The 115343-nt window shown below is 46.7% G+C and carries 97 protein-coding genes and 1 riboswitch (1 of these 98 running past the window's edge); of the genes, 42 read left to right on the top strand and 55 right to left on the bottom strand.

What is annotated here, in order from left to right; translation table 11 throughout:
- A protein-coding gene (locus BUA34_RS10695) for an FISUMP domain-containing protein (protein ID WP_072829408.1) crosses the window boundary here: on the bottom strand, positions 1-996 show its 5' portion. Its footprint begins 384 nt before the window's first position; 996 of the gene's 1380 nt are visible here — the first part of the coding sequence; it begins with the start codon at positions 994-996; the stop codon falls past the left edge of the window.
- 229 nt (positions 997-1225) lie between these two features.
- Between BUA34_RS10695 and BUA34_RS10700 the strand changes: the two genes are divergently transcribed.
- Entirely contained in the window at positions 1226-2452 is a 1227-nt protein-coding gene (locus BUA34_RS10700) for an aminotransferase class V-fold PLP-dependent enzyme (protein ID WP_072829410.1), read from the top strand.
- 63 nt (positions 2453-2515) lie between these two features.
- Here BUA34_RS10700 and BUA34_RS10705 read toward each other — a convergent pair whose 3' ends face one another.
- The 6 genes from BUA34_RS10705 to BUA34_RS10730 form a co-directional block, all read right to left on the bottom strand.
- Complete coding sequence (locus tag BUA34_RS10705; RefSeq protein ID WP_072829412.1) at positions 2516-3424, bottom strand: Rpn family recombination-promoting nuclease/putative transposase; 909 nt, start codon at positions 3422-3424, stop codon at positions 2516-2518.
- A 136-nt stretch (positions 3425-3560) separates the two neighbouring features.
- Entirely contained in the window at positions 3561-5864 is a 2304-nt protein-coding gene (locus BUA34_RS10710; RefSeq protein WP_072829414.1) for an AAA family ATPase, read from the bottom strand.
- Positions 5865-5979: 115 nt separating this feature from the next.
- Positions 5980-7074: a hypothetical protein gene (locus BUA34_RS10715; RefSeq protein WP_072829416.1), complete on the bottom strand. Its 1095-nt coding sequence runs from the start codon at positions 7072-7074 to the stop codon at positions 5980-5982.
- 2 nt (positions 7075-7076) lie between these two features.
- On the bottom strand, positions 7077-7934 hold the full coding sequence (locus BUA34_RS10720; protein WP_072829418.1) for a hypothetical protein: 858 nt from the start codon (positions 7932-7934) through the stop codon (positions 7077-7079).
- Between the two features lie 585 nt (positions 7935-8519).
- Positions 8520-9050, bottom strand: a complete 531-nt coding sequence (locus BUA34_RS10725; RefSeq protein WP_072829420.1) for a type II toxin-antitoxin system death-on-curing family toxin — start codon at positions 9048-9050, stop codon at positions 8520-8522.
- Between the two features lie 69 nt (positions 9051-9119).
- Positions 9120-9641, bottom strand: coding sequence for a phospholipase D-like domain-containing protein (locus BUA34_RS10730; RefSeq protein WP_072829422.1), 522 nt, complete (start codon positions 9639-9641; stop codon positions 9120-9122).
- Between the two features lie 92 nt (positions 9642-9733).
- On the opposite strand from BUA34_RS10730, the gene BUA34_RS10735 reads away from it, so the two are divergent.
- From BUA34_RS10735 to mnmA, 4 genes are all read left to right on the top strand, one after another.
- The gene (locus tag BUA34_RS10735; RefSeq protein ID WP_254794435.1) at positions 9734-10807 is read left to right on the top strand and encodes a helix-turn-helix transcriptional regulator; all 1074 of its coding nucleotides are present in this window, start codon (positions 9734-9736) and stop codon (positions 10805-10807) included.
- A 492-nt stretch (positions 10808-11299) separates the two neighbouring features.
- A complete protein-coding gene (locus tag BUA34_RS10740; protein ID WP_072829424.1) occupies positions 11300-12586 on the top strand; it encodes an O-acetylhomoserine aminocarboxypropyltransferase/cysteine synthase family protein in 1287 nt (428 codons plus the stop codon).
- A 25-nt stretch (positions 12587-12611) separates the two neighbouring features.
- Positions 12612-13544: a cysteine synthase A gene (gene cysK, locus BUA34_RS10745; RefSeq protein WP_072829426.1), complete on the top strand. Its 933-nt coding sequence runs from the start codon at positions 12612-12614 to the stop codon at positions 13542-13544.
- A 206-nt stretch (positions 13545-13750) separates the two neighbouring features.
- Complete coding sequence (mnmA, locus tag BUA34_RS10750) at positions 13751-14851, top strand: tRNA 2-thiouridine(34) synthase MnmA (protein WP_072829428.1); 1101 nt, start codon at positions 13751-13753, stop codon at positions 14849-14851.
- A gap of 6 nt (positions 14852-14857) precedes the next feature.
- On the opposite strand, the gene BUA34_RS10755 is transcribed toward mnmA, so the two are convergent.
- Together BUA34_RS10755 and nifH (BUA34_RS10760) are read right to left on the bottom strand one after the other, a co-directional pair.
- Positions 14858-15211 carry a DUF2442 domain-containing protein gene (locus tag BUA34_RS10755; RefSeq protein ID WP_175545451.1) on the bottom strand — a complete coding sequence of 118 codons (354 nt, stop codon included), beginning with the start codon at positions 15209-15211 and terminating at the stop codon, positions 14858-14860.
- A gap of 240 nt (positions 15212-15451) precedes the next feature.
- Positions 15452-16297 carry a nitrogenase iron protein gene (nifH, locus tag BUA34_RS10760; protein WP_014545810.1) on the bottom strand — a complete coding sequence of 282 codons (846 nt, stop codon included), beginning with the start codon at positions 16295-16297 and terminating at the stop codon, positions 15452-15454.
- 402 nt (positions 16298-16699) lie between these two features.
- Between nifH (BUA34_RS10760) and BUA34_RS10765 the strand changes: the two genes are divergently transcribed.
- The 5 genes from BUA34_RS10765 (at position 16700) to BUA34_RS10785 (ending at position 21470) form a co-directional block, all read left to right on the top strand.
- The gene (locus BUA34_RS10765; RefSeq protein WP_072829430.1) at positions 16700-17572 is read left to right on the top strand and encodes a radical SAM protein; all 873 of its coding nucleotides are present in this window, start codon (positions 16700-16702) and stop codon (positions 17570-17572) included.
- Complete coding sequence (locus tag BUA34_RS10770; RefSeq protein ID WP_072829432.1) at positions 17565-17981, top strand: NifB/NifX family molybdenum-iron cluster-binding protein; 417 nt, start codon at positions 17565-17567, stop codon at positions 17979-17981. The genes BUA34_RS10765 and BUA34_RS10770 overlap by 8 nt, the downstream gene beginning before the upstream one ends.
- 244 nt (positions 17982-18225) lie before the next feature.
- Positions 18226-19068, top strand: a complete 843-nt coding sequence (locus tag BUA34_RS10775; protein ID WP_072829434.1) for a class I SAM-dependent methyltransferase — start codon at positions 18226-18228, stop codon at positions 19066-19068.
- 301 nt (positions 19069-19369) lie between these two features.
- Positions 19370-20527, top strand: a complete 1158-nt coding sequence (locus BUA34_RS10780; protein WP_072829436.1) for a trans-sulfuration enzyme family protein — start codon at positions 19370-19372, stop codon at positions 20525-20527.
- A gap of 31 nt (positions 20528-20558) precedes the next feature.
- A complete protein-coding gene (locus BUA34_RS10785) occupies positions 20559-21470 on the top strand; it encodes a PLP-dependent cysteine synthase family protein (RefSeq protein ID WP_072829438.1) in 912 nt (303 codons plus the stop codon).
- Between the two features lie 112 nt (positions 21471-21582).
- Here the strand turns inward: BUA34_RS10785 and BUA34_RS10790 are convergent, their stop codons facing one another.
- The 5 genes from BUA34_RS10790 to BUA34_RS10810 all read right to left on the bottom strand — a co-directional run bounded on the left by BUA34_RS10790 (position 21583) and on the right by BUA34_RS10810 (position 27185).
- Positions 21583-22347: an ABC transporter permease gene (locus tag BUA34_RS10790; protein WP_072829440.1), complete on the bottom strand. Its 765-nt coding sequence runs from the start codon at positions 22345-22347 to the stop codon at positions 21583-21585.
- On the bottom strand, positions 22344-23159 hold the full coding sequence (locus tag BUA34_RS10795) for an ABC transporter ATP-binding protein (RefSeq protein WP_072829442.1): 816 nt from the start codon (positions 23157-23159) through the stop codon (positions 22344-22346). Before BUA34_RS10795 ends, BUA34_RS10790 begins: the two co-directional genes overlap by 4 nt.
- A gap of 12 nt (positions 23160-23171) precedes the next feature.
- A complete protein-coding gene (locus BUA34_RS10800; RefSeq protein WP_072829444.1) occupies positions 23172-24200 on the bottom strand; it encodes an ABC transporter substrate-binding protein in 1029 nt (342 codons plus the stop codon).
- Between the two features lie 17 nt (positions 24201-24217).
- Complete coding sequence (locus tag BUA34_RS10805; RefSeq protein WP_072829446.1) at positions 24218-25429, bottom strand: hypothetical protein; 1212 nt, start codon at positions 25427-25429, stop codon at positions 24218-24220.
- Between the two features lie 328 nt (positions 25430-25757).
- Positions 25758-27185, bottom strand: a complete 1428-nt coding sequence (locus BUA34_RS10810; protein WP_072829447.1) for a MocR-like pyridoxine biosynthesis transcription factor PdxR — start codon at positions 27183-27185, stop codon at positions 25758-25760.
- A gap of 145 nt (positions 27186-27330) precedes the next feature.
- On the opposite strand from BUA34_RS10810, the gene pdxS reads away from it, so the two are divergent.
- Positions 27331-28209, top strand: coding sequence for a pyridoxal 5'-phosphate synthase lyase subunit PdxS (gene pdxS / locus BUA34_RS10815; RefSeq protein ID WP_072829449.1), 879 nt, complete (start codon positions 27331-27333; stop codon positions 28207-28209).
- Positions 28209-28823 carry a pyridoxal 5'-phosphate synthase glutaminase subunit PdxT gene (gene pdxT / locus BUA34_RS10820; RefSeq protein WP_072829451.1) on the top strand — a complete coding sequence of 205 codons (615 nt, stop codon included), beginning with the start codon at positions 28209-28211 and terminating at the stop codon, positions 28821-28823. The genes pdxS and pdxT overlap by 1 nt, the downstream gene beginning before the upstream one ends.
- 101 nt (positions 28824-28924) lie before the next feature.
- On the opposite strand, the gene BUA34_RS10825 is transcribed toward pdxT, so the two are convergent.
- Genes BUA34_RS10825 through nifH (BUA34_RS10835) form a run of 3 tightly spaced genes read right to left on the bottom strand, consistent with a single transcriptional unit; the run spans position 28925 to position 32777 of the window.
- Positions 28925-30283, bottom strand: a complete 1359-nt coding sequence (locus BUA34_RS10825; RefSeq protein WP_072829453.1) for a nitrogenase component 1 — start codon at positions 30281-30283, stop codon at positions 28925-28927.
- 17 nt (positions 30284-30300) lie between these two features.
- Positions 30301-31905: a nitrogenase component 1 gene (locus BUA34_RS10830; protein WP_072829455.1), complete on the bottom strand. Its 1605-nt coding sequence runs from the start codon at positions 31903-31905 to the stop codon at positions 30301-30303.
- A 26-nt stretch (positions 31906-31931) separates the two neighbouring features.
- A complete protein-coding gene (gene nifH / locus BUA34_RS10835; RefSeq protein WP_014545823.1) occupies positions 31932-32777 on the bottom strand; it encodes a nitrogenase iron protein in 846 nt (281 codons plus the stop codon).
- A 454-nt stretch (positions 32778-33231) separates the two neighbouring features.
- On the opposite strand from nifH (BUA34_RS10835), the gene BUA34_RS10840 reads away from it, so the two are divergent.
- From BUA34_RS10840 to BUA34_RS10870, 7 genes are all read left to right on the top strand, one after another.
- Entirely contained in the window at positions 33232-34443 is a 1212-nt protein-coding gene (locus BUA34_RS10840; protein ID WP_072829457.1) for a MalY/PatB family protein, read from the top strand.
- A 190-nt stretch (positions 34444-34633) separates the two neighbouring features.
- A complete protein-coding gene (locus BUA34_RS10845; RefSeq protein WP_072829459.1) occupies positions 34634-35578 on the top strand; it encodes a LysR family transcriptional regulator in 945 nt (314 codons plus the stop codon).
- Between the two features lie 43 nt (positions 35579-35621).
- The gene (locus BUA34_RS10850; protein ID WP_072829461.1) at positions 35622-36452 is read left to right on the top strand and encodes a tRNA threonylcarbamoyladenosine dehydratase; all 831 of its coding nucleotides are present in this window, start codon (positions 35622-35624) and stop codon (positions 36450-36452) included.
- A 152-nt stretch (positions 36453-36604) separates the two neighbouring features.
- Positions 36605-37033 carry a DUF4418 family protein gene (locus tag BUA34_RS10855; RefSeq protein ID WP_072829463.1) on the top strand — a complete coding sequence of 143 codons (429 nt, stop codon included), beginning with the start codon at positions 36605-36607 and terminating at the stop codon, positions 37031-37033.
- On the top strand, positions 37014-38204 hold the full coding sequence (locus BUA34_RS10860; protein WP_072829465.1) for an ABC transporter permease: 1191 nt from the start codon (positions 37014-37016) through the stop codon (positions 38202-38204). Before BUA34_RS10855 ends, BUA34_RS10860 begins: the two co-directional genes overlap by 20 nt.
- The gene (locus BUA34_RS10865; protein WP_072829467.1) at positions 38204-38887 is read left to right on the top strand and encodes an ABC transporter ATP-binding protein; all 684 of its coding nucleotides are present in this window, start codon (positions 38204-38206) and stop codon (positions 38885-38887) included. The genes BUA34_RS10860 and BUA34_RS10865 overlap by 1 nt, the downstream gene beginning before the upstream one ends.
- Before the next feature lie 17 nt (positions 38888-38904).
- Positions 38905-40275: a sodium:solute symporter family protein gene (locus BUA34_RS10870; RefSeq protein ID WP_072829469.1), complete on the top strand. Its 1371-nt coding sequence runs from the start codon at positions 38905-38907 to the stop codon at positions 40273-40275.
- A gap of 10 nt (positions 40276-40285) precedes the next feature.
- Here the strand turns inward: BUA34_RS10870 and BUA34_RS10875 are convergent, their stop codons facing one another.
- The 5 genes from BUA34_RS10875 to BUA34_RS10895 form a co-directional block, all read right to left on the bottom strand.
- Positions 40286-41980, bottom strand: coding sequence for an ABC transporter ATP-binding protein (locus tag BUA34_RS10875; protein ID WP_072829471.1), 1695 nt, complete (start codon positions 41978-41980; stop codon positions 40286-40288).
- Complete coding sequence (locus BUA34_RS10880; protein WP_072829473.1) at positions 41977-42246, bottom strand: PqqD family protein; 270 nt, start codon at positions 42244-42246, stop codon at positions 41977-41979. The genes BUA34_RS10875 and BUA34_RS10880 overlap by 4 nt, the downstream gene beginning before the upstream one ends.
- Complete coding sequence (locus BUA34_RS10885) at positions 42243-42677, bottom strand: S24/S26 family peptidase (protein ID WP_217650188.1); 435 nt, start codon at positions 42675-42677, stop codon at positions 42243-42245. Before BUA34_RS10885 ends, BUA34_RS10880 begins: the two co-directional genes overlap by 4 nt.
- Positions 42674-43552: a hypothetical protein gene (locus BUA34_RS10890; RefSeq protein WP_072829475.1), complete on the bottom strand. Its 879-nt coding sequence runs from the start codon at positions 43550-43552 to the stop codon at positions 42674-42676. The genes BUA34_RS10885 and BUA34_RS10890 overlap by 4 nt, the downstream gene beginning before the upstream one ends.
- Positions 43553-43802: 250 nt before the next feature.
- Positions 43803-45860 carry a glutamine synthetase III family protein gene (locus tag BUA34_RS10895; RefSeq protein WP_175545455.1) on the bottom strand — a complete coding sequence of 686 codons (2058 nt, stop codon included), beginning with the start codon at positions 45858-45860 and terminating at the stop codon, positions 43803-43805.
- Positions 45861-46211: 351 nt separating this feature from the next.
- Here BUA34_RS10895 and BUA34_RS10900 point away from each other — a divergent pair, with 351 nt between their 5' ends.
- Positions 46212-47351: a sigma-54 interaction domain-containing protein gene (locus BUA34_RS10900; protein ID WP_072829478.1), complete on the top strand. Its 1140-nt coding sequence runs from the start codon at positions 46212-46214 to the stop codon at positions 47349-47351.
- A 41-nt stretch (positions 47352-47392) separates the two neighbouring features.
- Here the strand turns inward: BUA34_RS10900 and BUA34_RS10905 are convergent, their stop codons facing one another.
- On the bottom strand, positions 47393-48469 hold the full coding sequence (locus BUA34_RS10905; RefSeq protein ID WP_072829480.1) for an NHL repeat-containing protein: 1077 nt from the start codon (positions 48467-48469) through the stop codon (positions 47393-47395).
- A 71-nt stretch (positions 48470-48540) separates the two neighbouring features.
- A complete protein-coding gene (locus tag BUA34_RS10910; protein ID WP_175545452.1) occupies positions 48541-50586 on the bottom strand; it encodes a TonB-dependent receptor in 2046 nt (681 codons plus the stop codon).
- 65 nt (positions 50587-50651) lie between these two features.
- A riboswitch (cobalamin riboswitch) is annotated at positions 50652-50845 on the bottom strand.
- A gap of 107 nt (positions 50846-50952) precedes the next feature.
- Here BUA34_RS10910 and BUA34_RS10915 point away from each other — a divergent pair.
- Positions 50953-52074: a radical SAM/SPASM domain-containing protein gene (locus BUA34_RS10915; RefSeq protein ID WP_072829484.1), complete on the top strand. Its 1122-nt coding sequence runs from the start codon at positions 50953-50955 to the stop codon at positions 52072-52074.
- 26 nt (positions 52075-52100) lie between these two features.
- On the top strand, positions 52101-52313 hold the full coding sequence (locus BUA34_RS10920; protein ID WP_072829486.1) for a hypothetical protein: 213 nt from the start codon (positions 52101-52103) through the stop codon (positions 52311-52313).
- Positions 52314-52315: 2 nt separating this feature from the next.
- Here BUA34_RS10920 and BUA34_RS10925 read toward each other — a convergent pair whose 3' ends face one another.
- Entirely contained in the window at positions 52316-53236 is a 921-nt protein-coding gene (locus BUA34_RS10925; RefSeq protein ID WP_072829488.1) for a DMT family transporter, read from the bottom strand.
- 226 nt (positions 53237-53462) lie between these two features.
- On the opposite strand from BUA34_RS10925, the gene BUA34_RS10930 reads away from it, so the two are divergent.
- Positions 53463-54740, top strand: a complete 1278-nt coding sequence (locus BUA34_RS10930; RefSeq protein WP_072829490.1) for an O-acetylhomoserine aminocarboxypropyltransferase/cysteine synthase family protein — start codon at positions 53463-53465, stop codon at positions 54738-54740.
- Positions 54741-54861: 121 nt separating this feature from the next.
- Positions 54862-55860: a bile acid:sodium symporter family protein gene (locus BUA34_RS10935; RefSeq protein ID WP_072829492.1), complete on the top strand. Its 999-nt coding sequence runs from the start codon at positions 54862-54864 to the stop codon at positions 55858-55860.
- Between the two features lie 163 nt (positions 55861-56023).
- Here the strand turns inward: BUA34_RS10935 and BUA34_RS10940 are convergent, their stop codons facing one another.
- Positions 56024-57688 (bottom strand): putative transporter, encoded by a 1665-nt coding sequence (locus tag BUA34_RS10940; RefSeq protein ID WP_072829494.1) that lies wholly within the window; start codon positions 57686-57688, stop codon positions 56024-56026.
- 279 nt (positions 57689-57967) lie between these two features.
- Here BUA34_RS10940 and BUA34_RS10945 point away from each other — a divergent pair, with 279 nt between their 5' ends.
- The 5 genes from BUA34_RS10945 to BUA34_RS10965 all read left to right on the top strand — a co-directional run bounded on the left by BUA34_RS10945 (position 57968) and on the right by BUA34_RS10965 (position 62642).
- Positions 57968-58516 carry an NUDIX hydrolase gene (locus BUA34_RS10945; RefSeq protein ID WP_072829496.1) on the top strand — a complete coding sequence of 183 codons (549 nt, stop codon included), beginning with the start codon at positions 57968-57970 and terminating at the stop codon, positions 58514-58516.
- A gap of 91 nt (positions 58517-58607) precedes the next feature.
- Positions 58608-59474: a patatin-like phospholipase family protein gene (locus BUA34_RS16220; protein WP_072829683.1), complete on the top strand. Its 867-nt coding sequence runs from the start codon at positions 58608-58610 to the stop codon at positions 59472-59474.
- Between the two features lie 152 nt (positions 59475-59626).
- Positions 59627-60493, top strand: a complete 867-nt coding sequence (locus BUA34_RS10955; protein ID WP_072829498.1) for a TIGR02147 family protein — start codon at positions 59627-59629, stop codon at positions 60491-60493.
- The gene (locus tag BUA34_RS10960; RefSeq protein ID WP_072829500.1) at positions 60490-61821 is read left to right on the top strand and encodes a carboxypeptidase-like regulatory domain-containing protein; all 1332 of its coding nucleotides are present in this window, start codon (positions 60490-60492) and stop codon (positions 61819-61821) included. Before BUA34_RS10955 ends, BUA34_RS10960 begins: the two co-directional genes overlap by 4 nt.
- A gap of 2 nt (positions 61822-61823) precedes the next feature.
- On the top strand, positions 61824-62642 hold the full coding sequence (locus BUA34_RS10965) for a methyltransferase domain-containing protein (RefSeq protein ID WP_072829501.1): 819 nt from the start codon (positions 61824-61826) through the stop codon (positions 62640-62642).
- Between the two features lie 100 nt (positions 62643-62742).
- Here BUA34_RS10965 and BUA34_RS10970 read toward each other — a convergent pair whose 3' ends face one another.
- Both BUA34_RS10970 and BUA34_RS10975 read right to left on the bottom strand, forming a co-directional pair.
- On the bottom strand, positions 62743-63954 hold the full coding sequence (locus tag BUA34_RS10970; RefSeq protein ID WP_072829503.1) for a hypothetical protein: 1212 nt from the start codon (positions 63952-63954) through the stop codon (positions 62743-62745).
- 82 nt (positions 63955-64036) lie between these two features.
- Positions 64037-65593: a zinc metalloprotease gene (locus BUA34_RS10975; protein WP_254794436.1), complete on the bottom strand. Its 1557-nt coding sequence runs from the start codon at positions 65591-65593 to the stop codon at positions 64037-64039.
- 243 nt (positions 65594-65836) lie between these two features.
- Between BUA34_RS10975 and hisE the strand changes: the two genes are divergently transcribed.
- The 9 genes from hisE (at position 65837) to BUA34_RS11020 (ending at position 72614) form a co-directional block, all read left to right on the top strand.
- Positions 65837-66097: a phosphoribosyl-ATP diphosphatase gene (gene hisE, locus BUA34_RS10980; protein ID WP_014545870.1), complete on the top strand. Its 261-nt coding sequence runs from the start codon at positions 65837-65839 to the stop codon at positions 66095-66097.
- The gene (gene hisG / locus BUA34_RS10985) at positions 66094-66933 is read left to right on the top strand and encodes an ATP phosphoribosyltransferase (RefSeq protein ID WP_014545871.1); all 840 of its coding nucleotides are present in this window, start codon (positions 66094-66096) and stop codon (positions 66931-66933) included. Before hisE ends, hisG begins: the two co-directional genes overlap by 4 nt.
- Positions 66934-67797, top strand: coding sequence for an EAL and HDOD domain-containing protein (locus BUA34_RS10990; protein ID WP_072829505.1), 864 nt, complete (start codon positions 66934-66936; stop codon positions 67795-67797).
- Complete coding sequence (gene recR, locus BUA34_RS10995) at positions 67752-68390, top strand: recombination mediator RecR (protein WP_254794437.1); 639 nt, start codon at positions 67752-67754, stop codon at positions 68388-68390. Before BUA34_RS10990 ends, recR begins: the two co-directional genes overlap by 46 nt.
- Complete coding sequence (gene yihA / locus BUA34_RS11000; protein WP_072829509.1) at positions 68387-69034, top strand: ribosome biogenesis GTP-binding protein YihA/YsxC; 648 nt, start codon at positions 68387-68389, stop codon at positions 69032-69034. Before recR ends, yihA begins: the two co-directional genes overlap by 4 nt.
- Positions 69015-69923 (top strand): MlaE family ABC transporter permease, encoded by a 909-nt coding sequence (locus tag BUA34_RS11005; protein WP_083579775.1) that lies wholly within the window; start codon positions 69015-69017, stop codon positions 69921-69923. Before yihA ends, BUA34_RS11005 begins: the two co-directional genes overlap by 20 nt.
- Before the next feature lie 3 nt (positions 69924-69926).
- Positions 69927-70751: an ABC transporter ATP-binding protein gene (locus BUA34_RS11010; RefSeq protein WP_072829511.1), complete on the top strand. Its 825-nt coding sequence runs from the start codon at positions 69927-69929 to the stop codon at positions 70749-70751.
- A gap of 44 nt (positions 70752-70795) precedes the next feature.
- Positions 70796-71827 (top strand): dihydroorotase, encoded by a 1032-nt coding sequence (gene pyrC, locus BUA34_RS11015; RefSeq protein WP_072829513.1) that lies wholly within the window; start codon positions 70796-70798, stop codon positions 71825-71827.
- Positions 71828-71999: 172 nt separating this feature from the next.
- Complete coding sequence (locus BUA34_RS11020; protein WP_072829515.1) at positions 72000-72614, top strand: OmpA family protein; 615 nt, start codon at positions 72000-72002, stop codon at positions 72612-72614.
- Between the two features lie 122 nt (positions 72615-72736).
- On the opposite strand, the gene BUA34_RS11025 is transcribed toward BUA34_RS11020, so the two are convergent.
- From BUA34_RS11025 to BUA34_RS11045, 5 genes are read right to left on the bottom strand one after another with little or no spacing between them, the layout of a single operon-like run.
- A complete protein-coding gene (locus BUA34_RS11025; protein WP_072829517.1) occupies positions 72737-74767 on the bottom strand; it encodes a hypothetical protein in 2031 nt (676 codons plus the stop codon).
- 18 nt (positions 74768-74785) lie between these two features.
- Entirely contained in the window at positions 74786-76432 is a 1647-nt protein-coding gene (locus tag BUA34_RS11030) for a potassium channel family protein (RefSeq protein WP_072829519.1), read from the bottom strand.
- 59 nt (positions 76433-76491) lie between these two features.
- Positions 76492-80019 (bottom strand): AAA family ATPase, encoded by a 3528-nt coding sequence (locus BUA34_RS11035; RefSeq protein WP_072829521.1) that lies wholly within the window; start codon positions 80017-80019, stop codon positions 76492-76494.
- Positions 80020-80028: 9 nt separating this feature from the next.
- Positions 80029-81333, bottom strand: coding sequence for an exonuclease subunit SbcD (gene sbcD, locus BUA34_RS11040; RefSeq protein ID WP_072829523.1), 1305 nt, complete (start codon positions 81331-81333; stop codon positions 80029-80031).
- A 37-nt stretch (positions 81334-81370) separates the two neighbouring features.
- Complete coding sequence (locus BUA34_RS11045; RefSeq protein WP_072829525.1) at positions 81371-82507, bottom strand: DNA recombination protein RmuC; 1137 nt, start codon at positions 82505-82507, stop codon at positions 81371-81373.
- A 110-nt stretch (positions 82508-82617) separates the two neighbouring features.
- Between BUA34_RS11045 and BUA34_RS11050 the strand changes: the two genes are divergently transcribed.
- On the top strand, positions 82618-82992 hold the full coding sequence (locus tag BUA34_RS11050) for a hypothetical protein (RefSeq protein ID WP_072829527.1): 375 nt from the start codon (positions 82618-82620) through the stop codon (positions 82990-82992).
- A gap of 203 nt (positions 82993-83195) precedes the next feature.
- Here the strand turns inward: BUA34_RS11050 and BUA34_RS11055 are convergent, their stop codons facing one another.
- The 11 genes from BUA34_RS11055 to BUA34_RS11110 all read right to left on the bottom strand — a co-directional run bounded on the left by BUA34_RS11055 (position 83196) and on the right by BUA34_RS11110 (position 99566).
- Positions 83196-87689 (bottom strand): ATP-binding response regulator, encoded by a 4494-nt coding sequence (locus BUA34_RS11055; protein WP_072829529.1) that lies wholly within the window; start codon positions 87687-87689, stop codon positions 83196-83198.
- Between the two features lie 106 nt (positions 87690-87795).
- Entirely contained in the window at positions 87796-88008 is a 213-nt protein-coding gene (locus BUA34_RS11060; RefSeq protein ID WP_072829531.1) for a Rho GTPase-activating protein, read from the bottom strand.
- Positions 88005-89405, bottom strand: coding sequence for a Y-family DNA polymerase (locus BUA34_RS11065; RefSeq protein ID WP_072829533.1), 1401 nt, complete (start codon positions 89403-89405; stop codon positions 88005-88007). Before BUA34_RS11065 ends, BUA34_RS11060 begins: the two co-directional genes overlap by 4 nt.
- An 86-nt stretch (positions 89406-89491) precedes the next feature.
- The gene (locus BUA34_RS11070) at positions 89492-90442 is read right to left on the bottom strand and encodes a UbiA family prenyltransferase (RefSeq protein WP_254794438.1); all 951 of its coding nucleotides are present in this window, start codon (positions 90440-90442) and stop codon (positions 89492-89494) included.
- Between the two features lie 45 nt (positions 90443-90487).
- Positions 90488-91864, bottom strand: coding sequence for a diguanylate cyclase domain-containing protein (locus BUA34_RS11075; protein ID WP_072829535.1), 1377 nt, complete (start codon positions 91862-91864; stop codon positions 90488-90490).
- Between the two features lie 467 nt (positions 91865-92331).
- Complete coding sequence (locus tag BUA34_RS11085; protein ID WP_072829550.1) at positions 92332-93237, bottom strand: hypothetical protein; 906 nt, start codon at positions 93235-93237, stop codon at positions 92332-92334.
- 270 nt (positions 93238-93507) lie between these two features.
- Positions 93508-94290, bottom strand: coding sequence for a hypothetical protein (locus tag BUA34_RS15925; protein WP_175545453.1), 783 nt, complete (start codon positions 94288-94290; stop codon positions 93508-93510).
- Positions 94290-95039: a tetratricopeptide repeat protein gene (locus BUA34_RS11095; protein ID WP_072829554.1), complete on the bottom strand. Its 750-nt coding sequence runs from the start codon at positions 95037-95039 to the stop codon at positions 94290-94292. Before BUA34_RS11095 ends, BUA34_RS15925 begins: the two co-directional genes overlap by 1 nt.
- A gap of 51 nt (positions 95040-95090) precedes the next feature.
- Complete coding sequence (locus BUA34_RS11100) at positions 95091-96680, bottom strand: ArnT family glycosyltransferase (RefSeq protein ID WP_072829556.1); 1590 nt, start codon at positions 96678-96680, stop codon at positions 95091-95093.
- On the bottom strand, positions 96680-98413 hold the full coding sequence (locus tag BUA34_RS11105) for an NPCBM/NEW2 domain-containing protein (protein ID WP_072829558.1): 1734 nt from the start codon (positions 98411-98413) through the stop codon (positions 96680-96682). The genes BUA34_RS11100 and BUA34_RS11105 overlap by 1 nt, the downstream gene beginning before the upstream one ends.
- The gene (locus BUA34_RS11110) at positions 98403-99566 is read right to left on the bottom strand and encodes an acyltransferase family protein (RefSeq protein ID WP_072829560.1); all 1164 of its coding nucleotides are present in this window, start codon (positions 99564-99566) and stop codon (positions 98403-98405) included. Before BUA34_RS11110 ends, BUA34_RS11105 begins: the two co-directional genes overlap by 11 nt.
- A gap of 115 nt (positions 99567-99681) precedes the next feature.
- Between BUA34_RS11110 and BUA34_RS11115 the strand changes: the two genes are divergently transcribed.
- Positions 99682-100806, top strand: a complete 1125-nt coding sequence (locus BUA34_RS11115; RefSeq protein ID WP_072829562.1) for an acyltransferase — start codon at positions 99682-99684, stop codon at positions 100804-100806.
- Here BUA34_RS11115 and BUA34_RS11120 read toward each other — a convergent pair.
- Positions 100778-102091 (bottom strand): M18 family aminopeptidase, encoded by a 1314-nt coding sequence (locus BUA34_RS11120; RefSeq protein WP_072829564.1) that lies wholly within the window; start codon positions 102089-102091, stop codon positions 100778-100780. The two genes, BUA34_RS11115 and BUA34_RS11120, sit on opposite strands and share 29 nt — an antisense overlap.
- Positions 102092-102157: 66 nt before the next feature.
- On the opposite strand from BUA34_RS11120, the gene BUA34_RS11125 reads away from it, so the two are divergent.
- Both BUA34_RS11125 and BUA34_RS11130 read left to right on the top strand, forming a co-directional pair.
- Entirely contained in the window at positions 102158-103147 is a 990-nt protein-coding gene (locus BUA34_RS11125; RefSeq protein ID WP_072829566.1) for an MlaD family protein, read from the top strand.
- A complete protein-coding gene (locus BUA34_RS11130) occupies positions 103141-103920 on the top strand; it encodes a hypothetical protein (RefSeq protein WP_072829568.1) in 780 nt (259 codons plus the stop codon). Before BUA34_RS11125 ends, BUA34_RS11130 begins: the two co-directional genes overlap by 7 nt.
- Position 103921: 1 nt before the next feature.
- On the opposite strand, the gene BUA34_RS11135 is transcribed toward BUA34_RS11130, so the two are convergent.
- The 10 genes from BUA34_RS11135 to BUA34_RS11180 form a co-directional block, all read right to left on the bottom strand.
- Positions 103922-104764, bottom strand: coding sequence for a hypothetical protein (locus BUA34_RS11135; RefSeq protein ID WP_139255930.1), 843 nt, complete (start codon positions 104762-104764; stop codon positions 103922-103924).
- A gap of 131 nt (positions 104765-104895) precedes the next feature.
- Positions 104896-105768, bottom strand: coding sequence for an orotidine-5'-phosphate decarboxylase (gene pyrF / locus BUA34_RS11140; RefSeq protein WP_072829572.1), 873 nt, complete (start codon positions 105766-105768; stop codon positions 104896-104898).
- Positions 105768-107012 carry a TrmH family RNA methyltransferase gene (locus BUA34_RS11145; protein ID WP_072829574.1) on the bottom strand — a complete coding sequence of 415 codons (1245 nt, stop codon included), beginning with the start codon at positions 107010-107012 and terminating at the stop codon, positions 105768-105770. The genes pyrF and BUA34_RS11145 overlap by 1 nt, the downstream gene beginning before the upstream one ends.
- Positions 107009-108877: a 1-deoxy-D-xylulose-5-phosphate synthase gene (dxs, locus tag BUA34_RS11150; protein ID WP_072829576.1), complete on the bottom strand. Its 1869-nt coding sequence runs from the start codon at positions 108875-108877 to the stop codon at positions 107009-107011. Before dxs ends, BUA34_RS11145 begins: the two co-directional genes overlap by 4 nt.
- Positions 108878-109765, bottom strand: coding sequence for a polyprenyl synthetase family protein (locus BUA34_RS11155; RefSeq protein ID WP_072829578.1), 888 nt, complete (start codon positions 109763-109765; stop codon positions 108878-108880).
- A 68-nt stretch (positions 109766-109833) separates the two neighbouring features.
- The gene (locus BUA34_RS11160) at positions 109834-111450 is read right to left on the bottom strand and encodes a carboxypeptidase-like regulatory domain-containing protein (protein ID WP_072829580.1); all 1617 of its coding nucleotides are present in this window, start codon (positions 111448-111450) and stop codon (positions 109834-109836) included.
- Complete coding sequence (locus tag BUA34_RS11165) at positions 111447-112283, bottom strand: TIGR02147 family protein (RefSeq protein WP_072829582.1); 837 nt, start codon at positions 112281-112283, stop codon at positions 111447-111449. Before BUA34_RS11165 ends, BUA34_RS11160 begins: the two co-directional genes overlap by 4 nt.
- Positions 112284-112419: 136 nt before the next feature.
- The gene (locus BUA34_RS11170; RefSeq protein WP_072829584.1) at positions 112420-112788 is read right to left on the bottom strand and encodes a hypothetical protein; all 369 of its coding nucleotides are present in this window, start codon (positions 112786-112788) and stop codon (positions 112420-112422) included.
- Positions 112789-112799: 11 nt separating this feature from the next.
- Positions 112800-114089, bottom strand: coding sequence for a GGDEF domain-containing protein (locus BUA34_RS11175; protein ID WP_254794439.1), 1290 nt, complete (start codon positions 114087-114089; stop codon positions 112800-112802).
- Between the two features lie 107 nt (positions 114090-114196).
- Positions 114197-115177 carry a GDSL-type esterase/lipase family protein gene (locus BUA34_RS11180; RefSeq protein WP_254794440.1) on the bottom strand — a complete coding sequence of 327 codons (981 nt, stop codon included), beginning with the start codon at positions 115175-115177 and terminating at the stop codon, positions 114197-114199.
- Positions 115178-115343 lie beyond the last annotated feature (166 nt).

The following is a 115343-nucleotide window of genomic DNA, read 5'->3' on the forward strand; positions in this document are numbered from 1 at the left end:
GTCATAGCACATAGAACCGTCCTTGGCATCGTAATTCAAGTTTTCTACGAACCAATTAACGCCGCCAATTTCTTTGACCTTATAAACTTGTTTGTCACGTTTGTCAACAAAGTTTTTGAAAACAGGGCAACGAGTGCTGAAACCTTCGGCAGAAAGAATCGGATCGACCTTGCCTTTCCATGCGGTACAGAAGCGGAACAACTGACCGCCCGGAAGCGACGACTTTGCAGCCTTGTGCTTTGCGGCCCAGGTCTTCACATAATTTACGCCCGTCACAGCAGTATCAGGAATCGAGAGCACCTTGGCATACTTACTCGTATAAGCGGCATACGTTCCGGCAACAGACATCGGAGCCTTCCAGAAACCTTCCGTAAGACCCGTACGGAGAGCGGCAAAAACCGGCGACGGCTTATAAACCTTGATTGTCTTATCGACCATCTGCTCCGGATTCTTTTTGCAATCGACATCATGATTGATAGCCATCAAAGAATTAGCATCCACCTTGCATTGGGCAAGACACTTTGTTCGTGCCGCACCTTTCTTAGGGCACGGTTTCCATACCGTCGTATCGACACTCACGAGGGATTGTTTTCCAAAAGCCTTTGTCTTCGTTGCAACTTTAGCAACTTCGTCAAGCGTCTTGAGGGCTTTGCCACTCCCCTTCACGCCATCGGCAAATAAATAATTGATAACACTAGTGCAAGCATTGGCCGCATTTGCCATGCCGCAAACTTTTGTTCCAAATCCATACGAAAATTGCGATGGGCAAGCCGCAAAAGCTTCGTCCGGCATCTGCTTGAAAACCTTTGCATAAATATTGGACGCGTTCTTTGCAGACATCTTGCCGCAATAAACTTCTTCCATTTCACCGGAATCAACAATTTTACGAACCTTTTTCCAGTTGTTCGAATCAACAGCATTGCGGAGAGCCTCCTGCGCAAACGCCCCCTGAGCCAAAAATGCGGAAATCAAACCCGCCACAAAAAACTTCTTCATTTTTTCCTCTTTTTACCTTTACTGGATCCTGCTCCTTCGAACCTAACTCAACTAAGTCAACAAGTTGACTAGTTTCGTATATCGACTTCGCTCAGGATGACCATTGAATAGTTTAAATATATTACGAATTATAACCAATACTTAACGCAGATGCAAAAAAATTGTTGCACACTAATAATATTTTACTATTGCTAGCCACCTGTTATGTAGGTTTTCTATCTTTGGCACCATGTTTAATGCAGAACTCACACGCAATGAATTCCCGATGCTAGTCGCTGGCGACAAGGAGCAAAAGCCCCTCGCCTTTTTGGACAGCACCGCCACGACCCAAAAACCCGCCTGCGTCATTGATGCGATGGACGATTTTTACCGCGAACATTACAGTTCCGTAAAACGCGGCGTTTACCGCTTGAGCGCCCGCACCACGGAAGCGTTCGAAAAGACGCGCAAGGACATTGCGAAGTTCATCAACGCAAAAACCGAAGACGAAATTGTGTTCACCCGCGGCACCACCGAGAGCATCAATCTCGTGGCCTGGAGCTACGGACGCAAATTCTTTAACGAAGGCGACGAAGTCTTAATCAGCGCTTTGGAACATCACGCAAACATCGTGAGCTGGCAACTCGTTGCCGAAATGAAAGGCGCTAAAATCAAGGTCATCCCCGTCAAGGACGATGGCGACTTGGATTTGGCAGCACTTCCCAGCCTCCTCACGCCGCGCACCAAGATGGTCGCCGTCGCCCACGTGAGCAACTCCGTCGGAACGGTAAACCCCATTGCAGAAATTATCGCGACCGTCCGCAAGCTCGCCCCGCAATCGAAAATTTTGATTGACGCCGCCCAGAGTTCTAGCCACATCAAGATTGACGTGCAAAAGCTCGACTGCGATTTTCTCGCCTTCAGCGGTCACAAGATGTACGGTCCGACCGGAATTGGCGTGCTTTACGGCAAATACGATGTACTCGACAGCATGCCACCTTGGCACGGCGGTGGCGAAATGATCAAGAACGTGACTTTCGAAAAGACAACCTACGCTGATGTTCCAGCACGCTTTGAAGCTGGTACCCCTGCCATTGCCGAAGTTATCGGCCTTGGAAAAGCGGTGGAATGGCTGAACGAAAAAGGCCTCGACAACATCCGTGAACACGAAGCTCAAATTACGCAGTACGCCTTGAAGCAGCTCGCCGAAATTCCGCAAGTAAAAGTTCTTGGCAATCCGAAGGAACGTGGTGCACTCATCAGCATTACTTTGGACGGAATTGCCGTTGGTGATGCAGCGATGATTCTCGACGAAGAAAACGTCGCCGTGCGCAGCGGGCACCATTGCGCGCAACCCGTGATGGACCGCTTTGGGCTTGACGCCACGCTCCGCTTGAGCTTTGGCGCCTACACGCTCGAACGCGACATCGACCGTTTTGTTGCGGGAATCAAACGCGTGATTAGGTTGTTTGCATAATTCGAACGGAATACATGAAAATTTGAAAAGGTAGTCGAAAGACTACCTTTTTTTGTTACAGGCTCATTTATTTGACGCTTTTTCCTGCATCGCTTTGGCTTCCTGAATTTTTTCTTCAGGAATTCCAAGTTGGCGCATAACATCCAAAGCCTTGTCGAAACCCTTTTCGAGTCCTTTTTCAAGACTAGCTTTTTCAGCGGCACGGCGGGCATCCCCGGCGCTTACAAAGCCCATCCTCTGTCCGATACTTTTCCATGCCATCTGAAGATCCTCCACGGTACTTTCGTCAATATACTCTCCCAAATATAATATGATTTTTTCGATAAGGGTAGCCTGCTCGTCGCTAGGCATTTTTCGAAGTATAGTTTCGACATTCGGGATAGCCGCCTTAAAACCTTCAGGGCTGAAAGCGTACTTCATCGCCATCACCCCGACTGCCGCCGCAGGGGATTCGGATTCAACACAGGCAATATCATCAGCTGCGGCAAGATTCACAAGCACGCACTCAAAAGGAAGTTCGTTCCCCTGAAATTTAGCACGCGCCTTTTTGCGAAATTCCGCCAAAGGATCCCATCCGGTAGGGCCGTTGTAGATGATAATCGCCTTTGTCGGAATCCAGCTGAACACTTCGTCTTCGTGATCCATGATGACCCGAAGAGCGTAACGTCCGACTTGATTGAGTACGCTTTTCTCCTGTTTGGACTTGTGTTCCAAAAGGATGCCGACATTGATTTCGCCGCCGCCCGAAAGATGAGCCTTGAACGCGATGTCAGCTTCGCCGCGTTCGCCAACTTCGCTGTAAGTGTCCGGCAGACGCACAAGCGAATCCAAGTCCACTTCGGCAAGGACTCTGTCGAGATTGCCGTTGTCCTTGCGGCAAATGTTCAGCAACGCCTTGGCATTTTTGGGAACGCTATAGACATAACGGAAAAATCCGTCGTGGTCGCGCGACCGCATTTTATCTTGACTCATTTAGCCTCCTGATTCTGAAAAAAGAAAAACATCCGATTTTTTCGGATGCCTGAGGCCATTTCAAGGGTCATGCAGTAATGTACCAATATTTGGATGTAGTGGCAAGCGGCGCTTTGTAACTTTATTGTAAAATAAATTACAGTCCCAGCCTGCGTCCTTGATGGTCATCTTTGTTGGCAATTTCTTCGAGCATGTTCTGCATAATCAGTTCTCGCGTGCGCAAGTCTGCGGGAACGTAGACAAGTTTACGGCGAACATTCTGAAAATCGCTAATGGACACATTATCGCAAGCAAGAACTTCTCTTGGGCATTTATCCCCAAAAAACGATGTCCATGTTTTCGAAACCTGCTTAGAGTCCATATAGTCAAACGCCAGCTTCAGCTGAAAACGCCGACGGATCGCCCAATCCAAAACGTTCTCGTAATTCGTGGCTGCAATAAGCATTCCGTTGAACGAATCCATTTGGCATATAAACTCATTTACCAAAGTCACTTCCCAGTGATTTTTCGCATTGCCTCGATTTTCAAAGAAACTATCAGCCTCGTCAATGAAGAGAATAGCATCGCCCTGTTCAGCTTCTCGGAATATTTCACGAATGTTGCGTTCCGTATCGCCCACAATTCCACCAAGGATATCGCTTGCACGTTTCACGAACAAATCACGACCAAGAATATCTTGAGCAATATGCTTTGCATAAGCCGACTTCCCTGTTCCCGGAGGACCGTACAAAAAGATGTTCAAGTTTTCTCTGCGTCCATTCAATTTTGAAGCACGCCATTGCGCATCGAAATTTTTGAGCATCGGAACGACATAATCAATATTCTTTACATCCCCGCTAGAAATGCGGACACATTCCATATTATACTCGTTTCCTTTAGCCTCTTGCGAACCCATCGATATGCCCAAAAGTTTGGCATGAGACGTCGCAATTTCACGAACCACATTCAACGGGGAAAAATCCGCCGCTTGCATCAGCTGTGCTTGACGAACCGCCAAAGTAATGCTCCCCGCCATCACAGGAATTTCCTTGGCAACGCTCTCTATTTCATCGTCGCACAAAATCGATTCCGCCTGCTGCGCTTTAAGAACAGACTGCCAAATCGCAACACGTTCCTTATTACTGAACGTAAAAAATTCCAGCGAATAGTCAAACCGGCGACGAGTACTGTTTTCAATAGAATCAATATTATTCGTTATCCAAATGACAGGCGTTTTCAGATTTTCAAAAATGATATTCAGCAAACCTTTCTCCGCCTGATTTAAAACCAAATCAGCCTCGTCCATCAAGATTACGCCACCACTCCGCTCACATTCCCAATCGGCAAGCAACATGGAACGCAAACGAGTCTGCAAAAGGGATTCCTTATCCATAGATTCGTCGCCCATGCCGACAGCAAGCAAAGGCAGATTCAATTCCTGAGCAAGCGCTTTCGCAAGTTCCGTTTTTCCCGTCCCTTCACGACCGTAAAAAAGGATATTGAGAGGAGCGCCCTTCTGATGAGTTTTCAGCATCTGCAAAACAAAGGACGACTGCGGATTCGTCTTGGCAATTTGCGCATAATCGATACAAGGCTTTGACGCGGTTTTCAAATCCATAATCCTCGACATATCCGAAAAGCCATACAGAAAATCGCTCACCTCGTTCGCCAAATACAGCTCACGCCGCTTGATTCTTAAATCCGAATTTCGGAACGATTCCTCCATACACACCAACTGGAACTTGATAAGAGCACTCTCTTTAGAACAAAGATTATGCAGCACAGTCGAATCAAGCCCCGCAATCAAGGAAATCCGCCTAAACGAGCCTCGATCATACGAATCAAAGTAATCAAACATTTCAGATTTTTTTTCAACCTTAAAAAACATGTTATGATGATCGCGAAGCCACAGGTACAGCACAAGATCCAAGGCTTCATCCGAAAGATGGAAAAGACGCTTCAATTCAAAAGCTCTTTGCATCGACACATCGCTTTTATCGCATCCGTTAGCAAGCCAATTCGATGCACATTCCGTAATTGATTGTGCTAACAATTGACGTGTACAAGCATCCCCATCCCCCCAATGAGCTATAAAGTTCAAGAAATGTCTAGCAAAAATGATTCTTCGGCTTTTATGGAATTCTTCAAGAAGGTCCTTCGCCTTATACGACTTATCCTCAATTTCCGTCGTAATTCTAAAAGAAAGATCAATGCTGTCGCGAACTTCATACGCTCTATCCAAAAAAGCTGCAACACATTCATCCGTCATATACTTGTCGCAAAAGACCCGACAATCCCCATCTGGATAATACCGCATAAAGCGGCTCCAAAATTCCATGATTTTCAAGTCCATAAAAGTCGGCTGACCGCTCAGAGACTTTTCAGAGACACCTTCTTTACCAAGCATTTCGCGCTTATTTTTAAAGTAATTTTCGATTGTATTTTCGTAATGTAACTGCATGGTTTTAACCTCAATTTTGCACCATGCAATATAAAAGAAACGCACGACAATTGATGTCGTGCGAGAAAAATCTTTTTACGTTTAGTTAGTTACTTTTTCAAATTTTCTCATGCTATCATTTATAAGCATACGAACCATCAGCTTTAGTAAACGAACTTGCTATAGCATCAGCAATATCCAAATCCTTGGATTTAACACGATTATACGCAGCACTTATTACTTTATAAGGACCTTGACTATTGCCGGTAAACAAATCTCCTCGATCAGTCAAATATCCAGCCCTATTCAACAAATCACTCAAATCACGAGCAGTCATAATACAACCGTACTTTCTCAATGTTAAAGCAACCATTTCTATCGCCTTATACTTATCATTTACTTTTTTCACTCCCTCAACAAGAGCATTTTTTTCTTCAACAGGAATAAACTTATTTCTCATTCCCTGCAACGAGAAAAAGAAGCCATACTCACACAGCAAATCTCTCAAAACACGAGCATACTCTTTCGTTCCTCCAGTATGAAATCTCATACCATTTGGATGAATACATTGAAAAACTACCGACTTATCACGTTTTAGCACTTTGATTTTATCGTCTACAACCTTTTCACATACCCAACCATTCCCCAAATAAGCTTCATAATCTGCATATGTCAAAATCATGACATCTGGAGAAAAAACTTTTTCTAAATAGTCTATTGAATTAAGATACTTTTGAGCGCATTCCAAAGCTAAATCATAGCCAATTGCCGAAGCATTCGTGCGCTCAGATTCTTTACTTTGTATTGACAAACAATTTTCCCAAACAAAATCATCAATTAGGCAATCATACTTCCCATTTTTTATTTCCGTCCATTTTTCTAATCCATATACATTCGCAAGGACTTCCATAAAAAAACGCCAAAAAGACCCTGGGCCTTCAGTCCCCCAATCTTTAAAATCTAAATTTCTAAATTCATACCTATCCTGTTCAAAACGATATTGACCAGACTTAAACTTTCCAAGAAAATCATCCAAGCTGATACCCCATCCACGAGTTTCCTTTCCTACAATCGCAATCTTTTTAAACGCTTTTTCATAATTTTTTCCCCATATCGGAACAAACGGATGAGGAATCCCTTGATAATCTGAGATTTCACGTTCCGACAACTTTTTTACGAATTCATCCATCAAAGGATAATACACTTGATCAAATTTTTCTTCCAAGGTCATTTTTACCTCCCATCATTTTTCTGTTTTTCCATCTCTGAAAAGTCTTTATCCGGATCATAATGTTTTTTGAAAAGCTCCATTTGTTTTTTGCATTCATTTTTTAAATGCTTCGCAGCTTTCCGAAATGAAAAAAATGTAAAACCACCACTTAAAGGCATTCCAATAAAAGGGATCGCCTTCCCAAGAAGCACACCCATTCTATCTTTTGTCATTTTTTTCCCAAACCAAGGAGCAAGCGCTTTTATAATTGGGTACCACCAAGTTTTCGTTAAAGCTTGTTGAGGCAATTTTTTTTCAACTCCTTTTGCAAGTGCCGCTAAAACTAGCCTAATTTTTTGGTCTCCAACTTTACATCCAAAGGCAACAGCGAGCAAAACAAAAAGCATTGATTTGCTAACTTCTGAAAAGTTTTCCTTTTCATCCATTAAATCGGGAAATCCATATATGTATGCAATTTTCTGAGCCAGCATCAACACTTGTGCAAAATACTGAGCCATATCAGCAGCAGCCAATCCAACAGCAGCCATAGGATTAGCCGGTAAGCCAGATGCAGCAGATATCAACGTAACTGCACGAACATGATTTTTTATTGTAGCCTCAGCAACAACATCTAGTATTTTATCATCAGCAATATCATATGGTTTCTTTTCTGAAATTAGATTTAACTTCGCATCTGCAATATATAGACACAATTGTTGTTTCAAAAAAGCAGTTCTATTTACTTTTACGCCAGGTATTTTTAAAGCAATCTCAAAAGCCTTTTCAAAAAGAACTAATCCTTTAGAAACGTCCTCTTCCTTTTCAACCACGGCTTTTGCCCTAGACTCCACATCTTCAATATTTATTTTGTCATTTTCCATAATATTTTTCTCCTATTTATATAAAAAAAACTAAAAAACATTTTTGATTTTTTCACAAAAGCCCCCCCCTCCTGACAACCAATAAATATATCCCTCGTTTTCAGGAAATAGCATAAAAACAGATTCTAAATCTTTAATTCATCCTCCTATATTCCAACCGAAACCATTCAACGGTTCCAGTGCAGTATTTTCCTGTTTTTCTCTCATATTTTCCATAAGTCCTCGCATTTATCCTTTGGTTTTGCCGACCATCACCAATATAAAATGGAGCCGCGACAATTACAGTCGTCGGCCCTTGACTTGCATTTTTTTCCCACAAAAAAAGCGTGGAGTTTATGCAATTTACTCAATCGCGGTTCGGCAAAACCTATACGGAATAAACACAAAAACCCACGCCACGAGGCGCGAGTCAGTGCGCTCAGTCTTCCGTATATTCAAAATTTTGCCGATTTCGATTGAAAGCCAAGAGCAGAGCTCAAACTTATGTCAAAAACTTGATTACCTTATGAAAACCTCTTTTTTCAGTAATATAATCAAATTTTCACAAGGCATACACGCAAAAGCGCGTTTTCTACACTTTTTCAATCACACAATCAAGTTCACGACGAGCTTGACCATAGTTTCGCGCTCATCGGGCTTACTTTCGGCGATGAGCAAAGTGAGAGCGACGAGAGCTCCATCGCTCAAAATTTTGGAGCCGTCCACGCGGTAGAGGATTTCGTTGCGGGACATGTACCACAAGAAAATGAACGCGGCAATGCGCTTGTTGCCATCGATAAAGGAATGGTTCTTGACGAGCAGATAGAGGAGCGTTGCGGCTTTCAGCTGTACGGTCGGATAAAGGTCCTTGCCGTCAAAGGTCTGGTAAATTTGTCCAAGAGAACTTTTGAAAGAGGCATCTTTTTCAACGCCGAAGATGCCGCTGTCGCGGAACTTTTCCTTGAGCACAGCGATAGCGTCCATGGCGAGTTCGTAAGTTATGGCACCTTTCGTTTCGGCATAGTCGCCAGCCTTGGGAATTTCAAGTTGTTGGTGGTCGTAGCGATCCAGCGTTTCGAGGGCCGTTCTAAAGTCGCTAATGACGTTTGCAATTTCAAGTTTTTCGTTTTTATCCATGACGTACTCATTTTTGTAGGGGAACACCATGAATATAGAATGACGATGCGACAATTAATGTCGCTTAGATTACTTAATTCTATCTCCGCAGAATTCCTGGCGGCCACATTTTTCGCAGTGGGCGCCCATCCAGAGCGTATCGAATTGTTCGATGGCGGCTTCGACGATTTGCGGGTCGTTAGTGAGGATTCCCGCTTCGAAATTGCGGCGCAGGGAACTTTTCATGCCGATGCCAGCGCCTGTCAAGTTTGCGGAGCCGATGTAGGCGGATTCAAGGTCGAAAATCATCATCTTGAAATGCACTCGCGGACACATGACGCGTTCGAGGTCGGTTGCGAGAATCTTATAGCGGTCGAAATCTTCGCGGAAGTTCGGGCCGGGTTCCTTGGCGTGAATGAGCCGCACGCCCACGCCGCGCTTGAGCAGTCCTGCAAGTTGTCCGAGCAACGGGATTGATTCGCCGTTTTGCTTCACGTAAACATCCTTGATGTCGGCGGTGCCGATCCAGAGCGTTTCGCGGACTGTTGCGATACGGGAAATCACTTCGGAATAGTGTTCTTCGTTTTGGATGTACTTGGTGAAGGTCGGCATAGAAAGAAATATAGTATTGTAGCGCGACAATAGATGTCGCGTGATTTATATATATTAAAAAAAGGAGATTCCCGCTCGGAGGCGGGAATGACATGCAAAAACGAGATGGCGACCCCGCAACAAAGTGCGGGGTGACAAAGAAGAAGGTTTTTATGGAAAATCTTGGACGCGGTGAACGCATGGTGCGAATTTTTGTGTACCTGATGGCACACTATAACAATCGCTATAGCGTTGCAGATATTATGCAACATTTGGATATTCCCGCAAGCGAATTGCGGAGCGTGCAGCGCGACATGCAAGCTCTCATCAATATTCCTGGAGACTACATCGAACGTTATACAGAATTCGGAAAGGTTTACTACCAAGCAAATGTTCCTAAGGCAGACAAGCTTGTTTTTCCCGAGTTCAGCGATACGTTATTACATTTGGTTTTCTTGAAGCGTGTTGCAAACATTTATCCGGCATCAGCTTCGCTTGTCAACAACTTGACAACACAGATTAGCGGGAGTCTCCCCAAAAAATCGCAGGACACTCTTTCGCAACTTTCATCAGCATTGAACAACCGCATTCTCTTTATGGGTTCTGCGCCTGGGTTTGACGAAGCGTCAGCAAAAAATTTATATACATTCCTACGAGCGATTTGCGAGCATAGAAAAGTTCAAGTACGCTACACAGATAACTGGGGGAATTGCACAGACAAAGTCCGTGTTCCGCTAATGATTGTGATGCATCAAGGGGACATCTATGTCGGTTGCACATCGCAGAGCCACGCAGGTGCAACTTACACGTTAAAACTTTGCCGAGTTGAATCCGTAAAACTCACGCAAGAACAGTTCATCGAAGACGCCAAAGTGCTGGAAGCTCTACGAGCAAGGATTCGTGCGGGAGCTCTCTTGTTGGGCGAGCAATCTCCAAAGTCCGAAGAAGTCGTCATTTTATTTGAAAAGCAAATTTTGAACACGCTCAAGGAGCATCCTTACCATCAATCCATGCATATCGAAGAACGCAAACACGATTTACGCGTGACGATGAAAGTCGAAGTGAACGATTTGCTCAAGCAATGGGTCATGTATTACGGAAACATCGCGACGGTCAAACAGCCGGAAGAACTGAAGCGGATGATTCGAGAGACAGCGAAAAAGCTGGTAGAAAAGTACGAAAAGTAAAGGGGATTCCCGCTCGAAGGCGGGAATGACAAAGCCCCCAAAATAGGCGACCCCGGAACTAGTCCGGGGAGACAATGTGAGCGGAGCTGCTTTTTTGCACGTATTCTAGGCAAAAATCAAGCATTTTCAGCCTAAAAAGGGCTCGTTATTACTAAAATCACCGTCTTGCTATAGCAAAAAGCTATAAGAACAGCAATTTTCTTAAAAATTTTTATAATTCTCCCTACTTTCCTATTGGAGTAGTAGGTTTAAGTTTTTAAATTAAACCCGTCAAACGAACGAGGCACCCCGAAAGGGAAAAGCCTGGAGGATTTCGCTATGCGATGTCGAATGTGTAATCTAGCCGAAGGCAAGCGGGCCTAATACCGCAAAAAATTTAACGCTCAGATTTGAGCAAACCTATTAACAATCGCGTCGCCCGACGCCAACAGTAACAAAACGATCGGGCGATTGCGATATCTCGCGCAAAGGCGCACAAGGAATTATAATACTATGACGACTCAGAACAAGCTCCATTTCGAAACTCTTCAGCTCCACGTTGGTCAGGAACAGGCAGACCCGGCAACCGATTCCCGCGCAGTTCCTATATACCAGACCACTTCTTACGTGTTCCACAGCGCTCAGCACGCTTCTGACCGTTTCCACCTGAAGGATGCTGGTAACATTTACGGCCGCCTCACCAATACCACTCAGGACGTTTTTGAAAAGCGCATCGCTGCTCTCGAAGGCGGTATCGCAGGTCTCGCAGTCGCTTCTGGTGCAGCAGCTCTTACTTACGCCATCACGGCTCTCGCCCGCAAGGGTGACCACGTGGTCGCTCAGCGTTCCATCTACGGTGGTACTTACAACCTCTTGGAACATACGCTCAGCAAGTTCGGCATTGAAACGACTTTCGTCGACATCCACAACCTCAAGGAAGTCGAAAGATCTATCAAGTCCAACACGAAGCTCGTCTTCATTGAAACGCTCGGTAACCCGAATTCCGACATCCCGGATATCGAAGCCATCTCTGAACTCGCTCACAAGAACAAGATTCCGGTCGTGATCGACAATACCTTCGGTACGCCGTATCTGATTCGCCCGATTGAACACGGTGCCGACATCGTCGTTCACTCTGCAACAAAGTTCATCGGTGGTCACGGCACGACTCTCGGTGGCGTGATTGTTGACGGAGGCAAGTTCGACTGGGCAGCATCTGGCAAGTTCCCGCAGTTCACCGAAGTGAACCCGAGCTACGGAGTGCCTTTCACGGCAGCAGCTGGCGCAGCAGCTTACATTGTTTACATCCGTGCCATTCTTCTCCGCGACGAAGGTGCAGCAATTTCTCCGTTCAATGCATTCCTCCTCTTGCAGGGCACTGAAACACTTTCGCTCCGTCTCGACCGTCATGTTGAAAACACCAAGAAGGTTCTCGAATTCCTCGCCAAGCACCCGAAAGTTGCAAAGGTCAACCACCCGAGCTTCAAGGATCATCCGCAGCATGAACTTTACACCAAGTACTTCCCGAACGGTGCAGGTTCCATCTTCACATTCGATGTGAAGGGCGGCCAGGCAGAAGCCTTCAAGTTCATCGACAGCCTCAAGATTTTCAGCTTGCTCGCTAACGTCGCTGACGTAAAGAGCCTCGTTGTTCACCCGTACACCACGACTCACTCGGAACTCACTCCGGAAGAACTCGCCGCAGCAGGCATCTCTCCGGCAACGATCCGTCTCTCCATCGGTACGGAACACTACGAAGACATCATCAACGACCTCGCACTGGCTCTTGACCAGATTTAATTATAAATAACAAAAGGATTCTACCATGTCAAAAATTTACGCATCTGCTGACCAACTTATCGGTCATACCCCGCTTCTTGAACTTTCCCACATCGAAAAGGAAAACAATCTCCAGGCTAAGATCGTGGCAAAGCTTGAATATTTCAACCCGGCTGGATCTGTCAAGGATCGTATTGCCAAGGCAATGATTGACGATGCCGAAGCTTCAGGCAAGCTTAAGCCGGGTTCCGTGATTATCGAACCGACTTCTGGTAACACTGGTATCGGTCTCGCTTCCGTCGCAGCAGCTCGCGGCTACCGCATCATCATCGTGATGCCGGAAACCATGAGTATCGAACGTCGCCAGCTCATCAAGGCTTACGGTGCAGAAATTGTTCTCACTGAAGGCGCTAAGGGCATGAAGGGCGCTATCGCTCGTGCAACGGAACTTTCCAATGAAATTCCGAACAGCTTTATCCCGGGTCAGTTCGTGAACCCGGCAAACCCGGCCGCCCACAAGGCAACGACGGGTCCGGAAATTTGGGAAGACACGGACGGCAAGGTTGATATTTTTGTCGCAGGCGTAGGTACTGGTGGAACGGTCACGGGTGTCGGTGAATACCTCAAGTCCCAAAATCCGAATGTGAAGGTTGTCGCAGTTGAACCGGAATCTTCTCCGGTGCTTTCCAAGGGCACGGCTGGTCCGCACAAGATCCAGGGTATTGGCGCTGGCTTTGTTCCGGATACTTTGAACACCTCCGTCTATGACGAAGTGCTCCCGGTCAAGAACGAAGACGCATTCGCCGCCGGCAAGGCAATTGCCAAGGCTGAAGGTATCCTCGTCGGTATCTCTTCTGGTGCAGCCCTCCACGCCGCAGTCGAACTTGCAAAGCGCCCGGAAAACAAGGGCAAGACGATTGTCGCACTCCTCCCGGATAGCGGCGACCGTTACCTCTCCACTCCGCTCTTTGCTGACTAAGTGTTAGATAAAATTTGTTCGGTAAGTGCTTCGCGGTTCCATTCGCCTCGCAGCAGAAACCGAAAAAACATTAAGATGATTCATTATTGAGTGAAAAACGCTAGAAGGTTCCATTCGCCTCCCTAGCGTTTATTTGTGTTTTATACAATGCATTGTCATCCCGGCCCTGTGCCGGGATCGCCAATTATAAAAAGAACGGTTTTAACATGTCACAGAAAAAGCGTGTCGCTGTAGGATTGTCGGGCGGTGTGGATTCCGCCCTTTCGGCGTATTTACTGAAAAAGCAAGGTTACGAAGTTGTCGGCATGACGATGGCGACGTGGGACGGCTCCGTGAAAATGCCCGCGGTCGAAGGTCGCGAGGGTTGCTACGGTCCGAGCGAAGACAAGAATATCGAAGAAGCAAAACTTGTCGCCGAACGCCTTGGAATTCCGCATTATGTTGTTCCGGTCGCCGAAGAATACAAGCACCGGGTTCTCGACTATTTCCGTGCGGAATACCGTGCCGGCCGAACACCGAATCCATGCGTACGCTGCAATCAGAACATCAAGTTCGGAGCGCTGTTGCATGCGGCCCGCAAAATGGGAATTGAATTCGATTATTTTGCGACTGGGCATTACGCGCGGCTCGACTTTATAAATCCAGATGTTCCGTTCTTGTACGAAGCGCTGGACGAGCACAAAGACCAGACCTACTTTCTTTCACGACTCACGGCAGAACAACTTTCGACGGTGATTTTTCCGCTGGGCGGAATGCAGAAAGCCGAAGTAAAAGCGCTCGCCAAAGAAATCGGCTGGGACGATTTTGCAACAAAGCGTGAAAGCCAAGACTTTATCGAATGCGGCGATTACTCGGTGTTATTTGACGAGAGCGATAACGTGCCTGGAGATTTTGTCGATGTGAACGGAAAAGTTCTCGGGAAGCATAAGGGCATTGTGCATTACACGATCGGGCAACGTAAGGGGCTCAACATCGGCGGGCAAGCAGAACCGCTTTATGTTGTAGCGATTGACGCACACCACAACCAGGTAATTCTCGGACCGCGCAGCGCATTGAGCTGTACCGAAGTTTCTGCCGTTGACTTAAACCTGATGGTTTCGGAGACATCCCCGCTTTTAAAAGAACCGCTCACGGCACATATTCGCCTCGGCCATAAAGGCGCAACAGCCAGAATTACGGCTTTGGAAACCGCAGCCGGCAAAATCCGCGTGCAGTTTGATGAGCCACAATTCGCATCTGCTCCAGGACAAGTGCTCGTACTATACGCGAACAACGGAGTCGTCGCCAGCGCGATAATTGATAAGTAAGAGGAATCAAATTTCCAAAAGTTCGCGACCGATTTTACGGATTTCTTCACGAATAAGTTTTTCCCGTTCAGCAGACGGCTTTTTGGAACCATTCATATACGCAGCCATCAACGACTGCTGTATTCCTAGCCGCCTTGCTACCTCGGACATGTTAAGCGATTTAAATTTTGCCGAGCCACGCAACGGATGTGCTTGCGGTTCAAAAATGCTATCGTAAGAGAGATCTTCGTCTATTTCATCCCAGCGCAAGCCCCCAAAAGACAATCTGAAAGCGGCCCGCTGTTCTGCACTAGCAGAACGAAGTCGTTCCGAATCACGGAATTTCAAAAGGGCTGTACGCCCATCCTTTGCTGTTAGCAAAATTCCGCCCCTTACGAGTTCAGCGCTTTCAATGTCTCTTTTGTGCATATTATTTAAGCAATGTCGGCATTTAATCTCCTTTGAATTTAGGATATAATTTTATATCCGTCAATATGGTGTTACGATTTTTAAGCTTCTATACTCTTAACACGCTTTCCTCGAGATTTGGTTCACATTAAAAAAAAATCCTACCCGATTGGGTAAGATTTTTCACTTTGAGATAGTTGGCAATAAAAAGTTTTAAATGGAGTAGTCTTTTTCCATCATGCCGTAGTCGATGAGAATTTGTTCCAAGCGATCCTGCGTCATCGGAGTCGGGATGGTAAAGAGTTCGTTTTCGTCGATGTTCTTTGCAAGTTCGCGATAGACATTGGCCTGGTTGCAGTTCGGTTCAAAGTCAATCACAGTCTTCTTGCGGATTTCAGCCTGTTGCACGATATTGTTGCGCGGCACGTACTGGATGAGTTGCGTGTTGAGTTCCTTGGTGAATGCACGGAGCAAGTCAAGTTCGTTATCAACGTTACGGCTGTTGCAGATAATACCGCCGAGGCGCACTTCACCGCGTTCAGCGTACTTTGCGATACCCTTACAGATGTTGTTTGCAGCGTAAAGAGCCATCATTTCGCCGGAAGCAACGATGTAGATTTCCTTGGCCTTGCCTTCGCGAATCGGCATAGCAAAGCCACCGCACACAACGTCACCGAGCACATCGTAGAATACGTAGTCGAGATCTTCAGTGTATGCGCCGAGCTGTTCGAGCATGCTGATGGAAGTGATGATGCCGCGGCCTGCACAACCTACGCCCGGTTCCGGGCCACCAGATTCCACGCAGCGAACGCCCTTGAAGCCAACCTTTTCAAGGTCAGAGAGCTGGATTTCGGTCTTGTTATCGCGAATGGTATCGAGCACAGTCTTCTGATGGAGACCACCGAGCAAAAGACGAGTAGAGTCTGCCTTGGGGTCGCAACCGACAACGAGAACATGTTTACCTTGTTCTACAAGGCCTGCGGTCAAGTTCTGAGTCGTAGTAGATTTGCCGATGCCGCCTTTACCATAAATAGCAATCTGACGTAATTTCTTTGACATTTTTGTCTCCTTAGGATTGTCCCTTAGAAACGCTAGGCAAGAACAAGTTTAGAATTTGAGTCAACCCTTTTCAATATTTTTTTAACCCATTCCGTCAAAATTTTTCTTTTTTTTGCATCGCTATAAAAACTTTTTATAACCCCATTCAGCGGGAATCTATTGCGCATCGCAAAAAAATATTTTTTTTGATTTTTGCCCCTTGCTGGATATTGTCTTTCACTATACCGCTTTTTAAATTTAGCCCAAACTTCTTCGACAGAGAAGTAAAAGAATTAATCACATTACGGAACGTTAGGCAACCGTTCATCTTTTTCAACAAACTAAATCGGCATTTACCGCTAGTTTAGCGCAAGGCGTTTACGTCTTGTGTTTACACGAATCCTTTGCCTTTGTGAGGTTTTTATGGCAATCGATCAAGAAAACGTTTTTAGAGAGCACCCTTGTTTTGGTGCGTGTAAGAATCGTAAAGGGCGTATTCATTTGCCCGTCGCTCCGGGCTGCAATATCGAATGCCGTTTTTGCGACCGTCGCATCAACGAAGATGCACAAATCCCGGGAAATACAAGTAAAGTCATTAAGCCCGAAGAAGCATGCGGATATATTCGCAAAGCATTAGAATTCGTGCCAGAGCTTACCACGGTGGGTATTGCAGGGCCTGGCGATACGCTTGCAACGCCGTTTGCACTGGATACGTTCCGCCTCGTCAAAAAGGAATTTCCGCAGCTGATTCGTTGCATGAGCACCAATGGGCTTTTGCTGAACGACAAAGCAGACGAAGTCATTGATGTGGGTATCGACACGCTGACGGTTACGGTGAATGCCGTTGACCCAGAAATCGAGGCTATGATCAACGCGAGAATTTTCTACCACGGCAAAACTTATACGGGCGTTGAAGCAGCTGAAATTCTGATTCACAACCAGCTTGAAGGCATCCGCAAAGTTGCAAAGAGCGGCACGCTTATCAAGGTAAATACAGTTCTTTGCCCAGGAATCAACGACAAGCATATCGAAGATGTCGCTGCAACCGTCCGCGAAGCCGGTGCGATTATATATAACATCATCCCGTTGATTCCGCAGAACGGTTTCAAAGACATTCCGGCACCAACTCCGAAGGGACTCGCAATTGCACAGGAACAGGCAGGAGTATTTATCAACGTGTTCAAGCATTGCGCACACTGCCGCGCTGATGCCGTTGGCGTCCCCGGCGTTTACGATGTCGGTGCACAAATTTACATGGACCGTATCCGTGTAAAGGAGACATTCTCTCATGGCTAAATACAAAGTAGCAGTTGCCACAAATGATGGCATAAACGTCAATGTCCATTTTGGACATGCAGCAGCTTTTGACATTTATGAAGTCGATGACGTGAGCGGAAAATTTGAAAAGATTGAAGTTCGCGTAAAACCAGAACATTGCGATGGTTCGTGCGGAGACGGAGCATGTGGAAGGCAAGAGGTTGAACATTCGTCTATGTTTGCGGCCGCAAAAAATCTTGCTGATTTAGATTACGTTCTTTGCCAACAGCTTGGCCCACAGGCAATTCAATCATTGGCTCGCTTTAACGTGCGTGCTTTTGATATTGCGCTCCCCATCGATGAAGCAATCGCCAAGATAAATTTATACCGAAAGAAATTAGCTGAACGACTTTCAAGAATCAAGGGTTTACAAAATAAGACTTTATAAAGTTCAAAAAAAATTTTAAAAACAACTTGACGGAAGAAAAGTTTGGTTTTATATTTATTCCTACCAATTCAATAGGAAATTAAATGAGTATTCAATTTGCAAAATTTTGTTGTTCTAGCGACCGATGTTGACGGGCGCTTATTGCGGTATTGAATGATTTTCTCGCCCGTGTAAGGTTCTCCTGCACGGGCTTTTTTTACGGGCTTTTTTGCCTGCAACTCAAAAAATTTTAGGAAATAAAACAATGGAAAGTTTAACAGCAAAATTGTGCGCATTTGCTCGTGCTTGGCATTCGTCGCAGCCAGACAACACCGTTTTCAATGATTTCTTGGCCATGGACTTTATGGGTCGAGAAGAATACGATAAAGTTTCGAACTTTATCTTAAAACGTTTTCCGCAAGAATCGGAAAATTCGGTTGAGTATTTCAATCGAAAATATTTCCTCCCAATCGTACTTTCGCGAAGCCGCTTTGCAGAAGATCGCGTGAAGCTTTTGGCCCAATCGGGGCCGATTCAATATGTGATTTGCGGAGCAGGTGTAGACACGTTCTCATTTCGCAACAAAAATCCGAATGTCGAAGTTTTCGAATTGGATTTGCTACCAACGCAAAGCTACAAGAAAAAACGCATTCGTGAGCTTCAGTGGAATGTTTCGAAGAACGTCCATTTTGTTGCGGTTGATTTTAGCAAGGATCGCATTGTAGATAAGCTTGTTGAAAACGGTTTTGACCGCAAAAAGCCAACTGTCGTCAGCATATTGGGCGTCTCGTATTATCTGCCGCTGTCCGTATTTGCCGAGACAATTCGTCAGTTTTCGGAAATTGCAGCAACAGGAATTTCAATTATCTTTGACTACCTACAAAAAGAAGCGTTCTCTACTTCCGTTTTGCAATTGAAAAAAATCGTTGCCGATTGCGGTGAAACAATGGCAGAAGGCTATCGTGATCGTGAAGTTTTTGAAGTGCTTGAGCACAACGGTTTTAAGGTCGATGAATTTCTTGGTGAAAGCGCATTACAACAACGTTACTTTCTGACAGGAAACCTTAAGGCATTTGATTCCGTGCGCCTCATCGCAGCAGTGCGTTGATTATAGAAAAACTTTATCACTAGCTTTAGAAAAATAGTATAAACAAATCTCTTGCCAAATCGAAAGGCTTTATCTAAATTAAAACCTACAAAAGAAATAGGATACAAAAATGAATTTTTATTTCAATAGCTTGAATTTTGCTTGTTGTTGTCGATGTCGAACGGGCATCTAGTTTTTAGGCTATACTTTTAAACAGGTTCCCGCTCGGTTTTATGTTCCGTAGCGGGATTTTTTTATTCAAAAAATTTCAAAAAAAACAAAGGCGCTATCACTTAGTAGCGTCACAGGAGATTATTATCTTATGTCAAATTTCAACTATATCGAAACAAAGCTCATTCACGGCGGCATCGATGGCGACAAGGTTACAGGAGCAGTAAACGTTCCCATTTACCAGACATCTACCTACAAGCAATTTGGTCTTGGTGAAAACACTGGTTGGGAATATTCTCGCACCGGGAACCCCACGCGTGCAGCTCTTGAAGCATTGATTGCAGAACTCGAAAGCGGTGTTGCTGGCTTTGCGTTTGCAAGCGGCATGGCAGCGACATCAACAGTTCTTTCGCTTTTCAAGCAGGGTGACCGCATTATCATTTCAAGCAACGTCTATGGCGGTACCTTCCGCGTTCTTGACAAAGTATTCAAGAATCTCGGCATTACGTACTCCATTGAAGACACCACCGATTTAAAAACGCTCGAATCGAAAATTACACCCGATGTGAAAGCATTTTTCGTTGAAAGCCCCGCAAACCCGCTTTTGACCGTGACGGACTTGGCAGGCGTCGCCGCAATTGCAAAGAAGCATAATATCTTGACGATTGTCGATAACACGTTCATGACGCCTTATTTGCAGCGTCCATTGGAACTTGGCGCCGACATTGTGGTACATTCCGCAACCAAGTATTTGGGCGGCCATAGCGATGTGGTGGCTGGCCTTGCAGTGACCAACAACAAGGAAATTGCAGAACGTCTCGCATTCAATCAGAATGCAGTAGGCGCAGTACTTGGACCTTTCGATTCTTTCCTCTTGATTCGCGGCATCAAAACTCTTGGTGTTCGCTTGGATCGTCATACCGAAAATGCTGAAAGTATCGCCCGCTATCTCGAAAAGCACGAAGCCGTAAAGCACGTTTATTACCCGGGACTCCCGACCGCACAAGGTTATGAAATAAACAAGAAACAAGCCAAAAACGGCGGCGCCATGATTTCATTTGAACTCCGCGAAAACTATGACATCAAGAAATTCTTCAAGGCCCTCAAGCTCGTTTCACTCGCCGAAAGCTTGGGCGGTGTCGAAAGCCTCGTATGCCATCCGGCCACAATGACTCACGCATCCATTCCAAAGGAAATCCGCGAAAAAGTCGGTATTACCGATGGACTTATCCGCTTGTCTGTGGGCATCGAAAAAGTGGATGACATCATTTCGGACGTAAACGCAGCTATTGAAGCAGCAAAGGCATAAACAGATTGCTTCGCAATAAAAGAGGTTTTTTATGAAATACTATGAATCCATGAAATCGTTAATCGGAAACACACCGCTTGTTAAGCTTACTCATGTTGGAGTTCCAGAAGGTGTAAACTTGTTTGTGAAGCTTGAGTTGTGGAATCCTTCGGGTAGCGTGAAAGACCGTACCGGTTATTATATGGTCGAAGAAGCATTCGAGCAAGGAACGCTCAAGCCAGGTGGAACGATTATCGAAGCTACTGCAGGAAACACCGGTCTCGGAATCGCCTTTGCCGCCCTCAACCGCGGCGTGCGCGTAATCTTTGTGGTACCAACAAAGTTCTCGCAAGAAAAGCAGACACTTTTGCGTGCGCTAGGCGCAGAACTCATTAACACCCCGCGTGAAGAAGGCATGCTTGGAGCCGAAAAGAAAGCCGAAGAATTACTCAAGCAAATCCCGGATTCCATTTCGCTCAGACAATTCCATAACATGGCAAATCCTCGCGCCCATTACGAAACAACCGGCCCCGAGATTTACAAGGACCTTGACGGACATATCGATTATGTAGTCGCTGGCGCAGGGAGCGGCGGCACATATTCGGGAATCCTCAAGTACCTCAAGGAACGTAATCCCAATATCCAAGGCGTGTTGGCAGACCCCGTAGGTTCTACAATGGGGGGCGGCGAACATGGCGATTATAACATCGAAGGAATCGGAAACGATTTTATCGCCGACACTATGGACATGTCCCTCGTCGATAGAGTTGTAAAAATCAATGACGATGACGCCTTCGGCGGAGCCCGCGACCTCGCCAAAAAAGAAGGCATCATTGCAGGATCTTCTTCTGGAGCCGCTTTCGCAGCAGCCAAGAAGCTTATCGCTTCAGGCGCACGCGGAAACATCGTCTTTGTAGCACCAGACCGTGGCGACCGCTACTTTAGCAAGGGATTATATGAATAAATAAAATTGGTTTAACAATAGATTCGAGAAAGAAATACCCCTGATGTTTAAAACATCAGGGGTATTTCTTAGTTACTTTTTATAGATTCGTTTAAATTCAGACTCTACTAATTTAATTTGCCTTCGTCCAGAACAAAACCTTGCGTTTTACAAATTCAAATAGTTCCATAATCGCAAGAACAACAATGCCCGTCCAAAGGATTCCGGCAACCATGTTGGGGTAATCGGAATAGTCTGCATAAAATTGCACGAAATGCCCTAGCCCTGTATTTTCGCCAAAGAGTTCAGCAACAGTGAGCATAATGAACGAAAGCCCCATGCCTACAGAAAGCCCAGAAAAAATGGAAGGAAGGCTTGCGACAAAGGCAATTCTCCACAAGTATTCAAAGCGACCAATGCCGATGATGGCGGCGTTCCGCTTGTATTTTTCAGGAATATCGGCAGCACCGGCTGCGGTATTCAAGTAAATGGGCCAAAAAGCGGCAATAAAAATGATGAATGTGGAAGAAAGATAGAATGTCGGCAAAATGGCGATTGCGTAAGGAATATAGACGTTAGGCGGAATGGGAGCCGCAAATCGGGAAATAGGCTTTAACATATTGCCCACCCAAGGAACAGATCCAGAAACAATTCCAATGGAAATCCCAACAACAGCCGCCGCAAAGTAAGCAGGAACAAGCTTCAGGAGCGACGCCCACGCACTCCGCAAAAGTTCTTCACGCGAATTGAAAAGGGCTTCCGCAATCGCTTTGGGCGATGGGAACAAATATTGGCTACTCCATTCTGGGCCGCTACTGATTAATGTCCAAATTCCAAGCAAAAGAAGAAGGAATAAAAATCCTGAAAATTTAGATAGGTATTTTACAAAAATTCTCATATGCTAGCGCCCTCCTGTACGGTATGGCCGAGTTTTTCAAGGATGTCCTTGTGGTAGGCATCTTCGATTTCGATAATTGTTTTTTGAACTTTTTCGTTGCGGAACCATTCCGTGCGACTTTTCTTCACCGGAAAATCCAAAGGAATATCGGCAATAATGCGGCCAGGCGTAGAACCCAATACAATAATTCGGCTCCCTAAATAAACAGCCTCGCGAATATCGTGTGTCACAAACAAAGTTGTTATCGGACGGTCTTTTACGCCACGGCAAAGCTCAAGGACTAAATCTTGAAGGCTTGCACGATTTACAGGATCAAGCGCTCCAAAGGGTTCATCCAAAAGAAGGGCGTCCGCCCCAACGCTCAACGCTCTTGCAATAGCTCCACGTTGACGCATACCGCCCGAAAGTTCAAAGGGATATTTATGGAGGCTTCCGGAAAGTCCCACCAAGTTCAAATATTCTTCAGCCAAATGTTTTGCAAAACGCCCATTGACCTTTTTAGTTTTTTTAATAGCGAGCGAAACATTTTGTAGAAGGGTTAACCAAGGAAAAAGAGTGTAGTCTTGAAAGACTACGCTCCTTTCTGCGGAAGGTTTTTCGATTTCTTTTCCCTTCCAGTAAACACGCCCTTCGCTTGGCTTAGTAAGCCCGGCGAGAAGGTTCAGCAAAGTGGTCTTGCCACTGCCGCTTTCGCCTAGTAAACAAACAAATTCGCCTTGGTTGATTTTCAAGTTGATGTCTTTCAGGATTGGCTTGCCATCATAAGAAAAACCGAGATTTGTTGCTTCAAAACCACTTTGCGTTTGACTCATGTTGATTTTACCTTAGTTTCTAGACTTGAATATTTTTTCGGCGTTGGCATAGAATTCAGATTTGGGTTGCTGCTTGCGGAGTTCGGCAAGAGCGTCACGATAGTAGTTCGTGAGGACATATTGAGAGACCTTCTTGTCGGACTTGATGAATTCCGCATCCTTCAAGAAATCCCAAAAGAATTCAACGCCTTTCACGTTCGGGTCGGTATCCTGCGTCACGTAACCGCTGTAGAAAGCCTTGTTGACGAGAGCCGTATCAAGCTTAATCCACTTAGCAATAATTTCTACGCTCTTCTTGTGATCGTTTGCGACAAGTTCTTCGGCTTCAATCAGCGACTTGACCAAGCGCTTGTAAATGTCGTCACGGCCTTCAAGTTTGCGTAGCGATGCAATGAGGCGGCAGCAAATATGTCCCGGATTGATGTCCTTGCTGCGGAGCACCACAGAGAGACCCGCTTCTTCGGCACGGAGGTCGTGCGGGCCCCAGGTCACGCCGGCATACACACTGCCGTTCTTTACCGCTTCGATAACTGCAGGCGGATTTTTGAGTTCTACAATAGTAACATCCTTACGCCAGTCAATACCTTCTTTTTTGAGGCCTCCGCGAACAATGGCATCCGCTGTTCCCAAACGGATTGTAGCGATTTTCTTTCCCTTGAGATCGCTCAGTTTTTTGACGGAGCCTGCATTTTCCTTGCGGGTAATCACAGCCTGGTCGCCACCCATGAGGCCGCCAATAACGCGAATATCAGCACCCTGCGAAACATGGATCAGCGGAGCGAGTGAGCCAAAAGCACCTGCATCGAGCTTTCCGGCACGAACGGCAGCAATGCCATCGCCAGAATTCGAGAATTCCACCAATTCTACGTCAAGGCCGTTCTTCTTGAAAATGCCCGCATCTTTTGCGATGAAGAATTTGCCCTGGCCCGTAGAAGAGAGGTAGCCAATGGAAAGCTTGTCTGCGGCAATTGAAGATGATACGCAGGCGAGAACAAAGAGGATTGCTGTTGCAATTCGGATGTATAATTTATTCTGAGTCATTGTTAAATTCTCCCTTGTTAGAATGCATAAGTTGCAGAAAGTTGATAGCGATTCAAGTCAGCTTCCTTTACCGTATTTGCAGTCCAGTAATCTGTTTGAACGTGAAGGTATTCAAAGCCAAACGAGAATGCGTCTGTCAAATTGTAGGTCGTATTGGCAAAGAATGAGAAGTTTTGTTCACGACCACCGACTTTTCTGATATCTTCGCGCTTCAGCTTGTCAAGCCCTGCACCCACATTAAAGGCCAGCTTTTGAATAAATTTTGCCTGCAAAGCGATCCAGCCACCATAAGCGCCAATGCTTCTTACGCTTTCTAGATCTTCAGTATTTGCAGCAAGTCCGCGTCCAATGCCTGCCGCATAAGTATCAAGATTTGCACCAATAAAATATTCACCAAGAAAGGTAAAGTTACTTGTTATGGGGAGCGTTAAATCCACATTGAAAGACCATGTGGGAATATCCTTCGTATCGCCTGTGGCATCCAAGTCAACTTCTTCTTGGCCGTAGTGACCGGAAATACCTAAACCGAATTTCTTGCCATCAACCCAAAGAGGAAGCGCAATGCCGATGCGTCCCTGAATTGTGGGAATGTCGGCATCAACACCAGTTTCCGAGGCAGAAGAAGTGTTGTAAGGTTGTGTTTCGCCGATAGTACGGAGAAGGGCAACGGCAAAATCCAAAGAACCTTCGCCAACAGGGACTTTTTCAGTGAATCTGAGTTGAGCTCTGCGAAGGCCCGGATCACCCGAATTGTTAAGAACGCCAGCGTTGAGCGTCGGAGTCACCAACGGAGAAATCAAATCCCATGTTTGACCGCCCAAAATGGAGAAGCCGGACTTGCCAAAAGAAATTTCACCGTAACCATGACGGAGTCTCGGAGTAGGAGCGTTGCCGGAACCGCCGCCGTAGAAATCAACTTCGATTTTACCATTTGCCTTGAAGAACGCAGTATCGCTACCGCTCGAAAGATTGAGGCCGATTCTCGTCAGGTTCGGCGTAAAATGCCAACCGCCATCATTTTCGTTTGTAATGTCCGATGCAGCGGCAAAATTTGCAAAGTTACCGTTATTACTTTTGGAATCTTCGTAAGCAGCATTCAAAGATGCAAAACCGTAAAGCGTTGCACTTACGCCAGATTTCGTGGAAACCGCAATGGGTTCTGCAGCAAAAGCGGTAAATGAAGACAAAAGGATAACTTGAGTTATAGTTTTTTTAATATTGAAATTCATGGAAAAATCTCCTAATTTTTGTATGAGTTGAATAACCACGCAGAGCAATATTCTGCGCGCATTTAGAATTGCCAATCAACCTTCAAAAAGGCATCGGCTTATTTACTGATGAATTTTACAGCTACAACACATATAGGTATCCTCGTGTTGATTGTTCATGTGTCGGAACACTGCGTTCTCGATTGCGATGCCTAAGTTAGAAAACAAAAAACGCTTTGTAAAATACTTTATTTTTATCGCTTGATATAAGGTTTGGCTTTATGTATAAAATTAATTTATACATACTACACACAAATAGCAGCAGGCTATAAACAGTGTTTGCAATCAATTAAACTTGAAAAAGGTCGGCAATGATTTGCACTGCTTTTTTCATCTTATTTCTTTCAACAGAAGAATAGTTGATAACAAACTTGTGTTCCGAAGGCGTTGCGTCAAAATAATATTCCGAAAGAGCCTTAACATTGACGCCCTTCTGACGCAACCGCTTACAGAATTCAGCATCAGAACAATTAGTATTCATCTCAAGAATAAAATGCAAGCCAGCATCTTCTTCGTAAACATGCGCTACTTTTGAAAGCTTACTTTTATCAATCGCCGTAAGCAACGCGTCTCGTTTACTTCTGTACAAATTGCGCATACGGTTGATATGCGTTTCGTAATACCCGAGGTCAATAAACTTCGCCATCACATATTGGTCAAGAGTCGATACGGTACAAGAATAAAATGAAAGTTCGTTGTGAAATTTTTCGGCAAGGTGCGGAGGGAGAACCATATAACTGAGCCTAATGGCAGATGTCATCGTCTTGGAGAATGTATTCAAGTACACAACCTTTTCAGTGACATCAATATTTTGCAATGCAGGGATCGGTTTTCCGGTCATGCGAAATTCGCTGTCGTAGTCATCTTCGACAATGTAGCGTTTAGGCGATTCCGCCGCCCAGCTGAGCAAATGATAGCGTTCACCAACAGGCATCACCTTCCCCGTCGGGAAATGATGCGCCGGAGAAATATGCACGATATCGGCATTTGATTTCTTTAATGCATCTACAAAGCTATCGCCTTCAACAGGGACATGGTTCACCTTGACACCATATTGACTGTAGATTTTTGAAATCTTGCTCCAGCCAGGATCTTCGACAGCATAGCACTTGTCAAATCCCAACAGCTGAACAAGCAAACCATAGAGATAATCCGTTCCCGCCCCGATAACAATTTGTTCAGGCGTCACCTGAATATTCCTGAATTCACGGAGCATGCGCACAATAGCGCGGCGAAGCTCTAATGTGCCAACGCCAGGAGAGACTTGCAACAAGTCCTTTTGCCTTTCGCAAAGAACTTCTCGGGTAATCTTAGCCCAGGTCGAAAAAGGGAAAGCCTCGATATCCGCGCCATTGCTTGCAAAATCGGCAATGTACTTTGGGTTGGTATGCTCAGATTCTTCGTGAAAATCAGCCCGAAGCCTGCGTGAGTGATAAATCTTTTGACGCGATTGGACTTGCAATGTCGCCTTCGCATTGATATCAACGACAAAGAATCCCTTTTTCGGAAGAGAATAAATAAAGCCTTCGGCCAAAAGTTGTGCGTAAGCATTTTCAATGGTCACCACGCTAATGCCGAGATTTTGCGCAAGACTTCTTTTAGATGGAATCTGTTCATCTGCTAAAATTTTCCCGCTTACGATATCTTTTTTGATGCATTGGTAAAGATAATGATAAAGGCTATTGGAACCTGCCTTGGACATATCGTAAGTAAACATAAACCTGACCTTATTAAATATGCAAATCTGACATTTAACTGACCTTATAAAAATAATAAAAAACTGAATATTGAACAAGCCCAACGAATGTTTTAAATTCCCCCTTGAAAAAAAAACAAACCATTTCACAATCAAGGAGATACTCATGCCAGAACAGAACCGTTACGAACTCAATAAGAATCTTGCCCAAATGCTCAAGGGCGGCGTCATCATGGATGTAACCACGCCGGAACAGGCCAAAATCGCAGAAGCAGCGGGTGCTGCTGCCGTAATGGCATTAGAGCGCATTCCCGCCGACATTCGCGCCGCTGGCGGAGTATCAAGAATGAGTGATCCAAAGATGATCAAGGGTATTCAGGACGCCGTTTCCATCCCTGTGATGGCCAAATGCCGCATCGGGCACTTTGCAGAAGCACAGATTTTACAGGCCATCGAAATCGACTACATTGACGAAAGCGAAGTGCTTTCTCCAGCCGATGATGTTTTTCACATCAACAAGCGTGAATTTAATGTTCCCTTTGTGTGCGGCGCAAAAGATTTGGGCGAAGCATTACGCCGAATCGAAGAGGGTGCGTCCATGATTCGTACCAAGGGAGAACCGGGCACGGGCGACATCGTCCAAGCTGTACGACACATGCGTCTGATGAATCAGGAAATCGCCCGCATTTCCAACTTGCGCGAAGACGAACTTTTCAACCGGGCCAAGGAACTTCAAGTGTCGTACGACCTGGTGCGCTATGTTCACGACCACAAGAAACTTCCGGTCGTGAACTTTGCGGCTGGGGGTGTTGCCACTCCCGCCGATGCAGCCCTCATGATGCAACTTGGCGCAGAAGGCGTATTCGTGGGATCCGGCATTTTCAAGTCGGGCAATCCCGCAAAGCGTGCCGCCGCAATTGTTCAAGCCGTTACGAACTACACCGATGCAAAACTTATCGCCAAACTTTCCGAAGACTTGGGCGAAGCCATGGTCGGCATCAACGAACAAGAAATCGCATTGCTTATGGCAGAAAGGGGGAAATAATGCCTAATGCAAAACCGCAGATAGGCGTGCTTGCGGTACAAGGAGCGTTCATCGAACACGAACGCATTCTTGAATCGCTTGGCGCAGAAGTCTTTGAAATCAGGCAATTGCGCGATCTCGACCGTCATTTAGACGGTATTGTACTCCCCGGAGGTGAAAGCACCGTACAAGGCAAGCTCCTTCGCGACTTGGGGCTATTCGAACCATTGCGTCAAAAAATTGTAAACGGGCTTCCCGTGCTTGCGACATGCGCAGGGGCAATTCTCCTTGCCGAACACATTGCAGGCGAAAACAAGGCGCACTTCGCGACACTTCCGGCAGTCATCCGTCGCAATGCTTACGGACGGCAGCTCGGCAGTTTCTTTACAGAAAACGAAGTCGCGCACATCGGAAAAGTTCCGCAAACTTTTATTCGCGCACCATTCTTCGAATCTGTTGGGAACGACGTCGAAGTTCTTTCGCGAACCGCGAGCATAAACACTGACGCAAACGCCACAAGCGTCACAAAGCAAATCGTCGCCGTAAAATACAAGAATCAAATTGCACTGTCGTTCCATCCAGAACTCAATAGCGATACAAGCATTCACCAGTACTTTTTGAATCTTGTAAAGTAGGGCATGCGCATGTCCAATCCGCAAATTCATTTACTTCAAATAAAAAATGCCGACTGATGAACCAGTCGGCACTTTTGTTGATGTAGTGAAGAAGCAAGAACTTACTTTCCGCCAACGGATGCGCTATAAATTTTTTCAAGCAAATTAAGAGCACCCTTATAACCGACGAAACTACGATTGATAATCAAAGTTTCGCTGGACGGAGGCGTAATTTCAAAGAACAAAGCGCCCTTATCATTGGCAAGATTGATTTCCCAAGAAGAAGCAAGAATCAACGGCTTTCCAGAAGAGAAATCAACTTCCTTGATAGCTTTTTCAATCAAGTAGCCATCTTCTTCGAATTCCACTTCAACATCGACGCCTTCGCTGATATTATGGAAAGCATCTTCAATTCCCTTGCGGAATTTCTGCGGAGGATCGTCCGTGATAATCGCCTTGCGCGGAATAAGACCGATTTGGTCAGCAAGGAACTTGGTGTAAGCAAGCGTGTAAGCGGAATCAGCGGTAATCGCAAATTCACTCGGCATACCGTACCAGTATTCAGCAAAGAATTCAGAGAAGTGTTCCAAATAGTAGTAATAAATACCATTTTCTTGTTCAATGAACTTTTCGCTCTGTTCCTTATCGATTCCGGCAAAATCAACAACTTTGCGGATAAATGCAGCAGTTGCTTCAGCACCGATTGGAATTTCAGGAATGTGGAGGAACGGCTGACCATATTTTTTCTCAAGGTGTTCAGCGTTTCTCACGCCAACCCACGGAGAAACCACCAAGTTGAACTGGGCTTCTGGAATGCGCAACCAGTCCTTGACACCGTTATTTTCAGGTCCAAAGAGCACATTCACTTCAAAGCCAGCGCCACGGAGAATACGGGCAAGTTCCTGATAATCTCCGCGCCAGTTCTGGTTGTAATACGGAACTTCAAACCAAAGGTTGACAAGGCCCTTCTTGCGTTCGCCCTTGTAATCGCCCACAAACTGATCGACAATGGCGTTTACCACTTCTTCGTGACCGAAAAGGTTATTGCCCTTAAAGCCTGCGGTATCCACAGCCACAATCGGGTAGCCCAAATCGCGATATTCATTCACCAAGCTGGGGACGTCATCACCAATGAGGCCGCCCACACAACCCGTAAGAACAACATAAAGGTCACCATCGAAAACCTTGAGCGTTGATTTAATCAATTGATCCAAAGTCTTGATACCGCCGAACACGATGTCATTTTCGGTAGAGTTTGCGCTCGGCATGTTACCAGCACCAGCGAAAATGCTGCCCTGGAAGCCGTTTTCAAAAGTGAGGAATGCGGTTTGCTTAAGCTGGCAACCCGGAGAGCAGTTGGCTATAGGAACTGCACCCTTGATGCCGACAACCGTATTGGACGCACCAACTGCGCAAGAATAGCGGGGGTCCGAAATAGAATTGCTCTTTTTCTTTTTATTTGTATTAAGTGCTTCTGACATTTTCGAAATCTCCCTTATTATGCGTTTTCTGAATTAGATTCTTTGCCTTTGCTGAACTTGAGATTTCTCGGTTCAGGAAGGTCGTTAAGTGCTTCTGGGTGATGCGTCAAATAGAACGGATCGTCCTGAGCAAGCCACCAATCAGAATACGGGAGTTTCACATTACGCTTGAGAACTTGGTTAAACTTTGTACGTGAAAGAACGCCCTTGAGCATTTCACCAATGCGGAGGATACCTTCGTAGCCCACCGGAATATGTTCGTCGCCCATGGTGAGGGTCGGGAATCCGAGGTGACCCGCGACAGATGCAAGGCCCGGATGGCGAATGAGCAAGAAGTCCGTCTTGGCACGCTTCAAAAGTTGCGGAAGCTGGAAGGCGCGAGTCTTACTTACAGTATAGTGCGGAATGTCGCCGTAAGTTTCTACAAGTTCCTTCAAGGTGTCTTGATGCTTACCTGCACCATCGTAAATGGGGTCATGATGGAACACGAGAGCTGCATCGTGGCCTATCCCGAGTTCCGAAAGAACACTGATAAGGCCGTGAGCATAAGCAGAACCCGTCATTACGATGCCGTTCTTGCCCTTGAAAAATTCGCGAAGTTCAGCGAGCTTCGGAGCAATACGCTTGTGTTCACTTTCGATATATTCTTCAGCTTCTTTTTCTTTACCGACAACTTTTGCAATAGCGCGGAGCCATTCGTCAGTGCCCTTAATGCCATACGGTTGCGGAGCATCGATTTGCGGAACGCCGAAGGATTCTTCAAGTGCGGTAGCCATGTAACCACCCAAAGTATCGCAGAAGGTAGCAGTCGCGACAGCTTCTGAAGCCTGGCGGATTTCATCGAAAGATGCAGTATCCAAGAGGTAATTCACACGGAGGCCAAGCGGAGCAAGCATTTCAGAGAAATAGTCCGTTCCCCAAAGCGCAACAATATTGAGCAAGTCATTTTGCTTTTTGGTCGGATGGCGATTCACGATTTGACGGAGAACGCCATGGAATGCAATGTCGAAGCCGGTTGACCAATGCTTGGAACGGAAGCCTTCGCAGTGCAGCGGAATTATAGGCACGCCAACTTCAGGTTCCATTTCTTCGGCGATGGAGTCAATGTCTTCACCGATAATAGCGGTAGCACAAGCCATGCCAATGAAAATAGCCTTGGGATTGAAACGTTCTTTTGCATCACGAATCGTTTGACGAAGCTTTTCAGAAGCACCGAACACCATGTCCTGTTCTTTCAGGTTGGTGCTGATGTTCAAAGTATTCTGCAAAGGCTTGCCACGACGCTTAAGGCCCACATGCATAGAAAGGTTGAATTTGGAGTTTTCGCCGCTGCAGCCGATCGGGGAATGGTCAATCAAAGCGCAGTCCGTGAGGTTACCCACCTGGCACTGAACAATGGCGTTAGAGCACATGGTTTCTTGATTGAGCGGAGATTGCAATTCGCAAAGCTTACAGCCCGCACCCTTGCCAGCGCAGCCACCATGCTTTTTCGCACTACGTTCATCGTAAGCGGATTCCTTGATCAAGTCGCTGGCTTTGCCGTCCCAACCGATAATGGTACCCAGTCGATATTCGCGGTTTTCGACCGAGGTCATATTTAAATTAATGTTAGTTGATGCCATAGATTTTTACCTCCTGCCGGTTCTCGCTAAATGGAGTAGTCCTTTTCCATCATGCCGTAGTCGATGAGAATTTGTTCCAAGCGGTCCTGCGTCATCGGCGTTGGGATGGTAAAGAGTTCATTTTCGTCGATGTTCTTCGCGAGTTCGCGGTAGACGTTGGCCTGGTTGCAATTCGGTTCGAAATCAATCACGGTTTTCTTGCGGATTTCGGCTTGTTGCACAATATTGTTGCGCGGCACATACTGGATGAGTTGCGTGTTGAGTTCCTTGGTGAATGCGCGGAGCAAATCAAGTTCGTTATCGACGTTACGGCTGTTGCAGATAATACCGCCGAGGCGAACTTCGCCGCGTTCGGCATACTTTGCGATACCCTTACAGATGTTGTTCGCAGCGTAGAGGGCCATCATTTCGCCGGAAGCCACGATGTAGATTTCCTTGGCCTTGCCTTCGCGAATCGGCATAGCAAAGCCACCGCACACAACGTCACCGAGCACATCGTAGAATACGTAGTCGAGATCTTCAGTGTATGCACCGAGCTGTTCGAGCATGCTGATGGAAGTGATAATGCCGCGGCCTGCGCAACCTACGCCCGGTTCCGGGCCACCGGATTCCACGCAGCGCACGCCCTTGAAGCCGACCTTTTCAAGGTCTGAGAGCTGAATTTCGGTTTTGTTATCGCGAATAGTATCAAGCACGGTTTTCTGATGGAGGCCACCGAGCAGGAGTCGCGTAGAGTCCGCTTTGGGGTCGCAACCGACAACGAGAACATGTTTACCTTGTTCTACAAGCCCTGCGGTCAAGTTCTGTGTCGTAGTAGATTTGCCGATGCCGCCTTTACCATAAATAGCGATTTGACGTAAACGTTTTGCCATAAAAAAGCCTCCTTAAGAGTCTGATTCCTACAAAAATGCTAGGTTTGGCGGAATTTTAGAATTAATGTCAACCCTTTCCAATATTTTTTCAACCCATTTCGGCCAAAAAAAATTTTTTTCGGCTCAGCTATAGCTTCGCCTTATCGCTCAATTTATTCCGTTCCTATCGCTAGTCAAAAGACAAGGAACTATTACATTTAAGAACGAATTAATCTAGATAGCGGATCGAATACGCCATGACGGAATCATTTGTTCGCCATGACGGCAACATCTGACTTTATTGACCGCGCTATCCGACCACCTTGACGTTGCCAAAGGACTCGACATAATTCACATAGAAAAATTCTATAACAAGTACTAGAAATATAATATTAGACAATAGCATCAATTCCTTCTATATTATGTGCCGGCGTGAAAAGCCTACAACTGCAAAGTTTTGCAACGGAGACTCGCCATGTCAGAAGATTTTGAACGAAATTTAGACTTTGATACCGTTATCGAGCGTCGCCACACGAATTCCATCAAATACGACTTCGCGGTAGAGCAACGTGCTGTAAAGCCGGGTGAAGATCCTTACAGTCTTCTCCCGCTTTGGGTCGCTGACATGGATTTCAAGACATCTTCGTTTATACAAGACGAGTTGATTCGAGTTGCCGAATATGGGATTTTCGGTTATAGCGAGCCGAAAGACGATTACTACGAAACCATCAAAAACTTTTATCGCCGCCGCCACAATTATAACATCGAAGACCGCAAATGGATTATTAAGGTTCCTGGAGTGATGTTTGCGCTCGGTATGGCCATCAAAGCATTTTCGAATGAAGGCGATTCCATACTCATCCAGCAGCCAGTCTACATGCACTTTGCCGATGTCATCATCAATAACAATCGCAAAGTCGAGAGCAATAATCTTGTCTATGGCGAAGATGGTCGCTACCATATTGACTTTGAGGATTTCGAAAAGAGAATCATCGAAAACAACATCAAACTCTTTTTACTTTGCAGCCCGCACAATCCCGTTTGCCGCGTCTGGACCCGCGAAGAGCTTACACGCCTCGGAGAAATTTGCCTCAAGCACAATGTCATTGTCGTAAGCGATGAAATCCATAGCGATTTCGTCTATGAAGGAACGCACACCGTATTCGGTTCGATAAGCGAAGAACTTGCGAACAATTCCATCATCGTCACCGCCCCGACAAAAACATTCAACTTGGCAGGCATCCAAATCGCGCACGCCTTCATAAAAAATCCGTCAATCCGCCGCGCATTCCGCAAGCAAATTTTTGCCTCCGGCTATAGCCAAGTCAGCATCCAAGGAATCGTCTCAGCGCAAGCCGCCTACAGCAAAGGCGAAGTTTGGCTCGATGCGCTCCTCAAATACATCAAAGGAAATATCGATTTCACAAACAAATTCATTAAAGAAAATTTAAAGGGAGTCAAGCTCGTACCGATGGAAGCAACCTACCTCGCATGGATTGACTTCAACGGGACAGGGCTTTCACCAGACGAAATCCAAAGGCGCATCCGCAACAAGGCTCGACTGTGGCTCAACAATGGGATTCTTTTCGGGAATACCGGAGAAGGGTTCCAACGGCTGAACCTAGCTTGTCCACGAAGTACCTTGGCCGAGGCTCTCAATAGGCTAAAAGTTGCGTTCAATTCATAGGGACGCACAACGAGAAGCCCTCAGGAAGCCTAGAATCCACCTGAGGGTTTCTTCTATTTTTAATATTCCTATAATACATATAGGATAGGAAAGAAAAAATTTTTATATTTTCGCCTAGTCGCAAGAGGGGGCAGCCCCACTCAAGGCGGGATTCACAACTTCACATTAAATTTAGGGATTACAAACAACCATGACATTACAACAATTACGCTACGCCATCGGAATCTCTAAAGTCGGCTCCTTCAACAAGGCTGCCGAGTCTTTATTCATTTCCCAGCCTTCATTGACGACGGCCATCCACGATCTCGAAGATGAAATCGGTATCACGATTTTCAACCGCACGAGTCGCGGTGTCACGCTCACGCCCGAAGGCGAAGAATTCATTGCCCGCGCAAACGAACTTTACAACCACTACACTTCCGTTCTCGAACGTTACAGCAAGGAAGAACAGAAGAAGAAGCGCTTCGCTGTTTCGACGCAGCACTACTCCTTCGCCGTCAAATCCTTCGTGAACATGGTGAAGAAATTCAACATCGACGACTACGAATTCGCCCTCCGCGAAACAAAGACGAAAGAAGTCATCGATGATGTGACAAGCCTTCGCAGCGAAATCGGCATCATCTACTTGAGCGACTTTAACCGCAAGTACATCACTTACCTGCTGAGAGAACACGACCTCGTTTTCCAGAAGTTGATTGATTGCAATGCTTACGCCTACATGTGGAAGAACAACCCGCTCGCGAAAAAGCCCTACGTCAACCTCGAAGACCTTTCAGAATACCCGTGCCTTTCTTTTGAACAGGGCGAAAGCGGCAACTACTACTTCGCTGAAGAAATTCTAAGTACAAACGAATATCACAGAACCATCAAGGCAAATGACCGCGCCACCATGCTGAACTTGATGGTGGGCCTCAACGGCTACACGCTCTGCTCCGGTATCATTAGCGAAGAAATCAACGGTTCCGATTATGTGGCCGTGCCGTTCAAGGATGCCAAAGGCGAAAACGACCGCAAGATGGAAATCGGCTACATCACCAAGAAGAACTTCATGCTCAGCACGATTTGCCGCATTTACATCCGCGAAATGGAAGAATACCTAAGCGCTTACACTTCTGAACATCGTTCGGAACAGTAGCATTACCCCGGTTCTACGAACCGGGATTTTCTATAATTGTTTTATGTCCCTTAGCTCTAGCATTTTCAACCGTACATCGCTCCTGCTCGGCGACGATGTCATGGAAAGCATCTATAAAAAGCGAGTCATCATTTTTGGACTCGGCGGTGTCGGTAGCTGGTGTGCCGAAAGCCTAATCCGTTCAGGAATACAGGAACTCGTTCTCGTCGATTCCGATCGCGTTTGTATAACCAACGTAAATCGCCAACTGATGGCAACTCCCAAAACCGTTGGACAAGTCAAAGTCGAAGTCCTCAAGAATCGTTTGCTCGAAATCAATCCGCACGCAAAAATCATTGCACTGCAAGACATCTACGAAGAAGCGAATACGGAAAAATTCCAGTTAGACACATTCGACTACATTATCGATGCTATCGATAGTCTCGAGAACAAGATGCAATTGCTGTGGCACGCGTCTAAAACAAAAGCTACCGTATTTTCCTCAATGGGCGCCGCCCTCAAAATGGATCCCACGCGAATCAAGGTCGCAGAATTCTGGAAAGTTTCTGGATGTCCCCTCGGCCGTGCACTCCGCGACAAGTTCAAGCGTAAAAAGCTATTCCCAAAGAAAAAAATCATGTGCGTCTATAGCGATGAGCTCTTGAAAAACCGAGGGAAAAGTTCCTCTTGCGGAACAGATGCTTGCATGTGTCCCAAAGTTCGTCACGAGCGCAGCGAAGCAGAACTTCAAAACGAGAATTTGATCAATCATGAATGGTGCAGTACAAAAGCACAAATCAACGGCACCATGGCACACGCCACCGCGATTTTCGGATTCACTATTGCGGGCCTCGTGATGCAAGACATTTATCAAAAAGCAACATTGCAGCAATAAAAAATCATAGATCCTATCGGGCGTTGCCCTCCAGGATGACAGTAACGCGGTTTGTTATAGATTTTTTCTATAAGAAGTCCTAAAAACAAAGTATTGGACAAACTCATAAACGCCTTCTATATTTGGCATCGCACAAAGACAAGGAGGTATTTATGACAAACGGCATATTTTTTGGATCTATAACAGTTTTACTAGGCACCATCGTTTCGTTGCTCTCTTTTGTTTTGCTTCCTTTTTGCAAACACATGGAGGGCATCGTTATGCGATGCCATTACACCTCCATCACTGACGGCTTCGTAGGTATCGCCATCGCACTCATTGGCATCGCCTACTTGCTATTACCCAAAGCACAAAAGGCCTTGTCTTTTGCGGTAATCGCCTTGGGTGTTATTACTTCACTTGTCCCCACAGTCATTGTAGGCGTCTGTTCGCACCCGCACATGCACTGTCATTCTATTTCATCCCCAGTTCTTCAGCTGGTAGGAATCGTTATCGCACTTTTTGCTGTGGCTAATATCGCCTTCTTGGCAAGCCGCAACTTCGAATCGGAGGATTTTACTAATGAAACACACTACGCTTAAAATTATTTATACAAACTTTTGGAGTCACCCTGTTCGAAGCCTCGGCCTTGTGATTTTGACCGCCATCGCTTCGGCAACATTACTTTCTAGTGTCATTTTTTCCAAAAGCCTTGACACTGGATTCGAACAACTTTCATCACGCATGGGAGCCGATTTGCTCATCGTCCCCTTTGATAGTGAAGCCAAGGACCAGTCCATTCTTTTGCAAGGTGATTTGAGCAATCACACACTCCCTCGCGAAGTTTTAGACTTTACACGAAAGCTCCCTGGAGTAAAAATTGCCTCCCCGCAATTTTACTTCACTACACTCAGCGCAAGTTGCTGCGATAAGAAAGTCAACATTATCGGCTTCGATTCCAAAACTGATTTTACTATCAAGCCATGGATTCGTAAAACATACAAAAGCGAATTCAAGCCTGGTTATGTCATCGCCGGAAGCGACATCGATATTGAAAAGGGCGGAATCATCAAATTTTTCGATAAGGAATTTACCGTCGTTGGAACGCTTGAACCTCTAGGAAACAAGCTCGACCAAGCCATATTTGCCGACATCGAAACAATCGAATTGCTCCGAGAGGCCGCGGCCAGCAAAGGTTACAACTTCATCCCCGAAGAAAAGCCTTCCGCAATCCTCGTAAACCTCGAAAATGGAGCAGATTTCGAAAAAATTTCTCAATCGCTTTACGAACAATTCAACGACTTGCAAGTCATCCCGCGCAAGAACATGTTCGATAGCATTATCGCAACTGCAGGCTCATTCAAAATTGCAGTATGGATAATTTCTGGGTTCTTCTTGTTCATCGTGATTGCAGTTGTCTACATTGCATTCTCGGTTTCGACAAACGAACGCAAACGTGAATTTGCAACACTCCTCATTATCGGAGCTACTCGCAAAAAGCTCACCAACATCGTTCTTGGAGAATCCTTGATTGCAAGCGGAAGCGGAGCATTTGCAGGTACGCTTTTTGGAGCCGTCGGCATCATATCTTTCCGCTTTTTGATACAAGATAATTTGCAGATACCCTTTTCACTCCCTAACGCATCCACCATCCTTGTAACAATTATCGGTGCGCTCTTCATCCCCGCTATTGCAGGCATCGGAGCTGCGTACCACATCGCTAGAAAAGTCGGAAAAATCGACATTTACACTGCATTAAAGGAGGACGCTTAATGATACTTAACGGAAACAACATAACAAAGCAATACACAAGACGTGGCGAAAAATTTAATGCGGTCAACAACGCAGATTTCTTCGCATGGTCAGGCGATTTTACCGTCATCTTCGGAGAATCCGGAAGTGGCAAGAGCACTCTTTTGAACGCCCTTGCTGGCGTTACCGCACCGACATCAGGGAACGTCGAACTTGATGGGCAGCCGCTCTTTAAATTAAACGATGAAGATCTCGCACGTTTACGCAACGAGCGCATCGGCTACATTCCACAAAATACAGCAAGCCTTTCAGCATTCACCGTCGCCGAAAATATCACTTTGACTTCGACCTTGTATAACAAGAAAATCGACAAGGAACATATCAAAGCGCTATTGAACAAGCTCGGCATCGCACACCTCGCCAACGAACATCCGCAAAATCTTTCTGGTGGTGAATTGCGCCGTGTTGCCATTGCACGTGCTCTAGCCAACAAGCCAGACTTGATTATTGCAGACGAACCAACAAGCAACCTCGACGAAGAAAACAGCCGCAAGGTCTATAGTCTTTTTGCAAGGCTTGCACGGACGGGAGTCGCTGTCGTCATCGCCACACATGACAAAAACGCATTCGGTTACAGCAATCGCGTTTACCACATGAAATCTGGCTCGCTCGTTCCCGACATCGGCGAATACGGCAACCTGTAAAATTCTAACTTTAGGTCATGAAACTTCTCATCATCTATTTTCTTGTCCTTGGATTCATTTGCATCCGCGATTTATTCAAGGTCAAGAATTTCGACGATTACGTCGTTGCAGGCCGTAAACAAAGTTCACCATTCGTTTTCATGAGCCTCATGGCCACTGTCCTTGGGGCTTCTGCAACAGTGGGCATCGCCGCACGTGCCGAAAGTATCGGTTTTGCCGCATTTTGGTGGCTGGGCGTCGGAGCAATTGGCTTCTGGTTCCAGGCCGCATTCCTGAGCAAACCGGTTCACGATCTCGACGTCCGCACGCTCCCTGAAATTGCCGAAAAGACGGTCGGGAGAACAGGACGAAAGCTCGTCGCATTTATTATTGCCGTTTCATGGATTGGAATTATCGCTGCACAGTTTGCAGCTGTCGCAGGATTCATCGGGCTTGTGCTTGGGCATGATGCAGGCACGCAATCCGTTTTGATTACAGCAGTCATCGTGATTGTCTACACGCTTTTAGGTGGGCAACTTTCTGTTGTCCGCACTGACGCACTGCAATTTGGAATTTTGACTCTTGGATTTTTCGCCGCCGCAATTTATTTGTTCGGCGGTTTTTCCGGCGCAGAAAGCGCGACATTGGCAAATGGGACCTCCGCAGGCCTTGCCTCTTTCGGAAACTTTAATCTCTTGAACGAAAAATTCAGTTTCTCCGATTTAGCGATGATGTTATTTACCGTCGGCGGAGCCTATTTCCTCGGCCCCGATGTGATTTCGAGAAACCTCGTTGCGAAAGATTCTTCATCGGCGCGCAAGGCCGTTGTCATCGGAAGTTTCGCCATCCTCGTCTTTAGCGTGATTATCGTTTTGCTCGGCATGTGGGCAGCCACTTACGCACCGAATGTAGCCGGCAATAGCGTGAATCCTTTATTCCGCCTCGCCTCCGGCGTGCTTCCGCTACCACTCGCTGCACTTTTATCCGTCGGACTTTTATCGGCACTGCTTTCGTCAGCAGACACATGCCTCATCAATTCCGCAGCCATTTTCGGAAGCGACATACTGAACACACGTCGAATTTCTGTAGTTCGTTTGATCGTTGTCGCTATCGGTGTCATCGCCACTTACCTTGCACTCCAAGGCAAAGATATTATAGGGCTTTTAACGATGGCGTATTCCGTCTACACACCGGGAATTGTAGCACCGCTTGCAGTCGCAATCATAGCACACAAAAAGTTCAACATCAAAAAAACATTGTGGTACGCAGGCGTTGTTGTCGGTGGACTTTTCGGGCTTATCCCCGCAATTTTTGCGTCAACTGCAAAAATTGCACTCCCCGCCTACATTCCCCATATCGGGATTGCCATCTCGCTTATTTTTGCACTTGCTAGTTTAAAACGCAAATAAAAACTAAAATTTAATTAGGCTTGATTCGAACAACTTCGTCACAGAGTTCGCATACTGCCGGGCGGTGCGTCACAAATATCATCGTTTTTTCAGGGAACATTTCAAACAAGCGCCTATAAAGTTCGCTTTCCGTCGATTCGTCAAGCGAGGCGCTGATTTCGTCGAACAGCAAAACATTTCCGGGCCGCAACAGTCCACGCGCAATCGCAATACGTTGCGATTGGCCTTCGCTAAGGCCACGACCACGTTCACCCAAATTCGTATCCAAGCCTTCCGGCAAATCAAAGACGAAATCAGCACATGCGGCATGCAAAGCCTGCCGCATCTCGGCGTCTCCGATGCCGGGCCTCGCGAACTGCAAGTTATGCCGTATCGTACCGCTCATCAGCGTATTGCCCTGCGGAACATACACAAACTCTTTACGCGTATCCTTTGCAACAACACGTTCAAATGCAGTGCCATCATGTTCTAAATAAATCAAGGCACGGCCTTCATCGGGAGGAACAAATCCGAGCAAGATTCTAAACAAAGTAGTCTTTCCCGTTCCTGTTTCACCCATAATGGCAGACTTGCTGCCCGGTTTAAAATCATGCGAAAAATGCGAAATAATTTCTTCCCTATTTCCTTTTTGCGCATTTTCCGTCTCATAGCCAAAACTCACATTTTCCAGACGGACACCCACTCGAACAGCATTTTCGCTTTGCGCAGCAACACTATCCAACAAATGCGACTCATCACGCTTTACCGGAACTTCTCCGGCATCGCGTTTCAATTCATCCAAGCGATCAATACTCGCCGTAGAATGAATCAATTGCGGAACCATTCTCAAAAGCGTCAAAATCGGATGTTGGATTTGCCCCACCAACTGCAAAAAAGAAGTCATCGTTCCGATTGTAATTATTCCATCGCGCAGCCCAAGGCCACCCCATACAAACGCAAGTAAGTAACCAAGGCCAAAAGCAGAGCCCAGCGAAAAACGCGAAATCGTCGTGAATCGCGTACGGCGCAAAACATCATGTTCCAGCTTTTTCTGTTTTCCCTTCAAGAGCCCCGTCACCCAATTTTCACTTTCGAGCGAACGCAGCACCGCATTATATTCCACTGCTTCCTGCACCTGCATCTGGATACGGCTTTCTCCATCGCGAATATCAAGCGTCATCTGACGCAACTTTCGCGAGACCATTTTTCCAACCACAATCATTACAGGAGTAAAGAGCAACAGCGCCCATGCCAAGCGTACATCGAACCAACGCATCATGAGAAACGCACCCAAGAGTTGCACGCCCGTCACCAACATATCTGGAATCGTTTCCATCGTAGATGTACAGACCGTCTCAACATCTTTCGTGAGTCTCGACGAAATATCGCCCGAATGTAGAGGCTTGCTGCCGTACAGTTTCCGTTCGAACAGCAACTCAAAATAAGTCAAGCGCAAAGCATTCGACTTTCGCACCATTGCACTTGCATTCATGTAATAATACACAAGTCGAAGTACAATAGAGCCAACAACCGTAAGTACCAAAAAAACAACCATACGGATAACATCATCATTTGTCCCCGTACGGATAGTCTCATCAATAAACTGCTTGCTGAGCCATATCATCAAAAGTCCAAGCGCAACACGCCCGACACCCACCATTACGCGAATGATGATATTTGCACGGAATCCGCGCAGTTCATGCCACAGCCAAGCAACGTACTTCATTCAACCACGTTTACTTTCTGCCATTCATTAACAATCGATGCCACATCTTTCAAGGCATCGTCTCTTGACACGTCATACTCTTCACAAAGTACATCCGTAAGGCTTTCTACCGTAAAATCACCTTGAGCCTCAGCCTGTTTCCACAACCATGATGCAGTTTCATTCAAACAAAGGAGTCGACCAAAATCAAGAGCGCCAACACCCTCACCCATAATTACTTGTTCACCGCAAACATCGCGCAGCACAAAACCATTCTTAATTTTCATAATTTAACCCTCTTATAAAACCATAGAAAGTAACGTCTAAAAGGTAGTAGAATATACCACAATTTTGCAGCACATTTCCGCCAAAACGTTTCTAATGAGCGTTTTTTGCCCTTAGCACTTACAACATAAACAACTTTTGCACGAACATCATCCCAATTGCAATGTTCCCGCAACGACAAATTGCCATCGCCCATCAAGGTCACGTGATTTCCGTCTATCGCCACAATGCGGTGTATTACATAATTACCAGTTTCAACTTTGGCAAGCACAACACTCCCGCGTTTACAACCTTCTGGACGTTCGAGGACAACCTTTTCAGAGCCGCCTACAATAAAAGGCAACATGCTTACACCATTCACCGGAAACGTAACGGCCACGCCGTCGTCAACCAGGCGAATCGCCTCTGAAAGAATAAAATCATCCGAAATCACGCAATCGTCTCACAGCAAAGTTTAGCAGCAGCCTCATCCGGCAAACATTCCAAATGCCAAACAGGAACATGCGAAGCAAGCGAATTTTCTATACGATGCAAGCCATCAGCAATAGCCCTGTCCCAACGCTTTCCAGAAATACTAGGCAACAGCGCCGCATATGCCGACACGCCACGTAAACGTTCAATCTTATTATGCGGAGCCTGTTCCAACAAAACGAATCCACCTAACGGAGCATCCATATTTTTGTAGCATGGAGTTTTACCACTCCAAGGACTTCCATAAACTTTGGCGCACAAGCCATCTTCAAAAAAGCGAACGACAGGATTATCGTCATTCAACAATTCCGTACCGGCGATATGGCGCAGCCACAATCTTGCATGGGTACTTTTCCCCGTTCCGCTTTTTCCAAGGAACAGATATCCACGATTTTGATAAGTCACCACAGCGGCATGGAACAAAGCCGTTCCAAGATTTGCCGTAGCCAAAGCATACAAGACCATCAACGCGTTGTCAATAGAAAACTTATTGGTTTTTGATTTTTCTTCGGGCAGATAAAGTTTTGCCGACTTGTAGTCTTTTGAGCAAACCAACATTCCCGTTGAAACGCCCCTTAATACAAACTCAAAAGTCGGCAGATTTTCAGCGGTATGGCCACAGATAATATCTTGGCCTTCCTCGCTCTGGCGCATTTCTTCCACATACTCGACGTAAGCACCCTGTACAATAGAAAGTGAGAAAACAGCATCCGCATCACAAGCGTCATCAGCACCATTTACAATGAAAGGCTCATAATTTTGCATCAACGAAAACATATCTTCGTCAGCATCAACAGAAAACTGATGTTCAGCAACCTTGTAATACCTTTTAGCCATAAATTCCCTTTACAGAACACATTTCAAATATTTATTTCCAATAATAGAAAAAAAGACTAAAATTCAGACACTATATAAAAAAGCCGCGAGACATTCCCGCGACTTTTCAAATTGCACACAAGTCATCAGCCAACGACTAGTAGATGAATGGGCATATAGGCTTCCCACCTTCGACGGGAAGCCATGCTTTTCATTAGTAAATGAATGCGCATTGAGGCCTCCCACCTTCGACGGGAGGCCATGCTTTTCATTAGTAAATGAAAAGCATTTCTCTATACTTCGGCAGGGGCCAGAGTTCGTCGGGAACGATTTTTTCTAAGCCATCTACTTCCTTGCGGAGAGAGGCAATCGCATCGACAATGCCTTCATGGAGTCCACCAAGAGACTTTTCCATCACATCAATGGCAGCCGTCAAACGAATCAAGCCTTCGCCGAGCGATTTGGCGTAACCGTCAAGACCCGGGAATCCTTGGTTCAAAGCCATTTCGTTTGTCTTGAGCGCATTGGAATATGCTTCCACGACCTTCGGCAAAATAATATTCTTTGCCATATCGCGAGCAATTTCACCTTCAATATGAATACGCTTGTGGAAGTCTTCGCAATTCACTTCGTAACGGGAAATCATTTCGGCACGGTTCATTACGCCATACTTTTCGAAGAGAGCAATATTTTCGTCCCTCGTCAAAGCCTTGAGCGCTTCCATCGAAGTGCGGATGTTCGGGAGGCCGCGTTTTTCGGCTTCCTTCACCCAATCTTCGGTATAGCCATTTCCGTTGTACAAAATGCGCTTGTGTTCCTTCACAATCTTTTGCAAAATTTTCTGCAAGCCCGTGTGGAAGTTCTTGTCATCGAGCTTTTCAAGCTGATCCGAAATCAAGTCGAAAGCTTCAGCGACGATTGTATTCAGAACAACATTCGGTTCAGAGCAGCTCTGGCTAGAACCTGGTGCACGGAATTCGAACTTGTTGCCCGTAAATGCAAACGGAGAAGTTCTGTTGCGGTCCGTAGCATCACGCGGGAGCGGCGGAAGTGTATCAGAACCAAGTTTCATGGCGCCAGCTTGCTTGCTGGACTTCGGTACACCTTGTTCGAGCTGTTCGATCACGTCCGTAAGCTGATCGCCGAGGTAAATGGAGATGATAGCCGGAGGAGCTTCGTGAGCGCCGAGACGGTGATCGTTACCAGCACCTGCGCAAGTCATGCGAAGCAAATCAGCATGCGTATCAACGGCGTACATGATGGCGCAAATGGCTGTGAGGAACACGGCATTTTGGTGCGGGTCCTTGCCCGGATTGAGCAAATTGCCCTTGCCGTAAGAAAGGCTCCAGTTGTTGTGCTTACCAGAACCGTTCACGCCAGCAAACGGCTTTTCGTGCAACAGGCAAACGAGACCGTAGCGGTCCGCCACATTGCGGAGCGTTTCCATCACGAGCATATTGTGGTCGCAAGCGAGGTTCACTTCTTCAAAGAGCGGAGCAAGTTCGAACTGGGCCGGAGCAACTTCGTTGTGGCGGGTCTTTGCAGGGATGCCAAGTTTCCACAATTCCTTTTCCACATCGTTCATAAAGTTCAAGATGCGGCTCGGGATGCTGCCAAAGTAATGGTCATTCATTTGTTGGTGCTTTGCAGGAGTAGCACCGAAAATCGTGCGGCCGGCTTGGTACAAGTCCGGGCGTTGCAGATAAAATCTCTTATCAATGAGGAAGTATTCCTGTTCGGCGCCGAGCGTAACAGTCGTCTTCTTCGGACCGGCCTTGAAGCAAGTCATGAGGCGGCGAGTCGACTTGGAAAGCGCTTGCAAGCTGCGGAGGAGCGGAGTCTTCTTGTCGAGAGCTTCACCCGTATAGCTGCAGAAAGCGGTCGGGATGCAAAGCGTAGCACCATTGCCGTGACGCTTGATGAACGCCGGAGAAGTCGGATCCCAAGCCGTATAGCCGCGAGCTTCGAACGTAGAACGGAGTCCACCGCTCGGGAAGCTAGAAGCATCCGGTTCACCGACAATCAAGTTTTTGCCGCTAAAGGCCATAATCGCCTTGCAACCAGACGGTTCAAGGAAGCTGTCATGCTTTTCAGCAGTGGAGCCGGTCAAAGGCTGGAACCAATGCGTAAAGTGCGTTGCACCGCGATCCATTGCCCAGCGCTTCATTGCATGAGCGACATCGCCAGCGATGCTCGGATCAAGAGCGACACCTTCGTCAATCGTTGCGAGAAGTTTTTCGCAAATGTCCTTCGGGAGGTAGGTGCGCATGGCATCGGCATTGAAAACGTCTTCGCCATAGAAATCGACATTCGCAGGAGCGGCAGGCATCACAGCGCTCACCGGAGCAGTTGCGATATCGTAGATGGCCTTATTACGACTATTGTTCATTTTTTTCCCTTAATGTCTTCCCCGTCTTGTCATCCCGGACTTGTTCCGGGATCGCCATTTCAGAGATTTTTAATTAACAGACTATAAGTTAGCAATGCTTTTACCCCTTTGCACTGTACAAAATCGCCTAATTTCCGCCCTTTTCATTACATTTTTGTAAAATTTATTCAGTTTATTACATTTTTGTAAAACAAATAGCAAAATATTTGCTATATTAAACTCGTTCATCTCTCCTAGAGCTGCGTCGGGTTACCGCAGGCCCGGCGCAGCAACAGGGAATTCGGAATAAACATGGATATACAATCCCTTGAAAACACGACTTTCGCGGCCATTGTCGAGAAAATCCAAAAGGTTCGCAAGCGTGACGAGCTTCTTAAAAGCATTCAAGGAATTTTAAAGCACAACTTCGAATCCATCGAAAACGAACACCTCATCGAATGCCAAAAAATCCGTAACATCATCGAAGGCATTCCAGGCGAACTCATCGGTAACACGCGCGAAATGCGCGAAGTGAGCAAGCTCGTACGACAAATCGCCCCCACAAGCGCAACAGTCCTCATCCGCGGAAAAGCAGGCACCGGCAAAGAATACGTAGCAAGGAGCATTCACGAATTTTCAGACCGCAAAGAAAGCCCGTTCATCGCGCTCAACTGCGACGCCCTCACCGAAGGCGCAAACTCTTTTGAAAGCGAACTTTTCGGATTTGAACGTGGAGCATTCACAGGCGCCACCAACCGTCACATCGGCAAGGCCGAACAGGCAAACGGCGGCACACTATTCCTTGATGAAGTTGCCGACTTGCCACTCCCTGCGCAAATCAAGCTTTTACAGTTTATTCAAGAACAACGTTTTAAGCGCCTCGGCAGCAACATCGAGCAGCGCTGTAACGTGCGCCTTATCGCAAGCACTGGCAAAAATCTTGAAGCCATGATGCAGCAAGGGGCGTTCCGCGAAGATCTTTATTACCGTCTGAACATTTTCCAGATTTCGCTCCCCGAACTGGTCCAGCGCAAGACGGACATTTTGCTTTTAGCCGACCATTTCATCGAAAAAATGAATTACAAATACGGCAAGAAAATTTTGCGTTTAAGCTCGCCTGCCATCGATATGCTCATGAGCTACCACTGGCCAGGAAACGTGCGCGAACTCGAAAACTGCATTGAACACGCATGCCTCGCCACCACTGACGTTTGCATCAACGCTTACGATTTGCCACCCACGCTACAAACCGACGTCACGTCAGGCACATCCGTACTCCCCGAAGGCAACAGCCCGCTCGCCACGCTGATGGACAGCTACGAGCGAGAAATCTTGAGCGAAGCGCTCCGCCGTCATGACGGCAACATGAGCGCCGCCGGGCGCGACCTTTCTGTAAGCCCGCGCATGATGCTATACAAAATAAGGCGGCTAGGAATAGCCGCCTCGAACTAAGTAAATTGTCACCCCGACCATTGCGCCGGGGCATCAATCAATTATCTCACAAGAGCGATGCCGTAAACCGGGAGCATGTCCTTCGGGGCATCAATCTTCTTGAGCTTGCCTTCATCGTAAGAATAAAGGCCGCCCTTAGAGCCACGGTCACCAATGTAAAGGATGCCGTCAACATCGTCAAAGACGAGAGAACCTTCGACGTCGCTCACATCAGAAACAGTCTTCACGGACTTTTCAGAGAGATCAACCTTTGCAAGAGGAACATCGCCATAGCCCTTATAAATAGCGGCATAGCCAACACCGTCCGGGTCTACAGCAAATGCATAGACACCACCACCGAGTTTCTTACCGTCAACAACCATCGACGAATTCTTCTTAGAGAAGTCAACAACTTCGATACCGCGCTTGTCGTCAGCATCTGTGCCATAGGCTTCATTGTATTCACCCTGAGAAGCAACGTAAAGCTTACCCTTGGCAAAGCCCATTGCCATCGGGTTTTTCTTAGCAAGCTTAATCGTGTCGAGGAGATCGCCATTGCTAAGCTTGTACAAAGCAAGGAGACCCGGAGCCGGATAAGCGTAATTTTCAGAACGCTGGAAGAGAGCAAACAAAGTATCGCCGCTCACTTCAAAATCAACGAGGTTCGGAGTAGAGGCCTTACCCTGATTGAACTTTTTCGTTTCAACAGTCTTCGTGATCTTGCCATCCTTAACAGCAACCTTCACAAACTTGGCAGCGCCTTCCAAAGCCACCCAGACTTCATCCTTGTTGGCTTTCACAACGTCACTCGGATTGGCGCCATCATCCAATTCAACCTGCCACTTGACCTTGTTTTCCGAAGCATCAACAAGAGCAAGGTTATCAGCACCATATCTTTCGAGCACGAAAAGATTGCCATCAATACCGATAATCTTGGAATCCTGATTGAATTGTACAGACTTATCAGAAACACCGTCTTCGTTAACCCAGCGAAGTTCGCCTGTCTTGTAGTCAGAGCCGAACACGTAAACCGAAGCCGGCTTCAGCGGATCATCATCAGCAGAAGTGGAGTTATCCGAGCAAGCCGTCATATAGAGGGCAAGGGACGATGCCGTAGCAAGCATGAGGAATTTTTTCATAGTGGTTCCTTTTTATGTTTTTCGCAGACGACATGAATTACAGATTTTGCAAGTCACATTCTGCGCGGGGTTTAAAACCCCTGTGTTAATGTTAATTTGTACTCTCTCCCCGGAGTTGGGTATGATATATACGGATTTCTATACGTTTCATTCGTCAAGTTCCGGAGAGCAAAAACAAGTCGTGTTTTTTCAAAAGGTGCATAGCCAAGCGAGACATGATGCAAATCCACAGCAGGTTGCTTGATGCGATTTGCACGATCATCAAAAATTTCAGTGCGATATTCTGAAGTCCATGTCAAATCAAGATGATACGGCAAGTCAAATCGGGCCTCAGCATAATACGAACGCGCGGGTTCATTTGGAATTTGTTTACCATAGTAATACCTCTCATCGCTTCGATCTTCAGCATCCTGGAATGTTGCACGCAAAATCACAGAAAGCCATTTTTTCGGTTTGCTTTCAAGTTCTGCTTCAAGCCCACGCACATGAGATTCACCTATATTGACCGGTTTCGAAAATCCTCCACTCACCAGCCAATAAATTCCATTATCCACATGTGTTTCGAAATATGTTGCTCGAATGGCAGTATTGCTTTTCGGAATCATGTAATAGCCACCAATTTCAAAACGCAGCGCCGATTCATCTTTCAAATCCGGATTCGAGAGCATTCCCGGATAGACACCGTAAACTTCCATCAGTTGCGGCATGCGAGCAAAACGGCCAAAGCTCAAATTGCCTCCATACCGAGAATTCGGTGCGTCATAACGTACAAAACCGCGGCTTGTCCAAGAAACGTTTCGCACATTTTCCGTTTTCAGCGACTTCGCTGTCGTCGGTTGCACAAACTTTCCACCATGCACATCGTCCTTGACAATTGACGCAGACGCTTCGCCACCGATAGAAAGATTCTTAACAACATCATAGGACACATCGCCAGAGACATTTGTCGCAACACGCATCAAGTTCCATTTACTCGACGAGGTTCCACGTTTTTCATAATAGGCCGCGTCCATCGACAAACGCACATTGGCCTCAAGGCGTTCACCAGAATAATTCGCAACAATTTCTGGAACAAGAGTATAACCTGCTGCGCCATATTCCTGCAAGCCCGGCAAATCATAACCCAAGTGATCTAGCTGATAATACGAATGCGAAGTCGCCTTTTCATACTTACCCGTCAGCGAAAGTTCCAGCCAAAGCCAACCGAGCAACTGCGGAAGTTCAGCACGATATGTTGTCTGTGCAAACTCGCCTTTATACCCTGCCACAGACGTCTGGTAATCATCGCGTCCAGGGTTACCACCTTCCGAGCGACTAAAATTCATATTCAATGTCGAGAACACACCATTTGCATGCAAAACGCGAGCCTTGAAAAGCCCCGAATATTCTGTAAACTCCGCATTGCGACGCGTGTCCGTAAAATCGTCATCGGGATTGTACGGCGTTCCATTTTGACTTTTAAATTCGTAATCGTTATCGCTATGGCGCACCGACAAAGACGTGCTCACCGATGCGCTATCCGTCAAGCGCGAGAGCAGCTGTGTCGAAGCTTCCCACGTGTTGTGGCTACCGTAGCTCAAAAGTACACGACCCGATTTTTTTTCTTCCGGCTTGAGTACCGCTTCAGCAGGCTTCGAACCTTTCGTGATAAAGTTAATGGCACCGCCAATGCCGCGACCGCCAAACTTTGCCGGCACACGATCCTTGTAGACTTCAATCTTTTCAATCTGGTTCAAATCAATCGAGCCAAAATCAACCGCACCGCCCGACGCATCGTTCAGCGGGATGCCATCCACGCAAACGACAATGTTCTTTGCCGAAACTCCGCGAATACTCACGGTCTGGAAACTCCCAACACCACCCTGTCGCGTATATTGCACGCCCGGCAAAGACGCCAAGACTTCAGCGGCCGAAAGCGAACGACCTTCCCAAGCTTCGGGCAAGACTTCGGCATAGCTTGAAGATGCCTGTAAAGGCTTTACGTTTTCGGACGTTACCCCGTAAACAGACGATTCCCCTAAATCCTGAATAAACTCTTCGGAAAAACCAGAAACGCTCGCAAGCAGTACGGTCGCGCACACGCGAACGTCTAAAAGGCTGCGTCTGCACGCAGTCAAACACCCACGCAAACGCGTGGCTATGCAAAGCGATGTCTTTCGCACCGTTTAACAACCCGTGGCGCAAAGCGCCCGTTGTGCCTTACAGTTCTTCTGACTCGGGGATCGCTCTACTTCCAGCCCCTTCACACCCACCTTGCGGCAAGCATTGGTTTATGCTGGTTTCGTCCTCCCTTACAGCGGCGAGACCGTTCCCGGCTTTCACGGGATTCTCTTATATCGCATCGTTAGCGACACGATACAGCGTTTTACCGCATAAGGCAATACCGAACAAAAATATAGCAATAACGGCAAGGGCATGTAACAAATATTTTTCAATTCTACCTTACAACCATTCTTTTATAGTTTCCCGAGAAAGAGGAATTTATGAGAGCGTTATTAAGTTTAACAGAAAAATGCAACCTTAGATGTACCTATTGTTATTATAACGAAAGCCAAAATGAACGATGCGCCGACATGAGCGACGAGGTCAGAGAAGCAAGCCTCCGCTATATATTAAACAAGACCATCGAATTTAAGCATGATCTCATTGCCATTACTTTTTTCGGAGGGGAGCCCCTTTTAAGGTTTGACGCCATCCGCAAGAGCGTTGATTACCTGAAAGCACTTGTGAAAAGCCGCCGTACAGAACTTCCTGAAAATTTCGAATTAAAGTTCTGCATCAATACAAATGGGACTTTACTCAACAAAGAAATTTTAGACTACATTGAGCAAGAAAACTTTTTTATCTATTTATCGCTAGACGGTCCCGCTTCTCGCCACGACATTTCAAGACGAACGGTAAACAACAAAGGAAGTTTCGAAGCTATTGAGCCGTTCATTCCCGCACTTGTAAAATTAAATGCGTTTCCAATTTCTGTCACAACACGTAAAAACATTGCTCAGCTAACAGATTCGGTAAAGTGGATTAAAGAGCAAGGTTTCTGTCAAGTTCAAAACATGGTTGATTTTGACGGGCACTGGACTCCCGAAGATATGGACGCACTCGCAGCCGAGTACACCAAACTTGCAGAATTTTGGTACAATCTCAAAAAAGAAAAAGATGAGTTTTATATACAAATTGTGCAAGACCACGTGTTATACCACGTACTCAATCTCAAAAAGAAAAAATGTTCCTGCGATATTCTCAAAGGATCCATCGGTATTGCAACGAACGGAAATGTTTTCCCGTGCAGTCGATTCATTTCTAGTAAACCAAATGCCCCCTACTTACTCGGCAATGTTCTAGACAAAGACGACCACATATACGACGGCCCAGTCGCTCAGGAAGTGTACAAATTCCTTGAAACCGACAAAAAAGAATGTGAAGGTTGTGGAATCATACACCGTTGTTCCGCGCATGAATGCGGCTGCACGGCATTCTACACAACAGGAAGCATTTGGGGCGTATCACCCGAGGTTTGCACACACGAGCGTATTTTGTGTGCAATATGCGATGAATTTGCAGCCAAGCTACAAAGCGAAGGCAAAGCAGAAGATGTTTTTTAACTTCAATCTAACCATAAGGAGATAATATGGCTGATATCAATATCAAAAAAGTAGTTGAAACCAAGAACCTGAAACAAGCGGATCTTAAAACAAGAATCGATCCGGGTATTAGCGGTGGAGAACGCGGTATTAAGCCCAGAATTCCAGAAACACCCATTGAACTTCCGAAGACTTTCCCCAATGGTGGTGAACCGCCATTGAAAGGCGTTGTCAAAGACAAGAACATTGGCAGAAGATAATTTTACTTCTTCCATTCCGCGAGCACCATGCCCGCAACGATAGCCGCCGCACCAATCAAAGCGACGGCTGTTATTTTTTCTCCGAGTGCAATCACGGCGGTAATAATCGTCACAAGCGGAATTGCATAAATGTAGTTGCTTGCGAGGACCGTCCCGATTTGCTTTAAAACTTTATTCCAAATCAAGTAGCCAAATAGCGACGAGAACACCGTAAGGCAAATAAAGTTAAACGAGACTACAGGCTCCGCAAAATTTAGCCACGGAACATCAAGCGCCTTTTGAACGCTACCGCCAGCCTCGATGAACACCGCCGGAATTGACGAAAGCGCCCCATAAAAGAACATCTTGCGCGTTATGAAAAGCGTAGAATACTTTTCATTCAGCGGACGCACAATCAAAGAATAAATCGTCCACATGCACGCCGAGCTGAATGCCAGCAAATCGCCCACCGGGGAAAGCTTCAGGATAAACTTTCCATTCAACACCACAAGCACCATCCCGACAAACGTGACAAGGCACCCGATAATTTGCCGTTTGCAAAGACGTTCGCTCTTGTAAATAAGCCCTGCAAAAATCATCGTGAGTAGCGGATTCGTACAGACAATCAGCGACACATTGCTCGACGGTGAAAGCGTCAGTGCCGTATTTTCGGCCCAAAAGTAAAGCGTACAGCCCGTGAGCCCGCACACAAACAAAATCAATTCGTGCTTCCAGTTTTCGCAACGGAACTTTTTATGGGAGGCAGCGAGGAGCAACAAGTACGTCACCACGAACCGCAACGTGAAAATCTGCACCGCCGAAAATCCGTGATTCAAGAGCACCTTCGTGCTCACGAAGCTCGTCCCCCAAAAGAGGATAGTCACGACAGCGAGAATGTGCCAAAGGGCAAGGCCGCGGGAAAATGTTGCAGAAATCTTTTTCATCGAAACAAAAGATAGAAAATACAAGCATCATTTCCTCTAACGAGCGAGAAATCCCAATTTTCCACCTTTGCTATAACTTTTTTCTATCACTATCTATAATTTTTGACTAATTATGCTTTATTTTTTTCAACCAACCCGCCTAGAGATTCACTTTACCCATAGACTCAGCTATAGAAAACAACTATATTTCACACCATAAAAAATTTATTAGAAAAAGGAATTTCACATGTCCAAAATCGAAACTCTTTGCATTCAGGGCGGTTGGCAGCCGAAAAACGGCGAACCGCGCGTTCTCCCCATCTACCAGAGCACCACGTTCAAGTACGAAACCACCAATGACATGGCCGACTTGTTCGACCTGAAGGCATCCGGCTACTTCTACACCCGTCTGCAGAACCCGACTAACGACGCCGTCGCCAACAAGATCGCCGCCCTCGAAGGCGGTGTCGCAGCCATGCTCACAAGTTCCGGTCAGGCCGCAAACTTCTACGCCGTTTTCAACATTTGCGAATCCGGCGACCACTTCATCAGCACTTCCGCTATTTACGGTGGTACGAGCAACCTCTTCTCCGTGACGATGAAGAAGCTCGGCATCGAATGCACGTTTGTGGACCAGGACGCCTCTGACGAAGAAATCGAGAAGGCTTTCCGCCCGAATACCAAGTGCTTCTTCGGCGAAACCGTTGCAAACCCGGCTGGCAAGGTTCTCGACCTCAAGCGCTTCGCAGACATCGCCCACAAGCACGGCGTTCCGATGATTGTGGATAACACGTTCCCGACCCCGATTCTCTGCCGCCCGATTGAATTCGGCGTGGACATCGTGACCCACTCCACCACCAAGTACATGGATGGCCACGCCATGGCAGTCGGTGGCTGCATCGTGGATAGCGGCAACTTTGACTGGGAAGCAAACCACGACCGTTTCAAGGGCCTCACCGAACCGGATCCGAGCTACCACGGCCTCGCCTATACGAAGGCTTTCGGCAAGGGTGCCTACATCACGAAGGCTACCGCACAGCTCATGCGCGACTTCGGTTCTATCCAGTCTCCGCAGAACGCATTCCTTCTGAACGTCGGTCTCGAAACTTTGCACCTCCGCATGCCGCGTCACTGTGAAAACGCTCTCGCCTGCGCCAAGTTCCTCAAGAACCACCCGAAGGTCGCTTGGGTTAACTACGCAGGCCTCGAAGGCGATAAGTACTACGAACTCGCCCAGAAGCAGTTCAAGGGCGGCCTTCCGTGCGGCGTTCTTACGTTCGGCATCAAGGGCGGTCGTGAAAAGTCCATCCAGTTCATGGATAGCCTCAAGATGATTTGCATCGTGACCCACGTGGCCGACGCCCGCAGCTGTGTGCTGCACCCGGCAAGCCACACGCACCGCCAGCTCAGTGACGAACAGCTCATCGAAGCAGGCGTTGCACCGGACCTCATCCGCTTCAGCGTCGGTATCGAAAATGTCGAAGACATCATCGCCGACCTCACGCAGGCTTTGGACAAGGTCTAAACAATCGTATTACACCTCAATACATCAAAAACGGCGCTGACCAATCAGCGCCGTTTTCTTATTCTCTAGCCACGCCCAGTGTATATGCCTATATTTAGGGTACTAAAAAGAAGGATATACAATGCTTAACTTAATAAGGGCTGTCAGCCGCTTTTTATCGACATACACATCGCTTTTCGTCATCGCATGTGCAGTCATCGCGTTTTTCATCCCCACGCTTTTCGGCTGGGTTCATGGCAACACAAGCTCGATTATTCTCGGCATCATCATGCTCAGCATGGGTCTCACCATCACCATGGACGATGTCCGCAACTTGATGAAACGACCCGGTGACATTTTCCTCGGCGCCGTCGCACAATACACCATCATGCCGCTCGTTGCTTTTACGCTCACAAAGATTTTCGGACTTGATCCGTATTTGGCAATCGGTATTGTCCTTGTCGGTTGCTGCCCGGGCGGTGTTTCAAGTAACGTTATGAGTTTCTTGGCTAAAGGCGACGTGACCTATTCCGTGAGCATGACCATGGCTAGTACGCTCCTTGCACCGCTTATGACTCCACTTCTGGTCCTTTGGCTTGCAGACACGAGCATCGAAGTGAACGCAGTCGGCATGTTCCTCAACATCCTTTACGTAACAGTTTTCCCGATTCTCATCGGTTTCACTTGCAACTACTTCTTCGGCAAGCGTGCAGGTTTCAAGGAATTCCAATCGAACATGCCCGCCGTAAGCGTTATCGGCCTCGCGTTAATCGTCGGTGGCGTTATCGTGACCGTGCGTCCGCAGCTCTTAACGAACGGCATGGGGCTTATCGCACTCATTCTCGCCGTTGTGTTCCTGCATAATGGTCTCGGTTACGTGCTCGGCTACAGTGTCGGTCGTCTGTTCAAGTTCAACACCGCCAAGAAGCGCACCATTTCCATTGAAGTCGGCGTGCAGAATGCAGGCATGGCAACAGTCCTCGCCGGCGCATTCTTCGCAAACCCGGAGAATCTCGCCCTCCACCCGGAAGCAGCCCTCTGCGTTGTGCCATGCGCCATCAGCTGCGCCTACCATTCCATCAGCGGCACAATCCTCGCCGGCATCTACGCGCACATGGACAAGAAGAAAACCAACGCTTAATAGCGTTCGAGGATGACAAAGCATTTGAAAAGGGCGGCCCTTTCGGGTCGCCCTTTGTTATGACCAGGAAAACGTATGTCAATACAACAAAACCAAAAATCCTCAAATGCACTCGCGGCACTTTACAAACATTCATCAAGAAGCCGCGCCACAAACCGTTCCGTCAAGATATCAGCAATATCGCTAACACCTGACCACTCAAGATTCTGAGCAACATCGTAAGCGGATAGACAGATGCGTAACCGATGTTTGTTGCTTCGGAATTGCTGAGTCCGTTTGCGAAAGCAAGTGCCGGAGGGTCCGTTGTTGCACCAGCAAGCACACCGCAAAGCGAGAGGTAATTGACCTTGAACACCGCCTTGCCCACAATCGCCACCGTCATTAACGGCACGAACGTGATGATTGCCGAGAGCGCCATGTAGTAGAAGCCATCGCCATTCAAAAGAACATCGAAGAACTTGATACCTGCATTGAGACCCACACAGCTGAGGAAAATCGTAATGCCAAGCTCGCGCAGCATAAGGTTTGCGCTATTCGCCATAAAGAAGTTGAGCGGCCCCATCTTACGCTTACGGCTAAGGATAATTGCCACAATCAACGGACCGCCAGCAAGGCCGAGCTTAAGCGGAGTCGGCATGCCAGGAATCGCCACCGGAATGCTTCCGACAATCACGCCAAGGAAAATACCAAGGAATGCCGGCAGAATTTCTGGATGGTCCAGCGCCGTGAGGGAGTCACCCAGTTCCTTTGCTGCAGCCGTAATCGCATCCGGCGTACCCACCACTAACAACTTATCTGCAAATTTCACACGAATATCGAGGCGCCCCGTAAACTTGAACCCGCCACGCGTCACACGGCTTACTGTCACACCGAAACGGTCGTTCAAAGCAAGCTGCTGGATGCTTTTTCCAAGAATTTTCTTGTTCGTCACGAGAATCGTCTTGACAGCCAAATTCGACTTCTGGAGCGTAATCGGTGTTGCCTGCTTTTCGCCAATAATCTTTTCCAAGCCCTCAATCGCCTCGGGCATTCCGACCACATGCACCAAGTCACCAAGTTCCAGCGTCAAGTCACCCTTCGGCATATTGATCACCTGGTCGCGAGCATGGCGCGTCACCACGGCACCCGTCGAAATAAGTCCCGGAATGTCCTTGATTTTGCAACCCACAAGATTTGCGTTATCTACTCGAAGCGTGCAAGACATGATTTCCTTGGACTGTTCCGCAATTTCCTTCTGGTATTCAGCAGCAGCGGTGTCCGGTTTTTGCTTAAAGAACACACGCACAAGAATCATCACAAGAATAATACCGATTACACCGAACGGATAAGCGACTGCATATCCCACACCCGTCAAAGAAGCATCTACACCCGCAGCCGTGAGTGCCGAATTTGCAGCACCAAGCGAAGGAGTGTTCGTCACAGCGCCGCAAAGCATCCCGATCAACACAGGAACGTTGTCATGCATACTCGTCGTAAAGTAGATGAGGACGGTAGCAAGTACGCCCAGAAGGACAATGCTCACTGCGAGAATATTGAGCACCAACCCGTGTCGCTTTAGGGAGTCTATAAAGCCCGGGCCTACCTGCATACCGATTGTATAAACAAACAAAATAAGACCAAATTCTTGCATAAAGTGGAGTACGCTGGGCTCAATCCGCATTCCGATATGACCGAGCAGGATTCCCACGAACAGAGCACCAGCTCCTCCAAGGCTAACGCCTTTAACTTTGATTTTCCCCACCATGATACCAATGGCAGCAGTAAGGGAAATAACCAAAACTTGTTGTCCGACGGAAGGTTTAACGAGTAAGTCAATAAGCCAATCCATATACCATCCTTATTTTGCGCCCCAAATGTAGCATTGGAGATTGATAATGACTAATAGATTATTTATATTGTATTAATAACTAAAAATGATAGATAACGCACTTACGCCATCTGCTCCCCCTACAATGTTATTTACTAATATAATTTAGCCCTACAAAAACGGCAAATTCCATCCACTTTACTTTTAGCAATTCGCCCCTAAGAACGCGAAATAAACGCTACATTTCTATATTGTTTTGCAATTAAACCCAGTACTTTCGGTAAAATCAAGGCGGCACAAATGGCAGAAGAAATGATCGACATTCTGAACAGCGACGGGACTCCGGCAGGGTATGCACGCGGTAGGACAGAGGTCCACGCCAAGGGGCTTTGGCACCGCACGGTCCATATTTGGGCATTTGACACCCGCGGCAGAATCGTTTTCCAGCTCCGTAGCCACCTCAAGGAAAACAATCCGAACTTGCTCGACACAAGCTGTGCAGGGCACATTACCGCAGGCGATGACAGCCGCAACGCCGCCATTCGTGAACTCCGCGAAGAGATGGGCGTCGAAAAACGTCTGGACGATCTCGAATATCTTTTTGAAGCAACCCACGAGAACGTTCTGAACAACGGAACGTATTTCGACAACGAGTATTACGATACTTTTAAGATTATTTTGTCCGACGAAGAAGCCGCGCATTTAGTTCCGCAACCGGGTGAAGTTGACGATTTCGTTTGGATGACACCGGCCGAATTCCTTGAAAATCACGCTAAAAAAACCGAAAAATTTGTAGACCACCCCAAAGATTATGCTTGGATTCGTTCCATTTTAAATACGCAAAAATAAGCATTAAATAGTTAAAACAAGTCCACATTTTATATACATTTTTTAATGGGTTCGGGTTGATATGTTAGGATTTTTACGGGGGATGGCATCCATGAAGTACAAAAACACAGCCATCGTTGTAGAGGGCGGCGGTTTACGCGGAGCGTATTCCGGTGGCATTCTTGACATTCTTGCAGACAAAGAAATTAAATTTGGAGGTGCGGCGGGCACATCTGCAGGCGCCATTCATTTGTGCAGTTTTTTATCAGGGCAAATTGGCCGCAACTTTCGCGTCGACACAATTCACTCTAAAAGTCCACGTTACATGAGCTTTAGAAACCTGTTATTCACAGGTGATTACTTTGCTTTCGACTATTGCTACAAACAAATTCCTTACAAGATCGATCCGTTTGAATTTGACAAGTTCACCGAGCAATGCCAAGAGACCGAATTTCATGTTTGCATGACAAACGTGGAAACAGGCCTTGCCGAATACCCACGCATCACCGACTACCGCAACGAAGACGAGATGAACAGCATCCGCGCTTCAGCAAGTCTCCCGATTCTGAGCAAAATGGTTGAAATTCACGGCAAAAAATACCTTGACGGAGGTGTTGCCGACAGCATCCCGTTCGAACGCATGCTCAAGAACGGTTTTGAACGAGTCGTCGTTATCCTTACGCGCCCGCTCGGCTACCGCAAAAAAATCAACAAGGCGCTCCCGCTTGTAAAACTCGCCTACCGCCATTACCCGAAATTCGTCAATGCGATTGCCACGCGCCACATCCGCTACAACCAGGCGCTGGACAAACTCGCGAAGCTCGAAGCCGAAGGAAAGGCGTTCATCTTCCGCCCGAGCAAGCTCATCAAGATTTCGGATATCGAATCAAACAAAAAGAAAATTGCGGAACTTTATGAACTTGGGAAGCAGGACGCTCACGCGAGAATGCCAGAACTGTTGAAATTTTTGGAAGACTAGGGGATTTTTCAGCCCCGGTCCGAGACAAAAGTTCCCATTTTTTGCACTTATTTCGGCATTTTTCTCCATTTGTTGAACATTTTGCAACAAAAAACAACGTTTTCACAACACCAATTCACAACATTCAGGCATTACTATGGTAAATTTATAGTATGCCCGAAGTATTAGACTATCTGGAATACCGCGAGTACCTGAAGGACTGGTTTGTCGAGACTAAAAAAGACAACCCGTTCACTTCGTACCGCTATCTCGGCCAGAAAACCGGCGTGGATCCGGCCTGGCTTGTCCGCGTTTTCCAAAAAGAAGGCCACCTGAACGAGAGCACGCTGCCCGTGTTCATCAGAATTTGCGGCCTCGACGACAGACGGGCAGAGTATTTCAAGACACTTTACAGGTTCAACAAGACCAAGGCAAAGCAGACGCTTTCCGAGCTTTACTACAAGCTTTTGGAACTCCGCTCGCTTGAAACACGCGTGCTTTCTGAACCGGAACTCGCGTATTTTGGCAGCTGGGCATGTGCAGCGCTCCGCGCCCTCATCGGCATTACGAAGGACACGAGCGACATCGCAAGCCTCGGCAAGCACTTGAACCCGCCTATTTCGCAGGATGATGCCCGTAATGCGCTCGGCATCTTGAAGCAACTTGGGCTCGTCGTTCCAGACGGCACCGGCGGTTGGAACATCACCGACCAAATTATCAGTACCGGCGGAGAAGTCAAAAGTTCCGCAGTCCGCAGTTTCCACAGACACACGATGGAACTTGCACAGGAATCGCTGGACCGCCACAAGCCCGAAGAACGCGACATTTCGAGCGTGGTATTCACCGCTGATGAATCCGACTTGCCCGAAATCAAGCACAAAATTGAAGAATTTCGCCGCGGACTTTTGCAGTTTGCCCGCAAGAGCGAACGCGCCGACCGCGTTTATGCACTGAATATCGCTATGTACCCCCTCTCCGACAAGGTAGCCGACCCGGCAACAGGCCCTACCTCGCCAGAAAACAACGGAGGTGCAAAATGATTTTCAAAAAGAAATTATATATTAAGGGTATGGACTTGAAGCAGAACAACAACAGACGCATGATTTCGCTGATTGCACCGCTTGCAATCGGGTTTTCGCTTTGCGCCTGCGGTTCTGACAATGTTGCTGGTGGCGGTCCGAGCGGCACAGAAGCCGGAAACGCCATAACTGCACAGATCCTTATTGCAGATGCACCGGCCGCCAATGCCCGCATCAAGCTCGTCGAACATAATAGCCTTGACGGTCAAGGCTACACGGCAACCACAGACTCGAACGGTTTTGTCTCTATCGAGCACGTCGCCATCGGCAACTACACGATGGAAGCATCCCTCAACGAATCCGCACTTGCACTCCAGATTCCTGTGGATGTCAAAGACACCGTAAGCGATGTCACATTGGGCCAGCAGAATCTGCAGAAGTCCGTCTTTATCGGCGGTTCCATTGCCGACTTTATCGACGACACGACTGAAAGCCTGAAGAACATGAACGGTTTTGTCAAGTTCCGTGGTCTCGATCATTCTACCGCCATTACAAACGGCAAGTTCCAGGTATTCGGCCTCCCGGCAGGACACCTAAACATGGTATTTATCCCGGCTGAAACCGTCGACACGGTAAAAGTCTCTGTCGAAACGGACGCAGGGGATTCCATCACTACGCTCAAGCCGAAAACTCCGGAACCGGAAAAAGAAACTCTCGTCATAGATGATTTCGAAGATGGAGATTTCTACCACAATCTGGCCAAAGAATACACAAATTTCATGTTCGGCGGTGGCCAATGGGCGATAATGAACGATCCAGCGGTAGTAAACGTCGATTCAGTGCCAGGCTCATTCAAAATTACCCCAGTTGCAACATACACCCCGTTCGGCGGTTCTCCTTTTACCGCAATCATTCAAGATGATGGAAACGGAGGCAAGGAAGTCCACTGTACAATAGAATTTCCAGACACATCCGTGTACAAACAGGCCAGCATGATCATGAAAGTGGATATCGGAAATGCGGGCTCAGCCTATGACCTAAGCCCGGTCGATACGATCGCTTTTGATACATGGGGTCAGGGTACTGTGTATTTTGCAATACTTGATATCACTCAAACAGATATAGATCCAACACTTGGCGGTGCCGCATATACAATCGGCAAAGCCCCGATTGAACTCACTGAAGAAAAGAAGAAATACAAGTTCGCACTTGCCGACATTCTCCCCGACGAAGAAAAACGCAAGAAAGTATCGACAATTGGAATTTCATTCCGCTACAATACGGAAATCCATTTTGACAATCTTGAATTCATCGGCAATAACTTGCTGAACATTTGGAAGCGGCAGTAACAATGCCGGGTGCAAATTCAGTAACATCGAATCAAGAGACTCTACACAAAGATCTTGAAGAAGTTGTCCGCAAATATGCGCGGACAACTTTTTTGCGTCCTATCGCAGACCACACGCGAGAAGCATTTGCTGAAGTCAAGACTTTTGTAGAGAAATTTTACGGGAAAAATGGTGACCCCGGAACAGCGTCCGGGGTGACAAATGCAATACGCGATGGCGCCCCCGGTGCAAATGCGGAGACTGCGCCGCAAGCTGTAATTTTAGATTCTGGTTGCGGCACGGGTGAAAGTACGATTCATATCGCACGTCGCTTTCCAGGCATTCCCGTCATCGGGATAGACAAGTCCTGCGCGCGTCTCAACAAAGCAGGTAATCCATCGCAGACAGCAGGCGAAGAAGTCCCTGCAAACGCATTCTGGATTCGAGCAGAGCTTTTGGATTTCTGGCGGCTTGCATTGGAACACGTTAAAGCCGGCAAGTGGACAATTCCATACCATGCAGTGTATTATCCGAACCCGTGGCCCAAGCAGAGCGAAGCCACGAGGCGTTTTCACATGCACCCGATTTTTCCGACACTCCTTGCGCTCGGAGAAACGATTGAACTCCGCACGAACTGGGAAATCTACGCCCGTGAATTCGCAGAAGCCGCAAGAATTGTGTTTGAAGAAAACGCTATCAACGAGACTGCCGCACATCTAGAGGTCCAACCGCAAATCACCTGCGAATCGTTCGACCCAAGCGCCCCAGAGACCGCCTTCGAGCGCAAGTACAAAGAAGCCCGCCAAGAGTTATGGCGGGTGCTCGTGGCGTTGCCACAGTAGTTGGCAGAACTGAGAAAAAAGGCGATTCCGGCTTACTTCGACTTCGCTCAGCACAGGCTCCGGCCGGAATGACAATGCAACGTTTTCTAAGCTCTAAGTTCTACTTTCTATCCTTCATCCAGTTGGCGATGAACTTCAGGTTTCTCGTAAACTTGACATCCATTTCTGCACCGGGCACCACGATAAATTCGGTAAGCCCATACTTTTCACCCCTGCTGCCCCAGTCATACGTATAACCCAGGCGCGTCCACGGGCGAGCATCCGGCCCTTCATAGCATTTCGATGCATGAGCATCAAACCAGTTCTTGAACCACATTACACGTTCAGTAACTTCGGCATCGTTTCCGTATTCACCTTCAAATGCCGTACGCATGTCATAAGCCTTCACATCGGGCACATACGCCGGTCGCATCAAGTCGTTCGGGCTCACCCACAAGAATGCCATGTGCGTATATTTTGATGTTCTCGGTTCACCGAACAACTGCTTGAATCTCAAATCCCAATTGCGTACACCTTCCTGATGGTCATGGAACCAAAGCAGAAGTTCCTTTTCGTTCACGACCCAGACCACGCTATCGGACTTGACTAGTTCACCATCTTTGTAAGTCTCGGCATCAGACGTAAGCGTTACCACGAGGAGTTTTGATTTGTCAGCATTCCATGTAACCTTATCGCTGTATTCATCAAGCGTCACGACCGTGAACTTTTCTTCTTCAAGAGCTTCGGACGCATCTTTTACGGCTGCAGCAAATTTCACATCCAAAATAGAATCTCGATTGACCATAGCAATCTTTTGGCCCTTGTTGTCAAGGATATCGCAATAAGGGATGCTATCAGTATTTACAGCAACTTCGGCCTTGGCAAACTGTTCTCTCAAAAGTTCACCATTATAGGTGAACAAAGTATCGCCATCCATAAACGAAATCACAACCTTGCAGAATCCCTTATCCGGAATCACGACCGAAGTCGGGAAACGTTCATTTCCGGCACCAGCCGTATCGAGAGACATCGTATTTTCGTTTTCACCGCAAGTGTATTTGTATTCCGTAAGCGTTGCTACACCCGGTTTCATTTCGCTAAAGAACACGTTTTCTTGTTCACTGCTGAACGCGGGCTTTACCACGATGGACGTACCGCCAAGCATAACCGTGTGCGGAATGCCCTCGCCACAATAATAGGCAGGCTGGCGGAACACACCAATGATACCCGTTTTTCCTTGAAAGTTTTCAGCCTTGGAAACACCGCTCTTTGTAAGCGAACAACCAAACAATGCAAGAGCAATGGCGCTCCCCAGTATATAAATGTTCTTCATCCTATTCCTCATCCTGATATAACAACGTTAAGCGTATTTCAATCGAAATATAGTTAACTCGTTTCTTTTTTCAGGAAAACGTCTAGCGGAACTGCACGCGTTTTGCAAGCAACATTCGACCATTGACGTCAAGTTGGACAAAGACGGAACGATTTTCCCCAAAAATATTCACCGATGCAAACGAGCCTTCGAACGTATGCAAACCGAAAATGTTTCCCAAAGCATCGTAGAATCGGAGAGTCTTTTTACCCGACACAGGAACTTCAACATTCAACATTCCGCGAGACACATTCATTTGCACTCGGTGTCTTTCCTTTTGCACAATCGAAGTGATGCCACTGCTAGACGATACAGAACTCGACGAAGCAATTGAACTTGACGACGCGACAACTTTTTCAGGGCATTTGTCAAGCGATTTGGAACTTTTCACCGTAAAGCAAACACGGTCATCGCCATCAAACACGAGATTGAAAATTCCATCAATCTTTGCCTTGCCACTTTTGTTCACAAACTTAAAATTTGCAAAAGAATCCTGATTTTTGCTGAGCACCGTACGAACTTCGACTCGTTGGTGATTTAAATCGCCATTCGGGTCATTACTAAAGAACACATCGTAATCATAATCGATGTACCAAATCAAAACCCCGTTCTTGCCTTGTTTTCCGCTATAAGACGAACTTCCTATCTTGGAATCAAATCCCACTGCCGGACGATACTCGATTAAAAAATACTCATCGCGTTTATTCGGGTTTGATACAGCATACGCTTGCATTCCCGAAAGATTTTTCAGTTCGTAGACGCTATCCGTATTTGTAATTTCAGTCGGTTTGAGCCACCCGACCGCTTCACGTTCAAATGATGAAAATGTCGGCGGATAACCGCCATTTCCATTACGCAACCCTAAAGCCATCACGTCATACGGAAGCGGGCCAATTGTTGCATATCCCTGTTCATCAGCGCTATATGTATCTTGAAGTCCAATCACGTGGCTAAATTCATGGACGAAGGTGCCAAGCATATTGACATCTTTTGAACTCGTCGATGAAGCCTTACCTTCGGCTTTCTGCGATATAAACGCGTAGTTGTTAAACGTATAGCCGTTCTTTGTGTAAGCTCGCTTGGCGCTATATTGCAACTTGTACTGGTGATTAAAAAAACTACTGTTTTGCGCAAGCGCCTTTTCTCTCGAAAGCGGATGCAAAATGATAAACGGAATTTCTTTTTCGTATTTGCTTGCGCGGGCTTTAAAATCAGACCGTTCAACAAGAATATCAATTGCAGGTAAAATAAGTTCGCTATCGCTATTGTAATTGCTAAAATTTTTCGGAAGCGTTATAGGATAAATATCAAATGTCGGTTTAAATTGTCCGGCGGAGCTTTCAACAAAGTAATCATAAGCACTACCGTAATTACCATTGTCCTTGAAACCCTTTTCATTGAACATCCTGTGCATAAAAGCAGAATCCAAGGCCTTGTAATCTGATGTTGAAACAAGCATCACCGGGAAATAGCGTTCTCCAGAAGAATAGACTTCGGCATCGTTGCTGGAACGGATTTTTGACATCCCGTTCGGAGTGCGAGCAGGGAGCATATCATCGGTGTAGATGATTTTTTCCATCACAATGTTGTCTTCGGACACAACCGACTGTGCCCACGCCAAAGACGTGGAAAACAAGCAAATCCCAAACAAACCCATCCCAAATGTCGAACGTACATACCAACTCATAGTAATGAATATAAAATTAAATTCATCAAAAGGAGAAGCCCACACATCAGCGGGCATGACAAATCAACGATATTCTCATCATTTTCACTAAAAGCATCGACACAAGCAACTCCTAAATTTTTATCTTTGGGCTTGTAAAACTAAAGAGGTCTAATTATGACGTTTGAAGAAATGTACGCACTGGCCTGCCAGCGCAAGAAAGACATGCCGGAAGGCAAGGGCACCACGGAACTCTTCAAGAAGGGTCCGCACGGCATCGGCAAGAAGCTCGTCGAAGAAGCTGCCGAAAGCTGGATGGCCGCTCGCTTTGAATCGCGCGACGCTCAGTGCCTCGAACTTTCTCAAGTGCTCTACTATGTTGCCGTCATGATGGCAGAAAAAGGTCTCACCCTCGAAGAAGTGTACGCTAAACTATGATTAAGGTAGCTCTCCCCAACAAGGGCATGCTCTTTGAACCGACCCAGGAACTCCTCAAGGCCTGCGGTTACAAGGCATCCAAGCCCTACAAGACTTTGACCCAGATCGATTCCAAGAACGGTATCGAATTCTTCTTCCTCCGTCCGAGCGACATCCCGATGTACGTGGGTCGCGGCATCATCGACGCTGGCATCACGGGCATCGACTTCAACGCCGAAGCGAAGAGCCCGGCAGTGAAGGTTTTGGACCTCCCGTTTGGCGCTTCCAAGCTCTGCGCTGCAGTCCCAAACGAAAGCCCGATCCAGAGCCTCGCTGACCTCAAGGATGCAACAATCGCAACAAGCTTCCCGAACATCGTGGAAAGCTACTACAAGAAGAAGATGGACTTTGTGGTGCTTGAAGGCGCTGTCGAAATTTCCGTGAGCCTCGGTGTTGCAAACGCCATCGTAGACGTTGTCGAAACGGGTACGACGCTCAAGCAGGCCGGCCTCCGTATTATCGGCGAACCGCTCTTCCGCTCTAACGCTGCCATTTTCTGCAACCCGCAGAAGACCGAACTCGAAGAAGTCAACACGCTCATCCGCCGCATCCAGGGCAAGCTCGTCGCCCAGACGTACATGATGATCGAGTACGACTGTCCCTCCGAACTTCTCTCGAAGGCTTGCGAAATGACTCCGGGTCTCGACGCCCCGACAGTGACGAAGCTCCACGGTCGCGAATGGTACTCCGTGAAGGCCATGGTGCCGCGCGAAGAAGCCAACGCCATCATGGACAAGCTCTGGGACGCAGGCGCAAGGAGCATCCTCCTGTTCGGCATCGAAAGCGCACGTATCTAAATGCAATCTCTCGCTTACTTGGCACGTCAACCGATTCTTGACCGCGAGGGCAAAATCTTCGCGTACGAGTTGCTTTTCCGCGACTCGCCAAGTAGCGATACCGCAATAATCGCAAGCGACTTGCAGGCGACCGCCCAGGTGCTCGAGAACATCTTGAACAGCATCGGGCTTACACGCCTCGTCGGTGAAAGCAAGGCGTTCATCAACTGCAGTCGCGAGATTCTTCTCGACAACTTGTTCGGGCTTTTAAACCCCGACCGATTCGTTCTCGAAATTCTTGAAGACGTTACAGTAGACGAGACACTCATCCAAGCCATTCAGCGTCACAAGTCGCTCGGCTTCGAACTTGCGCTCGACGACTTTATCATGAACGACGAATACATTCGCCGTTTCGAACCGTTGTTCGGACACGTCTCTTACGTCAAGATGGACCTCGTCGACAATTCATCCGAAGACATCGCCAGGGCGGCACAGTTTTTCAAAGCAAAAAACATCAAGTTGCTCGCCGAAAAAGTTGAAGACGAACCGACATACAAACGCTGCAAAGATATTGGCTACGATTACTTCCAGGGATTCTATTTTGCAAAACCCGAAATCGTAACAGGCCAAAAGATAGACGCCACCTCGGCGGCCATCCTTGAAATCATCAAGCTATTGCGCACGCGCCCGACACTCGAAGTCCTCTGCGATGAATTCGACAAGCACCCGGACATTTCAGCGAACCTTTTGCAGTTCGTCAATTCCGACGTACGCAACAAACCTGTCATCGAAAGCGTCAAAGGCGCCATCGCCTGGGTAGGCATGAAGCACACTCAGGAATGGCTGACGATCATGCTGTACGCGCATTTGGACACACGCTCATGAACGTTGAACCACAAAGTCTGGAAAACCTGATTTCAGAATTCGCTTCCCTCCCGGGAATCGGCTTAAAGACGGCTCGCCGCCTCGCCTACCACATGCTCTCGCGCCGCAAGAGCGATGTCGAACGCTTTGCCGACAGCTTAATGCAAGCCGCCGAAAAAGTTCACCCGTGCCCACGTTGCCATGCATTCACAGATGAAGAAATCTGCCCCACCTGCAGGGCCCGCGAAGGCGCCAAGTCTATTTGCGTTGTCGAAAAGAATTCCGATATTTTACCATTTGAACGTTCGTCTGTTCACAAAGGTCTTTACTTTGTCCTCGGCGGCGTGATTTCCCCGCTCGACGGCATCGGCCCCGAAGCACTCCACCTGCCACAGCTCGTGGAACGCATCAAGCAAGAAAACATCGAAGAACTCGTTCTTGCCTTGGGCTCCAGCCCCGAAGCCGATAGCACAGCCCTCATGATTGACCGCATGCTCGACGGCGTAAACGTCAAGCGTACCCGCCTCGCCCGTGGAATTCCGATGGGCAGTGACCTAGAATTCATCGACGAAGTTACCATGCTTCGCGCATTCGAAGGGAGAGTTTCCTTATGAGTACAAAAGAAAACATTCACCAGGCTCCCGTAGAAGTGGGTGGCTACACCATCCGCTCGGCAACGTTTGTCAAGGCCGCAGTGAACCTCAAGGGTCTCCCCCAAGACCGCCTCCCGCAAATCGCTTTCCTCGGACGCTCCAACGTGGGCAAGTCTTCGCTCATGAATGCACTCATGGGGCAAAAAAAACTCGTGAAAGTGAGCTCTACCCCCGGAAAAACGCGTGAAATTAATTTTTTTAAAGTCAATGACGAATTTTTTCTTGTAGATTTACCAGGTGTAGGGTTCGCCAAAGTCAACAATGCAAAGCGCGACCAGATGTCCGACTTTATTCGTGAATACGTCGAAAAGTGCAAGGACCTCAAAGGGCTCATCTACCTCGTAGACATCCGCCACGGAGGGACACCTATCGACATCGAAACCGTCGAAAGCATCCGTGCAACAGGTTGCCCCGTCTTGATTGTCGCAAGCAAGCGTGACAAGGTGAACCAATCAGAACTTGCCAAAGGGCTCAAGGACATCCAGCAGCGACTGGATCTGGACCACAAGCCACTTTGCGTAAGTGCTCTGAAAAAATTTGGACTTGACGAACTCTGGACGGAAATTCTAGAAGCAATTCACAGTGATGCAAGAGAAGCAACTTAAAAACTGGCAAAAGATGACTCCCATCGGGCGTTTGTTCCACACGCTCGGGATATTCATCTTGAAACGGAAAATCGGGCAACTCATCGCCTTGTTTTTTCGTACAGTTGCATCTCTCTTCGACAAAAGCCACAACTTCAAGAGCGATTCTCGCAATATCATTATGCAGACGTTCTTTACCGGCGTCGAGATATTCGTCCCGCTCTTTACCGTAGCTACGTTGTTTGGAACAATCGTCATTATCTACGTGATCTCCCTTATGGGCAGGGTGGGTTTTTCGGACATCGTCGGGGACCTCATGGTGGTGGTTATCATCCGCGAAATGAGCCCGATTATCACGGCGTTCCTGATTGCAGGCCGTACCGGTTCCTCGCTTACCACCTACATCGGCAGCATGGTTATTGATTCCGAAGTCGACGCCCTTGCCACCATGGGCATAAACCCCATCCGTTACCTTGTGATGCCAAGCGTTATCGGCGGTGCCATAGCAACCGTCATCATGAACATCATCTTTTGCACAAGCGCCATTGGAGCCGGATTCCTCGTCACGAAGGGGCTTATCTTTGTTACCGGTTTTACATCCAAATTGCAGATGATCAACATAAATGCGTCAGACTTGCAGATTACCTGGAGTTACCTATCCAATGAAATCTTAAAGGCACTGACCTTATCGGACTTTGTCTTTGTCATCTTAAAGCCTTTCGTCTTTGGAATCATCATCACGACCAACGCTTGCTACCAGGCATTGAACATTAAGCGTGATATCCGACAGGTTCCGAAGGCAACCTCCCGTTCGGTCATTACATCCTTCCTCTACATCGTTCTTGCTGACGTCGTATTCTTGATGTATTTCCTTTCTACTTACATGCAAAACCTTTCAACGATCATCTAGAATATGTTAGACGAAGCCTTGAAACTTGAAGATGTGTACCTCTCGACAAGCGAAATGTCGGGAACGCCATTCTCGGTACCAAGCGCAGTAAAATATTTTGAAAATATAAGGGCTAGCGAAAGTAACGAAGACCAATCGCTCATTGCAGGGGCAAACCTTACCTTGAAACTGGGCGAAACGATTTGTATTGGCGGCCCTTCCGGAAAAGGGAAAAGCGCTATTCTTCGTCTGATTGCAGGGCTCGCACGTCCACTCAAAGGGCACATCTATTACTTTGGCGAATACATTCCGGCAGAACGCCTCACAGCACTTGAAGTGGCAAAACGTCAAGTGGGTTACGTACTCCAGAACGCAGCGCTGATTTCAAACCTGAGAGTCATAGATAATATCGCCCTCCCGCTCCGTTACCACAAAATAGGAACCGAGGCCGAAATCAACAAGAAAGTCAACATGGCAATGGACTTGATGCGTGTCCGTAATTTTGCGACCATGTTCCCGCACGAACTCAGCGTAGGCATGCAAAAACGTGTCGCCATTGCTAGATCCTGGGTGAGAGACCCGAAGCTCCTTCTTATGGACGAACCGACCGCAGGGCTCGACAACTACAACCGCAGAAATCTCATGCCGTTGATCGACAACATGCGAACCATGTTCAAGACGTCCATCATCATCGTCACGCACGACCTTACAATTGCGAAGGAACTGGATTGCAACCTCGTATTTTTGCACAAGAAAAAGCTTACCGAACCGCACTCTTTTGATTACTGGCTCCACTCGGATAGCGAAATTTCCAAAGACCAGTTCCGCGACCTTCAATCCAATGTTTAGTTCTGAATTCAGATTTCAGAACGGACATTTTTTAGAGAAACCAAATGAATTCTTCGACTACAAACAACACCGAACTTACCCTTCCTTTACCAGACGATTTCCATGCGCATTTGCGCCAGGGCGAACTGATGCCCGGTTATGTCCGTGATCTCGTAAGCCAGTTTGGCCGCGCCATCATTATGCCGAACACCGTCCCCGCCATGACAAGCGCAGCGGCAATTGCAGATTACAAAAAGCAAATTCTCGAAGCCGCAGCCCCTGTGCGCCCGGATTTCGAACCGCTCATGACATTCAAGCTGAACCCGAACTACACGGAACAGGACTTGAAAGACATGATGGCCATAGGTGTTGTCGCCGGCAAATACTACCCCGCAGGAGTCACTACCAACAGTGCCGACGGTATCAGCGATTTTGAAGCCGTATTCCCCGTTGTCGCAATGATGGAAAAACTCGGACTCGTTCTTTGCGTTCACGGCGAAGAACCAGGTGAATTCTGCCTTGACCGCGAACCCGCATTCATCAAGCGCGTCGAAACGCTTGCCGAAAAGTTCCCGAAACTCCGCATTGTATTCGAGCACTTGAGCAGTGCAAAGTCTGTCGAAGCCGTCAAGCGCCTCCCCGCAAATGTTGCCGCCACATTCACGGTACATCACTTGATGATGACCTTGGACGATATCGTCGGCGATGCACTTCGCCCGCACCACTTCTGCAAGCCGCTACCCAAACGCCCCGAAGACCGCAAGGCCATCCGCGAAGCTGCCTTCAGCGGGAATCCCAAATTCTTCCTCGGCACCGATTCCGCACCCCACCAGCAGGGCAAAAAGGAATGTCCGTGCGGAGCCGCCGGGGTCTATAGCGCCCCAGTCGCCATCCCGCTCTTGGTACAGGAATTTGACCGCGCAGGCGCTCTCGACAAACTCCCGAATTTCATCGCGGGATTCGGCGCCGACTTTTACGGTCTACCGCGCACAACAAAGCAAATCAAGGTTGTCAAAGAATCTTGGACAGTTCCTACAATCGTGAACGGAGTTGTGCCGCTTGCCGCCGGACAAACGCTCGAATGGAAACTGAAATAATGACTTAAACCGCATTTTTCATGCAAAATGCGCAAATTTCATACAAAAATTCGTCTGAAAAGGCGAATTTTTTTTGTACATATAAAAAAATTTTTCCTTATTTGCTTTTTTTACTTATATTAGAAAAGCTAATCCAAAGGAATCATACCATATTTCAATCGGAGGTTTCATAATGAATTTGGTAAAAACAATTGGTCGTTTTCTTCCGGTAGCCCTCTCCCTCGCAGTGCTCGTAGCCTGCGGTGATAAGAAATCTGAAAAGCCAGCTCCAGTCAAGCAGCCCGAACCCGCAAAGGTCGAAGCTCCGGCACCGGAACCAGAACAGCCGGCTCCGTTTGACTTCTCCAAGTTTGCAGCCATCAAGAACAACTCTCAGGTATACTTGACCACCCGTGGCGAAGTTGAAGCATTCCTCAACGACGCATTTGCCAAGGTCGAAAATGGTCAGGCTTCTGCAATCGAATTCCCGAACGTCAGCAGCCTCTTTGAACTTGCTAGCGCAGAACTCAGCAGCGAAGGCCGCGCCATCATCGCTGAACTTGCACCGAAGTTCGCAAAGACCAACATGGAAGCCTCCATTCTCGTTGAAGGCTACACCTGCGATCTCGGCGGAGTTGCTTACAACGATGAACTTTCTCAGCGCCGTGCCGAGACAGTCAAGGCAGAAATTGCCAAGTACATTCCGGCATCCAAGATCACTGCTAAGTGGTATGGCAAGCGCATGTTCAAGAAGTTCAAGTACGGTTCTAGAGAAGAATACCGCCGCGTGAACATCCGCATCCAGTAATTCTTCTTTACGGATAAACATCACAGTTTGAAAAAGTCCCGCTCATTGGCGGGACTTTTTCGTTATAGAAAACAGAGAAAATAAAAGGCGAAAACGCGATATTGCCGCGCAGTACCATGCCATTAATATTTAAGCGAAGACATCTTGGTGATATTTCCATCGGCATCGAAAGTGATATTGAAATAACCTTTACCTTCAAGAGTGCTTATAAAAAGCGGAACGGTCTTCGATGCAAAAGAGGATTGCTTTTCAAAAGAGACATCAATGTTTTCGCCATTTAAAACAACCGACGACGCAAGCACCGCATCTTTGCTATTCAGTTCACCGAACGAGAAGAACGGATTTAGCGCCACCAAGGATCTCGGGAAATGGAATACCATTTTCTTTGAACCAACAACACTACTCAACAGACCTTCTTTTTCTTTCATTTCGTAAGAACAGCCCGTAGTCAACTGAAAGAGCGTTGCCTTGCTAAAGCGCTTACCGCCCATCTTTTTCGAAATATTCGTGCGCTTAATTTTGTCTTCATCGACCCAGATAATCAAGCTATCCGTCATGATAATCGCTCTTGCAGAAACAATATCTTCAACGCTGTTCTTTTGCTTTCCATACAATTCGTAATTCAATTGGAGTTTTCCGAAATTTGCCTTAGAATAAGGTTCGATGTTATTGATTGTTGTTTCCATCTTTTTGACCAAATAATCATCGGCATACATATCGGTCAGGTGCAAGCAAATAAACAGGCGGACATTGGAAAGGCGCTTATCGGAGCGGTTTTCAATTTCAATAGCAAGTTTATCCGAGAACGAAAGTGTCGGATTGTACGTTTGCAAATCCAAGAAAGAATGTTCCTCGAAAATCATGTCCAAGATTTTGGGCATATACTGTTCGACAAACTTCATGTCAGAAATCAAGTAATCATACACTTCCTGATTTCCACGACGGAAAAAGTGCTTTAAAATTTCTTCTTTGGCAGCGGCGTAATTTTCTTTATTGTAGGCGACCATTGCCTTTTGGAAGTTCGGCGAATAGAATCCAAAGCCTTCCATCATGGACTTGTAATGTTTCAACACGACATGGCCTTCTTTAGACTTCAGAATATAATTGCGGTAATTGTAGGAATTGTACATATCCAATAATTTTTCCGCTTCACGAGGATATTCTACAGAAGACTGGTCAAACAAAGTAGCAGCTTTCGCGTTATCGCCTTGCAGCGTGTAATAAGTACCAAGCAAAAGTAAAGCCGGTGCAGCTTTATCAGGATGTTCCTTTATGTATTGGTTCAGAATGTCGCGGGCGTTATCCGCATTATGCACATCACCGGAAACGTCTAGGCCCTTTTCTGCTTTATAAAGCAAGCAAAAAGATTTAAGCAACTGCGATTCTGAATCGGTAGGATACTTCTGCAACACGGCATTGAGCGGTTCAAGCGCACCATCAATGTCGCCATTGTTAATTGCAAGATAAGCCTTGTCACGCAACAAGCACATTTCATTCCACATCGCCAAATACTTCAAATAAAGTACAGAGTATTCACTCAAGTAATTCAAATACGCATCTTTATTTTCTTCCAGCGCTTTTTTGGCGCTCTTTTCTATTTCATCATTCTTCAAAATCTCGTTATAAAAATTTGCACCCGAAGATACACCTACCGTTGCAAGCGATAAAAATGCAGTAGGATCAAATCCTCCCGTTGCAGCAATTTGAGCAATCGGAGATGTCACATTCTTAAGATCTACAGATTTTTTTATGGCGTTCCAATAACGTTTCTTTTGCGTTTCGTTCAAATCATATTCTGCCGACCGGATTCCCTTGTACAACGGGAGCAGTTTCTTTTCTGCTTCAAGGACTTCATCCGGGATTCCGCTGTAATCTTGAGTTGCCAAAAATTGCAAATACTCAAACATGCTCTCGGTCGTCAAATAGCCATCGTTCAAAATATGGAACAAGCGAATTGTCTTTTCGAGATCAAGCGGTTTATCATCACGCTTTTGAGGAATACTTTGTTCCTCTTTTTCTGCATTTTCAAAAACAGTCTCTACAGAATCAATTTCTTTTTGAATTTCAACTTTTTTAGAATGATGCGACACCAAAAGATACGCGACAGGAATCGCGATAACGATAACCAAGAATAACAAGCAACCTTTTTTCATTTTTAGCCTTTCAAAATATTATCCGTTCATAATGTATTCAGCATTTTCAAGGATATAAGAATCCTTCATCTTCATGTCTTCTGGCAAGCGATCAAAAGGAATGATATCGTGACGAGTAAATGTTCTTTCGTCGGTCGGACCAGAGCGATACCCCATCAAAAGCATGGACATCATCCAACGGCGATGTTCAGCATCGCGTAATAGGGAATCGTCATCCGTGATTTCAAAGCAGCGTTTGCGAAGTGGCAAAGCGTTTGCACAATAAATAGCAGAAGTCTTATCGGCCTCACTCAAGCGATACCACATTTTTTCTTCGGTATCGCGAGTATCAGGATTCAGATGGCGTTCGCGAACATAATTAGCACGCTGCCCATGTTCGACACGTCTAGAATGTACAAACTCCTTCATTTCGTCAATGTCACCCATGATGCGCACATAGCCATACATTCCGCTTTCATTGATATGCTTGATGATATCGTCATTGGCTTCACGCCAATAAACAGCAATGTCGGCATTGTCGTAAACAGCACGCGGCAAATGCACAAGCGTTGAAATTGCCTTGGAGGCATCTTCCTTACAAATGCATACCACGAGACGTTCCTTGGGGCTTGCCGCTACAGCAGCAATAAAATTACGCGCCAAATCCGCTTCACAGTAAGCATCTACAAAGTTCCATTCAACATCGAGATAATCGCCTCGCGTTGTTTCTGGGTCGTGAGTAACTTTGTTACCATTCGCATCGACATAGGTGTACTTCGAAAGTCTAAAAAGTCCCATGCGAGAAACAACTAGACGGTCTACCCACTTTTCACAATCTTCATCGACAAAGGTTATGCACGTTTTTAAATTTGTTCGTTTAAAATTAGGATAATGGCACACGTTTGCAACAGCAAAAGCAACCGCCTGAGCAATGGGGCCCGTGCCAATCAGCACCACATGCAAACGTTCATTTTCAGCTTCGCGGATGGTCGGCAAAAAATCCGTTCCGACAAGCAACTGTTCCGACATGAATTCGTATTCATTAAATACGTCGACCAGCAAATGACCTTTATTCTGTTCCGGCGCCTTCAAGTACCACAGCACTTCCGAAGTCGAAGGTTCGCACAAAAGCAAATGGCAATGGATATCGCGCATCGCCTTTTCGCTAATGGTGCGCAACACCTCAATGCAATGCAAGTTACGGGAATCACGTTCCGGGCCATCTTCGCCAATCACAAGAATCATATCGGCCAGAAGCGCACCCGCATAAAGCAAATCTTCTTCGCTTTCGTAATCTTTTTTATAATGGATAAAATGGCCATCAATATCGCGGCGGCTCATGACAACAATCGGACGCTTATCGCCTTTAAGTGCCCGCAGAATACTTTTGAGCTGGTGACCCGCGCCAAGCACAAGCACATGACCGCGAACATCGACATGCTTTTTGCCTTCACGCATCGATTCCGACGTATTCTTGAAAACATTAATCATGACGCTGATAAACAGCACCGCAAAAACAACATAGCCTGATAAAAAGCCCTTCCAGCCAAGTGACTTTTCGCCAAGCACCCAAGAGCCAAGCATCACACCGGCAACAAAAATAATCAGCGACAAGCCCAGCAAAATCAAAAGTTTCTTGGCGATTCCATTCGACCATGCGCCTTTTATTAGACCTTTAAAATTCATGATACGCCCCTGATAAATCCAATAATATTATTATAGCTAATTTTTTCGAGCACAACGCTTTAGCACTTGACGCCAGCACCACTGAGGACGCTACGGCCACCGCACGGAGTAACTTCTATATGCGTAGGAAGTTCGCTCTTGACCAAATCCACATGCGTGATGACTCCTAGAAGTTTGCCTTTTTCCTGCTGCATTTTCTGAAGCACAATGACCGTCTCCTGGAGCATCTTGGAATCAAGCGTTCCAAAGCCTTCATCGAGAAACATCGAATCAATGCGCACATTTCTGCTTGCAAGCGTCGAGATTCCAAGCGCAAGCGAGAGACTTACAAGGAATCCTTCGCCACCAGAAATATTGTCAATCGGGCGCACAGCATCGCTGTTGTCATGATCGACAAGCTGGATATTAAGCGTATTCGGTTCAGTAATCATTTCATAACGCGGGAACATATCGCGCAGATAGCTATTTGCAATTTTCAGCAAATTACGCAGCGTAATCGTCTGGATAAAGCGAACAAATACATCGCCATTGCCCGTATCAAGCCTATTGCCGTTAAACCAGCGTTGCATCTGTTCCCAGTCAGCGCGTTTCGACTTGAGTTTTGCAAGTTCCGCCTGCATGTCATTGAACTTTTGACGAAGCTGAGCGTCATTTTCCTTTTGCGCAGCCCAAGTGGCAAGATTTACAGTGCACTCATTCAGTTTAGCCTTAGCCGATTCGCTATTGTGCTTTGCCAAATCTTCGGATTCTTCGAAGTTACGCTTCTCTAGATGTTTTGCGAGCTGATCATTAAAATTCTTGACCGAAGTCTGTGCAGTTGTTAAATTATCTTCAACATTCTTTTGTATTTGCTGAAGCGACTTGCGTTCGGCTTCGGGAAGTTTTGCAGCAATAAACTCTTGTTCATCCGCAAAGGATTTTGACGATAGGTTTTCAAGGAACAGTGTTTGCGTTTGTGCAAGTTTCTGTTTTGCATCAGCAATACGACGTTCCAATTCCACAATAGAATTGTCTAGCGCAATTTTAGCTTCACGCATTTGCTGTTCTTTACGGAGCGATTCACTGGCCAAGGCTTCTGCAGACTCGCGTAAAGTTCGCGCCTTATTACGTTCTACTTCAACTGATTTCTCGCCAAAAATTTCCTTGCGTTTTGCATCAAGCGTATTCAGATTTTGCTGAATTTCATTTTGCTTGGCAGAAGCTTCTTCCAACCGCACCTTTGCGCGAGCAAAATTGTCTTGATGTTGGACTTTAGCAGAATGGTCCATATTCAAATCATTCTCAACTTTGACCTTTTTCTCCTGCGCTTTTTTCCACCAAGAATTTTTCTTTTCCAACTCAGCAACCAAAGTGTCAATATCTTCCATGCGGACATTCGAAAACCATTCTGCAAAAGCAGTTTCAACATCCTGAGAAATTTTCTGCAATTTGGATTGAGACTTTTTAAGCGATTCTTCTACGGCATTTGCTTCGCTAACAATATTTGCACGATTTACTGCAGCTTGATTTACTTCGTTCTGCAAAGATTCGAACTTTTCTTTTTTCTGCAGATAAACATTCTTCAGTTCAGAAACCTTTTGTAGAATTTCGCGTGCTGTTTCAATTGATGCCGACAACTTCCACGGTTCGAGTTTGACATTCAATTGTTCAAGCGAACGCGCCTCTTCATCCGCGCTTTCGTTCTTTTTGCGCAGACATTCATCAAGCACTTCTTCAAAATATTTCTGCTGCGTTGCAAAGCCATCGAGCGCACGCTGGACCTGTTCCATTTCACCATTGATTTTGCGCAATTTATCTGCAAAATCATTCAAGCGGTCAGCTTCATTTTCAACCTTTTCGGCATTTTCACAAGAAACGTGCTCTCGAGAGCCACAGACAGGGCAAGGCTCGCCTGACTTTAAGTGATGACGCAATTCTGCAACAACAACAGGAATATCGTCCTGAATAATCCTTTCTTTCTCTTTTTGCAAAGACGATATTTTTTCAAAAGACTGAGCACTCTCCGCCTTTACATTATCAAGTTGTTTTTGTTTTGCATCTATTTCGCCTTGCAAACGTTCAAGTTCCTTTCGCTGACGTTCCGCATCATCTGCAAGGCGATTCATTTCAGGAAGTATATTTACAAGTTCCGCATCACCTTGATGTTCCGTCAAATACTCCTGCAATATTTGCAATTCCCTTTTCTGCTTTTCAAAATCAGTATCAAAATTTTGCAGGGATTTTTTAAGATTTTCAAGTTTCTGGATTTCATCAGATACATTTTCGCTTTCAGATTTCCATTCTGCAATCTGCGATTTCAAAAGCGAAATTTGTCCATCAATCAATTCATCTTTCGAATTTTCTGCAATGTACTTCGTAACTTTTTCCAAAGCCTGTTCATTATCAGAAATCCGTTTATCCGCTTCACTAATTTTCTTTTGAGCGTCCTCGGATTCGGCCACAGACTTTGCAACAGAATCGTTTGCATTTTGGAGTTGACCTCGAGCATTTCGAATATCAACATCTAGCGACGAAACTTGTTCCCACACCTTTTCATTTGCAGAGTAATCCGCTTTGCACTTTTCAAAAGCAGCCTGTGCTTCGCGATTTTTCACAGAAGCCTGTTCAAGATCAGATACAGCAGCCGGAAGCTTTCCCTTATTTTCTACAAGTTGCGATTCAACGCGTGCAAGATTTTCACGTACAGAATTAAATTCGACAAAAGACGATTCTACTTCTTGAGCACGCAAAGCGCGTTCTAACTTATTGCGATTCGGTTCAAATTCTGCTTTTGCACATTCCGCATTTTCAAGCTGTATTTTTGCATCCGACAAAAGTTTTTCAAAGCCATGCAGATTTTCAAACCATGTGCAAATATAAAGGAGACGTTCTGCATCTTTTGCAAGCGTTTGCTTTTGCAATTCCGCCGCAGAAATTTTCGTATTCAAATCCGTGAGTTCTTCTTCGCTCAATAAACTCACATCACCCATTTTACGTTCAACATCTTCGACAGCTTTATCGGCGCTTGCATACAAATCATGAACAGCCACTGCAATTTTTCTATAGATACCATCGCCCGTAAGCTTTTCGAGAATCGCGGCGCGTTCATTTTCATTACACTTCAAGAACTTATTAAATTCGCCCTGCGCAAGCATCATCGACTTTGTAAATTGGCCAAAATCAAGACCAATCACGCGAGTCATTGTAGCTTCAATTTCAGACTGTTTCGAGAACGAACATTCTACCGTTTGTGCGGTCTCGTTCGTCAGCACCCAAGAATACTTTTGAAGTTTATTCGTTCTTGCAGAACGGTGTTGTTCCCAACGGGCAGAATAAATAGTATTGCCACATTCAAAAAACACCTTTGCATAGCAATTCTTGGCACCATAAGTCATCACCTCATTGGATTCGCCCACAATGGCTCCCAAACGAGGCGTTTTGCCATACAAACCAAGGCAAATAGCATCAAGGATAGAAGTCTTTCCAGAACCGGTCGGACCCGAAATGCAAAACATACCGCTTTTTGCAAAATCCGGGGACTCAAAATCAATCGTCCATTCGTGAGCAAGGGAGTTAATATTGCAAAATTCAATTTTCTTAATTTTCATCGTACACCCCTATGCTTCGTGCGCCTTGCTTACCGCTTCGTTAAACAAACTAATGAACTTATCGTACTGATTTTTTACTTCTTCGGATTCGTCATTTTCTTGAAGATTCGTGGCAATCAACATTCTAAAGTAGTCTTCTTTCGTGTACTGTTTTGTTGACTCCACACAATCATCAAAGCCTTTTACACCGCGTAAAACATCTCGCGAAATGCGATGACGCTTGACCACAAAATGCTTGCCCGATTCTTCGGCTTCCAGGGCGTCATTCAAGCTCACAAAATCACCCGATGTCAAAAGCAAATCGACATAGGTTTCCATCGGCTTGGCAACAAGTTCTTTTTCCAAGTTGCGCAATTTCAACTTGAGCGTTTCGATATCGCCTTTGAACTGTTCAAAGCGAACCGCTTTCGGGACTTCTATTTTTTCGACAACAGGAACCATACCTTGAGCAACATCAACAGTAAGCACATAGCGTTTGCAATTCGCTTCATCGAAGCCCATCACGAACGGAGAACCGGAATAACGCACTTTCGGATTTTTTGCAACCATCGATGTGTAGTGAATATGCCCTAAAGCAACATAATCAAGTTCACTCGGGAACGTAGTAACATCCACATTTCCAAGCGTACCTACAACTTCTCGAACTCCATCATCCACAGAAGTTTCGAGCATTTCGTCACTTTCGCTTACAAACGTATTTTCTACAGCACCGTTTTTTTCAGCAACTTCAGCATCGCGACCAGAAAGATTGGCCGCATACAAATGGCCTGTTGCTATAATAGGAATGTTACGATTACCGCGCAATTCAACAGCATGGCTATACACATCTGCATAAAGGCGCTTTAACAAATCTTCGTCTGAACTGGCACCTTTATAAAACTGTTCCAGTTCCAAATTGCGCATGAACGGCACGGCGCAACAGATACCGATAACATGACCTTCACCATCTTTCAATTCAATAACCAAATCATCAACTTTACGATTATTGACAGAACCGATGACTCTGATATTCAAAGCATCAAGAATCCCCGCAGGTGCATCAAGCAGCGTTCCCGAATCGTGATTACCCCCCACCACAATAACATTGGAGCACCTTGTCGTAAGGAGTGAAGCTAAAAATTTATAATACTGCGTCTTTGCAATATTCGAAGGATTTACCACATCGAAAATATCACCCGCAATAACAAGCGCCTGTGCACCAATCGTTTCAATTTCGGCTTTCAGCCATTCTAAAAACGCACCCGTTTCTCGCGTGCGATCAATATCATGCATTGTATTACCAAGATGCCAGTCTGCGGTATGGATAAACTTCATTCTAAAACACCTCTATTCTACACAATAATAGTTTTTTCTACTTTAACTTTTCGTTGACCGTCTTTGTGCTTGCAATCCCAAGCTGTTTCATGGTTTCAAAACGGCTAAGGATATTTCCCTTGCCATCTTTCAATTGTCCAAGCGCATCGGCATAAGTCGTTTGCACCACATTCAGCTGGCGTCCCATCTTCACAAAGTTATCCGTAAAGCCGCAGAATTTTTCATAAAGTCCTTCGGCCGTTTTCATAATATTCACGCAATTTTCTTCTTGGCGCGTATTCTGCCATGTCAGCAAAATGAGATTCAACGCAAGCATCAAATTCGTCGGATTGATAATCAACACGCCCTTACGATAAGCCTTTTGTGCAATGGCCGGATCCTTATTCACCGCCAAGATGTAGCTACCTTCATTCGGCACAAACATAAGCACATACGGAACCGCATGCGGTACGACCTTCGGGTAATTCTTATCTGCAAGTTCATCGACATGTTTTACGATGCTTGCCAAATTTTCCTTGCACGCGATTTCTCGCGCTTCGTCATTTTCTGCAGAAACATAATCCGTATAAGCTGTAAGTGAGACTTTCGAATCGACAATCACGTTAGAGCCATCCGAACATTTCACAATAACATCTGGGCGTAATTCATGACCGTTTTCATCCGTGTAGCTTTTCTGCGTAAAGTATTCCAAATTTTCGCGCAGGCCGCTATCGCTCAAAATATTCGAAAGCACTACTTCGCCCCAGTCTCCCTGCACTTTGCCTCGATTCTTGAGGGCATCGGCAAGATTTTCCGCATCCATTCCGAGTTTGCGCGATTGTTCGACCATCGTTTTGATAGCGCCATTCAGTTCCGCAATATTCTTGTCGTTCCCTTCTTTTGCACGTCCAAGCATTTCGCGCATATTATCGAGTTCTTTGAGCAAAGGCTTCGTAAAAGTTTCCATGTGCTCGCGGTTTTCGCCCTTGAATTCCTCACTGCGTTCCTTAAGCAATCGCGCAGAAACAGCCTCGAATTGAGATTTCATTGCCGAAAGTTCCGCATTGAACAAAGCCTCGTGATTTGCATGAGCAGAACGCCCCAATTTATGCACCACAAGAGCCCCCACCAAAACACCAATAGCAAAAGCTACAACAGCAACCGCCGAAATAATCAAAGAAGTCATGTCCATCATTTCACCTCAGTCCAAATATATAAATAGTTAATGTCTAATTCTGACAATTCAGACATCTAAAAGAGTTTCGTCAGTAAAACTTTCGAACTAAATTAACTATCTTTATTGCAATGGATTACGAATACAGTGTCATAGGTTCTATTTTCTGCAAAGCAGATATTCTTTCTGCCGCCGCCGAGAGTTTTATTTTTACGTATAACGGCTACAATTTCGCGCTCCGAAAGTTCAGTGACTGTATAAGCGTAAGTCTCCACGGCACCACCGATGACACATCCAGCAACATCAGTGAAATTTGCCACAACATCTCCGAAAAAGATGTTTCAGATGTTTGCAAGTTCCTTTCCGAAAAATACGCCTGCAAAGTTTCCATGCGCAAAGGTTACGAAGTTTACGGCAATGCCAATGTTTTCAACGGAGGCTCCGATTACGAAGTCATCGAAGAGAAATGGTTTAAGGTCCAATTCGAAAATGGGATTCAAGAATAAAGATAAAATATCTTTTTTCTAAAAATCTTTTCTTATTTCAAATTGTACTTCATGCGGGCGGGGCCCCAGCTCGGAGTTGCGAAGGCCGCACGGGCCCCTCCCTGCACCCACCCCATCCTTGGCCGACGCTTTATTCTCACAACGAAATACAAAGCATTCACTTTTTTCATTTTTCGCGCTTTTAACAAAAAAATATCAAAGATTTATTTAAAGAATTTTGCGAGGGTGGCGCAAAGGACTTCAACGTCAACAGGCTTTGCCACGTGATCGTTCATTCCCGCATCCATTGCAGCACGCTTATCTTCATCGAACGCGTTTGCCGTCATTGCAATAATTGGCACGTTCGAAATATCCTTATCCTTCATCGCACGAATTTGACGCGTCGCCTCATAGCCATCAATTCCCGGCATCTGGACATCCATCAAAATAGCATCATACTTGACCGATGAATACTTGAGCTTTTCTACAGCAAGGTCACCACGTTCCATTGCAGTTACTTCAACGCCACGATCCTCAAGGATTTCCGTAGAAATTTCACGATTGAGCGCATTATCCTCAACAAGCATCACCTTTCGGCCAGTAAAATCATATTTCTTAGGTTCACTCAAGTGCGTTTCAAAATCAATCTTCGAACCCGATGAACCACAGAACTTCTGCAAGATGCAATGCAAATCCGACAAGAACAACGGTTTTGCAAAGAACGACGTCACGCCCGCTTCAAACGCTTCCTTTTCAATATCAATCCAATCATACGATGTCAGCACAACAATTGGCACAGTCGTTCCGACAACCTTGCGGATTTGTCGCGTAATCTGGATTCCCTTCATTTCGGGCATATTCCAGTCAATCAAGAATAAGCGATAATCGTCGTTTGCTTTGTGCGATTTTTTGATACACGCAAGGGCTTCATCACCCGACATGCACAAATCATAGCGCAAGTTTTCCTTCTTTAACGCAGCGGCTACAGTTTTACAAATATCCGGTCGATCATTTACAATCAAGCAATGCAGCCCTGCAAATTGTTCACTTGCAACAGAAACAGGCGATTCTTCACCAAGTTTGAACTTGAATGTCATGAGGACTTCAGTCCCCACTTGTTCCTGGCTCTTAATATTGATTGTCCCGCCCATCATATCCACGATATTCTTCGTGATGGACATACCAAGACCAGTTCCCTGAATACCGCTCACCGTCGAAGAATTAACGCGAGTAAACGGAGCAAAAATTTGCTTCAAGAATTCTTCATTCATGCCGATACCATTGTCTTTCACCAAGAATTCATAAATGGCATAGCCCGGTTCGGCAGAAACTTCCTTAATGTTCATTGAGACAGCACCCTTTTCAGGAGTGTACTTGATGGCATTAGAAACAACATTCAACAAGACCTGATTCAAGCGCAATTTATCGCACATGATCATTTCGTTGTGAACATTTTCAAGTTCAACAACAAACTGCTGCTTACGAGAACGAACATCCGAAAGAACAATTCCCTTTAAGGTATGGATAATATCCGAAAGGCTTTCCAACCGGTTCGTAATATTCATCTTTCCCGACTCAATGCGGCTCATATCAAGAACGTCATTGATGAGCGAAAGCAGATGCTCCGAAGATTGGCTGATTTTCGAAAGGTAGTCAGCCACCTGTTCCTTGTTGTCGATATGTTCTGTGGCAAGGCCCGTAAAGCCGATAATTGCATTCATCGGCGTACGAATATCATGGCTCATGTTGTTGAGGAATGTCGTCTTTGCACGGCTTGCAGAATTTGCCATCAAGAGCGCTTGTTCCAAAGCCTCTTTATCTTTTTTCTGCTTACGCGTTTCTTCGTCAACGCTATGGAAACCAGCAACAATTTGCACCGGATTTGTCGCCGTCAACACAAATTTAATTTGCCAATATTCAACATGTCCAAAGACATCCGCCTTGAAATTCACATAATAAGCATTCTTGTTTTTGAGATTTTCAAGAATGACATCTCTACGAGTAGATTTCAAAAACAGTTCGTAGTCTTCTTTGCTTACAAACTTTTCAACAATTACGCCAAGGCGTTCGTTAAAGCCCTTGATTTGCGGCCACTCCGGGAATAAACGCGGGAATAGATCCGTACAGCGATAAACATTTTCTCGCATGGAAACCGCATCAATATAGCACACCAAATCGAAGTCTTCGGCAAGGCCCTGAATCACGGCTTGTTGTTGAATTTCCTTGCGTAAAATATCGTCCTTGTCGGCAAAACCAAGTGCTGCAAATTTCGGATGGTTCGAATCGCCCACCTTCACGAATTTCATCTCGCAATAGCGATTCAAGAAGTTCACGTACATGGTTTCAAAACTCTTTCGAGTCGAAAGTTGCTCACGGATATTCTTGATAGAACCGGCCTGCAACATTCGGTTCTTATAAATGCCACTGACAAACTTATCTACATAAACAGAGTACGCCGTAGAATATTTGACATTACGTTTAAACGTTTCACCAAACGAATTCGCAGTTGTCTTGTTCATGGAATAAGGCGTCATTTCTTCCGTTTCAAGATCGATGTAATAAACCGACGTGTATTCCGCAGAAAGCGCTTCGATAATGGAAATATTGCGTTCCAGTTCTTCTTTCTGTTCCGCAATTTTCTTGTTCAACTGGATTTTTTCGGCACGCTTTTTATCGATTGTTGCAAACGTCATAATGACAAGAGTTGCAACGCCGTTTCTGCGTTCCACTACCTGCATTATAAAGCTCAACCATGGATTCCTGAAGCACGAAGCCTTGAAAATCAATTCACGGCGATCATCATAGGCAAGCAATCTTTGAACATACTGCGGACTTGCAAGACGAATCCATTCATCCTTGTATTCGCTATCGACAAGCTGCACCATTCTAAAGGCGCGATAAGAACAAGTGCTACGTTGCCTTTTATCGCCAAAATCAACCGCCTTTGATGGTAAAATTTCACGAGCCGAATCATTTGACAAATCGCAAAGAAGAACAGCCTCGTATTCCGCCATAATCTTATCATAAACAAAGCGGGCGCTGACTTCATCGTCGCGGTCAGCAAAGGCTACAACCATGGCGGTTGGCTCTTCGGTTTCAGCATCAACCTTCACGAACTTCATTTCGCTGTAGCGCACTTGCCCAGCAAAATTCGAACGGAAAAGAATCACATAAGTCTTATTGTTTCTAAGGTAAGCCTTGATATTATTGATATCACCGGCTTCAAGCATTTTTTCTTTATCGGCATCATAAACAAAGTCATTTACAAATCGCAAATACGCGTCATTGTACTTCGATCCAGATTTTATCATGACATCGTAATAATGCTGCGACATGTCGTTCATGGAATACGGAATCACTTCATCGGTCAAAAGGTTGATATACATAACCGATGAATATTCTGAAGCAAGCACATCGATAATCGAGAGGTTGACTTCCAGTTCCTTCTTTTGCTGGGCGAGTTTTTCACTCAGGCACAGCCTTTCGGACTGGTCCCTATCCACAGCGGCTGCGGTCATGACGAGCATTGCCGGGACACCGTCAATCCTATCCAGAACACGAAATACGTTGCGACACCAAAAATACGAGCCATCTTCTGTCAAATGCTTAAAGACTATTTCTCGTCTATCCGTTTTCGCAAAAATCCGTTTTAATTTTTCGACACTCCCAAATTCATTCCACTGTTCACGAAATTCTTCATGAACAAATGCAGACGCATTTTTGAAGCCGACTTCAAAAGGAAGAATATCCTTTTCCTTGACATCGTTGTAATACTTCGACCGACGAACAACCTGTATTATGTTTTCTTCCAAGTTGATAAGGTCAATGTTTGCAAATTCTTCACTGACTTTTTCGTTGATTTTTGTGTTAATTACTTCATCGTTTTTATTGACAAAGCCCACCAAAAATTCATTATCGTCACCGATATCAAAACGCATCACGCGCACTTCGTACCAGCGGGCATATCCAAGGGCAATGTCGCGGAACAGGTAGCGGAAGCTATGTTCACGGGAAAGGCGACTGATGATGTTGTCCATCTCTAGACCTTTCAGCATCATCTCCCGATCAGCAGGGTGGATGATATCCATGGCCACAAGGCCCCTCGCGCCATCCATCTTGCCTTCGAACGGGAAAAGTCCCTTCAGTTCTTCTTTGCAGTAAAGCGTCCTGAACGTGCTCTTTGTCGGATTGAATACAAAAACGGATTCCACCTTTTCGCCGAACTTCATAACGATGCTCTCGTTCAGGTGGCGTTCGAGTTCGTAACGTTGCTTGGAACGGATATCACGGTCCACATTGCGCAACCGGAGTACAAAGCCCTTAAGCCCTTGTTCCCCGCGGTCGGCAAAAAAGCTCATTTGGAAATAGACTTCCGTACCGTCGAAAAGGCACCTGAAAGGCACTACATACTGCGAATTTTTCTGGAGATTCTGGACAATGACATCGCGAAGAGTACTCTTATAAAAAATATCGCGGTCTTCATCACAAACAAAATTATCACGGATTAAAACAAGGCGCTTACGGAGGTTGCATTCTCCACGAAGTGCTGGGACACGAGCCACAAGAAATTGGCTAGCATGGAAAATTTCAACATCTTCGTCTTCTGGAGTTTTCGTCAAATCCACATAGCAAACACAATCGAATTCATCAGCAATGGAATCAATAATCGCATTGCTCTTTTCGATCCGAGACTGTTGATTTGCATTATTTTTTTTCATTTGTGCCCCACCCTACAAAATATATGAAAAAATGCAAAAATGTTATTTTTTCATGTCAGAACATGCGACAAGCATCACAAATATGCGCATGTCGGATTTTTATTTCTTAAAAATCCATATTTTCTAACATTTTTTCGTCACTATTCTCTTCTAAATGACGTTCTGCAGTCTCTGCAATTTTGGCACTATGGCCACGCAATGCCGCAAACGGGCTAAAAATTTTCGCCCGGTTAGCAACGGACATCCGTGGGTGTTTCATCAAGAAATTCCAATCATCCCTCGGGTAGGGCAAATCGATAATGTCTTTGTAATCGTTCATGCCTTGTGCCCTCCAATTTGTTCATTGCGTTCGCGGGTGGTAGCGCCTTCCTGCATATCCATTCCCTTGAAAATTGCATTTTTCCCAAAGCGCTTTTTTATTGCGATTTGCGCAAGCATCATTTTCTTTTCACGTTCTACTTTTTTCACATCCGTGAACAGGTCATAACTTTCTTGCGTTGCGCTTAACACATTATTCGCAGTCAAGTTCAAGCGCTTTACCGTAAGCAACGGATTCATGATGCGGTCTGCAAGTTTCATCACCGCATCGGCAATCGTCGACACCGAAGACGTATAATTTAACAATGGTGCAGTCCCGTGCGCAGGTTTTGGAATCGTGCGTCCATAACCATCCACTACAGTTTCGCCATGATAAATTCCTTTATCCACATTTTCACGGTCATAGCCCACATGGAGCGTAAGCCCGTTCGTCACAAGACCTTTTTCCACAAGGTCGAGCGCAAGAGTTTCGACCATTTCGCGAATGACAATTTTCGCCTTGGCACACTCATACGCACAGCTCAGAACTTGCCCCCCGCCAATGCTGTGCGTCTTGGATTTGTACCGCTTGATTTCGGCAATGCCGCATGGCTCATAGCCCCACGCATGGTCAATCAGGATTTCCGCATTCACACCGAACATCTTGTACAGCGCATCAGGCTTCTTGACGCTAGCACGCGCAAGATCGCCCATCGTATAAATACCACGGCCATTGTTCAAATAGCAATGTTCCAAGCGCTCCGCAATTCCACGTCCCAATTGCCAAAAACTCGTCAACGGTCTGTGATTCCAAAGTTCCTTGCGGTATGTCATTTCGTCAAGTTCCGCAATGCGCACGCCATCTGCATCTGGCGCCACATGCTTTGCCATCACATCCATCGCGATTTTGCAAAGGTAAAGGTTTGTCCCGATGCCCGCCGTTGCTGTAATTCCCGTCGTTTCAAGCACATCGCGAATCATGTCCTTCGCCAATTCACGCGCCGACTTTTTGTACATCGAAAGATAATGCGTCAAGTCAATAAAACATTCGTCAATCGAGTAAACGTGAATATCCTCTTCGCTTACGTACTTTAAATAAACTTTATAAATGCGGGTAGAATATTCCACATACTTCGCCATTTGCGGAGGCGCAATGATAAATTGGACATCTTCCCCCGTTCGGCGTTTCACCTCTCGCAACTTCTGGTTGACTTCGAACAAACGTGCTCGTCCAGGAATTCCGTACGCCTTAAGGCTCGGCGTTACGGCCAAACAAATAGTCTTCTCCGTACGGCTCGCATCGGCAACCACCAGATTCGTCTTCAACGGGTCAAGACCGCGAAGTACGCACTCCACAGACGCAAAAAACGACTTCAAGTCGATGGCAACGTAAGTACGGGTTTCGCGGGGCAGTCTCATATTCTAAATATACGAAATTCACTGCTCAAAATTTCACTTAATCTTTAAATGCAGGCATCAAAGGTGCCGCAATAAAACACAAGATTCTACAAGCTTGCGAGAAGCGCAATCAACCCCAAGAACATCCCGATTTTCACGGCAGTTTGGGCACGCCTGTAATTTTTCTTGTGCGCCTGATAAAGCACATAGGCAAAGCAAGGCGTGAGCGTTATAGCTGTAATATACAAGAACAGCGGTTGCATGCCCAAGAAGAACACCGGGATAGGTAGAGAAATCCAAGTAAAGAAGACAATCGCTCCAGCAAGACGTCTTGCAGTTGCGGCACCTGCTATAAGCGGGAACGTCATAATGCCCGCCTTGAGGTCGCCGGTTTCGTCTTCCAAATCCTTATAAATTTCACGAGCCAACGTCAGCAGGAAAGCAAAACCAATTGCAGGGAAAATACCGGAAACAAAATTCTCGGGAAACGGGTGCAAAAAGCTGTAGAAATACAGTAGAGCAAAGAACAAAGGAGTGGTGCAGAGAATCGCAACCGTCATATTCTTTATAAGCGGAATATGCTTGAGCCACCTGTTGTAAGCAATCAGAAGTGCACCGAGAAGCACGAAAAACCAAAGTGGAGATATAGCGGCAACAAAGCCGTTCAAAACTTTATCAGAATTGTAGACAACATTTAATTTATCAATCTGAATTACGATTGTTCCGAGATTCTGCAAAATAGCATTGAGGAGTCCACAGAACAACATCAACGCAAGCATGGCAATCCAAGCCCTGCGCGCAGCCTTTACCGAAACTTTCCCAGTTACAAGCGGACGTTCCGGACGGTTCATCTTGTCACTTTCCAAATCCAGAATGTCGTTCTGGATATTCGCAAAGCCAATGGCAAAAGCAAAACCAAGCGCCTGCACTACCCATCCAAGGCGAAATTCGGATTCGCCATACGAAACCATTACAAAGTAAGGATAACTCGCCCCAAGCAATTCATAACCGATAAGCAACGTAATCACGGCGATTACGATATTTACAGGGCGGGTCATTTTGAGAAGGGCTGCAAGCATCGCCTACAAATATACAAATATTGCTTATCTGTACTTCAATTCAGGGTGCGCTTCGTAGTACGCATTCTTAAAGGCATACATGCGCTCATCGGCAAGTCGCATTGCCTTGCGAATGTCCTTCTTGCCATAACAAGAGCCTATCGAGAAACGGACATCTTCTGTTTTCCCCGACAAGAAATGGACTCGAGCAAGACGGTTCTGCAATTCGTCTTCTTCAATTGCGGGGATAAGAATCATAAATTCATCACCGCCCGCACGGTACACATCGCCATCATGGAATACTGCCTGCAAAATCGAGGCCGCCGAGCACAACATTGTATCGCCAGCACTATGGCCTTGGTCGTCGTTCACACGCTTAAGCCCATTCAAATCTGCAAAAAGCACAGCCACCGGCACAGGTTCGTGACCTGCGACAATTTCGTCAACACGGTTGTTCATCACATTTCTGTTCTTAACGCCCGTCAACGAGTCTATTGTACTCATAATTTCAAGTTTGTTCAAAAGCTGATAACTTGCAATTTCAGAAGCAAGGAAGAACGTCGTCACTTCGAGAGTTTCCTTAATCTTCATCACATCGTCAACATTGAAATTGATGACCCACATGTAACCGAGATGTTGTTTACCATGCCGGAGCGAGAAAAGCACCACACTATGGACTCCGGCCTGTTTGAGCGATTCTGCCCAAATCGGGTTTTGCTCACGCAGCTTTTCCATATCGCGTTCATCTTTTATGATAATACACGTGCTACCCGCAAGCGTATCCGGCCACGTTTTAGCCACATTGTAAAAGTCATTGATGTAGCGCGACATCGGGAACAAGCCCCTCCCTTCGCGAAGCGATTCCGCAAAGTTCGTACAGCTACGCTTTTCATCATCCACCAGCAAAATGCAGCAATGGTCGGCACCACAAATATCGCAAATGTCCCCCACAACTTCCTGGAACGCACTCCTCACGTCTTCCGAGCCACGCAGTTTGATGCAAGACTTCAACACATTAGAGGCCGTTTCCGCAGACAGGTCCGCCATTGCAGAAGAATCCGCCTTGGGGGCGACATCATAACAATAAAAGCAATAACCAATATTTTCTTGGTCAGAATCCAGCGGCAACAGGAACATATTGAGCCACAGATTCATCATGTAGAGATTGACATAAGCATGAAGCGGTCTGTTTTCACGAATACAGCAGCAGCAATGCTCTTCAAAATTCGGATTTTTCGGGAAACATGCTTCATACGGACAGCCAGGCACAAAAGGATGATGTGTCAAGGCTTCGATATCTTCACAATGCGCCTTGTTGCCAGCAACAACGCGGATATTCCCATAGGAACCGTCTGGGAAAAACTCGACCGAAACGACACAGGCCTTCCCTCTGTGGTGCGATAATAAGCTATCAAAATCCATGTGGATGTCCCCTCTTTAATCGACAGGTATTTACTAATATATATCTTTTTATTTAGAATATACCGCCTCGCAGACGCCCCTAAGCCCAAAACACGCAATTTTGGCCATATTTTCGGTGTTTTTTCGACAACACATCCTTTTCAAACAGGCAAAAACTATATTCTGCACATGAAATTTGCGGCAATCCTCGTATTAAGCCTCTCGCTACTGATCACAAGCACATTTGCCGTGTCGCTTACACCTCCGCAGGTTTATGCCGTAAAAGAAGACCGCTCGATGGCATCGAATATAGACACATCAAACACATTCTCCCCTTTAAAAGCTTTAGTTGCAGGAACCTCTATTGGACTTACTATAGGCGGACTCGGGATGATGGGCCTAGGAATTACCGGCATGGTATGGTCATTCTAACAAAAAAGCACTCCGCAATTGCGAAGCGCTTTTTTACATTACTTGTTTGTTGGAGATTATTTGTTGCCGCTACGGAGTTTAGAACCAACAGCGCGGAGAATATCCTTGACCTGTTTTTCGCTAATCGTAGAAGTTTCGCCACTCTTAGCAAGGCCCGTTGCGTTGTGGAAATTCTTCAGCACATCAACGCACTCTGCCGATGCAAGAATATCTTGGTCGTAAAGTTCGAAGTTAAAGAAGTCATCCGTTTCGCCACTATCAAATTCGTCTTGATAATTCTTGAACGCCTTAGAGCAATCGGCCTTATTATAAGCATAAAGGAAATCATGCTTGACAGTGCAAGTCTTGCCCGCATAAGAAAGCGTGTAATTAATGGATGTTTCCGAATGGGAGACATAAGCCATTTCAAGACCTTGGATGCTAATCTTATCGCATTCCATCGTCACAGAAGACTTCGGGACCTTGGCGATTTGAGACATCGTTTCTTGCATTTCGCCAAAATTCTGGAAGAGACACGGCGTGTTGATATAAATAACTTCATTGTAATAAGGATCTTCGAGCACAACGCCTTCGATGAGCGCATTGTTCACAGTCGAGGCCTTATAGAAGTTTCCATTCGGGAACGATTCCCCTGCAATAGTCTTAAAAGCATAAACGTTTGAACCAGCACCATCGCCCAAATCAATTTGCGCCTTATCATCATCGGACTTTGTTATAGAACCACGCTGAGTCGTCGTTTTCCATACAGGCTCATTTGCATACGCCGTGCAAGACGCTTTAACAATATCCAAAGTTCCATCGGCAGCATAATTAAATTCGCCCATTTGAGTTACAATGAAACCTGTCGGGAGAGTCGGTGTCGGAGGGCCCGGGACTGCCGCCGTAGCGCTATTATCAGAAGATGATAAACAACCTGTCAATGCTAAAGTTGCGGCGGGAAGGAGAGCCAAGAGCTTTTTCATATAATCCTCTTTATTAAATTGTCTTTACCAATGTATATTAATTTTATGATTCCCGTATCAGTTTGATTGTATTTATTCTCAAAATACAATCTTTGTCTGAAACAGACCATCTTTTGCCAAAAATTTTTGCATAAAAAGTAAAACCCGCACTAAGGCGGGTTTTAAAGCTTGTTTTCGCGACATTCGCCTTACCAGTCGCTGCGCTCTGCGAGCGCTAGACTTTGCTGCTCAGTCATGAAAACAAGCAAGCTTGTTTTCGTGACATTCGCCTTACCAGTCTTTGGCAGGGCGGACTTGGCCGCGGACGGGTTTCCAAGGCTTGCGTTCGCCGTTTTGTTCGTCAAAGTCCTTGAGGAGCTGGGCAGCTTCTTCAGGAGTCAACTCACCAGGCGCAAGCGGCTGCGGTTGTTCTTGATCGGAACCGTTGCTATCGCTGGAATTGCCTTCGGACTGTTCGGGCTGTTGCTGTTCACCAGAACCGCCATTGCTATCGGAACTTTGCTGTTGGCTGTCGCTAGATTGACCATTCTGACCTTGATTCTGTTGATCCTGATTTTGGTCATTCTGGGCGCTAGAAGAACTCTGGTCACCATTTTGATTCTGGTTTTGGTCCTGATTCTGCTGGTCTTGATTTTGTTGATCTTTATTCTGATCTTGGTTTTGTTTGTCCTGGTTCTGATCCTGATTTTGGTCCTGATTATTTTGGTCTTGATTCTGGTCGTTCTTAGGATCGTTTTTCTTATTTTCGTTCTTCTGCTCATCCTTCGCTTCGTGAATGCGATCGAGGAGCATCTGCAATTTTTGATCGTTCGGATAATATTGCAAGCCTTCGTTACAAGTAATTTCTGCAGTAGGCAAACGATTTTCAATGTACTGGAACGCAGCATCGCCATAGTATGCAGAAGCCGACTTCGGAGCGGCAAATGCAACGGATGCCAAAAGCAATACTAAGCACAAAGCAACAGAGATCCTTCGACTCCGCCTAACGGCTCCGCTCAGGATGACACAATTCTCTCGTCTCTCGTCTTTCGTCTTTCGTCTCAGCATAGCCATTAGATCACCTCCAAATCGTTGTCGGTGTTGCTAGCGTCAATCTTGGCCTTGGGCTTACGACCGGCCTTGATTTCAATAATGTCATCAATGCGTTGCACGTGACCGCTCAACTGGCTTGCAGTTTCATCTTCAGCAATCAAGTTCTCGAGCATTTGCTTGCCTTCGGCATACTTACCATCCTTGCAAAGCTGGAGTGCACGAGCCAAAACTTGTTTTGCCTTATCGCTCAGCGGAGGTTGCTTTTGATCGTTCTGGTTTTGATTCTGGTCCTTGTTTTCTTTTTGCTTGTCGAGTTCTTCCTTGAGCTTGCGCTGGACAATTTCAACGTTCTTCTTGGCGTTTTCAAAATCGTTGTCGAGGTCAATCGCCTTTTTCAAATAAGCGACAGATTCACGCCAAGCGGCAATACGGGCACTCGGTTCCTGAGCCTTTTCGCCAATGCGGAAATGCGTATTCGCCAAATTGTAGGCAGCCTTGGCGGCCATTGCCTTATCGGGCATGCGCACGGCACTTTCGAGTTCCTTCTTGGCCTCTTCGAAATTCCCGAGCTTGTACTGGCACGTCCCAATGTTATAAAAGAGCAATGGATTTGCAGGTTCCTCTTGCCTAGCTTTCATATATTTTTCAAGCGCACCGGCATAATCACCAGCGGCATAAAGCTTATTGCCATCGTTGATAGGTCTTGCAAAGCCCACCACGGCCATAAGCATCATCAAAGAACATGTCTTAAAAACAGTAGAAATTCGCATATTCAACTTCTTCGGCTTTTTTCGAACACCAATATATCAAATTTCAACTTCTCAGAGTAATTTTGCGGGGACAGCAACAATATATTTTCCAAAATTACGTACAGTAAACCCTTGCTGTTCAAACATTGAAAGTCTGGAATCCTTATTTTCCAAGAGATAAATCGCATGACTATCAACTCTGCCCAAGTCAAAGGTAAAGACATAGCGATCAAATTCGTGCACGTAGAGGAACGCACTCGGGAAATTGATATAGCGAACCGTCGATAGGTACGAATTTAAATCCACCTTGCCATAAAAAAGCACACGGGGATAGCTCACGTTCGGATCCACATAAATCTTGCCACCGGGTCTCACCAAAGATTGAGCAAAGTCCATTGCATCGCCAACGCCTTCGCAGAAATTCGAAGCAATTTGATCTTTGTACTTTGTAAAATACTCCCTTTCGAAATTTGCAAAGCTCAAGAGGTACGCCACCAGCGGCACGTAAATCATCTTGGGATGGATATAGCTAAACGCCAAAATAATCCCCTGTGCAGCCATTACAATTATCGGGATGAAAATCAGGTTTACGCGGTTCACATTGACACTGATTAAAATGCCAATAGCAAATGCGGCAAACAACCAAGCGAGCATAAAAACAGATAGTCCCAACTTGCGCGCACGAACATCACGGACCGCCTGCCAAATGTTTTCCACAAGTCCGACAAAGAAAAACGCAAGCGTTACCGGATAGAAAAGCCCGAAATTTCTTATATAATTCCAAGGAAGTCCATCCGATTGATTTTTCAAGATGTTCCAGAGATTCATGAAATTTTCGGGAATCTTTTGGAACGAAATTTCGCTTGCTCTGAAATAGACCAGCTTGGGAATACTAATGAACGGCAAACGAATTTCGGCAATGACACCCTTGTTCACAAGCATGAAAAGTATGAGCGGCAGCGCAAGCATGGCGAGCACGCCAAGCGAAATCCACGTGTAACGATTATTGTTTATTGACTTTGTCCAAAGCCCATAAAGTACGTTTACCAAAACAATAAACGGAACTGCAATCCAGATAGTCGCATACGCATAAAGTGAAAGGCCATAAAATGCAGCCGATGCAATCAGGAACTTTGGCTTTTCGAGACCTTTCACAAAAAAGAAAAGCCCGAACAGCACAAATCCCGGAGCCAAATTTGATTCAAGCGCCCAACGCGAAAGCATCACATGCCATGGAGAAATAGCAAGCAAGAATGTAGCCGCCAAAGCAATGCGAACGTTCGTAAAGCGGCGCATCAAATAGAAAACAGCCACAAGCGATAACAGCCCCACCAAGAGCATCGGCATGCGAATCACCCAGACATGCATGCCGAAAAGCGCAACAAACGGAATCATCAAATACGATTCAAGCGCATTCATGCCGGAACCCCAGGCAGTCAAATAAACCGGCAAGCGGTAGCCGTAAGAATCCGCCGCATGGTGCAAGAGCGTGTAGGCGTTATAAGCGGCAAAAGCCTCGTCTTGGTTGATATCGCCTGGCACAGAGCCAAACATATAGACTCGAGCAAAAATGCCAAGCAACAAAACAATCGCCAAAACAATTTGCACAACCGTAACTTTGGCAACGTCGAACGATTTCAGCCAACCAAGAACTTTGTTCATCACTTCCTCTTTGTCACGATGATGTTCAGCCAATCCGCATGGTCATAAGCGTTATCGCCATCAGCATCGGCCTTGAGGATAATCGTCTGCTTGCCGCCGATATAGACCTTACCCGATTGCGGCTTTTTATTGCCAAAGACCACATCACCTTTCCAAAGCGTTTCTTCGGGAGTTGCAACAATAAAGCGAACGGAACCGCCGCCACCTGCTTCATCATCAACGGCAACAACAAATTCCAACGAATCAGCATCGGCCGGCATCTTAAAGAACAATTCAGAATTGGCGTGCGTGCCAATACCATTCTTGTATTGCTGACCACGAACCGTAAGCGTTGCACCATCGACCGAACGTCCCTTTTTCGGGCTACCGTACTGTTGCGTGTAATGGTCAATCGGTAAATCCGTAAGGTAGAACTGGTTATCACGGAGTTCCACATTCACCGGCATGAGTCCCACAATTTCAGCGATGAGCATCGGGAAGAGGAACAGCGCAAGTACCACGTATGGCGTAAAGCGCGGGAACGGAATACGGGCAAGTTTTTCAATCAACGCAGGGAACGCCTTCGGTGCAAAATTATGCACAATGCCGGCCACAAAAACAAGTATCGCAATCCCCGAAACTGGGACCCACAAATCAGCGCCCTTGAAGCCGTTGACCATGGAAATGTTCATGGCACAAACGGCAGTCACAAGCAAAGTCCAAATCCAAGCCTTCTTTGTTTCGAGAACCATCCACACGCAAGCAAACGGAACTGCGTAAATCAAGTAACGTTCATGCATGCCCGGCAGCACAAGGAAGAACGCGAACGCTTCCCAAGTTGCAAGTTCAAACGTGCGGCGGAGCGTCTTTGCAAAAAGAGCACACTTCAAAATATATGCCGAGACAATCACGAATAAAATCTTTCCAATCCACGACGGCGAAAGCAAAAAGCCGATTCCTTCTGGAGAAAGTCCAAAAAGCGGATTTGCATCGCGACTCGTATTGCCGACAAAGAACATCCAAATGTTAGCAGCATTGTAAGTCGAGAACGGGTACTGTTCCGTCGTATTCAAGTAAGCGTGAGTCAAAAGCCCCGACAAGTTCCCTGCCACAAAGAACGGCAAGAGCACAAGTACAATTGCAACCGCCATGAGCGGGAGACCGCGCCAGGACTGCTTATAGCGACGGAGGAAAATGCCGCCGAAAATCGGCAAAAGCAAAATCATCTGGAACTTTGCCAAGAGCGCAAGCGCAAAGAACATCGAAGCGTATTTGAGCAAGCCGCGGAAATTGATGCAATAAAGAGCCGCGATTCCAAAAATGCAAGGGAACAAATCTACCTGTCCCCAAATCGGGCCATCGAGCAAAAGCGCCGGATTCAAAGCCACAAAGGCGAGAGCCAAATGCGCAGAAAGTTTCGGCAAATTATAACGCGCCACCAAACGGCTCGCCAAATCTACAAGCCCCACATGGCCAAAGAAAACAGGCCAAAGGCAGAAGAACTTGATGAGCGTTCCCTTTTCTATCGGGATGTTCGCCAAGTTATGAACTTGCGCCACGATCCACAGCCAAAAAACGTAAAGCGGAGGATAGTTGCCGTTAAAGCGCTCAAGCCCATTTTTTGATAATTGCTTGACCCAATCTACCCAATAATTCTGGTCGCCACCAAAAGCGGCCGCATTCGAGCAGAACAAGTTCGCAAGGAGACAGATAACACCCCATATCAAAAAATATTGAATAGCCTTATTTTTCACTGGACACTCCCGAACGTTTAAAACTGATCTTTATAGAATTGCCTTTTTGGTAAAGAATACCAACTCCTTTCCAGAAATATCCCAAAAGAATCGAAGCGATATACGTCATCACAATAAGGGTCACAAGGGACGGAATAGCCAATCCCGTTGCTGTGACAATCTTTGCCGGCAATCCAAAGTAGTAGCAGAAGAACGAATGGATAAGCCACATATAAGTGCTTTGGCGGCCAATATACCAGATTCCCTTTTTCAAGAGTTTGGTGCGATTCAACAAGTCCATGCTTGCAACAGTCAAGACCGGAATAAAGAAGATATCAAAGATATCGCCCACTTCATTTTGACGCATGGCAATAACAAGGCACCAAATAGCAATATCCGTCAAAGGAGTCAAAAGTCCATGTTGCTTTGCAGAATTATTCAAACGATCAAGAAGTCCGTTTCTCGCAACAATTGCCCCCATCCAGAAGCAAGCGGCATAAGGCGCAATCTGGCAGAAGAATCGAAGGTACATGTGGCTATTTCCGAGAACGCCAAGAGCAGTCACCGTTTTCAAGCCAGGGAAAATATGAGCAAACAGCAAAGCAACGACAACCGCTAGGAAAATATTGACTCGTGCAGAGAATCGGTCGATAATAGCCCTGATAAACGGGAAAGTCACCAAAGCGAATACATAACTTATCAGGAACCACCATTCCCTGTTATAGGTCGATGTAAAACCTAAAAAGTTCGAAATCACCTCCCTATGTACAAACCTGCTATATCGCGTATAAATAAACGGATCCGCGCAATAAGGGTCTTGCGAAGAAAAGAAGAGAAAACCAATCGGAATAAATACAAGGAAAACGCTCCAATAAGTGAAATAAAGTCTCTTGAGGCGCCCTACGATATCGTAACGTTTCCCAAAGGAGCTTTTATAAACGCCATAACCGCCAAAGAAGAAAAACATCGGAACGCAAATTTTGCCAAAAATGCCAAAATAAGTGACCGCCGGTATATTGAAAACGGTAAAAAGGCTATCGAACCCGCCACCTGGAATTCGAACAGGGAAAAACCAAAGATGATGGAGAAGCATCCAGATGATTGCGATTCCCTTCATGATTTTGGTATCGTCGGGCGTCAAAAAATTATCTATTTCTTTTGAGATTTGTTGCATATTAAGTCTTTTTGGTGAATTGGTCTACGAATTATAGAAATCTTTTAAACGCTTGCCATTTACATTGTTCCTATTTTATAAATTTCAGCGCATGAATAAAGGAGAAGGATTAAAGATGCCCCAGATAAAGAGCAAAGACCATTCCATTGAACTCGTCAGAATTATCGCATGCTTACTCGTTATTATGGCGCATAGCCAGCTAGGCGTTGTAGAAAACAGTGCCATTGTAAGCGGAAGGCTTGCATTTTCGACATTTATCGCAGACGATGTTCCGCTATTTCTCTTGGTCACGGGTTTCTTTTTCTTCGGGAGAATCAAAAGCGATTCCGACATTATCCAAGTATTCCCCTACAAGGCAAAATCCTTCCTGTCGCGCGTTTACATTCCGACTGTTGTCTACATTCTGATTAGCATTTTCTACCGCTATTTCACGGAACATTTGCCGTCCATTGCAAACGCAGACTGGGATTACCTTGGACGATTCATTTTCAGGCTCGCTCCAGGAGACCATCTGTGGTACATTTGTACTTACATGTCCTTTATTTTCTTTTTCCCGATGCTTGCATTTGTCTGCCAAGACAATCCGCAAAAGAACAAATTAAGACGCATTTTACTTGGAATCGCTATTGCAGGCGCCGTAGTTGGCGACATTCAGTATTTCTTTAAAATGAGCATGTTCGATCTCGACAAATTCCTTTGGGGCTACTGCACCATATTCCTCATTCTCGGCTATGAACTTTCGTTGTTCATCCGCAAGTTCGACAATCGACAGAAAAAACTTTTTGCAATTGGAATCGTAATTTACTTACTCGGATTTTTCATCAAGTTCGGCCTGCAAAATTACATGTTCTCCGAATACGGCTATGTCAACAATCGCTTCCGCTGGCTCCAATGTTCGCCTTGCTTTATCACGGCAACAGGAATGTTTATCACCGTCTATGGATTGGGCAATTTCATTAAGGCAAACAACATTCCAACCCGCATCATCAATTACATCGGGTCGTGCACGTTTGCAATTTACCTATTCCACATGTTGGTCATCGGAGCCACAAGACCATGGCAACGAGAACTTATTGGAAAGTTCGATAACGCAAAGACATTCTTCGATGCCGCAGCATACTACATCAGCTACGCGCTCGTTGTCTTTGGCATTTCGTTAGTTGTCGCAATAATCTTTAAATATGTTGTCGAAAAGCCTGTAGCAAAGCTCTTTAGCAAAAAAGAGCCGCGACAAGCTTAATCATGTCCGCGTGGTCGCTTGCGGCCATCATCTCGCGAATGCTGTGCATGCTGAGCATGGGTTCGCCGATATCAACTGTCGGTATTCCGAGATTTGCAGAAACCGTCGGACCCACCGTACTGCCACACGGCATGTCGTTTCGCGTGATGAATACCTGCAACGGGATTCCCGCCTTTTCGCATAGCAGGCGAAGCTGCGCAGAACTCATCAAATCACTCGCGTAACGCTTTTGTGCGTTAGTCTTGAGCACAATGCCCTTGCCCAACAGCGGGGCGTGATTCGGTTCGTGCTTTTCCGTGTGGTTCGGGTGTTCCGCATGGGCCATGTCGATGGATAAAGCAATGCTTGACGATAGACGAGAGGCGAGAGACGAGAGAGGCGCTTGGGCCCTATCGTGCTCGCGCACTCCAGGGTGACAGTCATTCTGGAGCGAAGCGATAGAATCTAAAACACTCTTTAAGAAGTTGCCAGCAGCACCTTCGCGGGTGGTAGAACCGACCTCTTCGTTATTGAAGAAGCAAGCCACAAGGCAATCGTTTTCAGCCGACTTTGCACCCACAATCGCTTCGGCAATGGCATGGCAGCTACTCAAGTTATCGAGCCTTCCCGAATAAATCCATTCATCGTTAAACCCGCCACGATTTGCAGGCTGGGCATCGAACAACTGCACATCGAAATCTATCAAGCGCGCCCCTGCAGGGAGTTCCTTTTCAAGAGCCTTCACAAACAAGTTCTTGCGATTTTCAGAAGCGCTACAATTCGAAGCGCCCACCCACAACGCATTAAAATCTATTTGCGGATTCACCTTGAGGCCATCCTGATTCACACCACGATTCAAGTGAACTGCCAATTGCGGAATCCTGAAAAGTTTTTCACCGCGGAACAACTTCGTCTTGAGCGTTTGTCCATCAGCTGCATCCACATAAGCAAGCATGCCCGCATATCCCAAGTCGCGATCGAGCCAGCTCGTGTAAAGCGGAGAACCGTAAACCTCCGTATGGAGCGTACAAACGCCCGCATTCATGCCATCTGGATTCGGGGAAATCTTGAGCGTCGGGAAATCCGTATGCGCAAGTGCTATCCTGAACTTTGAAGCCTCGCTCCATGCTTTAGGCGTGCGGAAAGCTATGATAGACGCGCCACGGCACACGAAATACGCTTTTCCAGGTTCAAGAGCGCTACCACAATCAAAATTGGCAAAGGAATTCTCTCTGAAATACGATTTCAAAGCATCCACCGTATGGTACGGAGTTACTGCAGTATTCAAAAATTCAAAAAATTCCATATTTCCTCGAAAAAATTCAATTAAATTCAATTTGACAATATAATCTATTTATATTTCACGAAAGTAATGGCATTTCAAAAGATAAAACAGATTAACTGGATGGAAATGTCCGGCCTCTTGGTCGGCGTTATCAGCACTGTTGCCATTATGATTTTTTCATTGGTACTTTACCATTACCTTTTTAACAGAGTTATCAAGGTCAAGGAATACAGGCTCCACAGTACTTTCGAAAAAGCACTCGGCCTTAGACCGGGAACACGCGTACAGATTAGTGGCGTCGAAGTCGGGCAAATCACCGACATGCAGATTAACGACGACGGCATGGGTGTTCTCATGGTATTTTCCATCCGCCAGGAATTCCAGAACCTGATTACCGACAGTGCTACCGTTTACGCCATCCGCGACCAGAACTTAATTTCAGCTCGTGTCGTCAACATTGACATTAAAAAGGGCAAAGGCCGCGTACTGCAAGACGGGGACTTTATCATTGCAGGCAAGGCACAGGACATCGAAACAGTCCTTGAAACAACCAATGAACTTTTGGGACGTGTAAATACCCTTATCGATGCAGCCAACACACTCGTCGATATGGCGCTTGATACCGGAACCACCATGGGTGCCTTGTTCGGTTCACGCAATCTGTACGACAACTTAAACCGTCAGTTGTACCGCCTCGACGAAATCACGTTCCTCGGCAAGAACGTCCTGAAAAAGACATCCTATTTGCTGGATACAATGAAAACGGATGTACCGCAACTAGTGAGCCGAGCAAACGAAGTCACGAACAACGTAGGCCTTTTACTTGAAGATTTCAAGCCACTCCCGAACAAAGTTACAACGCTCCTCAATTCCATGGATTCTACCGTCGGACGTGTAGACCACCTCGTCACAGACTTCGGTACGGTCACGACCGGACTGCAAGACTTTATGAACACGACGGAATCCACATTGCAGAGTGCAGACGACCTAATGAACGGCATGTCTAAGATGTGGCTCCTGAGAGGCAACGTACCCACGCATGATTCTGTGCCCTTTGTCGTGGAGACGCTATGGTAATGCAGAACGCCTTGAAACTCGCTCTTTGCGTTGCGCTTAGCGGAACCGCAGTATTCGCCTCGGAATCCGGAAAGCTCGCGGCCCGCGCACAAAAATCCTTGAAAGCAGGGAACTTTGCCAAAGGCTATTCGCAGCTGGATCGTGCGCTCATTGCAAGCCGCAAAGAAGCCGACAGGCGCTCTGAAGCACGCATTATCATTGCCATGGGACAAGTCCGAACCAGAAGCCTTGATTTCAGCATGGCTGATTCGCTCTTGAATTACGTCGAAAACGAAGGCTTGGATCGTTCAACAAGGGCAATGCTCGTCAAAGCGAAAATGGCCTTGAAAAACGACTCTGAAAAATATGGCGAAGCGGTGAAACTTTGCGAAGGTTTCGACGAAGACGTTCTAGACAAGCTCGATGACCAGTTGCAAGGAGCATTTTATTCGGAATGTGCAATTGCCTATGCTGGCAGCCAGAATGGCGAAAAAGCAGCCCAAGCACTCAAGATGGTCGGCAAGAGCACCGATGATGATACGGGCATTTACTACTGGACTGAAGCTCGTTTAGCAGACTTGCAAAAATCGGGAAATGCCGATTCGCTCTACCGCAAAGCCGAAGCAAAATCTGTCGAAGCAAATACACCTTTTGCAACAGCCAACATTCTTTACCACCGCGGAAAGGTTTTAGAGAAAACCAATCCCACCGAAGCAAAAAAAGTCTTTGCCCGTTGCAAGACCGCCTTCGAACTCATGGGACTCCCGAAGAATTCCGCACGCTGCGGGGATTAGATTATTTCTTTTCTAAAGAATCCGCAGCACTTACTTTAGCCGTATCGGCGGCAGTAGTATCCAAGGGAGCGGGTTCCTCGACTTTTTTCATTGCGAGGAGCTGGTTATAAACGATAACAGGTGGAATTTTCCCTTCGACCATGTTATCGACAAGGGCTTTGACCTTTTGGTAGTTTTCGTCCTTGTTGTAATCCACAATTAAGCCCTTGTAACCAAGAAGCCTAAGGATTTTCGTATAAAAACTAGCGCGGAATTTTTTGAATCGCGGCTGGAACACATCGTTCAAAACTGTTTCGAGAGCAGTTTCGGTCTGCATGGAATCAAGTTCAAAGCTGCGGTAAATCGTGCGGATATGATCAGGAATCGTCGTATCCGGGCTATCGAAATACTTGCGCATCACATTTGCAGCTTCAGTTTTGTTGGGGTATGGTCCACGACCAACGCGCAACGCATAATAAAGGGCAAGGCGCCAATTTTCAGGATAAACGCGAGTTGCCCTGCGCAATACAGAAAAATCAGAAGTATCGGGAGCATCAATCGGAGTTACGCCACCGACAAAATAATACGGCGTATAGAACAGCGTATCAAGGCTCGTCGAAAGTTCGGCAACATGGCCGAGATACGCATATTCCCTGCCAGAGAGGTAGCTTTCACCAAGTTCGGTGAGGCCCTTGATCCAAAAGAGCCCCGCTACCGATGCATCATGCCCTGCAGCCACATAGCGAACAGACGAAGCCTTCGGCAAGAAGGATTCGTCAAAGTTCGTGCCCGGTAACGGCTTTGCGTAATGGAACGCAAGCGCAATCACCGCAACGGCAACTATGAAGCTAAGGACATATCGCATATTCATCTCACCACGTCATTCTGAGCGAAGTGCGTAGCACGTAGTCGAAGAATCCATCAAGTAAAGCCCTGGATCCTTCCCCTATCGCTATGCTCCAGGGTCAGGATGACGTCTTAGAAGAATCAATATAATTATAGTTGGCAGGCCTCTGCGAGTTTTTCGAGTGCATCGACGCAATCGTTCGCATAGTTTGCCGGCGTATCGTTACGCTGCCAAGCAAAGTTAAGACCACTGCTCGAATTGAGCACATGGAACTTGCGTTTGCCGCCACCGTTTTGGATAGCCTTGAGAACAGTCTTGGCATCGCCGCCCTGACCGCCCGGCACGCCCGGAATGGACACGCCCGGAATGAGGAACGGGATTTCGTACTTCTTCTCTTGAGACATGTAACGAGTGATGTTCTCGAGTTCGCCCGGATTGGTGGCACCGACAACAGCACCGAGGTAACCCTTGCCTGCGTCCCATTCCACAATCTTGTCTGCAACGGAATAGAAAGCTTCCGCAGCGTCGCGGATCGGCAAATCCTGGAAGTCGTGAGCGCCCTTGTTGCTCGTGCGGAGGAGCACGTAGGCACCGTTTTCGCTATTTTCGCGAATGAACGGACCGACGGAATCGGCACCCATCCACGGAGAAACGGTCACGGCGTCTGCACGGTAAACATCGTAAGCGGCGTTGGCGTAGGCTGCACTGGACTTGCCAATGTCACCACGCTTTGCATCCAAGATAACCGGGATGCCAGCACTTCTGTAATCGGCAATGAGCTGCTGCAAAACGAGCATCGACTGCACGCTTACACATTCGTAATAAGCGCTGTTCGGCTTTACGACGGCAGGCTGCACATTACGCTTGAGGCAGCATTCCAAGATGTCGGAATAGAAGCGCTTGATGCGGTCTTCGGGAGTGCCTTCGAGCGGGATAAGCTTGAGCACAGGGTCCATGCCCATGCACACCGGGTTACCGCACTTTGCAATACGCTGTTCAAGGCGATCGTAAAAGCACGTCATTACTTCAATTCCTCCTGAATCTGTGCGGCTTCGTAAGAGAGAATGCCATGTGCGACAGCCACATTCAGAGATTCAAGTTCACTACTCATCGGAATCTTCACCGTTTCGTCGGCGAGTTCGATGAAGTACGGGTTCGTGCCAGCACCTTCGTTACCCACGAGGAAAGCCATCTTGCGGAGCTTGTGGCTCGGAATCTGGCGGAGGGACTGCTTGGCATGCAAATCCGTTGCGATGATGGTGTAGCCCTTGCTACGGAGGAAATTAATTTGGTCTACAAGGTCGACGTCGAATTCAAACGGAACGCGGAGGAACGTGCCCGAGGAACCACGGACAACCTTCGGGTTGAACGGGCTTACGGTACCACGACCGAGAATCATACCCGAAGAATTGAAACCAAGGCTCGTGCGGAAGAGCGTACCGAGGTTACCCGGATCCTGCACGGCGTCCACAAGCGTAAGCACGCTACGGCTTGTTTCGTAGACCGGTTTCTTGCTGGCGATGTTGCAGTAAGCAATGATGCCCTGCGTCGTCATCGTCGAAGAGAGGCGCTTCATCTGATCTTCGGTAAGGGTGTGGAGCGTAATTTCAGCTTCGTTAATGGCTTCGATGAGTTCTTCATTTTCAAAGCCTTCGACAACGTAAACAGAAATCACGAGTTCGCGGTGGTGCTTCACGAGTTCTTCGACAACATGAACACCTTCGCCAAGGAACTTGCCTTCGCGTTCGCGACCCTTTTCTGTCGTGCAGGCGATGAGGCGTTTGAACCAAGGCGGTGTTGCCACGGAATCTTCAACAGTTTCGATCTGTGCTGCGCGTGCTTCGAGAGCGGCTTCATCCAAGTTCTCGTCAACCGCTTCCTTCTGTTCCGGACGCTGGCGATAAACAGGAGCGTTCACGGCACCATCACGGCGCGGGCCACGGTTAAACGGCTTGTCACCAAAGCGGCGCGGACGGCGATCGCGATCAAAGCGGCCACCACCACGGCGTTCTTCACGGTTGAACGGGCGGTCTTCGCGATTGTCGTCGCGATCGAAACGGCGTTCACCACGATCAAAGCGACGGTCGCCGCGGTCGCGGTCAAAACGACGGTCGCCACGATCGCCACGGCCAAAGGGCTTGTCGCCAAAGGAACCGCGGTCGTCGTCGTTACGACGAGGGCGGCGTTCAGGAGCTTCGCTAACTCCAAATTTGCGGTCAAGCGTCATTCTTACAGTACGCTTCGGTTTGTTTTCTTCTTCACTCATAGTTTTTCCATCAACTGTTTGGCGACGGATTCCCCGTCAATTTTCAAGATCTTGTAGAGAGCTTTGATTTCTCCCTGTTCAACGAATCTGTCCGGAAGACCAAACCGGTACAGCTTCTTGTCCGTATAGCCGAGGTCGGACAATAGTTCCGCAACTGCTGAACCATAGCCACCCACAAGCGTGTTGTCTTCCAAGGTCACAATGACATTGTGATTGTCGAACAACGAACGGTAGCATTCCTGGTCGAGCGGCTTAATAAAACGGGCATCCACGAGCGTCGGGTTGTATCCGTTTTCACGAAGCACGGAGGCTGTTTTCTTGAGTTCATTTGTCATGAAGCCAGCACCTAAAAGCAAGATGCCAGAGCCCTTCTCAAGAATCTTGGGGCTTTTATAATCAAACGGTCCTTCCGAGGGTTTGAGTTCTGCTTCAAGCGCAGTGCCTCTCGGATAGCGGATTGCCACAACACCTTCCATATCGATTGCGGCAATCAACATGTCGCGCAATTCATTTTCGTTGGAAGGAGCCATGACTGTAATTCCTGGAACCGTACGCAAGAACGACAAGTCGAAAGCGCCATGATGCGTCGGACCATCCGCACCGACAAGACCGGCACGGTCAAGCACGAGCACCACATGCAAATTCTGCAAAGCAATGTCGTGGATAATCTGGTCGTAGGCGCGCTGCATGAACGACGAGTAAATCGCAACCACAGGTACAACGCCATCGCAAGCCATGCCCGCCGCAAACGTAACAGCATGCTCTTCGGCAATGCCCACGTCAATCACGCGGTCCGGGAGTTCCTTTGCGACGATATCCATGCCGCAGCCCGTAGGCATTGCAGCCGTGATACCCATAATGCGCTTGTCCTTCTTAGCAAGGTCCAAAAGCGTATTGCCGAACACACTTGTAAGGGAGGGGTTCGGATTGCCCGGAGCAAGCGGGAGACCACTTTCGGGATCGAACGCACTGCAACCGTGATACTTTGTCGGATTCTTTTCGGCAGCGTCAAAGCCGCGGCCCTTTTCCGTGAGCACATGGACAAGGCACGGGCCTTGCTGGTTCTTCACGCGTTCGAGAATCATCACAAGTTCATCGATATCGTGACCATCAATCGGACCAAAATAACGGATGCCCAAGTCTTCAAAGAAGCGTCCCGGCTTCACGGCATTCTTCGCCGCATTCTCGACCTGCAAGAAGAGGTCACGGAAGCGAGAACCCAGAATACCCGGCAAGCGATTCATCACGCGATCCAGGTCGGTACGCATCTTGTTGTAAACCGGATCCGAAATCACGCGGTTCAGGTACTTGCTAAAACCGCCAATGTTCGGAGCGATACTCATCTTGTTATCGTTCAAGATGATGGTCATGTTCTGCTTGGAGGCGCCAACGTTATTGATAGCCTCGTAAGCCATACCGCCCGTCATGGAACCATCGCCAATGACAGCAACAACATTGTTGTTACGGTTGAAATGGTCGCGTGCAACTGCAAAGCCAAGAGCTGCCGAAATCGAGGTCGTCGCATGCCCCGCCCCAAAGCAGTCGTAAACGCTTTCGTTCCTCTTCAGAAATCCGGAAATACCGCCCTGCTGGCGCAAGGTATCGAAGCGGTCGTAACGGCCGGTCAATAACTTGTGCACGTACGCCTGGTGCCCTACGTCCCACACGATTTTATCGTCGGGTGCATTGAACACGTAGTGAAGCGCAAGAGTCAGTTCAACAACGCCAAGGCTCGATGCCAGGTGACCGCCATGTTTGGCCACCTGCCCAATAATGGTTTCGCGAATCTGCGAAGCCAAGTGGTAAAGCTCTTCAACAGAGCAGTGCTTCAAGTCCTGAGGCGACTTTACGTCTTTCAGTTCCATTTATTTCACTCGGGTAATGATGTATGCTGCAATGGAACGGAGGATAGAGGTATCGCACTTGAGGCTGTCCAAAGCCTTGATGGATTCCTCGTAAAGTTCCCTTGCACGTTCCCTTGACTTTTCCAGTCCAACGATGGACGGGTAAGTAGCCTTGCCCTTTTCGATGTCAGACCCGGCATCCTTGCCAAGTTCTTCGGTCGTAGAGACAATGTCCAAAATATCATCCACGATCTGGAAGGCAAGCCCGATAGAGCGGCCATAGTTGCGGATGATTTCCATATCCTTTTCGCTTGCATCAGCAAGCATAGCGCCCACCAAGAGTGCAGCTTCAATCAATGCTGCGGTCTTGTGGTAGTGAATGTAATCGACAATTTCGAGATCGACAGTCTTGCCTTCACATTCGATGTCGGTCATTTCGCCACCGATCATGCCGTAAGTGCCGAGCAAGTGAGCAAGGAGTTCGATAGCCTTTGCGTTACCGGTCTTGCCCATCATTTCGAATGCGTGAATGCAGAGAGCATCGCCCGCCATCACGGCTGTCGCTTCGCCAAACTTCTTGTGGCTCGTGAGCTTACCACGGCGGTAGTCATCGTTATCGACACACGGAAGGTCATCGTGAATAAGGCTGAACGTGTGGAGCATTTCGAGAGCGCTCGTCGCAAGCCAAATCTTGTCTCCCTTGCCGCCAAACATGTCGAACGTGGCCTTGGCAAGTCCCGGACGCAAGCGTTTGCCGCCTGCGAACATGGAATAGCGCATAGCCTCGTGCAGACGGCACGGACGGTCCTTTACTGGGGGGAGATGTTCATCAAACTTCGCCTCGGCATCCTTTGCGATGCGGGCGAGATATTCCTGGGCAATTTTTGCTTCTGATTCAATAGACTGCATGTATACAAAGATACTTAATTCAGACCTATCTTAAAAGGGCATGCTATTAAAAGTATGGTTTTTAAATCTTAGAAAAGCGCGCCGTAGAGCACTATATCATCCAAATAGAATTCAGATCCGTTGCGGACGAAGAAATGCAACTGGCGGACATCGTCCTTAAGCGAATTCCATGTGAAATAGCAGTTGCTTACATCCTGGGAATTATAGCATAGATCCCCGGACTTGATGACATATCGCGTCCACTTCTGCGAATTCAGATCTATCCATTCCGAGGCGGCTTTGAGCGAAACCCCTTTCACTTCCGATTCTTTATCCCAGTTTTCGAGCGACACACGGATCTGTCCGGAACCCTTCGCATAGAACGCAATGGAATCAAGCGAAGAGAAGTTCCAGCCTTCAGAACGAAGCAACGTACCCGTTACAACCCAAGCATAAATGTTGTTCGTCCCAATCAGATTGTACTTGCCATGGAATACCTTTGACTTGCGGTCCTTATCAGTTTCAAAAGCCTTGGACAAGACCTTGGAACCAATGGAATCCACGCTAAAGTACCAACCTGCCGTATCGCCTTCAAAATCCTGCAATACAATAGACGGGTAGTCAAATTCAGCGGAGCCTGCAGAAGGTTCAATTTTCTTAGTTACATATAAACTATCTTTATTATCAACAACATAAAATTCAAGCGTATCCGTTGTCGGGAGCATCGGAAGCGAGAAAATGCCTTCTTCGTTTGTCTTCGTCATGACATCCAAACCATAGACGCCCACCCAAGCATACTTATCGCCAGCATGGAGTGTTACGCGGCTCATGTAGTTCGAAGTCTCTTGCAACTTGACCGTATCGAGCTGGGCAATTTGCTTTGCCGAGAGTACCTTGGAATAAGAAGAACCCGACTGCACAACCGTCAAGCGGTAATCGCCGTCACTCAAGGAATCAATTGCAAACACGCCATCCTTGTCGGCATAAACATCCGCTTTGACGATAACATTGTTCACATGCAAGGAATCTACACGAGCATTAGCCTTACGGATTGCCAAGGATGCATAAGGCACGGGCTTGCCATCGGCAACGGCAACAAACGTAATCTTGCCTTCGTACGGATTCGGCAGCAAGTCAATTTCTTCGTTTTCACTCGGATTCAATTTTACAGACAAATCGCCATACACGGTATTATTGTCACCGCGCAAGAAGTACACCTGCAACGAATCATTGGGAGGCAACTGCGACAACTGGAAGCGGCCAAGCGAATCCGAACGCACCAGCACGTCCATACCGCGCACGCCGACCCAAACAAAGTTGCAGCTATCAGGCACATCGGCATAACCGCCAAGAGAAGCCGTGGGTTCCAACTTCAGGGAATCAAAGTTCGCATCGTCATCCGAAGAATAAAGCCCTGTAAAGGCAGAACCACCATGCACAATCGTCAGGCGGTAATCGCCCTTCGGCGCTTCAAATTCAAAATATCCATTAGCGTCGGCATAGAAATCTGCGTTAACGATTTCATTTGTCGCATTGTCAACGGACGTCGTGTGGTCAACATTTCGAATAGCAACTCTTGCATACGAAGCAACACGGCCATCGCCAACATAGGCGAATCCGCAAATGCCGTTCGTCGTCTCGCTGCCAGGACCGCCCGAGCAGCTCCAGAGCAAGAGAGCTGAAATTATACAGGCTAGCCGTTTCATTTTGACTTCTCCTGTAATTTCTTGGTAAACGCAAGCGGGAACAGCTGAACATTCAGCTGGAACACGGTATCATCGCCAGTTCCATCCTGCGACAGACGGAGCAGGTCCGAACGGAACTCCTTGATTTTTTCACGGATGAGCTGGATGTCGTTCATGTTGAACGTCATCGTCACGGTACTGATATCGCGAAGAGGGGGTGCATGGCGTTCAAGCGATTCACCCGCAAGGCGAATCGTTTCTTTCTGGAATGTCCGAACAGCTTCGGATCTCCAGTTGCCACCTGTACTCACAAACGTATCATTCACTTTCCAGTACCCGTCCTTTCCCTCAGAAATCATGTTCAGGTCGTGGAGGAGCTTGATAGCATCCTTGGCCTGCTCCACCGTGATTGCCGGCGTGCAAGACTCCGCGAGCCCTTCATAATCATCTTTAAAATTACAAATACCGATTACGGAACGGATAGCGTTATAGTACCAATGACGGTAAAATTCCAGTTCTTTTTTGGCAAGACGCTTCAAAGGGATACCTTTCAAGGCCTGCATCTTCTCATAATGGTTCAACGCTTCCTGGTCGCTCTTTGCACGTCCGAAGTACACGAGTTCCGACCAGTAGGCCGCTTCCTTTTCGTCAAGCTCGAAAAATTCAGCCATCGGCTTGATGAAGTTTACCGCAAGGTGAATCTTGCCCTGCGAAATACGGAGAAGGTTTCCTGGATCCGCACCGAGTTTCATAGCCATGTATCGCCAGGATATAACGGTCTTACGCTTTTTGAAATCTTCAAAAGCATCTCTAATCCATTCGCGATAATCAGTATATTCAAAAATCGGTTTCACAGAAAATCCTTAAGTCAAACAGCACCTCGCGCCATCTCAAGACAACATTCCTTTTCTCATCCAACACGAGACAATGCGGGCGGTTTGAACCTCTATAAAGATATCTTTATACACATCAATAGGTTAGTGCACAGATTTATCGTTCGTTGTGAAATTTTACAACGGAAGTCGAACCGGCAGAGCAGGTCGCCTGCCAAGAACATTCCTGCAAATCGCTAAACCGTTCGTCGCTACAGCGGCCATTAAAGGCGAGAGCGCCGTTTTCATCAATGCGGTAAGCGACATCGTAAGAAATTTCAACAAGCTTGGACTTAGTCACTACCGGATCGCGCATCACCAATGAAGTGATTTCAATCACACAATTGTCTTTCGATTCCGAGGCTTCGGCAGCCTGGTCAACCGGATTCCAATGGAGCTGGATTTGCTTGAAGTCGTCCACTTCTGGATGCTTGGTGCAAGACACAAGCAAAGTGACCAAAACCACAAGAAGAAGCCAGCCACGCATTTTCGAAACCTCTAATGGTTACGCCTGAACGTTGCCACGGTAACGCGGTTACGTCCACTTTCCTTCGATGTGTACAAGGCCTTGTCGGCACGGGCAATGAAGGACTTCGGGTCTTCACCCGGAACCATCTCGGTCACGCCAAAGGAGCAGGTCACCTGCTGCTGCGTAATGAGCGTTGACGATTCAATTGCCTTGCGGAGTTTTTCAGCAAGGAACGCGGCATTCTGGATGCTCGTGTCGTCACTCAGAATCACAAACTCTTCACCACCCCAACGCACGAGGGAATCCGTATTGCGGATCATGCCCTGCACAAGCTTTGCAAGGTTCACGAGGACTTCGTCACCAACAAGATGACCATAAGTATCGTTCACTTCCTTGAAGTGGTCGATATCGAAAATCATGAACGACACAGGGCCGCCCGTCCTGTTCAGCTTTTCCTGTTCGCGGAGGAGAACACCGCTAAAGCCTGCACGGTTGAGGCAACCGGTAAGCGGGTCTTCCCTACTGGACTTTTCATACTCGCTCTTCTCGATTTCCAAAGCACGGAGGTTCTTCTTGAGTTCTTCCTGCTTCTTTCTGTTAATTGCGCGTTCGCGGCTGTAGTCAAAGAATCTGATAATCAAGATGATAAGGAAGGTGACGAACCAAAGAGCGACAAGCGTCGTCACGAGGTCCACCTGCGAAATCTTCTTGCCCTTAAAGCGAAGCCTGTTGATTTCCATGCCGCCATATCCGAGCGGAGCGTTCGTACCCGTCTGGATTTCAATCAGCGGAATATTCGAAAGGTCTACACGCGCCTTGTGCACGTTGATTTCGTTCTGGGAAACCCACCAGCCAGCCACGCGGAATTCCTGCGGGACAAACACGGCCGGGTACGGTTCCTTGGTCGGAGTAAATTCGATTTCGTTGAACTTGAGGGAAGTCTCGTCGTTCTTGCGGTAGAGACCGCTGTCGTAACCACGCATGTAAAGGCGCACGGAGCCTTCGTTACGCGGCTTGAGCCATACGAAAAGGCTGTCGTACTTGGAAAGGTCAAGCCCCTTGGACTTACCATCGCCCAAATATATCTTGATGCCCACATACGGGTAAGCATAGCCTTCACGGAGTTCATACTCGATAACGACGGAGCTGTCGGTACGCATCATGGAGATGGCTGAGGTACCTCCGTCTACGGAGTCGGCACTAGCAACCACATAGGGATGTTCACCGAGATTGATGTCTAAAATATCGTCCAAGAAATGCCTATATGCGAACATGGCTACGGCGGTCACCACCAATAGCACAACAATCAGGAAATTCATCCTGAAAAGGGCATACACTTTTCTCATAACCTTTGAAGACATAATCACATATCCGTTTTAGACCATGACATTCTAAATATACAAAAAAGGACGTTTTTAACTTGAAATTATCTTGAAAGCCACCCTCCAAGTCGAGCGATTATGGGCCTCAAGGTATTCGCGAGTTCTTCCTGGGAATGAGTGTCGGGGTGACCATGCAAACCGACATTCGATGTAAAGACGTGTTTGTAGTCCAAATCCTTGTATCCAGCGGCAATTTGTTCATCGTAAATAGACTTTATTGTCGGACCAAGGTCATCATTAGGCCAAACTTTCGTAGAAACAAGCAAAAATTTCACACCTGGGTGAGCTTTACGGAGCTTTTCAAGCAATTTTGCATACGCTTTCTTGAATTTTCCTTTATCTGCATACGGCGGATTACCCTGAAAATCGTTAATTCCCTCGAAAATCACAATCACTTGCGGGTGGAACTTTTCCAAATCCCAGCGTTCCGGCTTTGAATACGAGGTCACCGAACCCATAACCGTGTAATCATAGAGGCGTTCATACGTCCATTCGGGTACCATATTGTCGTAGTTGCGCACAAGACCGCGTCCGCTGTAGGCATTCACCTGGTAGTCGGCATTGAAACCGCTCGCAAGGAGGTAGGCATAGCTCTTGGAGGCATTTGTCTTGTCGAACTCGGGAGCGTCCTCTGCAGAGGAACCCTCGCAACCGTAACCTGCGGTAAAGGAATCGCCGATGAACTCGATGCGACGACGGGAAGGTTTAGGCGCATCGCCAAATTCGCCATCGACAGAAATGCCGTAGAACTTGATTTCGGGAACGCCGCTTTCGCTAATCTTGATAAAGCGGTACTTGTGGAACGAACCGTCGTCCTGCACTTTGATGGCACGGTTTTCCTTGGAATCGACTTCGAACTGTTCAATCTGCTTGCCGTCACGGTCAAGGCGCCAGCGAGAATGGCCTTCGACCGTAAACGTAATTTTGGAGGCCCTGGCGTTAAACGTGATGGATGCGGCAGGCGCACTGGCACGGCTTACACCGCCTGCATGGGACCAACGGCCATTGAACAACAGATTTTCCATAGAAGAGGATGCTCCGAAAGAGCACGCAGCAAGCGCACTCAGCAAAAGGAATATGCGGACAAGATTCATTGAGGGAATGATAGAAAAAATTGGGCTACCGCCCAAAACCTATTTTAAAATTCATTATTAAAAGCACGTCATGCGGGCGGGGCCCCAGCTCGGAGTT

Source organism: Fibrobacter sp. UWB12, from assembly GCF_900142485.1.
Lineage (GTDB): Bacteria > Fibrobacterota > Fibrobacteria > Fibrobacterales > Fibrobacteraceae > Fibrobacter.

What these genes read in the sequence shown, in the direction of transcription:
- BUA34_RS10915 (WP_072829484.1), top strand. Translation starts at nt 50,953, where the DNA reads ATGAGAGCGTTATTAAGTTTAACAGAAAAATGCAACCTTAGATGTACC.
- mnmA (WP_072829428.1), top strand. Translation starts at nt 13,751, where the DNA reads ATGTCACAGAAAAAGCGTGTCGCTGTAGGATTGTCGGGCGGTGTGGAT.
- BUA34_RS11095 (WP_072829554.1), bottom strand. Translation starts at nt 95,039, where the DNA reads ATGCGAATTTCTACTGTTTTTAAGACATGTTCTTTGATGATGCTTATG.
- BUA34_RS10790 (WP_072829440.1), bottom strand. Translation starts at nt 22,347, where the DNA reads ATGAGAATTTTTGTAAAATACCTATCTAAATTTTCAGGATTTTTATTC.
- BUA34_RS11025 (WP_072829517.1), bottom strand. Translation starts at nt 74,767, where the DNA reads ATGAAAAAAGGTTGCTTGTTATTCTTGGTTATCGTTATCGCGATTCCT.
- BUA34_RS11130 (WP_072829568.1), top strand. Translation starts at nt 103,141, where the DNA reads ATGGTAATGCAGAACGCCTTGAAACTCGCTCTTTGCGTTGCGCTTAGC.
- BUA34_RS10850 (WP_072829461.1), top strand. Translation starts at nt 35,622, where the DNA reads ATGTCCCTTAGCTCTAGCATTTTCAACCGTACATCGCTCCTGCTCGGC.
- BUA34_RS11010 (WP_072829511.1), top strand. Translation starts at nt 69,927, where the DNA reads ATGTTAGACGAAGCCTTGAAACTTGAAGATGTGTACCTCTCGACAAGC.
- BUA34_RS10800 (WP_072829444.1), bottom strand. Translation starts at nt 24,200, where the DNA reads ATGACTCAGAATAAATTATACATCCGAATTGCAACAGCAATCCTCTTT.
- BUA34_RS11050 (WP_072829527.1), top strand. Translation starts at nt 82,618, where the DNA reads ATGGATTACGAATACAGTGTCATAGGTTCTATTTTCTGCAAAGCAGAT.
- BUA34_RS11065 (WP_072829533.1), bottom strand. Translation starts at nt 89,405, where the DNA reads ATGAGACTGCCCCGCGAAACCCGTACTTACGTTGCCATCGACTTGAAG.
- BUA34_RS10875 (WP_072829471.1), bottom strand. Translation starts at nt 41,980, where the DNA reads ATGAAGTACGTTGCTTGGCTGTGGCATGAACTGCGCGGATTCCGTGCA.
- pdxT (WP_072829451.1), top strand. Translation starts at nt 28,209, where the DNA reads ATGCCTAATGCAAAACCGCAGATAGGCGTGCTTGCGGTACAAGGAGCG.
- BUA34_RS11070 (WP_254794438.1), bottom strand. Translation starts at nt 90,442, where the DNA reads ATGACCCGCCCTGTAAATATCGTAATCGCCGTGATTACGTTGCTTATC.
- BUA34_RS10700 (WP_072829410.1), top strand. Translation starts at nt 1,226, where the DNA reads ATGTTTAATGCAGAACTCACACGCAATGAATTCCCGATGCTAGTCGCT.
- BUA34_RS11005 (WP_083579775.1), top strand. Translation starts at nt 69,015, where the DNA reads ATGCAAGAGAAGCAACTTAAAAACTGGCAAAAGATGACTCCCATCGGG.
- BUA34_RS11085 (WP_072829550.1), bottom strand. Translation starts at nt 93,237, where the DNA reads ATGAAAAAGCTCTTGGCTCTCCTTCCCGCCGCAACTTTAGCATTGACA.
- BUA34_RS10770 (WP_072829432.1), top strand. Translation starts at nt 17,565, where the DNA reads ATGGCTAAATACAAAGTAGCAGTTGCCACAAATGATGGCATAAACGTC.
- BUA34_RS10955 (WP_072829498.1), top strand. Translation starts at nt 59,627, where the DNA reads ATGCCCGAAGTATTAGACTATCTGGAATACCGCGAGTACCTGAAGGAC.
- BUA34_RS10900 (WP_072829478.1), top strand. Translation starts at nt 46,212, where the DNA reads ATGGATATACAATCCCTTGAAAACACGACTTTCGCGGCCATTGTCGAG.
- BUA34_RS10735 (WP_254794435.1), top strand. Translation starts at nt 9,734, where the DNA reads ATGCAAAAACGAGATGGCGACCCCGCAACAAAGTGCGGGGTGACAAAG.
- BUA34_RS10825 (WP_072829453.1), bottom strand. Translation starts at nt 30,283, where the DNA reads ATGTCAGAAGCACTTAATACAAATAAAAAGAAAAAGAGCAATTCTATT.
- nifH (WP_014545810.1), bottom strand. Translation starts at nt 16,297, where the DNA reads ATGTCAAAGAAATTACGTCAGATTGCTATTTATGGTAAAGGCGGCATC.
- BUA34_RS10795 (WP_072829442.1), bottom strand. Translation starts at nt 23,159, where the DNA reads ATGAGTCAAACGCAAAGTGGTTTTGAAGCAACAAATCTCGGTTTTTCT.
- BUA34_RS11170 (WP_072829584.1), bottom strand. Translation starts at nt 112,788, where the DNA reads ATGCGTGGCTGGCTTCTTCTTGTGGTTTTGGTCACTTTGCTTGTGTCT.
- BUA34_RS11145 (WP_072829574.1), bottom strand. Translation starts at nt 107,012, where the DNA reads ATGAGTGAAGAAGAAAACAAACCGAAGCGTACTGTAAGAATGACGCTT.
- BUA34_RS10965 (WP_072829501.1), top strand. Translation starts at nt 61,824, where the DNA reads ATGCCGGGTGCAAATTCAGTAACATCGAATCAAGAGACTCTACACAAA.
- BUA34_RS10805 (WP_072829446.1), bottom strand. Translation starts at nt 25,429, where the DNA reads ATGAATTTCAATATTAAAAAAACTATAACTCAAGTTATCCTTTTGTCT.
- BUA34_RS11160 (WP_072829580.1), bottom strand. Translation starts at nt 111,450, where the DNA reads ATGAAACGGCTAGCCTGTATAATTTCAGCTCTCTTGCTCTGGAGCTGC.
- yihA (WP_072829509.1), top strand. Translation starts at nt 68,387, where the DNA reads ATGAGTACAAAAGAAAACATTCACCAGGCTCCCGTAGAAGTGGGTGGC.
- BUA34_RS16220 (WP_072829683.1), top strand. Translation starts at nt 58,608, where the DNA reads ATGAAGTACAAAAACACAGCCATCGTTGTAGAGGGCGGCGGTTTACGC.
- BUA34_RS10720 (WP_072829418.1), bottom strand. Translation starts at nt 7,934, where the DNA reads ATGGAAAATGACAAAATAAATATTGAAGATGTGGAGTCTAGGGCAAAA.
- BUA34_RS10730 (WP_072829422.1), bottom strand. Translation starts at nt 9,641, where the DNA reads ATGCCGACCTTCACCAAGTACATCCAAAACGAAGAACACTATTCCGAA.
- BUA34_RS10930 (WP_072829490.1), top strand. Translation starts at nt 53,463, where the DNA reads ATGTCCAAAATCGAAACTCTTTGCATTCAGGGCGGTTGGCAGCCGAAA.
- BUA34_RS10830 (WP_072829455.1), bottom strand. Translation starts at nt 31,905, where the DNA reads ATGGCATCAACTAACATTAATTTAAATATGACCTCGGTCGAAAACCGC.
- BUA34_RS10710 (WP_072829414.1), bottom strand. Translation starts at nt 5,864, where the DNA reads ATGCAGTTACATTACGAAAATACAATCGAAAATTACTTTAAAAATAAG.
- BUA34_RS10870 (WP_072829469.1), top strand. Translation starts at nt 38,905, where the DNA reads ATGAAACTTCTCATCATCTATTTTCTTGTCCTTGGATTCATTTGCATC.
- pdxS (WP_072829449.1), top strand. Translation starts at nt 27,331, where the DNA reads ATGCCAGAACAGAACCGTTACGAACTCAATAAGAATCTTGCCCAAATG.
- BUA34_RS11055 (WP_072829529.1), bottom strand. Translation starts at nt 87,689, where the DNA reads ATGAAAAAAAATAATGCAAATCAACAGTCTCGGATCGAAAAGAGCAAT.
- BUA34_RS10775 (WP_072829434.1), top strand. Translation starts at nt 18,226, where the DNA reads ATGGAAAGTTTAACAGCAAAATTGTGCGCATTTGCTCGTGCTTGGCAT.
- BUA34_RS11125 (WP_072829566.1), top strand. Translation starts at nt 102,158, where the DNA reads ATGGCATTTCAAAAGATAAAACAGATTAACTGGATGGAAATGTCCGGC.
- BUA34_RS11045 (WP_072829525.1), bottom strand. Translation starts at nt 82,507, where the DNA reads ATGATGGACATGACTTCTTTGATTATTTCGGCGGTTGCTGTTGTAGCT.
- BUA34_RS10860 (WP_072829465.1), top strand. Translation starts at nt 37,014, where the DNA reads ATGAAACACACTACGCTTAAAATTATTTATACAAACTTTTGGAGTCAC.
- BUA34_RS15925 (WP_175545453.1), bottom strand. Translation starts at nt 94,290, where the DNA reads ATGGCTATGCTGAGACGAAAGACGAAAGACGAGAGACGAGAGAATTGT.
- pyrC (WP_072829513.1), top strand. Translation starts at nt 70,796, where the DNA reads ATGAATTCTTCGACTACAAACAACACCGAACTTACCCTTCCTTTACCA.
- BUA34_RS10925 (WP_072829488.1), bottom strand. Translation starts at nt 53,236, where the DNA reads ATGAAAAAGATTTCTGCAACATTTTCCCGCGGCCTTGCCCTTTGGCAC.
- BUA34_RS11180 (WP_254794440.1), bottom strand. Translation starts at nt 115,177, where the DNA reads ATGGAAAATCTGTTGTTCAATGGCCGTTGGTCCCATGCAGGCGGTGTA.
- pyrF (WP_072829572.1), bottom strand. Translation starts at nt 105,768, where the DNA reads ATGACGTGCTTTTACGATCGCCTTGAACAGCGTATTGCAAAGTGCGGT.
- hisG (WP_014545871.1), top strand. Translation starts at nt 66,094, where the DNA reads ATGATTAAGGTAGCTCTCCCCAACAAGGGCATGCTCTTTGAACCGACC.
- BUA34_RS11155 (WP_072829578.1), bottom strand. Translation starts at nt 109,765, where the DNA reads ATGCAGTCTATTGAATCAGAAGCAAAAATTGCCCAGGAATATCTCGCC.
- recR (WP_254794437.1), top strand. Translation starts at nt 67,752, where the DNA reads ATGGCTGACGATCATGCTGTACGCGCATTTGGACACACGCTCATGAAC.
- BUA34_RS10990 (WP_072829505.1), top strand. Translation starts at nt 66,934, where the DNA reads ATGCAATCTCTCGCTTACTTGGCACGTCAACCGATTCTTGACCGCGAG.
- nifH (WP_014545823.1), bottom strand. Translation starts at nt 32,777, where the DNA reads ATGGCAAAACGTTTACGTCAAATCGCTATTTATGGTAAAGGCGGCATC.
- BUA34_RS10705 (WP_072829412.1), bottom strand. Translation starts at nt 3,424, where the DNA reads ATGAGTCAAGATAAAATGCGGTCGCGCGACCACGACGGATTTTTCCGT.
- BUA34_RS10855 (WP_072829463.1), top strand. Translation starts at nt 36,605, where the DNA reads ATGACAAACGGCATATTTTTTGGATCTATAACAGTTTTACTAGGCACC.
- BUA34_RS10940 (WP_072829494.1), bottom strand. Translation starts at nt 57,688, where the DNA reads ATGGATTGGCTTATTGACTTACTCGTTAAACCTTCCGTCGGACAACAA.
- BUA34_RS10725 (WP_072829420.1), bottom strand. Translation starts at nt 9,050, where the DNA reads ATGGATAAAAACGAAAAACTTGAAATTGCAAACGTCATTAGCGACTTT.
- BUA34_RS10970 (WP_072829503.1), bottom strand. Translation starts at nt 63,954, where the DNA reads ATGAAGAACATTTATATACTGGGGAGCGCCATTGCTCTTGCATTGTTT.
- BUA34_RS10895 (WP_175545455.1), bottom strand. Translation starts at nt 45,860, where the DNA reads ATGCCTGCCGCTCCTGCGAATGTCGATTTCTATGGCGAAGACGTTTTC.
- BUA34_RS11035 (WP_072829521.1), bottom strand. Translation starts at nt 80,019, where the DNA reads ATGAAAATTAAGAAAATTGAATTTTGCAATATTAACTCCCTTGCTCAC.
- BUA34_RS11030 (WP_072829519.1), bottom strand. Translation starts at nt 76,432, where the DNA reads ATGAATTTTAAAGGTCTAATAAAAGGCGCATGGTCGAATGGAATCGCC.
- BUA34_RS10890 (WP_072829475.1), bottom strand. Translation starts at nt 43,552, where the DNA reads ATGGCTAAAAGGTATTACAAGGTTGCTGAACATCAGTTTTCTGTTGAT.
- BUA34_RS11075 (WP_072829535.1), bottom strand. Translation starts at nt 91,864, where the DNA reads ATGGATTTTGATAGCTTATTATCGCACCACAGAGGGAAGGCCTGTGTC.
- sbcD (WP_072829523.1), bottom strand. Translation starts at nt 81,333, where the DNA reads ATGAAGTTTATCCATACCGCAGACTGGCATCTTGGTAATACAATGCAT.
- BUA34_RS11110 (WP_072829560.1), bottom strand. Translation starts at nt 99,566, where the DNA reads ATGCAACAAATCTCAAAAGAAATAGATAATTTTTTGACGCCCGACGAT.
- BUA34_RS10785 (WP_072829438.1), top strand. Translation starts at nt 20,559, where the DNA reads ATGAAATACTATGAATCCATGAAATCGTTAATCGGAAACACACCGCTT.
- BUA34_RS10810 (WP_072829447.1), bottom strand. Translation starts at nt 27,185, where the DNA reads ATGTTTACTTACGATATGTCCAAGGCAGGTTCCAATAGCCTTTATCAT.
- BUA34_RS11060 (WP_072829531.1), bottom strand. Translation starts at nt 88,008, where the DNA reads ATGAACGATTACAAAGACATTATCGATTTGCCCTACCCGAGGGATGAT.
- BUA34_RS10840 (WP_072829457.1), top strand. Translation starts at nt 33,232, where the DNA reads ATGTCAGAAGATTTTGAACGAAATTTAGACTTTGATACCGTTATCGAG.
- BUA34_RS10920 (WP_072829486.1), top strand. Translation starts at nt 52,101, where the DNA reads ATGGCTGATATCAATATCAAAAAAGTAGTTGAAACCAAGAACCTGAAA.
- BUA34_RS10845 (WP_072829459.1), top strand. Translation starts at nt 34,634, where the DNA reads ATGACATTACAACAATTACGCTACGCCATCGGAATCTCTAAAGTCGGC.
- BUA34_RS10905 (WP_072829480.1), bottom strand. Translation starts at nt 48,469, where the DNA reads ATGAAAAAATTCCTCATGCTTGCTACGGCATCGTCCCTTGCCCTCTAT.
- BUA34_RS10715 (WP_072829416.1), bottom strand. Translation starts at nt 7,074, where the DNA reads ATGACCTTGGAAGAAAAATTTGATCAAGTGTATTATCCTTTGATGGAT.
- BUA34_RS11115 (WP_072829562.1), top strand. Translation starts at nt 99,682, where the DNA reads ATGCCCCAGATAAAGAGCAAAGACCATTCCATTGAACTCGTCAGAATT.
- BUA34_RS11020 (WP_072829515.1), top strand. Translation starts at nt 72,000, where the DNA reads ATGAATTTGGTAAAAACAATTGGTCGTTTTCTTCCGGTAGCCCTCTCC.
- BUA34_RS10865 (WP_072829467.1), top strand. Translation starts at nt 38,204, where the DNA reads ATGATACTTAACGGAAACAACATAACAAAGCAATACACAAGACGTGGC.
- hisE (WP_014545870.1), top strand. Translation starts at nt 65,837, where the DNA reads ATGACGTTTGAAGAAATGTACGCACTGGCCTGCCAGCGCAAGAAAGAC.
- BUA34_RS10945 (WP_072829496.1), top strand. Translation starts at nt 57,968, where the DNA reads ATGGCAGAAGAAATGATCGACATTCTGAACAGCGACGGGACTCCGGCA.
- BUA34_RS11120 (WP_072829564.1), bottom strand. Translation starts at nt 102,091, where the DNA reads ATGGAATTTTTTGAATTTTTGAATACTGCAGTAACTCCGTACCATACG.
- BUA34_RS11135 (WP_139255930.1), bottom strand. Translation starts at nt 104,764, where the DNA reads ATGCGATATGTCCTTAGCTTCATAGTTGCCGTTGCGGTGATTGCGCTT.
- BUA34_RS10765 (WP_072829430.1), top strand. Translation starts at nt 16,700, where the DNA reads ATGGCAATCGATCAAGAAAACGTTTTTAGAGAGCACCCTTGTTTTGGT.
- BUA34_RS10960 (WP_072829500.1), top strand. Translation starts at nt 60,490, where the DNA reads ATGATTTTCAAAAAGAAATTATATATTAAGGGTATGGACTTGAAGCAG.
- cysK (WP_072829426.1), top strand. Translation starts at nt 12,612, where the DNA reads ATGTCAAAAATTTACGCATCTGCTGACCAACTTATCGGTCATACCCCG.
- BUA34_RS10740 (WP_072829424.1), top strand. Translation starts at nt 11,300, where the DNA reads ATGACGACTCAGAACAAGCTCCATTTCGAAACTCTTCAGCTCCACGTT.
- dxs (WP_072829576.1), bottom strand. Translation starts at nt 108,877, where the DNA reads ATGGAACTGAAAGACGTAAAGTCGCCTCAGGACTTGAAGCACTGCTCT.
- BUA34_RS11175 (WP_254794439.1), bottom strand. Translation starts at nt 114,089, where the DNA reads ATGAATTTCCTGATTGTTGTGCTATTGGTGGTGACCGCCGTAGCCATG.
- BUA34_RS10935 (WP_072829492.1), top strand. Translation starts at nt 54,862, where the DNA reads ATGCTTAACTTAATAAGGGCTGTCAGCCGCTTTTTATCGACATACACA.
- BUA34_RS10880 (WP_072829473.1), bottom strand. Translation starts at nt 42,246, where the DNA reads ATGAAAATTAAGAATGGTTTTGTGCTGCGCGATGTTTGCGGTGAACAA.
- BUA34_RS10780 (WP_072829436.1), top strand. Translation starts at nt 19,370, where the DNA reads ATGTCAAATTTCAACTATATCGAAACAAAGCTCATTCACGGCGGCATC.
- BUA34_RS11100 (WP_072829556.1), bottom strand. Translation starts at nt 96,680, where the DNA reads ATGAACAAAGTTCTTGGTTGGCTGAAATCGTTCGACGTTGCCAAAGTT.